The 92,333-nt window shown below is 72.6% G+C and carries 89 protein-coding genes, 1 tRNA gene and 2 pseudogenes (1 of these 92 cut by a window edge); 44 read left to right on the top strand and 48 right to left on the bottom strand.

Translation table 11 applies throughout. The features are described from left to right. The first annotated feature begins 239 nt into the window (after positions 1-239). From nhaA to AB0D45_RS06690, 3 genes are read left to right on the top strand one after another with little or no spacing between them, the layout of a single operon-like run. Positions 240-1,697: a Na+/H+ antiporter NhaA gene (nhaA, locus tag AB0D45_RS06700; protein WP_362455607.1), complete on the top strand. Its 1,458-nt coding sequence runs from the start codon at positions 240-242 to the stop codon at positions 1,695-1,697. 54 nt (positions 1,698-1,751) lie between these two features. Then, entirely contained in the window at positions 1,752-2,210 is a 459-nt protein-coding gene (locus tag AB0D45_RS06695) for a phage holin family protein (RefSeq protein ID WP_362455605.1), read from the top strand. Beyond that, positions 2,207-3,166, top strand: a complete 960-nt coding sequence (locus AB0D45_RS06690) for an alpha/beta hydrolase (RefSeq protein ID WP_361610617.1) — start codon at positions 2,207-2,209, stop codon at positions 3,164-3,166. The genes AB0D45_RS06695 and AB0D45_RS06690 overlap by 4 nt, the downstream gene beginning before the upstream one ends. A 381-nt stretch (positions 3,167-3,547) precedes the next feature. Here the strand turns inward: AB0D45_RS06690 and AB0D45_RS06685 are convergent, their stop codons facing one another. From AB0D45_RS06685 to nth, 3 genes are all read right to left on the bottom strand, one after another. Continuing rightward, positions 3,548-4,750 carry a MarP family serine protease gene (locus AB0D45_RS06685; protein ID WP_361610621.1) on the bottom strand — a complete coding sequence of 401 codons (1,203 nt, stop codon included), beginning with the start codon at positions 4,748-4,750 and terminating at the stop codon, positions 3,548-3,550. 13 nt (positions 4,751-4,763) lie between these two features. Beyond that, entirely contained in the window at positions 4,764-5,480 is a 717-nt protein-coding gene (locus AB0D45_RS06680; protein WP_362455603.1) for a CoA pyrophosphatase, read from the bottom strand. Between the two features lie 311 nt (positions 5,481-5,791). Beyond that, the gene (gene nth, locus AB0D45_RS06675) at positions 5,792-6,619 is read right to left on the bottom strand and encodes an endonuclease III (RefSeq protein WP_362455611.1); all 828 of its coding nucleotides are present in this window, start codon (positions 6,617-6,619) and stop codon (positions 5,792-5,794) included. A gap of 286 nt (positions 6,620-6,905) precedes the next feature. Between nth and AB0D45_RS06670 the strand changes: the two genes are divergently transcribed. Together AB0D45_RS06670 and AB0D45_RS06665 are read left to right on the top strand one after the other, a co-directional pair. After that, a complete protein-coding gene (locus tag AB0D45_RS06670; protein WP_007264960.1) occupies positions 6,906-7,580 on the top strand; it encodes a Crp/Fnr family transcriptional regulator in 675 nt (224 codons plus the stop codon). 120 nt (positions 7,581-7,700) lie between these two features. Beyond that, the gene (locus AB0D45_RS06665; protein ID WP_361602822.1) at positions 7,701-8,504 is read left to right on the top strand and encodes a nucleotidyltransferase domain-containing protein; all 804 of its coding nucleotides are present in this window, start codon (positions 7,701-7,703) and stop codon (positions 8,502-8,504) included. A gap of 6 nt (positions 8,505-8,510) precedes the next feature. On the opposite strand, the gene AB0D45_RS06660 is transcribed toward AB0D45_RS06665, so the two are convergent. The 5 genes from AB0D45_RS06660 to AB0D45_RS06640 form a co-directional block, all read right to left on the bottom strand. Further along, a complete protein-coding gene (locus tag AB0D45_RS06660) occupies positions 8,511-8,813 on the bottom strand; it encodes a hypothetical protein (protein WP_362455600.1) in 303 nt (100 codons plus the stop codon). Continuing rightward, a complete protein-coding gene (locus AB0D45_RS06655) occupies positions 8,810-9,655 on the bottom strand; it encodes an MBL fold metallo-hydrolase (RefSeq protein WP_362455598.1) in 846 nt (281 codons plus the stop codon). Before AB0D45_RS06655 ends, AB0D45_RS06660 begins: the two co-directional genes overlap by 4 nt. Next, the gene (locus AB0D45_RS06650; RefSeq protein WP_361602813.1) at positions 9,652-10,560 is read right to left on the bottom strand and encodes an NUDIX hydrolase; all 909 of its coding nucleotides are present in this window, start codon (positions 10,558-10,560) and stop codon (positions 9,652-9,654) included. Before AB0D45_RS06650 ends, AB0D45_RS06655 begins: the two co-directional genes overlap by 4 nt. A gap of 445 nt (positions 10,561-11,005) precedes the next feature. Next, positions 11,006-11,476, bottom strand: coding sequence for a RidA family protein (locus AB0D45_RS06645; RefSeq protein WP_362455596.1), 471 nt, complete (start codon positions 11,474-11,476; stop codon positions 11,006-11,008). Then, positions 11,473-11,634, bottom strand: a complete 162-nt coding sequence (locus AB0D45_RS06640) for a DUF4177 domain-containing protein (protein WP_007264966.1) — start codon at positions 11,632-11,634, stop codon at positions 11,473-11,475. The genes AB0D45_RS06645 and AB0D45_RS06640 overlap by 4 nt, the downstream gene beginning before the upstream one ends. A 46-nt stretch (positions 11,635-11,680) precedes the next feature. Here AB0D45_RS06640 and AB0D45_RS06635 point away from each other — a divergent pair, with 46 nt between their 5' ends. Beyond that, positions 11,681-12,667, top strand: a complete 987-nt coding sequence (locus tag AB0D45_RS06635; RefSeq protein WP_362455594.1) for an ArsA-related P-loop ATPase — start codon at positions 11,681-11,683, stop codon at positions 12,665-12,667. Then, positions 12,664-13,980: an ArsA family ATPase gene (locus AB0D45_RS06630; protein WP_362455593.1), complete on the top strand. Its 1,317-nt coding sequence runs from the start codon at positions 12,664-12,666 to the stop codon at positions 13,978-13,980. The genes AB0D45_RS06635 and AB0D45_RS06630 overlap by 4 nt, the downstream gene beginning before the upstream one ends. Positions 13,981-14,018: 38 nt before the next feature. Here AB0D45_RS06630 and AB0D45_RS06625 read toward each other — a convergent pair whose 3' ends face one another. Beyond that, positions 14,019-14,369 carry a WhiB family transcriptional regulator gene (locus AB0D45_RS06625; protein WP_361602800.1) on the bottom strand — a complete coding sequence of 117 codons (351 nt, stop codon included), beginning with the start codon at positions 14,367-14,369 and terminating at the stop codon, positions 14,019-14,021. A gap of 397 nt (positions 14,370-14,766) precedes the next feature. Between AB0D45_RS06625 and AB0D45_RS06620 the strand changes: the two genes are divergently transcribed. Then, positions 14,767-17,154: a transglycosylase domain-containing protein gene (locus AB0D45_RS06620; RefSeq protein ID WP_362455591.1), complete on the top strand. Its 2,388-nt coding sequence runs from the start codon at positions 14,767-14,769 to the stop codon at positions 17,152-17,154. A 77-nt stretch (positions 17,155-17,231) separates the two neighbouring features. On the opposite strand, the gene AB0D45_RS06615 is transcribed toward AB0D45_RS06620, so the two are convergent. Further along, positions 17,232-17,693 (bottom strand): GatB/YqeY domain-containing protein, encoded by a 462-nt coding sequence (locus AB0D45_RS06615; RefSeq protein ID WP_361602794.1) that lies wholly within the window; start codon positions 17,691-17,693, stop codon positions 17,232-17,234. Between the two features lie 68 nt (positions 17,694-17,761). Here AB0D45_RS06615 and AB0D45_RS06610 point away from each other — a divergent pair, with 68 nt between their 5' ends. Continuing rightward, positions 17,762-18,700 (top strand): metallophosphoesterase, encoded by a 939-nt coding sequence (locus AB0D45_RS06610; RefSeq protein ID WP_361602791.1) that lies wholly within the window; start codon positions 17,762-17,764, stop codon positions 18,698-18,700. A gap of 101 nt (positions 18,701-18,801) precedes the next feature. Continuing rightward, a tRNA-Pro gene (locus tag AB0D45_RS06605) sits at positions 18,802-18,875 on the top strand. A 77-nt stretch (positions 18,876-18,952) separates the two neighbouring features. On the opposite strand, the pseudogene AB0D45_RS06600 reads toward AB0D45_RS06605, so the two are convergent. After that, positions 18,953-19,246 (bottom strand): annotated as a pseudogene (locus tag AB0D45_RS06600) (tyrosine-type recombinase/integrase); the annotation flags it as partial. A 443-nt stretch (positions 19,247-19,689) separates the two neighbouring features. Between AB0D45_RS06600 and AB0D45_RS06595 the strand changes: the two are divergent. Further along, positions 19,690-20,049 carry a hypothetical protein gene (locus tag AB0D45_RS06595; RefSeq protein WP_362455589.1) on the top strand — a complete coding sequence of 120 codons (360 nt, stop codon included), beginning with the start codon at positions 19,690-19,692 and terminating at the stop codon, positions 20,047-20,049. Between the two features lie 843 nt (positions 20,050-20,892). Here AB0D45_RS06595 and AB0D45_RS06590 read toward each other — a convergent pair. From AB0D45_RS06590 to AB0D45_RS06580, 3 genes are all read right to left on the bottom strand, one after another. After that, the gene (locus tag AB0D45_RS06590) at positions 20,893-21,123 is read right to left on the bottom strand and encodes a hypothetical protein (protein WP_362455588.1); all 231 of its coding nucleotides are present in this window, start codon (positions 21,121-21,123) and stop codon (positions 20,893-20,895) included. 7 nt (positions 21,124-21,130) lie between these two features. After that, positions 21,131-21,595, bottom strand: a complete 465-nt coding sequence (locus AB0D45_RS06585) for a hypothetical protein (protein ID WP_362455586.1) — start codon at positions 21,593-21,595, stop codon at positions 21,131-21,133. A gap of 297 nt (positions 21,596-21,892) precedes the next feature. Continuing rightward, positions 21,893-24,487, bottom strand: a complete 2,595-nt coding sequence (locus tag AB0D45_RS06580; RefSeq protein ID WP_362455584.1) for a LuxR family transcriptional regulator — start codon at positions 24,485-24,487, stop codon at positions 21,893-21,895. A gap of 159 nt (positions 24,488-24,646) precedes the next feature. On the opposite strand from AB0D45_RS06580, the gene AB0D45_RS06575 reads away from it, so the two are divergent. Next, the gene (locus AB0D45_RS06575) at positions 24,647-25,195 is read left to right on the top strand and encodes an NADPH-dependent FMN reductase (protein ID WP_362455583.1); all 549 of its coding nucleotides are present in this window, start codon (positions 24,647-24,649) and stop codon (positions 25,193-25,195) included. Positions 25,196-25,268: 73 nt separating this feature from the next. Then, positions 25,269-25,712 (top strand): luciferase family protein, encoded by a 444-nt coding sequence (locus AB0D45_RS06570; protein ID WP_361602770.1) that lies wholly within the window; start codon positions 25,269-25,271, stop codon positions 25,710-25,712. 114 nt (positions 25,713-25,826) lie between these two features. Here the strand turns inward: AB0D45_RS06570 and AB0D45_RS06565 are convergent, their stop codons facing one another. Beyond that, on the bottom strand, positions 25,827-26,681 hold the full coding sequence (locus tag AB0D45_RS06565; RefSeq protein ID WP_361602767.1) for a hypothetical protein: 855 nt from the start codon (positions 26,679-26,681) through the stop codon (positions 25,827-25,829). 330 nt (positions 26,682-27,011) lie between these two features. Between AB0D45_RS06565 and AB0D45_RS06560 the strand changes: the two genes are divergently transcribed. Together AB0D45_RS06560 and AB0D45_RS06555 are read left to right on the top strand one after the other, a co-directional pair. Then, positions 27,012-27,536 carry a potassium channel family protein gene (locus AB0D45_RS06560; RefSeq protein ID WP_362455580.1) on the top strand — a complete coding sequence of 175 codons (525 nt, stop codon included), beginning with the start codon at positions 27,012-27,014 and terminating at the stop codon, positions 27,534-27,536. Beyond that, the gene (locus AB0D45_RS06555; RefSeq protein ID WP_362455578.1) at positions 27,533-28,885 is read left to right on the top strand and encodes a chloride channel protein; all 1,353 of its coding nucleotides are present in this window, start codon (positions 27,533-27,535) and stop codon (positions 28,883-28,885) included. The genes AB0D45_RS06560 and AB0D45_RS06555 overlap by 4 nt, the downstream gene beginning before the upstream one ends. Before the next feature lie 123 nt (positions 28,886-29,008). Here AB0D45_RS06555 and AB0D45_RS06550 read toward each other — a convergent pair whose 3' ends face one another. Next, the gene (locus AB0D45_RS06550; protein ID WP_362455576.1) at positions 29,009-29,830 is read right to left on the bottom strand and encodes an alpha/beta fold hydrolase; all 822 of its coding nucleotides are present in this window, start codon (positions 29,828-29,830) and stop codon (positions 29,009-29,011) included. A 101-nt stretch (positions 29,831-29,931) separates the two neighbouring features. Between AB0D45_RS06550 and AB0D45_RS06545 the strand changes: the two genes are divergently transcribed. Beyond that, a complete protein-coding gene (locus tag AB0D45_RS06545; protein ID WP_362455575.1) occupies positions 29,932-30,582 on the top strand; it encodes a TetR/AcrR family transcriptional regulator in 651 nt (216 codons plus the stop codon). Between the two features lie 70 nt (positions 30,583-30,652). Here the strand turns inward: AB0D45_RS06545 and AB0D45_RS06540 are convergent, their stop codons facing one another. Genes AB0D45_RS06540 through AB0D45_RS06530 form a run of 3 tightly spaced genes read right to left on the bottom strand, consistent with a single transcriptional unit; the run spans position 30,653 to position 32,751 of the window. Beyond that, on the bottom strand, positions 30,653-31,246 hold the full coding sequence (locus tag AB0D45_RS06540) for an HD domain-containing protein (RefSeq protein WP_362455573.1): 594 nt from the start codon (positions 31,244-31,246) through the stop codon (positions 30,653-30,655). Between the two features lie 10 nt (positions 31,247-31,256). Continuing rightward, positions 31,257-32,573, bottom strand: a complete 1,317-nt coding sequence (codA, locus tag AB0D45_RS06535) for a cytosine deaminase (RefSeq protein ID WP_362455572.1) — start codon at positions 32,571-32,573, stop codon at positions 31,257-31,259. A 4-nt stretch (positions 32,574-32,577) separates the two neighbouring features. After that, positions 32,578-32,751, bottom strand: a complete 174-nt coding sequence (locus tag AB0D45_RS06530; protein WP_362455570.1) for a hypothetical protein — start codon at positions 32,749-32,751, stop codon at positions 32,578-32,580. Positions 32,752-32,850: 99 nt separating this feature from the next. Between AB0D45_RS06530 and AB0D45_RS06525 the strand changes: the two genes are divergently transcribed. Further along, the gene (locus AB0D45_RS06525; RefSeq protein ID WP_362455569.1) at positions 32,851-34,674 is read left to right on the top strand and encodes a prolyl oligopeptidase family serine peptidase; all 1,824 of its coding nucleotides are present in this window, start codon (positions 32,851-32,853) and stop codon (positions 34,672-34,674) included. Between the two features lie 43 nt (positions 34,675-34,717). Next, the gene (locus tag AB0D45_RS06520) at positions 34,718-35,587 is read left to right on the top strand and encodes an SURF1 family protein (protein WP_362455567.1); all 870 of its coding nucleotides are present in this window, start codon (positions 34,718-34,720) and stop codon (positions 35,585-35,587) included. Here AB0D45_RS06520 and AB0D45_RS06515 read toward each other — a convergent pair. From AB0D45_RS06515 to AB0D45_RS06485, 7 genes are all read right to left on the bottom strand, one after another. Further along, positions 35,565-36,740 (bottom strand): hypothetical protein, encoded by a 1,176-nt coding sequence (locus tag AB0D45_RS06515; protein ID WP_362455565.1) that lies wholly within the window; start codon positions 36,738-36,740, stop codon positions 35,565-35,567. The genes AB0D45_RS06520 and AB0D45_RS06515 overlap by 23 nt on opposite strands. Further along, positions 36,737-37,408: a SigE family RNA polymerase sigma factor gene (locus tag AB0D45_RS06510; protein ID WP_362455564.1), complete on the bottom strand. Its 672-nt coding sequence runs from the start codon at positions 37,406-37,408 to the stop codon at positions 36,737-36,739. The genes AB0D45_RS06515 and AB0D45_RS06510 overlap by 4 nt, the downstream gene beginning before the upstream one ends. Positions 37,409-37,733: 325 nt before the next feature. Beyond that, on the bottom strand, positions 37,734-38,807 hold the full coding sequence (locus AB0D45_RS06505; RefSeq protein WP_361608801.1) for an aspartate-semialdehyde dehydrogenase: 1,074 nt from the start codon (positions 38,805-38,807) through the stop codon (positions 37,734-37,736). Then, positions 38,804-40,078, bottom strand: a complete 1,275-nt coding sequence (locus tag AB0D45_RS06500; protein WP_361608799.1) for an aspartate kinase — start codon at positions 40,076-40,078, stop codon at positions 38,804-38,806. The genes AB0D45_RS06505 and AB0D45_RS06500 overlap by 4 nt, the downstream gene beginning before the upstream one ends. A gap of 142 nt (positions 40,079-40,220) precedes the next feature. Further along, on the bottom strand, positions 40,221-40,868 hold the full coding sequence (locus AB0D45_RS06495; RefSeq protein ID WP_361608797.1) for a DUF5063 domain-containing protein: 648 nt from the start codon (positions 40,866-40,868) through the stop codon (positions 40,221-40,223). Continuing rightward, entirely contained in the window at positions 40,861-41,460 is a 600-nt protein-coding gene (recR, locus tag AB0D45_RS06490; protein WP_362455562.1) for a recombination mediator RecR, read from the bottom strand. Before recR ends, AB0D45_RS06495 begins: the two co-directional genes overlap by 8 nt. 69 nt (positions 41,461-41,529) lie before the next feature. Next, a complete protein-coding gene (locus AB0D45_RS06485; protein ID WP_361608793.1) occupies positions 41,530-41,874 on the bottom strand; it encodes a YbaB/EbfC family nucleoid-associated protein in 345 nt (114 codons plus the stop codon). A 272-nt stretch (positions 41,875-42,146) separates the two neighbouring features. Between AB0D45_RS06485 and AB0D45_RS06480 the strand changes: the two genes are divergently transcribed. Further along, complete coding sequence (locus AB0D45_RS06480) at positions 42,147-42,872, top strand: SLATT domain-containing protein (protein WP_361608791.1); 726 nt, start codon at positions 42,147-42,149, stop codon at positions 42,870-42,872. A 54-nt stretch (positions 42,873-42,926) separates the two neighbouring features. Here the strand turns inward: AB0D45_RS06480 and AB0D45_RS06475 are convergent, their stop codons facing one another. The 3 genes from AB0D45_RS06475 to AB0D45_RS06465 all read right to left on the bottom strand — a co-directional run bounded on the left by AB0D45_RS06475 (position 42,927) and on the right by AB0D45_RS06465 (position 45,810). Continuing rightward, entirely contained in the window at positions 42,927-43,577 is a 651-nt protein-coding gene (locus AB0D45_RS06475; protein WP_361608789.1) for a hypothetical protein, read from the bottom strand. A 100-nt stretch (positions 43,578-43,677) separates the two neighbouring features. Continuing rightward, positions 43,678-44,349: a GntR family transcriptional regulator gene (locus AB0D45_RS06470; protein WP_362455560.1), complete on the bottom strand. Its 672-nt coding sequence runs from the start codon at positions 44,347-44,349 to the stop codon at positions 43,678-43,680. A gap of 108 nt (positions 44,350-44,457) precedes the next feature. Then, positions 44,458-45,810, bottom strand: coding sequence for an aspartate aminotransferase family protein (locus tag AB0D45_RS06465; protein ID WP_362455558.1), 1,353 nt, complete (start codon positions 45,808-45,810; stop codon positions 44,458-44,460). Between the two features lie 160 nt (positions 45,811-45,970). On the opposite strand from AB0D45_RS06465, the gene AB0D45_RS06460 reads away from it, so the two are divergent. The 5 genes from AB0D45_RS06460 (at position 45,971) to AB0D45_RS06440 (ending at position 50,141) form a co-directional block, all read left to right on the top strand. Continuing rightward, complete coding sequence (locus AB0D45_RS06460) at positions 45,971-46,669, top strand: DJ-1/PfpI family protein (protein ID WP_362455557.1); 699 nt, start codon at positions 45,971-45,973, stop codon at positions 46,667-46,669. Continuing rightward, a complete protein-coding gene (locus AB0D45_RS06455; protein ID WP_362455555.1) occupies positions 46,662-47,153 on the top strand; it encodes a MarR family winged helix-turn-helix transcriptional regulator in 492 nt (163 codons plus the stop codon). Before AB0D45_RS06460 ends, AB0D45_RS06455 begins: the two co-directional genes overlap by 8 nt. A 199-nt stretch (positions 47,154-47,352) precedes the next feature. Beyond that, positions 47,353-49,008 carry a serine/threonine-protein kinase gene (locus AB0D45_RS06450; protein ID WP_362455554.1) on the top strand — a complete coding sequence of 552 codons (1,656 nt, stop codon included), beginning with the start codon at positions 47,353-47,355 and terminating at the stop codon, positions 49,006-49,008. Between the two features lie 81 nt (positions 49,009-49,089). Beyond that, the gene (locus tag AB0D45_RS06445) at positions 49,090-49,491 is read left to right on the top strand and encodes a nuclear transport factor 2 family protein (protein WP_362455552.1); all 402 of its coding nucleotides are present in this window, start codon (positions 49,090-49,092) and stop codon (positions 49,489-49,491) included. Between the two features lie 5 nt (positions 49,492-49,496). After that, positions 49,497-50,141, top strand: a complete 645-nt coding sequence (locus AB0D45_RS06440) for a LysE family translocator (protein WP_361598729.1) — start codon at positions 49,497-49,499, stop codon at positions 50,139-50,141. Between the two features lie 18 nt (positions 50,142-50,159). Here AB0D45_RS06440 and AB0D45_RS06435 read toward each other — a convergent pair whose 3' ends face one another. Then, on the bottom strand, positions 50,160-50,648 hold the full coding sequence (locus tag AB0D45_RS06435) for a diadenosine tetraphosphate hydrolase (RefSeq protein ID WP_362455551.1): 489 nt from the start codon (positions 50,646-50,648) through the stop codon (positions 50,160-50,162). Between the two features lie 241 nt (positions 50,649-50,889). On the opposite strand from AB0D45_RS06435, the gene AB0D45_RS06430 reads away from it, so the two are divergent. From AB0D45_RS06430 to AB0D45_RS06385, 10 genes are all read left to right on the top strand, one after another. After that, on the top strand, positions 50,890-51,825 hold the full coding sequence (locus AB0D45_RS06430) for an alpha/beta hydrolase (RefSeq protein WP_362455549.1): 936 nt from the start codon (positions 50,890-50,892) through the stop codon (positions 51,823-51,825). After that, a complete protein-coding gene (locus AB0D45_RS06425) occupies positions 51,818-53,038 on the top strand; it encodes an acyltransferase (RefSeq protein WP_362455547.1) in 1,221 nt (406 codons plus the stop codon). The genes AB0D45_RS06430 and AB0D45_RS06425 overlap by 8 nt, the downstream gene beginning before the upstream one ends. A gap of 10 nt (positions 53,039-53,048) precedes the next feature. Further along, positions 53,049-54,359: a sensor histidine kinase gene (locus AB0D45_RS06420; protein ID WP_362455545.1), complete on the top strand. Its 1,311-nt coding sequence runs from the start codon at positions 53,049-53,051 to the stop codon at positions 54,357-54,359. Further along, a complete protein-coding gene (locus AB0D45_RS06415; RefSeq protein ID WP_361598715.1) occupies positions 54,356-55,027 on the top strand; it encodes a response regulator transcription factor in 672 nt (223 codons plus the stop codon). The genes AB0D45_RS06420 and AB0D45_RS06415 overlap by 4 nt, the downstream gene beginning before the upstream one ends. Positions 55,028-55,114: 87 nt before the next feature. Continuing rightward, positions 55,115-56,443, top strand: a complete 1,329-nt coding sequence (locus AB0D45_RS06410) for a histidine kinase (RefSeq protein WP_362455543.1) — start codon at positions 55,115-55,117, stop codon at positions 56,441-56,443. Beyond that, positions 56,440-57,099, top strand: coding sequence for a response regulator transcription factor (locus AB0D45_RS06405; protein WP_361598709.1), 660 nt, complete (start codon positions 56,440-56,442; stop codon positions 57,097-57,099). Before AB0D45_RS06410 ends, AB0D45_RS06405 begins: the two co-directional genes overlap by 4 nt. A gap of 25 nt (positions 57,100-57,124) precedes the next feature. After that, positions 57,125-58,342: a cytochrome P450 gene (locus AB0D45_RS06400; protein ID WP_362455541.1), complete on the top strand. Its 1,218-nt coding sequence runs from the start codon at positions 57,125-57,127 to the stop codon at positions 58,340-58,342. Between the two features lie 1,332 nt (positions 58,343-59,674). Beyond that, entirely contained in the window at positions 59,675-59,989 is a 315-nt protein-coding gene (locus tag AB0D45_RS06395) for a hypothetical protein (protein WP_361598703.1), read from the top strand. 1,707 nt (positions 59,990-61,696) lie between these two features. After that, on the top strand, positions 61,697-61,942 hold the full coding sequence (locus AB0D45_RS06390; protein WP_361598700.1) for a hypothetical protein: 246 nt from the start codon (positions 61,697-61,699) through the stop codon (positions 61,940-61,942). A gap of 1 nt (position 61,943) precedes the next feature. Continuing rightward, on the top strand, positions 61,944-62,558 hold the full coding sequence (locus tag AB0D45_RS06385; protein WP_362455609.1) for a cold shock domain-containing protein: 615 nt from the start codon (positions 61,944-61,946) through the stop codon (positions 62,556-62,558). A 314-nt stretch (positions 62,559-62,872) separates the two neighbouring features. Here AB0D45_RS06385 and AB0D45_RS06380 read toward each other — a convergent pair. Continuing rightward, positions 62,873-63,571: pseudogene (locus AB0D45_RS06380) on the bottom strand (diacylglycerol kinase); the annotation flags it as partial. Positions 63,572-63,755: 184 nt separating this feature from the next. On the opposite strand from AB0D45_RS06380, the gene AB0D45_RS06375 reads away from it, so the two are divergent. The 3 genes from AB0D45_RS06375 to AB0D45_RS06365 all read left to right on the top strand — a co-directional run bounded on the left by AB0D45_RS06375 (position 63,756) and on the right by AB0D45_RS06365 (position 66,483). Beyond that, the gene (locus AB0D45_RS06375; RefSeq protein ID WP_362455538.1) at positions 63,756-65,039 is read left to right on the top strand and encodes an adenylosuccinate synthase; all 1,284 of its coding nucleotides are present in this window, start codon (positions 63,756-63,758) and stop codon (positions 65,037-65,039) included. 186 nt (positions 65,040-65,225) lie between these two features. After that, the gene (locus AB0D45_RS06370; protein ID WP_361598691.1) at positions 65,226-65,855 is read left to right on the top strand and encodes a DUF6879 family protein; all 630 of its coding nucleotides are present in this window, start codon (positions 65,226-65,228) and stop codon (positions 65,853-65,855) included. Positions 65,856-65,973: 118 nt separating this feature from the next. After that, positions 65,974-66,483 carry a carboxymuconolactone decarboxylase family protein gene (locus tag AB0D45_RS06365; RefSeq protein WP_362455536.1) on the top strand — a complete coding sequence of 170 codons (510 nt, stop codon included), beginning with the start codon at positions 65,974-65,976 and terminating at the stop codon, positions 66,481-66,483. Positions 66,484-66,501: 18 nt separating this feature from the next. Here AB0D45_RS06365 and AB0D45_RS06360 read toward each other — a convergent pair whose 3' ends face one another. Further along, the gene (locus AB0D45_RS06360) at positions 66,502-68,133 is read right to left on the bottom strand and encodes an ADP-ribosyltransferase domain-containing protein (protein WP_362455534.1); all 1,632 of its coding nucleotides are present in this window, start codon (positions 68,131-68,133) and stop codon (positions 66,502-66,504) included. Positions 68,134-68,303: 170 nt separating this feature from the next. Between AB0D45_RS06360 and AB0D45_RS06355 the strand changes: the two genes are divergently transcribed. Beyond that, positions 68,304-68,981, top strand: coding sequence for a macro domain-containing protein (locus AB0D45_RS06355; RefSeq protein WP_362455532.1), 678 nt, complete (start codon positions 68,304-68,306; stop codon positions 68,979-68,981). A 35-nt stretch (positions 68,982-69,016) separates the two neighbouring features. Here the strand turns inward: AB0D45_RS06355 and AB0D45_RS06350 are convergent, their stop codons facing one another. The 4 genes from AB0D45_RS06350 to AB0D45_RS06335 form a co-directional block, all read right to left on the bottom strand. Further along, positions 69,017-69,895 carry an alpha/beta hydrolase gene (locus tag AB0D45_RS06350; protein WP_362455530.1) on the bottom strand — a complete coding sequence of 293 codons (879 nt, stop codon included), beginning with the start codon at positions 69,893-69,895 and terminating at the stop codon, positions 69,017-69,019. A gap of 171 nt (positions 69,896-70,066) precedes the next feature. Next, the gene (gene kynU, locus AB0D45_RS06345) at positions 70,067-71,278 is read right to left on the bottom strand and encodes a kynureninase (protein ID WP_362455528.1); all 1,212 of its coding nucleotides are present in this window, start codon (positions 71,276-71,278) and stop codon (positions 70,067-70,069) included. After that, the gene (locus AB0D45_RS06340) at positions 71,271-72,119 is read right to left on the bottom strand and encodes a tryptophan 2,3-dioxygenase family protein (protein WP_362455526.1); all 849 of its coding nucleotides are present in this window, start codon (positions 72,117-72,119) and stop codon (positions 71,271-71,273) included. The genes kynU and AB0D45_RS06340 overlap by 8 nt, the downstream gene beginning before the upstream one ends. 129 nt (positions 72,120-72,248) lie before the next feature. Continuing rightward, the gene (locus tag AB0D45_RS06335) at positions 72,249-72,662 is read right to left on the bottom strand and encodes a DUF3151 domain-containing protein (RefSeq protein WP_362455524.1); all 414 of its coding nucleotides are present in this window, start codon (positions 72,660-72,662) and stop codon (positions 72,249-72,251) included. A 255-nt stretch (positions 72,663-72,917) separates the two neighbouring features. Here AB0D45_RS06335 and AB0D45_RS06330 point away from each other — a divergent pair, with 255 nt between their 5' ends. Next, the gene (locus AB0D45_RS06330; protein WP_361598667.1) at positions 72,918-74,120 is read left to right on the top strand and encodes a transposase; all 1,203 of its coding nucleotides are present in this window, start codon (positions 72,918-72,920) and stop codon (positions 74,118-74,120) included. Here AB0D45_RS06330 and AB0D45_RS06325 read toward each other — a convergent pair. The 9 genes from AB0D45_RS06325 to AB0D45_RS06285 form a co-directional block, all read right to left on the bottom strand. Next, complete coding sequence (locus AB0D45_RS06325; protein ID WP_361598664.1) at positions 74,105-76,036, bottom strand: helix-turn-helix domain-containing protein; 1,932 nt, start codon at positions 76,034-76,036, stop codon at positions 74,105-74,107. The two genes, AB0D45_RS06330 and AB0D45_RS06325, sit on opposite strands and share 16 nt — an antisense overlap. 98 nt (positions 76,037-76,134) lie before the next feature. Further along, a complete protein-coding gene (locus AB0D45_RS06320; protein WP_361598661.1) occupies positions 76,135-76,842 on the bottom strand; it encodes a BTAD domain-containing putative transcriptional regulator in 708 nt (235 codons plus the stop codon). 77 nt (positions 76,843-76,919) lie between these two features. Beyond that, positions 76,920-77,648 (bottom strand): ScbR family autoregulator-binding transcription factor, encoded by a 729-nt coding sequence (locus AB0D45_RS06315; RefSeq protein ID WP_362455521.1) that lies wholly within the window; start codon positions 77,646-77,648, stop codon positions 76,920-76,922. A gap of 227 nt (positions 77,649-77,875) precedes the next feature. Further along, positions 77,876-78,898: a class II fructose-bisphosphate aldolase gene (gene fbaA / locus AB0D45_RS06310; protein WP_361598656.1), complete on the bottom strand. Its 1,023-nt coding sequence runs from the start codon at positions 78,896-78,898 to the stop codon at positions 77,876-77,878. A 307-nt stretch (positions 78,899-79,205) separates the two neighbouring features. Next, complete coding sequence (gene pyrE, locus AB0D45_RS06305) at positions 79,206-79,745, bottom strand: orotate phosphoribosyltransferase (protein WP_361598653.1); 540 nt, start codon at positions 79,743-79,745, stop codon at positions 79,206-79,208. A 68-nt stretch (positions 79,746-79,813) separates the two neighbouring features. Next, positions 79,814-80,602 (bottom strand): aldose 1-epimerase, encoded by a 789-nt coding sequence (locus tag AB0D45_RS06300; RefSeq protein WP_362455519.1) that lies wholly within the window; start codon positions 80,600-80,602, stop codon positions 79,814-79,816. 36 nt (positions 80,603-80,638) lie between these two features. Then, entirely contained in the window at positions 80,639-81,505 is an 867-nt protein-coding gene (locus tag AB0D45_RS06295) for an SRPBCC family protein (RefSeq protein ID WP_362455517.1), read from the bottom strand. A gap of 77 nt (positions 81,506-81,582) precedes the next feature. Continuing rightward, positions 81,583-83,223: a polyamine aminopropyltransferase gene (locus AB0D45_RS06290; protein ID WP_362455515.1), complete on the bottom strand. Its 1,641-nt coding sequence runs from the start codon at positions 83,221-83,223 to the stop codon at positions 81,583-81,585. A gap of 110 nt (positions 83,224-83,333) precedes the next feature. Next, positions 83,334-83,852 (bottom strand): DUF2617 family protein, encoded by a 519-nt coding sequence (locus tag AB0D45_RS06285; RefSeq protein ID WP_042801168.1) that lies wholly within the window; start codon positions 83,850-83,852, stop codon positions 83,334-83,336. A 293-nt stretch (positions 83,853-84,145) separates the two neighbouring features. Here AB0D45_RS06285 and AB0D45_RS06280 point away from each other — a divergent pair, with 293 nt between their 5' ends. The 3 genes from AB0D45_RS06280 to AB0D45_RS06270 all read left to right on the top strand — a co-directional run bounded on the left by AB0D45_RS06280 (position 84,146) and on the right by AB0D45_RS06270 (position 86,902). Next, on the top strand, positions 84,146-84,388 hold the full coding sequence (locus tag AB0D45_RS06280; RefSeq protein ID WP_362455513.1) for a hypothetical protein: 243 nt from the start codon (positions 84,146-84,148) through the stop codon (positions 84,386-84,388). A 185-nt stretch (positions 84,389-84,573) separates the two neighbouring features. Next, the gene (locus AB0D45_RS06275; RefSeq protein ID WP_362455511.1) at positions 84,574-85,749 is read left to right on the top strand and encodes a pyridoxal phosphate-dependent aminotransferase; all 1,176 of its coding nucleotides are present in this window, start codon (positions 84,574-84,576) and stop codon (positions 85,747-85,749) included. A 22-nt stretch (positions 85,750-85,771) separates the two neighbouring features. Then, on the top strand, positions 85,772-86,902 hold the full coding sequence (locus AB0D45_RS06270; RefSeq protein ID WP_362455510.1) for a hypothetical protein: 1,131 nt from the start codon (positions 85,772-85,774) through the stop codon (positions 86,900-86,902). Positions 86,903-86,912: 10 nt separating this feature from the next. Here the strand turns inward: AB0D45_RS06270 and AB0D45_RS06265 are convergent, their stop codons facing one another. Next, positions 86,913-87,449, bottom strand: a complete 537-nt coding sequence (locus AB0D45_RS06265) for a YbjN domain-containing protein (protein WP_361598632.1) — start codon at positions 87,447-87,449, stop codon at positions 86,913-86,915. Between the two features lie 111 nt (positions 87,450-87,560). Further along, positions 87,561-90,164 carry an ATP-dependent chaperone ClpB gene (gene clpB / locus AB0D45_RS06260; protein ID WP_361598629.1) on the bottom strand — a complete coding sequence of 868 codons (2,604 nt, stop codon included), beginning with the start codon at positions 90,162-90,164 and terminating at the stop codon, positions 87,561-87,563. Positions 90,165-90,318: 154 nt separating this feature from the next. On the opposite strand from clpB, the gene AB0D45_RS06255 reads away from it, so the two are divergent. After that, positions 90,319-90,723, top strand: a complete 405-nt coding sequence (locus tag AB0D45_RS06255; RefSeq protein ID WP_362455508.1) for a TIGR03618 family F420-dependent PPOX class oxidoreductase — start codon at positions 90,319-90,321, stop codon at positions 90,721-90,723. 174 nt (positions 90,724-90,897) lie between these two features. Here the strand turns inward: AB0D45_RS06255 and AB0D45_RS06250 are convergent, their stop codons facing one another. Further along, entirely contained in the window at positions 90,898-91,212 is a 315-nt protein-coding gene (locus AB0D45_RS06250; protein ID WP_030228709.1) for a hypothetical protein, read from the bottom strand. 312 nt (positions 91,213-91,524) lie between these two features. Between AB0D45_RS06250 and AB0D45_RS06245 the strand changes: the two genes are divergently transcribed. After that, positions 91,525-92,333 carry the 5' portion of a helix-turn-helix transcriptional regulator gene (locus tag AB0D45_RS06245; RefSeq protein ID WP_362455507.1) on the top strand. It continues 223 nt past the right edge of the window, so the window shows 809 of its 1,032 coding nt (coding positions 1-809); the start codon lies at positions 91,525-91,527; its stop codon lies beyond the right edge, outside the window.

The following is a 92,333-nucleotide window of genomic DNA, read 5'->3' as shown; positions in this document are numbered from 1 at the left end:
GGGCCCGGCTGGCGGCGTGGTTCTTGGGGCGGGGGGGCGCGGGGTGGGGGGGGGGGGGGGGGGGCCCCCCGCCGGCCACGCCCCCCGTCCGTTTAAGGTGAAGATCACCTGATGCGACCGCGCGCGCCCTGTAAAGTAAAAGAAGCGTCAAGAGTGACGCGGAGAAGTTCTGGGTGCGCCGGGAAGTCTGGTCGGCAACTGCATGAGCCATGCCGTCGACCACCCGGAGGTTCCCCACCGTGGCCACCCCCACGCACACGCCCACCCCGGTCCGCAAGCTGCTCGGCCGCCTCTCGCTGCCCGAGCGCCGCTTCGTCGCGGCCGCGCTGCGCACGGAGACCGTCGGCGGCGTCCTGCTCCTGGCATCGGCGATCGCCGCCCTCATGTGGGCCAACATCCCCGCCGTCTCCGAAAGCTACGACAGCGTCCGGTCCTTCCACATCGGACCCTCCTCGCTGGGCCTGGACCTCTCCCTCCAGCACTGGGCGGCCGACGGCCTGCTCGCCGTCTTCTTCTTCGTCGCCGGCATCGAGCTCAAACGCGAACTCGTCGCGGGCGACCTGCGCGATCCCAAGGCGGCCGCCCTCCCGGTGATCGCCGCGGTATGCGGCATGGCGGCGCCCGCGCTCGTCTACCTGCTGGTCAACGCCCTCGGGAACGGATCGAGCGACGGCTGGGCCGTACCGACGGCCACCGACATCGCCTTCGCCCTCGCCGTCCTCGCAGTCATCGGCACCTCGCTGCCCTCCGCGCTGCGCGCCTTCCTGCTGACCCTGGCCGTCGTCGACGACCTCTTCGCCATCCTGATCATCGCGGTGTTCTTCACCAGCGAGCTCGACTTCCTGGCCCTCGGCGGCGCCGTCGCCGGCCTGGTCCTCTTCTGGTTCCTGCTGCGCGCCGGCGTCCGCGGCTGGTACGTGTACGTCCCGCTCGCCCTGGTCATCTGGGGCCTGATGTACAACAGCGGCGTCCACGCCACCATCGCCGGCGTGGCCATGGGCCTGATGCTCCGCTGCACCCGCAAGGAGGGGGAGCACCACTCCCCCGGCGAGCGCATCGAGCACCTGGTGCGGCCCCTGTCGGCCGGACTGGCGGTGCCCCTCTTCGCCCTCTTCTCCGCCGGGGTCTCCCTTTCGGACGAATCCATCGCCCAGGTCTTCACCCGCCCCGAGACCCTCGGTGTGGTGCTCGGCCTCGTCGTCGGCAAGACGGTCGGCATCTTCGGCGGCACCTGGCTGGCCGCCCGCTTCACCAAGGCCGAGCTGAACGAGGACCTCGCCTGGCCCGACGTGTTCGCCGTGGCCTCCCTCGCCGGCATCGGCTTCACCGTCTCCCTGCTCATCGGCGAACTCGCCTTCGCGGGGGACGCCGTCCTCACCGACGAGGTCAAGGCCGCCGTGCTGATCGGCTCCCTCATCGCGGCGGTCGTCGCGAGCATCCTGCTCAAGCTGCGCAACCGCAGGTACCGGGCGCTGACCGAGGCCGAGGAGCGCGACGAGGACAGCGACGGGATCCCGGACATCTACGAGCTGGACAACCCGGACTACCACCTGCGGATGGCGAGGATCCACGAGGAGAAGGCCGCCGAACACCGCCGCATGGCCGAGGCCGTGGCGCTCGCGCAGGCCCGTGGGACGGACGCGGCCACGGGCGAAGCGGCGGGCGGATCCAGCACCCGGGCCGACCGTCCGGCATGATCTGAGTGACGACGGAGGACAGCCGCCGACAGCCGACGACAGAGGGAGACAGAGATGAGCGCAGTGGACCAAGGGGTTCCGGGAGCCGAGCGCACCCTTGGGCAGCTGGTCGCCTCCGCCACCGCCGAGATGTCCGCCCTGGTGCACGACGAGATCGCGCTCGCCAAGGTCGAGATCAGACAGGACGTCAAGCGCGCGGGCATCGGCAGCGGCGCGGCGATCGTCGCGGGCGTGCTCGTCCTCTTCTCCCTCCCCGTACTGAGTTTCGCCGCGGCCTACGGGATCCACAATCTCGGGCTCGGCCTGGCCTGGTCCTTCCTCATCGTCGGCGGCGCGTTCTGGCTGCTGGCGGGCCTGATCGGGCTGCTGGCCGTGGCGAAGTTCAAGAAGGTCAAGCCGCCGGTGAAGACCATCGACTCCGTCAAGCAGACCGCGGCGCTCGTCGGAACCGTCAAGCCGCATCCGCGTCCGTTCAGTGACCAGGCTGTGGGTGTGGCACGCTCGTCCTCATGACAGCGCCCTCGGCCGACTCCGGCACTCCGCCCACCGCCGCCTCGGCGGTACGGCTCGACCTGCCCGACGGGCGGGCGGTGACGCACCGGGACGTCGCCGCCAACGGCGCCCGCTTCCACGTCGCGGAGGTCGGTGACGGGCCGCTGGTGCTGCTGCTGCACGGGTTCCCGCAGTTCTGGTGGACCTGGCGCCACCAGCTGACCGCCCTCGCGGACGCCGGATACCGCGCGGTGGCGATGGACCTGCGCGGGGTGGGCGGCAGCGACCGCACCCCGCGCGGCTACGACCCCGCGAACCTGGCGCTCGACATCACCGGGGTCGTACGGTCCCTCGGGGAGCCGGACGCCGCCCTGGTCGGACACGACCTGGGCGGCTACCTCGCCTGGACGGCGGCCGTGATGCGGCCCAAGCTGGTGCGCCGCCTGGTGGTCTCCTCCATGCCGCACCCCCGCCGCTGGCGCTCGGCCATGATGGCCGACTTCGGTCAGACCCGGGCGAGTTCGCACGTCTGGGGGTTCCAGCGGCCGTTCATCCCCGAACGGCAGCTGGTCGCCGACGACGGGGCGCTCGTGGCGGAGCTGATCCGCGACTGGTCCGGGCCGCTGCTCCCGGAGGACGCCGATCTCGGCGTGTACCGGCGGGCGATGTGCATCCCGTCCACCGCGCACTGCTCGGTCGAGCCCTACCGCTGGATGATGCGGTCGATGGCCCGCCCGGACGGACTCCAGTTCTACCGGCGGATGAAGCGCCCCGTACGCGTCCCGACCCTGCACCTGCACGGCTCGCTGGACCCGGTGATGCGCACGCGCAGCGCGGCCGGCTCGGGCGAGTACGTCGAAGCCCCGTACCGCTGGCGGCTCTTCGACGGTCTGGGGCACTTCCCGCACGAGGAGGACCCGGCCGCCTTCAGCACCGAGCTGGTGAACTGGCTCAAGGACCCCGAGCCCGACCGCTGACGGCCCGTCGGCGGGCTGCCGTGCGGCCCCGCCGACGGACTTGCCGACGAACCGCCAGGTGGCCCGTACGACCGTCTTACGGTCATTCAATTGCCCGGCGCATAGGCCAATTGGCCGCCCCGGACGGGGTTACGGACCTTGGACCCCGGGCACAGCTCGTTGTATGGGCTGGACGCACGACCGCGGTGACACCGCACACGAACGCCGCTCGGCAACGGCGCCGAGCACGCACGACAGGACCGGCCGGGACGGCCACGACCCCCGGCTCGGGATCCCGCGCATCCTCCGCCGCCGCGCCCGTTGGGTATCGGCTCGGCTCCGCCATCCACGGATGTAGGAACGATCACGCCGCCGGGAGCGGCGCTCCCGGCGGCGCAGGGGTCAGAGGGCGCAGCCCTGGGTGTCGACCCGGCGGTCGGCGGTCTTCCCGATGCGGATGTCCTCGCGGATCTCGTCCGCCGTCAGGGCGTAGCCGGTGTTCGGGTCGTCGAGGGACTTCGCGAAGACGACCCCGTACACCCTGCCTTCGGGCGTCAGCAGCGGGCCGCCGGAGTTGCCCTGGCGCACGGTCGCGAACAGCGAGTAGACGTCGCGGCGGACCGTGCCCCGGTGGTAGATGTCCGGGCCGTTGGCGTTGATCCGGCCGCGGACACGGGCCGCGCGGACGTCGTAGGCGCCGTTCTCCGGGAAGCCGGCGACGATCGCGTCGCTGCTGCTCGTCGCGTCCCGGTCGGTGAACTCCAGCACCGGGGCCTTCAGCTTGGGCACGTCCAGCACGGCGATGTCGCGCTCCCAGTCGTAGAGCACGACCTTGCCGTCGTAGAGCTTGCCCTCGCCGCCGATCTGCACGGTCGGCTCCACGACCCCGCCGACGACGTGGGCGTTGGTCATCACCTTGCCGGGCGCGAAGACGAAGCCGGTGCCCTCCAGGACCTTGCTGCAGCTGGGCGCGGTACCGACGACCTTGACGATCGACAGCTTGGCCTGCTGGGCCACTCCGCTGCGCGCCAGCGCCGGGTCGGGGGCCTTCACCTCGGTGATCGGCTCGTTCGAGAACGGGCTGAAGACCTGCGGGAAGCCGTTGCGCGCGAGGGTGGAGCTGAAGTCCGAGAACCAGGTGTTCGCCTGGGCGGGCAGCACGCGCGAAACCCCGAGGAGCACCTTGGAGTTGCGGACCTCCTTGCCCAGAGTGGGCAGCGAGGTCCCGGCCAGCGCCGAGCCGATCAGCCAGGCCACGAGCAGCATGGCGACGACGTTGACCAGCGCACCGCCGGTCGCGTCCAGCGCGCGGGCGGGCGACCAGGTGATGTGGCGTCTGAGCCGGTTGCCCAGATGGGTGGTCAGCGCCTGTCCGATCGAGGCGCAGATGATGATCACGACGACGGCGATCACCACCACGGTGGTGGACACCTGGGTGCCGTTGTCGGTCACCCGGTCCCAGATCAGGGGCAGCAGGGACACGGCGACGAGGCCACCGCCGAGGAAGCCGATCACCGACAGGACGCCGACGACGAACCCCTGGCGGTAGCCGACGATCGCGAACCACACGGCGGCGACGAGCAACAGGATGTCCAGCACGTTCACGAGGGTCACCGTCTCATGCGTGCCAGTCGAGCGGGACGTGACGTGAGCGGTCCCACGGTCGCTCCCAGCCCGCGAAGTGCAGGATCCGGTCGATCACTCCGGCGGTGAAGCCCCAGACCAGGGCCGATTCCACGGTGAAGCCGGGCCCTTCGTGCCCCCGCGGATGGACCACGGTGACGCGGTGCGCGGGGTCCGTGAGATCCGCCACGGGCACCGTGAAGACCCGGGCCGTCTCCGCCGGGTCGACCGCGCCGACCGGCGAGGGCTCGCGCCACCAGCCCAGCACCGGGGTCACGACGAACTCGCTGACCGGGATGTAGAGCCGGGGCAGCACCCCGAAGAGCTGGACGCCCGCCGGATCCAGGCCGGTCTCCTCCTCGGCCTCGCGCAGCGCGGCGCGCAGCGGGCCGGTGGTGTGCGGGTCGCCGTCTTCCGGGTCCAGCGCGCCGCCGGGGAAGGAGGGCTGGCCGGCGTGCGAGCGCAGGCTGCCGGCGCGCTCCTGGAGCAGCAGCTCCGGGCCGCGCGGGCCCTCGCCGAAGAGGATCAGCACGGCGGACTGGCGGCCCCGGCCGTCCTCGGGCGGCAGGAAGCGGCTGAGCTGGCGGGGCCGGACGGTCCGGGCGGCCGTCACGACCGGGTCGAGCCACGCGGGCAGGCCGGCCGTCGTGAGGGCCGGGCCGTCGGCCCCGCGCGCCGTTGCCGTGGTCTCGTCCTGCGTACCGCGCGTCATGGGCACCCCTGTCCGCATTCTTCTGTCGCCGCCGTCTCCCACACCGCTGAACGCGGTCCGGGTCCCGATTCGTTCCGTGGGGGCGCGGGCCCGCCCGCCGCGCGCCCCTGGCCGCCCCGGCCGCCGCCCGGCGCCCCTGGGCCGCCCCGGCTGCCGTCGCCGGCCGGCCCCGGCCGCTGCCCCGGCGCCCTGGGCCGCCCCGGCTGCCTGCCCCGCCGGCCCCTTGCCGCCGCAGCCGCCCGCTGCCGGCCCGTGGCCGCCGCTGTCGCCTCCGCGGGGCACCGGCCGCCCGGTCCTGCCGCCGCCCGCGCTCAGGGCTCCGTACGGGCTCCCAGCGGCGGGGCGGGCAGGCCCGGGTAGTCCGGGGGCGGGGAGAGCCGCTGGCCCGGCTGGCCGCCCTTCTCGTACCGCAGGAGCTTCTTCGCCTTCTCCGGGTCCGTCTCGCCCTCCCCGTAGGCCGGGCAGAGCGGGGCGATCGGGCAGGCACCGCAGGCGGGCCTGCGGGCGTGGCAGATGCGGCGGCCGTGGAAGACGACGCGGTGGGAGAGCATCGTCCACTCGCTCTTGGGGAAGATCGCGCAGATCTCCGCCTCGACCTTCTCCGGGTCCACCTGCTCGGTCCACTTGAAGCGGCGCACCAGTCGGCCGAAGTGGGTGTCGACGGTGATCCCGGGGACCCCGAAGGCGTTGCCGAGGACCACGTTGGCCGTCTTGCGGCCGACTCCCGGCAGGGTGACGAGGTCCTCCAGCCGCCCCGGGACCTCCCCGCCGAAGTCGTCGCGCAGGGCCCGGGAGAGGCCGAGCAGCGACTTCGCCTTCGCCCGGAAGAAGCCGGTCGGCCGGATGATCTCCTCCAGCCGCTCCGGCACGGCCGCCGCCATGTCCTCGGGGGTCGGGTAGGCGGCGAAGAGGGCCGGGGTCGTCTGGTTCACGCGCAGGTCGGTGGTCTGCGCGGACAGGACGGTGGCGACCAGGAGCTCGAACGGATTGCGGAAGTCGAGCTCCGGATGGGCGTACGGGTACACCTCCGCGAGCTCGCGGTTGATGCGGCGGGCCCGGCGGACCATCGCCAGGCGCGATTCCGGCTTCGGCGCCGCCTGTTTCTTGGCCGAACCTTTGCCCAGCGGGGCAGGTCGCACCTTTTCGGACGCCGCGACAGGGGCTTGTTCGCCCCCGGCTGAATTCTGGCTCACCGTCACTCCTGCGGACCCCTTGGCCTGTGCTCTCACCGGCTTGTTGGACACCCGGCCAGCCTAAGGCCGGGCGCCGACACCCGCCCGGACCTCAGGTAACACGACCCCGATTGGCCTCTCGCCGCACAGCACGCCCATCCGTCCGGCATCCTTGTGATTGATCGCACTGTTTGAGCCGTCCGGCAAAATGGGGAGCGGTCCCCACTGGCTGGTCGACATAGGAGAGAGACTCGTGGACGACGTTCTGCGGCGCGCCCCGCTCTTCGCGGCGCTCGATGACGAGCAGGCCGCGGAGCTCCGCGCCTCCATGGCCGAGGTGACCCTCGCGCGCGGCGACGCCCTGTTCCACGAGGGCGACCCCGGCGACCGGCTGTACGTGGTGACCGAGGGCAAGGTGAAGCTCCACCGCACCTCCCCCGACGGCCGCGAGAACATGCTGGCCGTCCTCGGCCCCGGCGAGCTGATCGGCGAGCTGTCGCTGTTCGACCCGGGCCCCCGTACCGCTACCGCCACCGCGCTGACCGAGGTCAAGCTCCTCGGCCTCGGCCACGGTGACCTCCAGCCGTGGCTGAACGCCCGGCCCGAGGTCGCGACCGCGCTGCTGCGCGCCGTCGCCCGGCGCCTGCGCAAGACCAACGACCAGATGTCCGACCTGGTCTTCTCCGACGTTCCCGGCCGTGTCGCCCGGGCGCTCCTCGACCTGTCGCGCCGCTTCGGCGTGCAGTCGGAGGAGGGCATCCACGTCGTGCACGACCTCACGCAGGAGGAGCTGGCCCAGCTCGTCGGCGCCTCCCGCGAGACCGTGAACAAGGCGCTCGCCGACTTCGCGGGCCGCGGCTGGCTGCGCCTGGAGGCCCGTGCCGTGATCCTGCTGGACGTGGAGCGGCTCGCCAAGCGCTCGCGCTGACAGCGTCGGCCAACGCCGCGGAAGGGCCCCGTCCGGGTGCGGACGGGGCCCTTCGCGCACCGGTCCGGCCGGGGCGGAACGTACCTGCGCTCCCTGCCCGGCGGCGTGCAGAGTAGGACCATGGAACGCAGAGGGCTGGACGCGGACGGCTACTTCGAGCGGGAGGGGTCCCTCGGGCGGATCCAGCCCGCGTTCGCGGAGCCCGTCGCGGCGGCGCGCGCCCGCGCCGCAGACGCGTACGGACCCCGGCTGCACAGCGCCTACCTCTACGGCTCCGTACCGCGCGGGACGGCCCGGCCGGGGCTCAGCGACCTCGACCTGCTGATCGCCCTGCACCGGGAACCGGGCGACGAGGACCGCGACACCGCCGAGGTACTGGGGCGCGGGCTCGACGAGGACTTCCCGCAGATCGACGGCGTCGGCATCCTGCTGTACGGCAAGGAACGGCTGCTGAGCGAGCAGGAACGTTACGACCTGGGCTGGTTCCTGGCCTGCCTGTGCACCCCGCTGCTCGGCGACGACCTGGCCGAGCACCTGCCCCGCTACCGCCCGGACAGCACGCTCGCCCGGGAGGCCAACGGCGACCTGGCCGCCCTGCTCCCGCGATGGCGGGCCCGGTTCGAGGCCGCCTCGGAGCCCGCGGAGTTCCGGAGGATGAACCGGTTCTTCTCCCGGCACCTGGTGCGGACCGCCTTCACGCTGGTCATGCCCCGGTGGGGCGGCTGGACCAGCGACCTCACCGAGTCCGCGGAGGTCTTCGGCCGCTACTACCCCGAGCGGGCGGCCCAACTGCGCCGGGCGGCCGTGGTGGCGCTGGCCCCGACCGAGGACCCGGCCGTGGCGCGCGCGTACCTCGACGACCTCGGACCCTGGCTCGCGGACGAGTTCACGGCCCGGCTCGGCACGAAGTCGCCACGCGGCTAGGGGGTGTCAGGCCTTGGGGGCGGCGGGCTCCAGGGACTCGACGGCCCGCTTGGCCTCCGCCAGGCCCGCGCCCGTGATCTGCCGGTAGAGCTTGATCGCCGAGACGGTGCGGCCGTCCCGCACCAGGGCGCGCACCCGGTCCATGCCCGCCGGCTCCGGCTCCTCGATGCCGAAGTGGTCCAGGACCCGGCCCAGCCGGCGCTCCAGCCGGTCGGCCTTGTCCTCCAGGGCCCGCACCTTGAGGTTCAGCGTCGACGTGATCCAGCCCGCCGTCGCCAGCAGCGCGAGCAGCAGGAAAAGCGTGTTCATTCAGGTCCCCCCGGGATCAGTCCGTGATCCCGAAGGTACTCGAGCTGCGCCTGCACCGACCACGTGGCCGCGGGCCACAGCGAGCGGTCCACGTCCGCGTAGACCTGCGCGACGACGGCCTCGGCGGTGCTGAACCCGTTCTCCACGGCCGTCTCGACCTGGGCGAGGCGGTGCGCGCGGTGGGCGAGGTAGAACTCCACCGCCCCCTGCGCGTCGTCCAGGACCGGGCCGTGGCCGGGGAGCACCGTGTGGACGCCGTCGTCCACCGTCAGGGAGCGCAGGCGGCGCAGGGAGTCCAGGTAGTCGCCCAGGCGCCCGTCGGGGTGCGCGACGACGGTGGTGCCGCGGCCCAGGACGGTGTCGCCGGTCAGCACGGCCCGGTCGGCCGGCAGGTGGAAGCAGAGCGAGTCGGCGGTGTGCCCCGGCGTGGCCACCACGCGCAGCTCCAGACCGCCGGTGCGGATCACGTTACCGGCGGCGAGGCCCTCGTCGCCCAGGCGCAGCGCGGGGTCGAGGGCGCGGACCTTGGTGCCGGTCAGCTCGGCGAAGCGGCCGGCGCCCTCGGCGTGGTCGGGGTGGCCGTGGGTGAGGAGGGTGAGCGCGATCCGCTTGCCGGCCTGCTCGGCGGTGGCGATGACGGCCCGCAGGTGGCCCTCGTCAAGGGGGCCGGGGTCGATGACGACGGCCAGTTCGGAGTCGGGTTCCGAGACGAGCCAGGTGTTGGTGCCGTCGAGGGTCATGGCCGAGGCGTTGGGGGCCAGCACGTTGACCGCGCGGGCGGTGGCCGGCCCGGAGACGACGGTCCCGCGGGGCTGTCCGGGGAGGGCTGCGGCATCGGTCATGCGGGGCCTCCCGGGCGCACGCGCTTGGTGAACTCGTCATGGCCCGGCCAGCTGAGGACCAGTACGCCGTCCTCCAGCGCGGCCTGCGCCAGCACCGGGGCGAGGTCCTGGGCCCCGGCCGCGGCGAGCGCGTCGGCGGCGCTCGCGTACGGCTCCAGGGAGCGCAGCGTGGAAATGGTCGGCGGCATCATCAGCAGCTCGCCCTTGTCGTAACCGGCGGCGGCGTCGGCGGGGCGGATCCACACGGTCCGGTCGGCTTCGGTGGAGGCGTTGCGGGTGCGCTGGCCCTCCGGGAGGGCGGCGACGAAGAACCACGTGTCGTAGCGGCGGGGCTCGAACTCGGGGGTGATCCAGCGGGCCCACGCCCCGAGCAGGTCGGAGCGCAGCAGCAGGCGGCGGCGCTCCAGGAACTCCGCGAAGGACAGCTCCCGCGCCACGAGCGCCTCGCGGTCGGCCTCCCAGTCGTCGCCCGTGGTGTCTCCGACGACCGTGTCCGGGGTCTCCCCGGCCAGCAGGACGCCGGCCTCCTCGAAGGTCTCCCGTACGGCACCGCAGACGATCGCCTGGGCGGTGGCGGCGTCCGTGCCGAGGCGCTCGGCCCAGAGCTCCTGGCCGGGTCCGGCCCAGCCGATGCGGCGGTCCTCGTCGCGGGGGTCGACGCCGCCGCCGGGGTAGGCGTACGCGCCGCCTGCAAAGGCCATGGAGGCGCGGCGGCGCAGCATGTGCACGGCCGGGCCGGCGGGGGTGTCGCGGAGCAGCATCACGGTGGCGGCGCGTCTGGGTTCCACCGGGACGAGGGCCCCGTCCGCGAGCGCGCGGATGCGGTCGGGCCACTCCGGGGGGTACCACTGGCCTCCGGCGGGCGGCTGGGCGGGCGACGGCTGACCGTGCTGACCATTCGGCATGGCCGGATGCTACGGCCATCCGGCCCGATGTTCGAGGCCCGCCCCTGCCCTGGCCGGGCGGACCGTGCCCCTCACCGCTGCCCGGGCCGGGCGGTGCGGAGCCATTGCCCTGCCCGGGCCGTTCTGCAGCCCTGCCGCTGCGCGGGGCTGGGTCCCCTACCCGCCCTTCGCCCGTTCCCTGGGGCTCCGCCCCAGACCCCGCGCCTCAAACGCCGGCGAGGCTAGAGGTGGCGCCGACGTACCGAGGCGCGGGCGCGGTAGCGCGTGTCCGTAGCCGCGCCCGGCGCTTGAGGGCGAGAACGGGTGAAGGGCGGGGAGGGGCTAGCCCGCGCAGCGGCCAACCACCCGCACCCGACCACCGGCACCAGCCACGCGGAGCCAGGCCCGGGAAGGCGCGTCGGCGCTCGGCGGTGCCAGGGCCGCGTCGCAGCAGGGGCTCGGCGCGTCAGGAAGGAAGCAGCTCGACCTGGATCTCGATCTCGACCGGCGCGTCCAGCGGCAGAACCGCCACACCGACCGCGGAGCGCGCGTGCACGCCCTTGTCGCCGAGCACCGCGCCCAGCAGCTCGCTCGCACCGTTCAGCACGCCCGGCTGCGCCGTGAAGTCGGGGGCCGAGGCGACGAAGCCGACGACCTTCACCACACGGGCGATCCGGTCCAGGTCACCGACCACGGACTTGACGGCCGCCAGGGCGTTCAGCGCGCACGTCGCCGCGAGCTCCTTGGCCTGCTCGGCGGAGACCTCGGCGCCGACCTTGCCGGTCACGGGCAGCTTGCCCTGCACCATCGGCAGCTGGCCCGCGGTGTACACGTACGCGCCCGACCGGACCGCCGGCTGGTACGTGGCCAGCGGCGGTACCACCTCGGGCAGGGTCAGGCCGAGCTCGGCCAGCTTCGCCTCGACGACGCCGCTCATGCCTTCTCCCGCTTGAGGTAGGCCACGAGCTGCTCGGGGTTGTTCGGGCCGGGCACGACCTGGACGAGCTCCCAGCCGTCCTCGCCCCAGGTGTCCAGGATCTGCTTGGTGGCGTGAACCAGCAGGGGGACCGTCGCGTATTCGAACTTCTTGGTCATGGGGGCGAGCGTAATGCCTGAGCGGGAGTGGTTAGGCTCGGACGCTGTGAGCAGGCTCCAGGTGGTCAGCGGCAAGGGCGGCACCGGCAAGACCACGGTCGCCGCCGCACTCGCGCTGGCCCTCGCACGCGAGGGCAAGCGGACTCTTCTCGTGGAGGTCGAGGGCAGGCAGGGCATCGCACAGCTTTTCGGCACGGAAGCGCTCCCCTACGAGGAGCGCAAGATCGCCGTGGCGCCCGGCGCCGGCGGGGGTGAGGTGTACGCGCTCGCCATCGACGCCGAACGGGCGCTTCTGGACTACCTCCAGATGTTCTACAAGCTCGGCTCGGCCGGCCGAGCCCTCAAGAAGCTCGGCGCGATCGACTTCGCGACGACGATCGCACCCGGTCTGCGGGACGTGCTGCTGACCGGCAAGGCGTGCGAGGCGGTACGGCGCAAGGACAAGGCCGGGCGGTACGTCTACGACCACGTGATCATGGACGCTCCGCCGACGGGGCGCATCACCCGCTTCCTGAACGTCAACGACGAGGTGGCCGGGCTGGCCCGGTTCGGGCCGATCCACAACCAGGCGCAGGCCGTCATGAAGGTGCTCAAGTCCCCGGAGACCGCGGTGCACCTGGTGACCCTGCTGGAGGAGATGCCCGTCCAGGAGACCGCGGACGGGATCGAGGAGCTGGTGCGGGCGGGGCTGCCCGTCGGCCGGGTGATCGTCAACATGGTGCGCCCGCACCACCTCGACGAGGACACCCTGCGCGCGGCGGCGGAGGGCCGGCGCCCGGAGATCGCCAAGGCCCTGTCCCGGGCCGGGCTGGGCGGCGCGCGGCGGGGCGGGCTGGCCGAGCGGCTGGTGGAACCGCTCCTGACGCAGGCCGCCGAGCACGCGAGCCGGGTGGAGCTCGAGCGGGAGCAGCGCGCGGTACTGGCGGGGCTGCGCGTGCCGACGTACGAACTCCCCCTGCTCGGCTCGGGGATGGAGCTGGCCGGGCTGTACGAGCTGGCGACGGAGCTCCGCAAGCAGGTGGACGCCGAATGAGTGAGGGAGGGGACGGCATGGGCCTGGACACGCCGCAGCGGCTGGCGGTCGACGCGCTGCTGGAGGACCCGAAGACCCGGATCATCGTGTGCTGCGGCGCGGGCGGGGTCGGCAAGACCACCACCGCGGCCGCGCTGGGCGTACGGGCGGCCGAGCGCGGCCGGAAGGTGGTGGTGCTGACCATCGACCCGGCGCGCAGGCTGGCCCAGTCGATGGGCATCGACTCGCTGGACAACACCCCCCGACGGGTCGCCGGCATAGAGGACGGCACGGCCGGCGGGGGTGAACTGCACGCCATGATGCTGGACATGAAGCGGACCTTCGACGAGATCGTCGAGTCGCACGCGGAGGCCGGGCGGGCGCAGGCGATCCTCGCGAACCCCTTCTACCAGTCCCTGTCGGCCGGCTTCGCGGGCACGCAGGAGTACATGGCCATGGAGAAGCTGGGGCAGCTGCGGGCCAGGGACGACTGGGACCTGATCGTCGTGGACACCCCGCCGAGCCGGTCCGCCCTGGACTTCCTCGACGCGCCGAAGCGGCTCGGGTCGTTCCTGGACGGGAAGTTCATCCGGGTGCTGATGGCTCCGGCGAAGGTCGGCGGCCGGGCCGGGATGAAGTTCCTGAACGTCGGCATGTCGATGATGACCGGCACGCTGAGCAAGCTGATGGGCGCCTCGCTGCTGAAGGACGTGCAGACCTTCGTGGCGGCGATGGACACGATGTTCGGCGGGTTCCGCACCCGCGCGGACGCGACGTTCCGGCTGCTCCAGGCTCCCGGTACGGCCTTCCTGGTGGTCGCGGCTCCCGAGCCGGACGCCCTGCGGGAGGCGGCGTACTTCGTGGAGCGGCTGGCCGCGGAACGGATGCCGCTGGCCGGTCTGGTGCTGAACCGGGTCCACGGCAGCGACGCGGAACAGCTGTCCGCGGAGCGGGCGCTGGCCGCCGCAGAGAATCTTGAAGAAGGCGGCATTGTCGATCAGGAGTCCGGGAAAGCTGGACTTCGTGACGCCGCCGACGACGGCTCCCCCGGCGTGGACGACGCGCACGAACCGGCCGGCCCGTCCGACACGGATGGCACGGACGGCATGGACAGCACGGTGGACGTGGACCAGATCACGGCAGGACTGCTGCGCCTGCATGCCGAGCGGATGCAGGTGATCGCGCGTGAGCAGCGCACACGCGATCGCTTCACCTCTCTGCACCCCGAAGTGGCGGTGGCCGAAGTGGCCGCCCTGCCCGGCGATGTGCACGACCTCGCCGGGCTGCGGGCCATCGGAGAGCGACTCGCGGCCGGGGTACCGGCCGGAGCGTAGGCGTGCGTACGGGTGGTGCCGACGCGGTGCCCGGGTGATTACCCGGCTGCCGCGTAGGTCTCGTACGTCACGTCGATCTCCGCGTCGACATCCACGGTGAGGATGCCCGTGCTGCGCTCGTACTCCGTGCGGGCGGTCTCGAGCAGCCGTCGCCACGAGGTGACGGTGGGACGCCGGCGCAGCAAGGCGCGTCGTTCCCGCTCGGTCATTCCGCCCCATACTCCGAACTCGACGCGATTGTCGAGCGCGTCGGCCAGGCACTCGGTCCGCACCGGACACCCGGTGCACACCGCCTTGGCCCTGTTCTGTGCCGCTCCTTGAACGAACAGTTCATCCGGATCGGTAGTGCGGCAGGCTGCCTGCGCACTCCAGTCGGTAACCCAGCCCATCCCGGTGCCGTCCTCTCCCGAATCGAGGCTCCCCCACGGCGGTAGCGGCATATTCACCGCTGCCAGTTGAGGACGTTACGGAAGGCGAGCACAGCGCAACACCCCCGACGGGCCCAATCTTGAATGGTCCGAACGGACTATGGGTAAGCGGCAGATCACCCGACGGAGTGATCCGGCGACATGCCCGACCATTCCGGCGATTCGGGTGAAATCGGGAAAGCGCCGGTGAGGGGCCGTCAGAGCGAAGGGCGGGATTCGGACATGAGTCCACCCCATTCGGGAAGGGTGAAAATCAAGCCGAGGGGTTGATGTCTCACCGCACTGCTGTGACAGTTGGGGACAGCTTAGGCCAAGGCATTCGCGCGTGTCCGGCGAATGAGAACGTAGGCTGCCCTCCATGGGAAAGAAGCGCTCGGGCGCAGGGCTGACGGGGCCGCAGCAGGCCGCCAGGTTCCTCGGGGTGTCGGTTCTCTCCGGAGTTGTTCTCGCCGGCATCGCGATCCCGGGCGCCGGTGCGCTGGGCCTCGCCGCCAAGGGCACGGTCGAGGGTTTCGATGAGATCCCGGCCAATCTGAAGACGCCTCCGCTGAGCCAGCGCACCACGATTCTGGATGCCGAGGGTGGCTTGATCGCCACCGTCTATTCACGGGACCGGCAGGTGGTGCCGCTCACGGCCATGTCGCCGTACATGCAGAAGGCGATCGTCGCGATCGAGGACTCGCGTTTCTACGAACACGGCGCGGTCGACCTCAAGGGCATCCTGCGCGCGGTGAACCGCAACGCGCAGGAGGGCGGCGCGGCGCAGGGCGCCTCCACGCTCACGCAGCAGTACGTGAAGAACGTCTTCGTCGAGGAAGCCGGCGACGACGAGACGAAGGTGCGCGAGGCCCAGGAGAAGAGCCTCGGCCGCAAGATCCGCGAGCTGAAGTACTCGATCCAGGTCGAGGAGGAGCTCGGGAAGAAGAAGATCCTCGAGAACTACCTCAACATCACCTACTTCGGGCAGGGGGCGTACGGCATCGAGTCGGCCGCCCAGCGCTACTTCAGCAAGCCCGCCAAGGACCTCACCCTGGACGAGTCGGCGCTGCTGGCCGGACTCGTGCAGTCGCCGAGCCGGTACGACCCGGTGAACGACAGCCAGGAAGCGATGAAGCGCCGCAACGTCGTCCTGCAGCGCATGGCCGACGTGAAGGACATCTCGCAGGCCGAGGCGGACGAGGCGAAGGCGAAGCCGGTCACCCTGAAGGTGACCCGGCCGAAGAACGGCTGCATCACCGCGGTCAAGGGCGCGGGCTTCTTCTGCGACTACGTGCGCGCCACGTTCCTGTCCGACCCGGTCTTCGGCAAGACCCGCGAGGAGCGGGCGAGGATCTGGAACCAGGGCGGCCTGACGGTCCGTACGACTCTGGACCCGCAGTCCCAGGACGCCGCGAACGCCTCGATCAAGGACCACGTCGACGAGGACGACTCGATCGCCACGGCCGTGACCATGGTCCAGCCGGGCACCGGGCGGGTCCTGGCGATGGGCCAGTCGAAGCCGTACGGCTTCGGGAAGAACGAGACGCAGATCAACTACTCCGTCGACAAGCGGATGGGCGGCTCCAACTTCGGCTTCCAGGTGGGCTCCACGTTCAAGCCGTTCATCGCGGCCGCCGCCCTGGAGCAGGGCATGGAGCCGACCAAGGTCTACTCGGCCCCGAACAAGATGGAGTACCCGAGCCCGGTCTCGCGCTGCTCGGGCGCGCCCTGGCAGAACCTCCCGCTCGGCAACGGCAAGCTGCAGACCGCCGAGAACGAGACGCGGGACGAGGTCGGCCCGTACGCACTGAGGACGGCGATGGAGAAGTCCATCAACACCTACTTCGTGCAGATGATCTCGGAGATCGGGCTGTGCCCGGTGACGGAGATGACGCAGAAGCTCGGCGTGGTCCCGGCCAGCGGGGTGAAGCTGCCCGAGGAGCCGTCCATCGCCCTCGGTTCCGCCGAGATGTCCCCGCTGACGATGGCCAACGCGTACGCCGCCTTCGCCAACCGGGGCGTCTACTGCACCCCGATCGCCCTGGAGTCGATCACCGACGCGCACGGCAAGTCGCTCGCGGTGCCGAAGACCAAGTGCGACCGGGCGATGTCCCAGGACACGGCCGACACCATCAACCACCTGCTGCGCGGGGTCGTCGACTCCGGTACGGGTGAGCGGGCCGGTCTGACCGACCGCGACAACGCGGGCAAGACCGGTACCACCGACAACCGCTACAACGCCTGGTTCGTGGGCTACACCCCGAACCTGTCCGGCGCGGTGTGGGTCGGCTCCGGCGGCTCGAAGAAGATCTCGATGGAGGACATCACCATCGGCGGGCAGTACTACCCGAAGGTCTTCGGCGGCGGCCTGCCCGGCCCGATCTGGAAGGACGCCGTCTCGGGCGCGCTCGCCGGCCGCGAGGCCCCCGGCTTCGCGGCGGTCAGCATCCCGGAGGGCTCCACCGGAGGCGGCGGCACCGGTTCCGGCACGGGCGGCACCACCGGCGGCCGGGGCAACCCCAACCCGCCGGCCACCCGCAAGCCGGGGAAGCCCGGCAAGCCCGGCGGTGACGGCAAGCCCGGCGACACCCGGCCCGGCGGCGGGGCCGTCGGAGGAGCCGTCGGCGGCGGGGCCCTCGGCGGCACCGGCACCGGCGGTGTCGTCAGCGGAGGCGGCGGGGCCCAGCCGCCGGTACCGCCGGTCGACCCCGTCACCGGGGGCACCGTGGTCCCGGACCCCGCGGGCGGCGGCGCCCAGACCCCGTAACCACGGCATGCGAAGGGCCCCGGCCGGATCCCCGGCCGGGGCCCTTCGCGTACCCGTCGTCCGCGCGTGCCCGTCGGCTACGAGAGCTGCTGCCTGACGGCGGCGGCGACGCGGCCGCCCTCCGCCAGACCCGCCACCTTAGGGTTCACGATCTTCATGACGGCGCCCATGGCCCGCGGCCCCTCGGCGCCCGCCGCCTTCGCCTCCTCGACGGCCTGCGCCACGATCGCGCCCAGCTCGTCGTCACTGAGCTGCTTGGGCAGGTAGGCGTCCAGGAACTCGCCCTCCGCGGTCTCCCGCGCGGCCTGCTCGTCGCGGCCGCCCTGGCCGAAGGCCTCCGCGGCCTCGCGGCGCTTCTTCGCCTCCTTCGCGATCACCTTGAGGACTTCCTCGTCGGAGAGCACGCGCGCCTCCTTGCCCGCGACCTCCTCCTTGGTGATGGCGGCGAGGGTCAGGCGCAGGGTGGACGAAGCGAGTTCGTCGCGCGCCTTGATGGCGGTGGTGAGGTCTTCCTGGAGCTTGGCCTTGAGCGTGGTCATGCCCCTGAGTCTGCCAGGTACGGGGGCTGCGGCGCCCACCGGTTTTCCGGGTCTGCGACGATGGGGTCATGCGCGCGCGTTACGGAGTCCCCCTGAAGGTGACCGCCTCCCTCGCGGCGGTGGGGGCCGCGGGAGTGGCCTATGCCGCCGGTTTCGAAGCCCGGTCCTTCCGGCTGCGCCGGATCACGGTGCCGGTGCTGCCCGCCGGCATGCGGCCGCTGCGGGTCCTACAGGTCTCGGACATCCACATGGTCGGCGGCCAGCGCAAGAAGCGCGCCTGGCTGCAGTCCCTGGCCGGACTGCGCCCCGACTTCGTCGTGAACACCGGCGACAACCTCTCCGACACGGAGGGCGTGCCCGAGCTGCTCGACGCGCTGGGGCCGCTGATGGACTTCCCCGGCGTGTACGTCTTCGGGTCGAACGACTACTACGGGCCGCGGCTGCGCAACCCGGGGCGCTACCTGATCGAGAAGGCGCAGGGCCGGCACGGGCTGAACGGCAACAAGCCGGTCGTCGGCGCCGTCCACAACCCGTGGGAGGACATCCGGGACGCCTTCGACGGGGCGGGCTGGCTGAACCTCACCAACACCCGGGCCCGGCTGAAGGTCAACGGGGTGGAGCTGGCGTTCACCGGCCTGGACGACCCGCACATCAAGCGGGACCGCTACGAGCGGGTCGCGGGTGGCCCGGAGGCGGACGCGGACTTCTCGATGGCCGTCGTGCACGCCCCGTACCTGCGGGTGCTGGAATCCTTCACCGCCGACCGCTACCCCCTGATCCTCGCGGGGCACACGCACGGCGGGCAGCTGTGCATCCCCTTCTACGGGGCGCTGGTCACCAACTGCGACCTCGACACGAAGCGGGTGAAGGGCCTGTCGACGTACGAGGCCCAGGGGCAGCGCTCCTACCTGCACGTCTCGGCCGGCTGCGGCACCAACCGCTTCACCCCGGTCCGCTTCGCCTGCCCCCCGGAGGCGACGCTCCTGACGCTGGCCCCGAAGTCCTAGCCGACCCGGCCGGCCCCCGGTGAAAACCGGATTTCGTCTCAGGCCGAGGGTCCGCTAAAGTAATCGATGTCGCCAGGACAGCAACACTCCAGGGCGACGATCGGGGTGTAGCGCAGCTTGGCAGCGCGCTTCGTTCGGGACGAAGAGGTCGTGGGTTCAAATCCCGCCACCCCGACAGAGTAAGACCAGGTCAGGCACCTAGTGACGTTACTAGGTGCCTGACCTGTTTCCGTTGAGTGACTAACTGAGTGACTACGGGTTCGAACCGGTCCTGAAGATCTCGTCCATGGCCGTCGCTCCGGTCTGGATCACGGGCCGGAGCTGCTTCCGGTAGACCGCCTCCGTGACGGCCGTCCCCGAGTGGCCCACGAGCCGGAAGATCTCTTCCAGCGGGACCCCACTGTCGGACAGCAGCGACACGAAGCTGTGCCGTAGCTCGCGCGGGGTCCACTCTTTCGCATCGATCCCCTCGGCGCCGGCGATGGCCTGCCGGAAGGCCCGGCGGACGTTGGTCGAGTCCAGCTCTGTCCCCGTCGCAGAGGAGAACCGGGCAGGCAGAGCGATCGTCCGGAGCGACTTCGAACGCAGTCGCCATGTGAACGCCGGTGACAGCCTTGTACATGACCCTGTGTTGCATCAACCGACTTGGACGGTAGGCCCCTCAGATCCCTCCATGGAGTACTTCGCCTGATCGAAGTTGCTCATGCCCGAGACGTGGGACTGGCGAGGCGGCAGGATCGTCTCCTACGCAATCGTGCCTTAGGGGGAACATGCGCATCCGCACCGCTGCACTGGGGGCATCACTGTTGATCGGGCTAACAGCCTGCTCCGCCTCCGCGGGCTCTACCGACGTGTCCAGCAGCTCCCCAGCCCCCCAGCCGGAATCACCAAGCCCGACATCAAGTAGGCCGACGGCCCCACTCCAGCTCGGCCAGGAGACCACGTGGGGAGGAAACGCCCAGAGCCCGGCTAGCGGCACGACAGTGGTCATGGCCTACAAGCAGCCGGCCGAGGGGGTCGTGCCGCCCGGTGAAGGCCTCGGAGTCGAGGAAGCCGTTTGGGCCACGGTCGAGGTGAAGGTCTGTAACAAGCAGGGCCCTGACATCACCAGTGATCAGCAACCCTGGTCGCTGGCGTTTGCTGACGGAACACGAACACAGGTGACGGGCCTGAACGGCGGCGACCTGCCCAAGCCGGAGTTTCCGACCCTGCCTACCGTGGTTAAGGCAGGAGACTGCCTACGCGGGAAGATCCCTTTCCCTGTCTCCAAGGACCAGCGCCCCACCAAGGTCGTCTATAGCCCCGCAAGTTCGGGGATGGTAGTCGAGTGGGCGGTCCCGACGCCATAGAGCAGGGCTCCGGCAGCCACAAGTCGAGGCTTCCGTGTCATGGCCGTGCCAGATAGGGCGGGGCACAGCGGTCGATGGCGGATTCCAGTCGACCCCAGGATTCGCCCTCCGCCCGTCCCACTGGTCGGGGCGCGGATACGCGTGAAAGAGCAGTGATCCCCCAGGCTCCCACCGTGCATGCCACGCCCGTCTAGCCCGACACGTGTGTTAGGTGGTGCGTGGTGTAGCTGCGGTGCTCCTGCAGCAACCTCCGTACGCCTGCCGACGCGTGGCTCGCTTCAGCACCCTGTGCCCAAGGCCTGTGGGAGGCCCGGTGAGGAGGTGAGGATGGCGAAGCGGCGACGACCGCAGCTCAGGGACAAGCATGGGCGGTTCACCAAGGCCGGCGTTCCGCTCTGGTTCGGTGTCCCTGGTGGTGGCGGTGGTGGTGTTTTCCTACGTCCGCTAGCCGTCGCCCTGGCGCAGGGCGGAGCACGCAAGCAGTGCCAGGTGAGGTGAGACGGGCGACCACCCCTGGTCCATGCACCGCCAAGGTGATTCAGGACGAAGAGGTCGTGGGTGCAAATCCCGCCACCCCGACTTCGTAAGACCAGGTCAGCGGCCTGATCCGCATCGCGGATCAGGCTCCTGTTTGGCGTTCGCCCCTGTCTCGGGAGCAACGGGCAAGCCGACCTCGGATACCGGCTCCCAGGGGAACCAGTCGGGCATCTGCTGTGCTGCTGTGTTTGCGGTGACGCTCCTGTTCGGTGCTCACCGGCTTGGAAGGAGAACTGAGCGGCCTTGATCGTCCCCGACGACCGAGGTTTCCGCATGACTGCTCCGGACTCGGAAGGGCGTTCGCGGCTACTTGGGGGCTACTCGGTTCTTCGTGGTCCAGGCACGGTATGCCCAGCGGGTCAGTGCCCCGACTGCGAGGGACGTGAGGATCGCACCCCAGTCGATGACGTGGGGGAGCCCCGGGAAGAACGCGAAGAAGGCGAGGGACGCGACGGATCCGGCCAGGAAGGCGATGATGCCGCCCCGTCGGCGCTTTGCTTCCCAGGCCTGGTCTTCGGGGGTGGGCTGGGTGGTCATGTGCGGCTCACTTCGTGATGTGGTGGCACTGGCTGACCCTGCGGACACCGTTGATGTTGAGATGGGCACATGCTTTGCCGTAGCGGGGCAGCGTCTGGGGGGCGTTGTCCCGCATGGGGTGGATCTCGCACTCGGTGTGGGTCTTGCCGGGCGAGGTCTTGTAGGTCTTGTTGCTGGTATCGGCGTACGTGAAGTCGATGCGCCAGTTACAGAAGCCCGCGTTCAGAGCTCCGACGAAGCCGCAGTCGACGCCGGCGTTCTGGTAAGTGATCTTCTTGCCATCACCCCGGAGGATGTGGGTGAACATGCAGCCCGTCGGGACCTTCATCGTGACACCCCCGACCTGGTATTCAAAGCCCGCCCCCGGGGTGGAGCCGATAGCGCCGGCGTGGGCCTGCGACGGGGTTAAGAACGCGAGCGCGGCTGCCGCGGCCACGGCGGTCGAAACGCGGCGTGCGAGGTGGCTGACCATGTCTGATTGCCCTTCTATGGGAGTGTCCTTACAGAGGACAGAACTCCTCCCGATGTCCTTTTGGCCCTCCTGTACACGCACATCCACTACTAAGAGTGATCAAACAGGTCGGGCGGCCGATTACCTCGTATGGGCCACCGAGCGTGCGCGGCATCGGAGTTGAGCACCGCTTCACCACCTACGAAGGTGGTGACCCCGACGGATGCGCCCTGACCGTCACCATCCGCCAGGCGGAGGATCAGGCCCTTCCTGCGATTCTGGGTGATCGGTTTCCTCCTGTACGGGCAGGGCCGGGGGTCAGTCCAGGTTGAGGCGGGCGAGTTCGGTGCGGGAGCGGATGCCCAGTTTCGGGTAGGCCTTGTACAGGTGGTGCTCCACCGTGCGGGGGCTCAGGAAGAGCAGGGCGGCCACCTCGCGGCTGCTGCGGCCCGCCGCCGCCAGCCGGACCACCTGGAGTTCCTGCGGGGTGAGCCGGTCGGCGAGGGCGCGGGCGGTGGGGACCGCCGGGGCTGCGGACTCCCCCGCGGCGCGCAGTTCGGCGCGGGTGCGCTCGGCCCAGGGGGTGGCGTTCAGGCGCTCGAACACCTCCAGCGCGCCGTGCAGGCGGGCCCGTGCCTCCGCCTGGCGGCGGGCGCGGCGCAGCCACTCGCCGTGGACGAGCAGCGTACGGGCGGCCTCGAAGGGGCGTCCGCTCCTCTCGTGCAGCGCTTCGGCCTCCGCGAAGGCCTCCTGGCGGCCGGTCAGCTGCGCCTCGCACCGCAGCGCGATCGCCCGGGCCCACGGCTGGCCCCCGGCCCGCGCCCAGGATTCGAGGCGCTGCCACGGGGCCCGGCCCCGCTCGGGAACACCGAGCCGCACCGCGGCCTCCACCAGGTCGCCGGTCGCCGCCACCAGAGCCGTCATGTAGTGCGCCGGGCGGGTCCACGCCGACTCCAGCCGGACGAGGGCGTCCTCGTAGCGGCCGAGGCCCAGGTCGAGCAGGCCGAGCAGGCAGGCCACCGAGATCCCGCCGTCGACGGTCCCCCCGGCCACGGGCCGGCAGCGCTCCGGGTCCCCCTCGATCGCCGCGATCCGGGCGAGGGCCACGTCGAGGCGGCCGATCCGCTGGGGCATGCCGCAGTCCTCGGCGACGGCCCTGGCCTCGGCCACCGACGCCTCCGCGTCGCGGTGCCGGCCCTGGATGACCTGGAGCCGGGCCAGCATCTGCAGCGCCTCCGGGAGTCCGCCCACCAGGCCGGCCCGGCGTCGGCGGGCCACTTCGGCGGTGACCAGTTCCTGTACCCGGTCGTCGTCGCCGAGCAGGGCCGCTGCGTAGACCGGGCGCATGCCCTCCCCGCCCTCGGCGGCGGCCTCGGCGAGTGCGGCGAGACCGGCCGCGTGGTCGCCGTCCACCAGGCCGGCCATGCCCTGGACGGTGTGGTCGCCGGGGAGGAGTTCCGCGCAGGCGCGCACCGAGTCGGCGTCCCCGGAGAACCAGGCGTACGTCGCCGCGGTGCGCAGCATCGACGCGGACGGCCCGGGCCCCGCTTCCCGGGCGCCGGCCACCAGGAGCCGCGCCGCGGCGGCCTGGTCGCCGCGCTCGAACTCCACGGCGGCGCGGACCTCGGCGACGGCGGCCCGTTCCGCTCCGGTGGTGGCGAGCGGACCGGCCTGTTCGGCCAGGGTGTCGGCCAGGTGCAGGTCGCCGGCGGCCACCGAGGCGGCAGCGGCGCAGCGCAGCAGGCGTCCTCGGTCCGGCAGGGAGGTGGAGAGGGCCGCGGCGCGCTGGTAGAGGTCGCAGGCGATGGCCGGGGCGGCGCGGTCCCGGGCCCGGTCCGCGGCCCGGGCGACCTCCGCGGCCACCGCGGCGTCCGGTCCGAGGGCGGCCAGCGCCAGGTGGCGGGCGCGGACGTCGGAGTCCGCCGCACGCTCGGCCAACTCGCGGTGCACGCGGGCCCGCTGGAGGGAGGCGGCGCCCTGGTAGGCGGCGGCGCGGATCATCGGGTGCCGGAAGGCCGGCCGCGAGCCGTCGACACGGAGCAGGCCGGACTGTTCCGCCGCCTCCAGTGCCTGCGCCCCGTTGCCGCCCAGCGCGTCGACGGTGGCCAGTACGGAGGGCAGGTCCCGGCTGCTGTCCGCGGCCGCGGTGAGCAGCAGCAGCCGGACGTCGGCGGGCTGTTCGGAGATCTCGTCGCGGAAGGCCGCGAGGACGCGGTCGGTGACGGGCCGCCCGCCGGAGGGTCCGGAGGTGCGGTCGGTGCGGCCGAACTCCAGCAGGGCCAACGGGTTCCCGTCGGCGTCGTCGAGGACCCGTTCGCGGCGTGAGGGCGACAGCCCGTACCGGTCGAGCACCTTCGCGGCGTCCTGCCGGTCCAGCCGGGGCAGGCAGAGCTCCGGCAGGCCGCGCGCGTCGAAGCCCTCGTCCCGGGCGGCGAACACGAGCGCCACCGGTTCGGCGGTGATCCGGCGGGCGGCGAAGAGCAGCGCGTCCGCGCTGCTCTGGTCCAGCCACTGGGCGTCGTCGACCACGCAGAGCACGGGGCCGGGTTCGGCGAGGCGGGCGAGCAGGGTGAGCAGGGCGAGCCCGGTCGTGTACCGGTCAGCGGGTAAGGCGGATCCGCCCAGCACGATCCGGAGTGCCTGCGCCTGCGGTTCGGGCAGCTCGGTGACCAGGTCCTGTACGGGCCACAGCAGTTGGAGCAGTGCGGCGCCCACGAGGTCGCGCTCCGCCTCGCATCCGGTCACCCGCAGGACCGTGTGCGCCGGCGCCGCCGCGATGCGGTCCAGCAGTGCCGACTTGCCGATGCCCGCCTCCCCGCGCAGGACGAGCGCGCCCCCGCGGCGGCCCTCCCCCGTCGCCGCGTCGAGCAACGCGTCCAGCGCCGCCTCCTCGGACTGGCGCCCGTAGAGCATGTGCTGCCCTCCCCCTCGTTCCTGCGGGCCGCGCAGACGGTTACGTAGCTGCTGTCAGAAACCTTACTGATCCGGCCGGTAGTCATCCGAGCCTACTGTCGGACCTGTCCGCGGCACCCGCCACGGCCGCCCCCGGGCCTCTCGACAAGGAGTCTGATCATGACGGTACGCATCCTCACCCTCGTGGGAAGCCTGCGGGCCGGCTCACACAACCGCCGGATGGCCGAGGCAGCCGTCAAGCACGCGCCGGAGCACGCGGAGATCGAGATCTACGAGGGCCTTGCCGAGATCCCCTTCTACAACGAGGACATCGACGTCGAGGGCGCCGTGCCCGAGCCGGCGGCGCGCCTGCGTGAGGCGGTCTCCCGGGCGGACGGGCTGCTGCTGGTCTCGCCCGAGTACAACGGCACGATCCCCGCCGTGCTGAAGAACGCCATCGACTGGCTGTCCCGCCCGTACGGGACCGGTGCGATCACCGGGAAGCCGGTCGCCGTCATCGGCACCGCCTTCGGCCGCTACGGAGGGGTCTGGGCCCAGGACGAGGCCCGCAAGTCCGTCGGCATCGCCGGAGGCGCCGTCCTCGAGGAGGCCCGGCTCTCCATCCCCGGCTCCGTCACCCGCTTCGCCACCGTCCACCCCGCCGACGACAGCGAAGTCGTCACCGGCCTGCTCCAGGTCCTCGACCAGCTCGCCCCTGCACATGCGTGAACCGCTCTCGCCGCAACTCCTCCGAGCACTCGCGCCACGGCCGGCTCACCGGCTGGAAAGGAACAACACCGTCATGCTGACCCTGACTCCCCGCGAGGGCGCGGCCCCGCGCGTCTTCGGCCCGGCCCCGCACGGCCAGGGCTCGCAGATCTCCCCGATCATGCTGCAGGAAGAGCTGTGGGGGCGGATGCGTTCGCTGCCGTACGTCTACATGGCCCCGACGCTGGTCTCGGTCCCGCACGCCCGTGCGCTCTTCCTGCCCGAGGGCATCGGCACGGGGCCGGCCGAAGCCTTCCAGCGCGGCCGTGAGTGGGCCCACATCCACCCCCACCACGACGGCTCCCTCCACGTCACGCTCCCGAAGGAGGCCGAGGAGGACGTCATCGAGGCGGGCTGGGGCGTGCACCACCCGGTCCAGGCGGTGACGCTCGTCTACGGGCCCAGGAACGCGGCGGAGTTGGAGACCGTCTGGCAGATCGTCCAGGCGTCGTACCGGTACGCGGTGGGAGCGAAGTAGGCCCCACACGGGAGACCTGGCCGGTGGCCCGCGCGTGGCCCACCGCCCGGGAGGGATCCCGCCCCGGACCCCGGCTGCCCGTGAGGCAGCCGGGGCGGCGGCGTGTGTGCGGGGTCAGACGGCCTCGTCCAGGGTGTGGGGCGGCGTGGCGTCGAGCTGGAGCTTCCTGGTGATCTGGGGCATCTTCTCGCCCGGCGAGCGGCGCAGCAGCTTCAGTTCACGGCCCTCGACCCAGGCGTTCCAGGACTTGAGGTAGTAGAGGAGGTGCTCGCGTGAGTCGTCGGCCTTGCGGTGGCGCTTGCCGGCCGCCAGGCCCAGCAGGGTGTTGCGCAGGGTGAGCCTGGGGTCCCACTGGGAGAGCCCCGCTCCGGTCATCAGGCCGTCGTACCACGGGCTCTGGTCCACGTCGGGCCGCTCACGGCCGGTCACGTACCAGCCGATGGACGCGGCGGTCACCGTGATCTTCGTGCCCCTGTTCAGCTGGATGCCGTGGTTGACGGCGTCCCGCATGTCAGGGTGCTGGGCCAGGATGCCCAGCAGCTGGTCGTTGGAGACGAGGGACGAGGCTCCCGACCATCCCAGGTCGGGCTGTGTCAGGTAGAGGTGCAGGCCGCGCAGGGCCGCGGCCAGGTGCGTGCTGTTCACCTCACCCGCGAGGGAGAGGGCGTCCCGGCCCGTGCGCTTGCGGCCGGTGTCCATGACGGTGAAGGACGCCCTCGGCACTCCGAGCGTCACCATCATCTCGACCGCGATGTCGGCCTTGACCACCGCTTCGAGTCGGTGCTGCCCGTCGATCAGCACGTCATCCTCGTCGAAGGCGATCCCCTGGTGGGTGAGCTGCCACTCCCCCCGCTCGATCGCCCGCGCCATCTGCGCGATCGTCTGCCGGCTGAGCGGTCGGTTGCTCGTGTTCTTCTTCAGCCACTCCTGGGCCAACTGCGGCGTGATCTTGCGGATTTCCGAGTACACGGGGTCCCCTTCCCCAGGCGCGACAGCACATGCCGGCAGCACGACTCAAATGCCCGTGCGGGCAACGGTGTTGATGCTAGCCCAGGGTTCTGACAGAAGGTGTCGTCCTGGACGATTTCGCCCGGGCCGCGGTCCTTGCTCCCCCTCGCCCCCCAAACACGGTCTGACCTGCGTCGATGCGGGCGAGAGGCCGCTTGACGCGGAGTGCGTGGGGTGGAGTGCGGAGCTGCACACGTGCGCGGTCGGGCTCCGGGTGGGTGTGTGTGAGGTGCGGGGTGGGGTGGGGGGTGTTGGAATGCGGGGAGGGTCCGGCGGCGGTGAGGAGCGGTCATGGGCGGCGGCTCCGGGCGGGTGGCGGTGCTGGGGCACCTGGTGCGGGCGGGCGCGTCCGCGGCGCTGCTGACCTGGCTCTATTACGCGGCCCCGCTCGACCACGGCTTCGGGGCGGCGGCCTTCGCCGCGCTGCTCGCCGGGCTGGCCCTCTTCGGGTGCCTGGTCGCCTGGCAGGTGTCGGCCATCGCCCGTTCGCGCCGTCCGAGGCTGCGGGCGCTGGAGGCGGTGGGTACCGCCGTGCCGCTGTTCCTGGTGCTGTTCTCGGCGACGTACGTCCTGCTCTCGCAGGACCGGCCGGGGTCGTTCTCCGAGCCGCTGAGCCGCACCGACGCCCTGTACTTCGCCGTCACGGTGTTCGCGACCGTCGGCTTCGGGGACATCGCGCCCTCCGACGGGACGGGGCGCGCGCTGGTCACCGTACAGATGGTGGCCGACCTGATCGTGGTGGGACTCGTCGCCAAGGTGCTGTTCGGAGCGGTACAGACCGGGCTTTCCCGACGGCCCGAGAGGAGCGAGCCATGACGGCGACGACGCCGAGCGGGCCGAGCCGGCCGGCCGAGACGGCCACACCGGCCCCGCCGGCCGAGCCGGTCCTGTTGCGGGGGCTGCTGAAGACGCCCCCGTACCGCAGGATCCTGCTGCTCTGCGCCCTGGTCGGGATCCCCGTGTCCCTCGTCTGCTTCTGGTTCCTCGCCGGGCTGCACGCGTTGCAGCGGCTGTTGTGGGAGAGCCTGCCGCACGCGCTGGGCTGGGACGGGCCGCCGTGGTGGTGGCCGCTGCCCCTGCTGCTGGCCGCCGGCGCCCTCGTGGGCCTGGTGGTCGCCCGGCTGCCCGGCGCCGGCGGGCACATCCCCGCCGCCGGTCTGGCCGTGGGCGGGGGAACGACCAGGGCGCTGCCGGGCGTGGTGCTCGCGGCGGTGGCGAGTCTGCCGTTCGGCGCGGTGCTGGGGCCGGAGGCTCCGCTGATCGCCCTGGGCAGCGGCTTCGCCCTGCTGCTGCGGGACCTCGCGCGCGGCCCGGCCACCCCGCAGGCCACGGCGCTGCTGGGAGTGGCCGGGGCGGCGGCGGCCATCGCCGCCATCTTCGGGAGCCCGCTGATCGCGGCGGTGCTGCTGATCGAGGTGGTGGGCGTGGGCGGGCCGCAGCTGGTCGCCGTGATGCTGCCCGCCCTGCTCTCCAGCGGGCTGGGGGCCCTGGTGTTCACGGGCTTCGGACGCTGGACCGGTCTGCAGACCGGCGGCCTGAGCGTCAAGCTCCCCGGGCCCGTGCCCCGGCTGGACGCGGCGGACGTGGGCTGGGCACTGCTTGTGGCGGTGGTGGTGGCGGCCCTCCTGCGCCAGGCGGTGGGCGTGGGCCAGGCGGTGGCGGCCTTCGTGGCGAAGGCTCCGATCGCACGTACGGCGTTGTGTGCGCTCGGGGCCGGTGTCTGTGCGGCCGTATACGCGCTGGTCACGGGCCGTTCCCCGGCCGACGTGGCCTCGTCCGGGCAGTCCGTGATGGCCACGCTGGCCGATGATCCGCGCGCCTGGGGGGTGCTCGCGCTGGTGGCCGTCCTGCTGTGCAAGGCCGTCGGGTACGCGCTCTGTCTCGGCAGCCTGCGCGGTGGCCCGATCTTCCCGGCGCTGTTCCTCGGGGCCGCCGCCGGGGTGCTGGCGTCGCCGCTGCCGGGGCTGGGGGTGGTGCCCGCGGTGGCGGCCGGGCTGGCCGCGGCGGCGGCGAGCGTCCTGCGGCTGCCGGTCAGCAGCTCGGTGATGGCGCTGCTGCTGGTCGGCACCGCCGGGATGACCCCGGTGGTGATCCTGGCCGCCGTGGCCGCCCTGATCGTCACCGAGCTGCTGCCCGGGCCGCGCCGCCGCGAGCTCGCGGGCTGAGGGCCGCCGCGTGTGAGGGGGGTGGGGGCGGGTTGCGCCGCCGCACCCGCCCCGCCGCGTGCGGCGGCCGTGCGCCGGCCCGTGCGAGCCGGGGAGGACTCCTCCGCCGTCCGGGCCTCACGGCTACGCGGCCGGGCCGGCGCTCTGCTCGCTGCCGTGGAACTCGGCCAGTACGGGCGCCAGAGCGGCCGGGTCCACGTCGTGCGTCTGGCCGTCCAGGGTGCGGTGCAGGCCGGCCGGCAGCAGGGCGGCGAGGGCGCGGGCGCCGGACTGGAGCCAGGGGTCGCTGGCTCCGCCGCCGAGGGCGAGGACGGGGATCCGTACGGCCGCCCAGCGGTCCGCGGGCAGGGGCCGGCCGGACATGGTGCCGTCCATGATCCGAGCGTCGTACGGGAGGGTGTGCGCCAGCGCGGCGAAGTGGTTCCAGATGCCGCTCACGCGCATGTGCTCCACGACCTCGGCGGGGACGCCCACGGCGGCGGTCAGCATGAAGGCGACGGCGTCGTCGCGCCGGCCCTCGGCGATGGCCTCGTCCAGCCGGGCGACGTAGTCGGCGGGGACCGGAGGGCGGCTGTCGTCGATGACGAACGGCGGCTCGTACACCGTCAGTTCCTTCATCGGGACGCCGTGGGCGGCGGCCTCCAGGGCCAGGACGGCGCCCGATGACATGCCCATCACCCGTACGGGCCCGTCGAGTTCGGCGATGACGGCGGCCAGGTCCTCGAACTCGCGCTCAACGGCGTAGGGGGCCGTGTCACCGCTGTCGCCGCGCCCGCGCCGGTCGTAGGTGACGACGGTGAACCGGTCGGCGAGGAGCCGGGCCAGCACGCCCCACCTCGGGTCGGCGCGGACCTGGTAGGCGCCGCCGACGAGGACGAGGGCGGGGCCCTCGCCGGTGCGGTCGTAGGCGATGGCGGTCCCGTCGCGGGATACGGCCTTCTCCATGCTCTGCTCCCCCTGTCCTTATGTGGACGACGTCCACATCGCGCACATAGGCTATACCTAGAAGTTGACGCCGTCCACATACTGCGAGGAATCGAGGCCCCATGTCTTCGGAAGCCGAACCGCCCGCGCCACCCAAGCGCAGCACGTACCGCCACGGGAACCTCCGCAGCGCGCTGCTCGAAGCGGCCCTGGAGCTGGCGCGCGAAGGGGGACCGGACACCGTCTCCCTGCGGGAGGCCACCCGGCGCGCAGGGGTGTCGCCCAACGCCGCCTACCGGCACTTCGCCGACCGGGGAGCGCTGGTGCACGGGGTCGCGCAGGCCGCCATGGCCCGGGTGGCGCTGGCGATGGAGGCGGAGATCGACGGCCTCCCCCCGGCCCGGGACCCCGCCGAAGGAGCCCGGGCCCGCTTCCGGGCCGTGGGGACGGGCTACATCCGCTTCGCCGTGTCCGAGCCGGGCTGGTTCCGGACGGCGTTCCACGTCCCGGCCGACATGGCGTACGCCACCGACACCACCGCCGCCGGGGCCGGCGGGCTCACGCCGTTCGAGCTGCTCGGCGCCTCACTGGACGCCCTCGTGGAGACCGGCGTCCTGCCGCCCGACCGCCGCCCGGGCGCGGAGTTCCTCGCCTGGTCGGCGGTGCACGGCCTGGCCGCCCTGATCATCGACGGCCCCCTGCGCGGCATCGGCCCGGAGCAGGCGCACCAGGCGGGCCAGGACGTGATCACCATGGTCGAGCGGGGACTCTGAGGCAGTGCGCGGGCCGGGCCGGGCGGAACGGCCCCGCCCGGCCCGGCGCGTCACGCGTCCGCCCGGCGCCTCACGCGTCCAGGGGGTTGGCTGCGATGCGCTTCGCCGCGCCCGAGGCGACGTACGCCGCGGCCGCGCAGGCGGGCTTGCGGGACGCCTGGCCCTCGACCAGGGCCAGGAAGGCCGGGCCGAAGCCGAGGCGCGGGTACTGCTCCAGCAGGCCGGCCCGGAAGGCGGGGTCGAAGTCGGGCACGCGCAGACCGGACACGTCCGCGCTGGTGCCCACCTGGAGGAGGTGGCTCTCGACGTCCTCGGCGGCGGTGACGTCCTCCCGCATGTGCCGCACGATGACCTCCTCCGCACGGGCCCGGCGGGCCGGCTCCCAGCCCAGACCCGCCGTGAAGATCCGGGCCACGTGTCCGCCGGCCTCCTCGAAGGGCAGGGTGTGGCTGTCGAAGGGTGCGGTCAGGCCCAGGTCGTGGAGCAGGGCGCTGACGTAGAAGAGCTCCGCGTCGTACGAGAGCCCGTGCACGCGCGCGTACTCGGCGCCGAACGCGTAGGAACGCACGGAGTGGTTGAGCAGGGCGGTGTCGGCGTACTCCGAGGCGATCTCGAAGGCCGAACGGGCCGTGCCGGAGTCAAGGTTGTGAAGGGTCCACGTCATGGACGGCACCCTAGGCCGTACCCGTCCCGGAGCGCCGCGTGAAGTCCACCTCCGACGGGCCCTCCTCCCCCGGCCACCACAGTCTGGCGGGTGCGGGCGGGGTCTCGGCGAGGACGGTGCCGCGCGAGACGACGTACCGGGGCCGGACCTGACGGCGGATCGCCTCCTCCGGACTCGGCGCCGGGAGGAGGACGAAGGAGGCGGGCGCGCCCGCCGCGATCCCGTACTCGGCGGAGGAGAGGCCCAGCACGCGCGCCGCACGCTCCGTCACCATCGAGAAAGCGAGCGGGATGTCGTCGGCGCCGGTGAGCTGGGCGGCGTACAGACCGACGAGGGCGGTCTGGAGCGGGTTGGCGGTGCCGAGGGCGTTCCAGGGGTCCATCACGTCGTCGTGGCCGAAGGCCACGTTGACCCCGGCGGCCAGCATCTCCTTGACCTGGGTGAGGCCGCGCCGCTTGGGGTAGGCGTCGAAGCGGCCCTGGAGGTTGAGGTTCGCGAAGGGGTTGGCGACCAGGCCGATTCCGGAACGGGCCAGGAGACGCTGGAGTTTGAAGCTGTAGGCGCCGTTGTAGGAGCCCATGGCGGTGGTGTGGGAAGCAGTGGCGCGCTCGCGCAGTCCCGAGCGCAGCGCCAGTGTGGCCAGTACCTCCACGAAGCGGGACTGTTCGTCGTCGATCTCGTCGCAGTGGGCGTCGACGCGCAGCCCGTGTTCCTCGGCCACCGCGAAGGCGGTCCGCAGTGAGGCGACCCCGTCCTCGCGGGTGTCCTCGAAGTGCGGGATCGCCCCGACGACGTCCGCCCCGCGGGTGACGGCCTCGCGCAGCAGGGCCTCGCCGTCGGGGAAGGAGACGATGCCCTCCTGCGGGAAGGCCACGATCTGCAGGGTCATCACGTCCCGGACCCGGTCGCGGACCTCCAGCAGCGCGTCGAGCGCCGTGAGGGACGGGTCGGTGACGTCGCAGTGCGTGCGGACGTGCAGCACGCCGTTGGCCGCCTGCCAGCGCAGCACCTCGGTGGCCCGCGCGATCACGTCCTCGCGGGTCAGGGTCCTCTTGCGCTCGCTCCAGCAGGCGATGCCCTCCCAGAGGGTGCCGGAGGTGTTCGGGCGGGGCTGCCCGGCGGTCAGGGCGGTGTCGAGGTGGATGTGGGGCTCGACGAACGGGGCGGTGAGGAGCCCGCCGTGCGCCTCGATGAGCACGCCGGTCGCGGGCGGCTCCTTCTGGTCGTCGTACGGGATCACCCGGGCGATCCGGCCGTCCTCGGCGACCTCGACGTCGGACAAGCCGTGCTCGTGTAGCAGCCGGGCGCCCCGGACGATCATCCGCATGCCGTCAGCCTACGCACGGGACCCCGTGTTTCACGTGAAACATCGAGCCGTGGCCGTGGCCGTGGCTTGTGCCGGCGGCCTTGGCACGTGCCTCGGCGGCCGTGTTCTTCGCCATCGCGCGTTCTGAATCCTGGTGGGCGTGGTGGCCGTCGTGGCCGGTACGAGCCTTCTTGGCCATGCTCGACACCCTCTCGGCAGCGTCCGGCGTACGGACACCACCGTGCGCCCGTTCGGCGCAGTCGGCATCCCGGCCGCCGGTGCGGCAAGAATGGGGCGCATGACCAGCGACAGCGACCTGACCCCCGGCACGGCCCCCGCTTCCGAGATGCCCGACTGGGAGAAGCGTTTCCGGGCTCCGCGCGTGGGGCTGCCCGACTGGGCCGAGGACGCCCCGGACCGCGCGCTCTTCGTCTCGAACGCCACCGGGACGTACGAGCTCTACGCCTGGGACCGGGCCACCGGCTCGCAGCGGCAGGCCACCGACCGTCCCAACGGCACCACCGACGGCGCCCTCTCCCCGGACGGGGAGTGGATCTGGTGGTTCTCCGACACCGACGGCGACGAGTTCGGCACCTGGGTCCGCCAGCCCTTCGCGGGCGGACCCGACGAGCCCGCCACGCCCGGCCTGGAGCCCTCCTACCCCGCCGGCCTCGCCATCGCGCGGGACGGCACGGCGGTCGTGGGCCGGTCCACCGACGAGGACGGCTCCATGATCCACGTCGTACGGCCCGGCGGCGCTGCCCCGGAGGTCATCTACCGGCACCGCGAGTCGGCCGGCGTCGGCGACCTGTCGTACGACGGGACCCTGCTCGCGATCGAGCACACCGAGCACGGCGACGCCATGCACTCGGCACTCCGCGTGGTCACCCTCGACGGCGCCACCGTCGCGGAGCTGGACGACTCCCGCGGCGGAACCGAGGAGCTGGGCCTGGAGGTGCTCGGCTTCGCGCCGGTCGCCGGGGACACCCGGCTGCTCGTGGGACACCAGCGGCGCGGCCGCTGGGAGCCGATGGTGTGGGACGTGGCCACGGGATCGGAGGAGGACCTGGCCGTCGACCTGCCGGGCGACGTCAGCGCCGAGTGGTACCCGGACGGGACCGCGCTCCTCATCGCGCACAGCTACGAGGCGCGCAGCGAGCTGTGGCGCTACGACCTGGCCGCGCGGGAACTCGTACGGGTGGACACGCCGCCCGGCACGGTGTCCGGCGCGACGGCCCGGCCGGACGGGACGGTGGAGTACCAGTGGTCCTCGGCCGCCGAGCCGGCCGCCGTACGGTCCACCGCGGGCGGGATCGTCCTGGACCCGCCGGGCATGCGGCCGCCCGGCTCGGTGCCGGTGGAGGACGTGTGGGTCGAGGGGCCCGGCGGACGGATCCACGCGCTCGCGCAGCGGCCCGCGGGGCACGGTGACGGGCCCTTCCCGACGATCTTCGAGATCCACGGCGGGCCCACCTGGCACGACTCCGACGCCTTCGCGGCGACCCCCGCCGCCTGGCTGGACCACGGCTTCGCGGTGGTGCGGGTCAACTACCGCGGCTCGACGGGCTACGGCCGCGCGTGGACCGACGCCCTCAAGCACCGCGTCGGCCTGATCGAGCTGGAGGACATCACGGCGGTCCGGGAGTGGGCCGTGGCCTCCGGCCTGGCCGACCCGGCGCGGCTGGTGCTGTCGGGCGGGTCCTGGGGCGGGTACCTGACGCTGCTGGGCATCGGCACGCGGCCCGACGACTGGGCGGTCGGGCTGGCCGCCGTACCGGTGGCGGACTACGTGACGGCGTACCACGACGAGATGGACGCGCTGAAGTCCCTGGACCGCACCCTCTTCGGCGGTACCCCGGAGGAGGTCCCGGAGCGGTTCGCGGCCTCCTCGCCGCTGACGTACGTCGACGCGGTGAAGGCGCCCGTCCACATCACGGCGGGGGTGAACGACCCGCGCTGCCCGATCCGGCAGATCGACAACTACATCGACCGGCTCGCCGCGCGCGGCGCGGTCCACGAGGTGTACCGCTACGACGCCGGGCACGGCTCGCTGGTGGTGGAGGAGCGGATCAAGCAGGTGCGGATGGATCTCGAATTCGCGCTGAAGCACCTGCCGCGCTGACCCGGCACGGGTCTCCCGGTGCACCCCCCGTACCGTTGGTGGGGTGCACCGGTTTCTCCTGACCCCGCGCTGGTGGGGGATCAACGTCTTCGTCGCGCTCGCCGTCCCCTTCTGCCTGTTCATGGGCACCTGGCAGCTCGGCCGGTTCGAGGACCGCGTCGGCAGCCACAAGGAGGCGCAGGCCGAGCGCCCCGCCGAGCAGGCGGCCGAGCCGCTGGACTCGCTGCTCCCGGTGGACACCAGAACCTCCGGCCGGCCCGCCGCCACGGCCGGCGAGTACGGGCAGCAGCTGCTGGTTCCCGAGCGGGACCTCGGCGGCCGGTCCGGCTTCTACGTGCTGACCCTGCTGCGGACCGACTCCGGGAAGACGATCCCCGTGGTCCGGGGCTGGCTGCCGGGGGCGGCGGACCCCGCGAAGGCACCGGCACCGCCGGCCGGGCGGGTCGAGGTCACGGGGGCCCTGCAGGCCTCGGAGAACGCCGGCACCAAGGGCGTGCACGCGCAGGGCGGGCTGCCGCCGGGCCAGCTCGGGGTGATCGCAGCGGCCACGCTGGTCAACCTGGTGCACGATCCGCTGTACGACGCCTGGCTGACGGTGCAGACACCGGTGGACGGGATGACTCCGGTGCCGGCGAAGGCGCCGGCCAACACCGGGCTCGACCTGAAGGCCTTCCAGAACCTCGGCTACACCGGCGAGTGGTTCGTCTTCGTCGCCTTCGCGCTCTTCATGTGGTTCCGGCTCTACCGGCGCGAGGTGGAGACCTTGCGCGACGCCGAAGCGGGTCTGCTGCCCGCCGGGGTCCCCGGCGCGGCTGCCGCGCACGCGGCCGCGGGGACCGCGGGCCCGGTCGGGGACGCGGTCGGCGACGCGGCCGGGGACGCGGCGCCGGCTACGGCGCGCCCGGCGGGATGAGGCCCGTGCGGTAGACCGTGCCGCCGCAGGCCGCCGGGATGGTGGCCTGGGTGACCGGCGCGCCCGTACCGGGCGTGTGGGAGACCTCCACTCCGGCCGCCTCCGGGGCCGTGGAGCCGCTGTGCGCGTCACCGGCCGCGGCTCCGTCGGCGCCCGTCGGCTCCGCACCCCCGGCCGTGCCGTCGGCCGTGCCGTCGGCCGTGCCGCCCTGCGCGCCGGTGGCGGGCTGTGCCGCCGTGCCGCCGTCCTGCCGGGGTTTGGGCGACGGGGTGGGCGTCGCCGCCGGGCAGGACTGCCCGGAGGGCACCCACGCGAACCGCACCTCGTAGGCGCTGTTCGGCTGGAGCACCACGACCGGGGCCTCGGCGGACGGGTCGGGCAGCAGCGCGCTCGCCGGGTCCCCCGCCGTGTGGTCCGCCACCGTCACGGGCGGCGCCGCAGCCGGCGCGGGCGGGGGGCCGGGAGGCGCCACCGGGGCGGCCGTCACGGTGTCCGGGCCGGTGACCGTGCAGCCCCGGGCCGAGACGTTGGTGACCTTGAAGCTGCCGTAGACCTTGCCGTCGGTCTCGGGGGCGCGGGCGCTGCCCGACACGTCGAGCTGGTCGGCCGTGCAGCCCGGGACTCCGGCCGCCGCTCCCAGCGGCGGCAGCGGGCCGCGACCGGCTCCGCCGGCGGGGACGCCCGCCGTGGTGGAGGGGCCCGCGACCGCGTCGGCGTACGGCGAGCCGCTCGCCCCGGGCGACGGCCGCTCGTCGCCGCCCGGCTGCCGCCCCTGACCGGCCGACGTCGACGGCCTGGGCCCGGCCACGGCGTCGGAGCCGTTCTGGCGGGGGTCGGAGGGATCGCCCGGCTTGCCGCCCTGCGACTCCCCGTGGCCCGCCATGGCCGAGTGCCCGGCCGCGGTCCCCTCGTCGGAGCCCAGGTGCAGCGCGGCCGGAACCGCGGTGCCGGCGAGCAGCGCGGCCGCCGCCGTCACGAGGAGGGCCTGCCGTTTGCGGGCCCGGCGCGCGGGCACCGCGTGGCGCAGCCGCTCCAGGGCCCCCTCGCAGGGCTCCAGTCCCTGCACGGCACCGGCCAGCAGGCTGCGCAGCGCCTGCTCGTCGGCCGTGGCCGTGGCGGCGGGGCCGGGCGGGTTCCTGTGGTCGTCCCTCATGACTGCGCAGCCTCCATCGCCACCCGCAGCGCGGCAATGCCCCGCGATCCGTACGCCTTGACCGAGCCGAGCGATATCCCGAGCGCCTCGGCGACCTGGACCTCCGTCATGTCCGCGAAGTAGCGCAGCACCAGCACCTCGCGCTGCCGGCGCTGGAGTCCCCGCATCGCCCTGATCAGGTCGTCGCGCTCCAGCTGGTCGTACGCCCCCTCCTCCGCGCTGGCCATGTCCGGCATCGGCTTCGACAGCAGCTTCAGACCGAGGATGCGGCGGCGCAGCGCGGAGCGGGAGAGGTTGACGACGGTCTGGCGGAGGTAGGCCAGGGTCTTGTCGCGGTCCCGTACCCGGTTGCGGGCCGAGTGGACGCGGATGAAGGCCTCCTGGACGACGTCCTCGCAGGAGGCGGTGTCGTCGAGGAGGAGCGCGGCCAGGCCGAGGAGGGAGCGGTAGTGGGCCTGGTAGGTCTCGGTGAGGTGGTCGACGGTGGTACCGGCCACGACGGGCCGCTCACCGGCGGCATCGGCGAGCTCGCCACCGGCCCCGGCTTCGGCACCACCGCGTACCGTCCCGGCGGGCGCGGGGGCCTGCGGTATCGCGGTCTCCGGCGGGAGGGCCTGCGCCGCCGGCGGGTTCGCGGCGGTGTCCGCGCCGTCCCGGGGCGAGGGCACGCGGCCGCCACGGGTCGTCGCGATGTGCGGCACGCTGGCCGGCGGGACGGGAACGATCACAGGGAAGCCGCCGCCGGGCGCGCCCGGTCGCCGGCGCGGGGGAGCGATCCCGCTGCGCGCCGGTAGGACGGCCACGTCCAACAGTGCCTCTGCCACGCCCGTTGGACACGCGTCGCCCCGTCAGGGTTGTACGCGCGCGGCAGAGTATTCAGCAATTTCCCCATTGCCTTCATGCGTACCCGCTCTTCCCGATTGCCCCATTCATCCAGGCGGCAGTCGGGCCATCACCTTGATCAAGGGATCATCACAGATCCTACAAAGCGAATTACGCGAATTCACCCGCGATCAGTTCCGAGATCTGAGCGGCATTCAGTGCGGCGCCTTTGCGTAGATTGTCCGCACATACGAAGAACTCGAGCGCCCTCGGATCGTCCAGGGAACCCCGCAGCCGCCCCACCCAGGCCGGGTCGGTACCGGCCGCGTCCGCCGGAGTCGGGAACTCCCCCGCGGCCGGATCGTCGACGACGACCACCCCGGGCGCCGCTTCGAGGAGGTCGCGGGCGTGTGACGCGGCCACCTCCCGCTCGAAGCGGGCGCGCACCGTCAGGGAGTGCCCGGTCACCACCGGGACCTGGACGCAGGTCACGGCGACCGGCAGCGATGCCAGGCCGAGGATCCGCCGCGTCTCCGCCCGTACGGCCAGTTCGTGCGAGGACCAGCCGTCCTCCCGCAGCTCACCGGACCAGGGCACCACGTTCAGCGCGAGCGGCGCCGCGAACGGCCCGGTGTCCTCGCCCACGGCACGGCGCACGTCCCCGGGCAGCTCCCCCAGAGGACTGCCGGCGACCTGGACCAGCTGCTTGCGCAGCGCCTCCACACCGGCCCGCCCCGCGCGGCTCGCGGCCTGGTACGAGGAGACGGCCAGCTCGGCCAGCCCGTACTCGGCGTGCAGCGCGCCCACGGCGGCGATCATCGCGGCGGTCACGCAGTCCGGGCCCGCGACGATCCCGCGCGGCCGGATCCGTACGGCGTGGCCGTTCACCTCGGGCACCACCAGGGGCACCTCGGGGTCCTCCCGGAAGGCGGCGGACTGGTCCACCACGACGGCACCGCGCGCGGTGACGACCGGAGCCCAGCGCGCCGACACCTCGGCCGGGGTGAGGAAGAGCACGACGTCGCCCGCGCCGAGGCCCTCGAAGGCGTCCTCGGTGAGGGCGAGCACCTCGGTCTCCTCGCCGCGGACGGCCAGCACGCGGCCGGCCGAGCGCGGGGAGGCGATCAGGCGGATGCCGCCCCAGACGTCCGCCCGCTGGGACAGGATCTGGAGCAGGATCGAGCCGACTGCTCCGGTCGCCCCGACCACGGCGAGCGCCGGGCCGGAGGACCGGTCCGCGGTCATCGGCCGGTGCCTCCGTAGACGACGGCCTCGTCGCTGTCGGAGTCGAGGCCGAAGGCCGTGTGGACGGCGATGACGGCCGCGTTGACGTCGTCCTGGCGGGTCACGACCGAGATGCGGATCTCGGAGGTGGAGATCAGCTCGATGTTGACGCCCGCGTCGGACAGCGCCTGGAAGAAGGAGGCGGTGACGCCCGGGTTGGTCTTCATGCCCGCGCCGACCAGGGAGATCTTGCCGATCTGGTCGTCGTAGCGCAGGGAGTCGAAGCCGATCTGTGTCTTCGCCTTCTCCAGGGCGTCGATGGCCTTGTGGCCCTCGGCCTTGGGGAGGGTGAAGGAGATGTCCGTGAGGCCGGTGGAGGCGGCCGACACGTTCTGGACGATCATGTCGATGTTGATCTCGGCGTCCGCGATGGCGCGGAAGATCGCCGCGGCCTCGCCCGGCTTGTCCGGAACGCCGACGACCGTGATCTTGGCTTCGGAGACGTCGTGAGCGACTCCGGAGATGATGGCGTGCTCCACCTGCGCGTCCCCTTGCGGATTCTCGTTGCTGACCCAGGTGCCCGGCAGTCCGGAGAAGGACGACCGGACGTGGATCGGGATGTTGTAGCGGCGGGCGTACTCGACGCAGCGGTGCAGGAGCACCTTGGAGCCGGAGGCCGCGAGCTCCAGCATGTCCTCGGAGGAGATCCAGTCGATCTTCCGGGCCTTCTTCACGACGCGGGGGTCCGCGGTGAAGACGCCGTCGACATCGGTGTAGATCTCGCAGACCTCGGCGTCCAGCGCCGCGGCGAGCGCGACGGCGGTGGTGTCCGAGCCGCCCCGGCCGAGGGTGGTGATGTCCTTGGAGTCCGCGGAGACACCCTGGAAGCCGGCGACGATGGCGATGTTGCCCTCGTCCAGCGCGGTGCGGATCCGGCCCGGCGTCACATCGATGATGCGCGCTTTGTTGTGGACCGAGTCGGTGATCACGCCTGCCTGGCTGCCGGTGAACGACTGCGCCTCGTGGCCCAGGTTTTTGATCGCCATGGCCAGCAGGGCCATGGAGATCCGCTCTCCGGCGGTCAGCAGCATGTCGAATTCACGCCCGGCAGGCATCGGGGATACCTGCTCGGCGAGATCGATCAGCTCGTCCGTCGTGTCGCCCATCGCGGAAACCACGACGACCACCTGGTGGCCGTTCTTCTTGGCATCCACGATCCGCTTGGCGACGCGCTTGATGCCCTCGGCATCGGCTACGGAGGAGCCTCCGTACTTCTGCACGACAAGGCCCACGTGCGCTCCTCGCTCAGTCCGTCTCATTGCTGGTGCAGTGTAACGAGCGGCCGCGATCCGACCGCCACGTACCACATCATGAGATGAAAAGATCGTCGGAGCGGTTGCCCCGCGGACACGGTACGCGCCGCCGGTTCCGCGCCTACTTGCGGCCCAGCTGTCCGAGCTCCTCGGCCATGACGGCGCCGGCCTGCTCCGCGAGGTCGTCCTCGGCCAGGTCTTCGTCCGTGTCCAGACCGTCCAGGGCGGCGAGCGGCTGGTCGAGGCGCACGTGGGCGATCAGCGACTGGAGGGCGCGCAGCATGGCGGAGGCGGTCGGGCCCCAGTTGGTGAAGTAGGAGAACTGCCACCACCACAGGGCCTCGGTGACCCGGCCCGCCTGGAGGTGGATGAGGCCGTGGCGCAGGTCGGCGACCACGTCGGCCAGGTCGTCGGAGATGCGGTGCGGGACCGGGGCCTTGCGCGGTTCGTAGGGGTCGAAGACCTCGGAGTAGACGTCGACCGGCTCCAGCATCAGGGCGAACCGCTCGCGCAGGATGTCCACGTCGGGCTCCGGGCCCAGGTCGGGCTCGTAGCGCTCGTCGGGCAGCACGTCCTGGTACGCGCCCAGCCGGCCGCCCGCCAGCAGCAGCTGGGACACCTCCAGGAGGAGGAAGGGAACCGCGCTGTCCGGGTCCTCGCCCTTGGCCACCTCGGTGACCGCGACGATGAAGGACTCGATCTGGTCCGCGATCTGGACGGCGAAGTCGTCCGGATCCTGGCCCCGGGCGTGCAGCGTTGCGTCAGACATCGAGAAGTCGCCTTCCTTCAAAGGCCCGCCCCAGCGTGACCTCGTCCGCGTACTCCAGGTCTCCCCCGACGGGGAGCCCGCTGGCCAGGCGGGTGACCTTCAGGCCCATGGGCTTGATCATGCGGGCGAGGTAGGTGGCGGTGGCCTCGCCCTCCAGGTTCGGGTCGGTCGCCAGGATCAGCTCGGTGACCGTCCCGTCCGCCAGCCGCGCCAGCAGCTCGCGGATGCGCAGGTCGTCGGGGCCGACGCCCTCGATCGGGCTGATCGCCCCGCCCAGGACGTGGTACTTGCCCCGGAACTCGCGGGTCCGCTCGATCGCGACGACGTCCTTCGGCTCCTCGACCACGCAGATGACCGCCTCGTCGCGGCGCGGGTCGCGGCAGATCCCGCACCGCTCCTCCTGCGCCACGTTCCCGCACACCGCGCAGAAGCGGACCTTCTCCTTGACCTCCAGCAGCGCGTGCGCGAGGCGTCGGACGTCGGTCGGCTCCGCCTGCAGGATGTGGAAGGCGATCCGCTGCGCGCTCTTGGGCCCGACGCCGGGCAGCCTGCCCAGTTCGTCGATCAGGTCCTGGACCACGCCTTCGTACAACGGACTGCCTTCTTTCGTTCTGCGCGGTGTATGCGGTGGTGAGTGGCGGGACGGTGGGGGTGGAAGGGACTAGAACGGCAGGCCGGGGATGCCGCTGCCGCCGCCCAGTGCCTGGGTCAGCGGCCCCAGCTTCTGCTGCTGGAGCGCCTGCGCGTTCTCGTTGGCCGCCTGGACCGCCGCGACCACCAGGTCGGCGAGGGTCTCGGTGTCCTGCGGGTCGACGGCCTTCGGGTCGATGACGAGGGCGCGCAGCTCACCGGAGCCGGTGACGGTCGCCTTCACCAGGCCGCCGCCGGCCTGGCCCTCGACCTCGGCCAGGGCCAGTTCCTCCTGGGCCGCCGCGAGGTCCTGCTGCATCTTCTGGGCCTGCTGGAGCAGCTGCTGCATGTTGGGCTGGCCACCACCGGGAATCACAGGTACTCACTCCGTACGTCACAACGGTTGCGGATCGCCTTCGGAAAGGCTCGGTCAATCCGAGCCTACGTGCTCCCCGGGCGCGGCGCCCTACGCCGGGAGGACCAACTCTTTCGGGTGAGAGCGGGGCGTGCGCGTACCTGATGGAGCCCTCCTTGCGGGCGGAAAACCCGGGATTCGCTGCCCATCGCGTGTCATTCGAAGGTAGGAAGAGCATGCGCACCATTGCGCACACGCGCATCACACGTCAGCGCAGGCAGAGGGAGTGCCGGGTGAGTCAGCCGGAGATGCAGCCCGAGGGGCCACCCCGGGATCCCGCAGAGGACGGCGACCTGACCGGCCGGCCGTTCCCTCTCGGGGACTGGGGTGAGCCCGCCGAGCGCCTCGACGAGCTCTACCGGCGGGTGGAGGCCGACGCGCTGCGCACGGCCGAGTGGTACCTGTCCGACCGGGCCTGGAAGCGCCGGGGTGCGCGGACCCTGCGGGCGGGCGCGGCCGTGGGCGCCGTCACGGGTGCGGCCATGCCGCTGCTGGAGCTGACCGGTTCGGCGCCGGGCGCGTCCTCGTACGGGTACCTGGCCCTGCTGCTGGCCGCGGCCTGCCTGGCCTGTGACCGGTTCTTCGGGCTGACGTCCGGGTGGATGCGGGACGTGGCGACGGCGCAGGCGGTGCAGCGGCGGCTCCAGACGCTCCAGTTCGACTGGGCCTCGGAGAATGTGCGCGAGGTGCTCGGCCCCACGGAGGGCACGGCCAGCGAGGCCGCCGAGCGGTGCCTGACCGTACTGCGCCGCTTCTCCGAGGACGTCACGGAACTCGTGCGCTCGGAGACGGCGGACTGGATGGTGGAGTTCCGGGCGGGTCCGGCGCCGCTGCTGATGCAGTCGCTGGCCGGCGCGCCCGCCCGTCCCGATCCGGGCGTCCCCCCGGCGCGCTTCCCGCTGCCGCCGGGCACCCGCCCGAACATGCCCCGCCAGCGCCCGCCCGAGCAGCCGCGCTGAGCCGGGCGGGAGCGCGCCGCCCGGCTCCGCGGCGGGGGCCGCCGCCCGGGCCCGTCAGCTGAAGATGATCATCGAGCCCTGACCCAGGCTGCGCGTCGCCGCCGCGTGCAGCCCCAGCCAGACGTGCCGCTCCCGGGCGAAGGGGCTCTCGTCGTACGGGATCGGCCCCGCCGGCTCCTCCAGCGAGGTCGGGCCGCCGGGCGGCGCCGGTGCGGCGGGCGGGTTCGCCGGGTCTATGCCGATCGCCGGGGCGACGAAGGCCAGCTCCCGCAGCAGCCCCTGCGCCGACCCCAGGGGGCCGCCCGCCGCGAGCAGCTCCTCGTTGGCCAGCGGCGCAGTGAAGTCCACCGGGACGTACGCCCCCGCGTGGTCGTAGTGCCACACCAGGTGCGACTGCTGCGCCGTCGGCTCGAACATCTCCAGCAGCTGCTCGTAGTCCCCGCCCAGCTCGTCCACCGGCGTCACCGGCAGCCCGCAGACCTGCAGCAGGTACGCCCGCCGCAGGAAGTGCAGGGCGTCGTAGTCGAAGCCGGCCACCGGGGCCACGTCCCCGCTCAGGCCCGGCATGTACGCGAACACGGGCACCGACGGCAGGCCCGCCTCGCCCAGCGCCTTGTCGTACGAGGCGATCTCTTCCGCGAAGGGGTTGTCGGGGCTGTGGCACAGCACGTCGACAAGGGGGACCAGCCACAGGTCACAGGCCACGCGGGCTCCGATCAGTCGTTGCCGCCGATCCGGCCAGAGTAATGCGCCGGACACGCTCCGCGAAGGGGTGCGCAGAACCCCGCCGGGCACGGCGGCGGCGTCAGAGGCCCGCGGCCCAGTCCAGCCCGTGCTGGTTGTACGCGCGCACGATGCGCCGTACCGCGTCGGGGTCCGCCAGGGTCACCGCGTCCACCAGCTCGTTGTGCCCGTCCCAGAGCGCGGCGCGCAGCTCCGGCGCTTCCTGGAGGTGGGGCACCGAGAACACCCAGCACTGGATCCGTATGCGGTGCAGGAACTCCGATATGTAGGTGTTGCCGACCAGCTCGCTGAGCTCCCGCCAGAAGCGCAGGTCGTAGCCGATCAACACTTCGAGCGAACCGCTGCGCACGGCCCGCCGCGCCTCCTCCGCGCGGCGGCGCACCGACACCAGCAGTTCGCCCGTGCCGGGCGGGGCACCGCGTTCGACGAGCCTGCGGAAGATCCCGTCGAGCACCAGCGTCCGGGCCTCGATCATGCCCCGGAAGTCGTCCACGGTGTAGACCCGCACGCGGAAGCCCCGGTGCTGCACGGACTCCAGCAGGCCCTGCGCCGCGAGGTCGACCAGCGCCTCGCGCACCGGGGTCGCGGAGACCTCGTACTGCTCGGCGATCTGCTTGACGGTGAACTCGGTCCCCGGAGGGAGCCGACCCGCGAGCACCTCGTCACGCAGCGCGTCCGCGAGCTGCTGCCGAAGGGTGTTGCGGGTGACACCTCCGCTCCGGCTGCCTGGCATAGGGGTCCGTCTCCTCCGTAGGACTTCGGACACCTTAGGCCAGGCAGCGCGGCCGAAACCGAGCGGTCTACGGCCGGTATGCGGATATAACGCCCGCTATCCGGACCCTCACGCCCCGACCGTGTGGCGGTCGGCCACCGTCAACGCCTCGTCGAGCAGCGCCAGGCCCTCCTTGGCCTCGGCTTCGGTGACCGTGCACGGGGGGACGACGTGCGTCCGGTTCATGTTGACGAACGGCCACAGCCCCGACGCCTTGCAGGCCGCCGCGAACTCGGCCATGGGGGCGTTGTCGGCGCCCGAGGCGTTGTACGGGACGAGCGGCTCGCGCGTGGCCCGGTCGCGTACGAGTTCCAGCGCCCAGAAGACGCCGAGCCCGCGGACCTCCCCGACCGAGGGGTGCCGCTCGGCGAGGTCGGCCAGCCCCGGCGCGATCACCTCGGTGCCGATGCGCGCGGCGTTCTCGACGATGCCCTCCTCCTCCATCACGTTGATCGTCGCGACGGCGGCGGCGCAGGCCAGGGGGTGCCCGGAGTACGTGAGGCCGCCCGGGTAGGGGCGGGTGGCGAAGGTCTCGGCGATGGCGGCGGAGATGGCGACGCCGCCGAGGGGTACGTAGCCGCTGTTCACGCCCTTGGCGAAGGTGATCAGGTCGGGCGTGACGTCCCAGTGGTCGGCGGCGAACCACGCGCCGGTGCGGCCGAAGCCCGACATGACCTCGTCGAGGATGAAGACGATGCCGTGGCGGTCGCAGAGCTCGCGCACGCCGGCCAGGTACCCGGGCGGCGGGGTCATGATCCCGGCGGTGCCGGGGACCGACTCCAGGATGATCGCGGCGACGCTCTGCGGCCCCTCGAAGGCGAGGGTGTCGGCGAGGTGCGCGAGGGCGCGCTCGCACTCCTCGGCCTCGGTGGCGGCGTGGAAAGGCGAGCGGTAGAGGAACGGGCCCCAGAAGTGGACGACGCCGGCGGAGGCGGTGTCTGAGGGCCAGCGGCGCGGGTCGCCGGTCAGGTTGATCGCGGCGGCGGTGGCGCCGTGGTACGAGCGGTAGGTGGAAAGCACCTTCTGGCGGCCGGTGTGCAGCCGGGCCATCCGTACGGCGTTCTCGACGGCCTCGGCGCCGCCGTTGGTGAAGAAGATCTTGTCGAGGTCGCCGGGGGTGCGCTCGGCGATGAGGCGTGCGGCCTCGGAGCGGACGTCCACGGCGAAACCGGGCGCGAGGGTGCAGAGCTTGGCGGCCTGTTCCTGCACGGCCGCGACCACCTTGGGGTGCTGGTGGCCGATGTTGGTGTTGACCAGCTGGGAGGAGAAGTCGAGGAAGCGGTTCCCGTCGTAGTCCCAGAAGTACGAGCCCTCGGCGCCGGCGACGGCCAGCGGGTCGATCAGGGCCTGGGCGGACCACGAGTGGAAGACGTGAGCGCGGTCGGCGGCCTTGACGGACGCGCCGGTGACATGAGGGGTCATGCGGTCACGCTAGAAGTGCGCAGGTCGGGAGGGACATCGGCGGACTGTATGGGGGTGGGCGGCCGCCCTCGGCAGTCTGTCTGCCACGGGCCCTACCATTGACAGCATGCTGGCAAAACGACAGTATCTTGTCATGGCCTGCCGACCGGAGGCGAGCACCATGACCGAGACCACTGCCGGGACCACTGTCGGGACCGCTGCGGGGACCACCGCCGAGACCGCTGCCGGGACCGCTGCCGCACCCGCCAAGCCCGTCCACCTCGCCGTCTACGACACGTGGGCGGACTGGGAGACCGGCCACACCACCGCGCACCTCGCGCAGCGCGGCCACCGGATCCGTACGGTCGGCTTCGCCGCCGGAACCCCGGTGACCACGATGGGCGGGGTCCGGATCCTGCCCGACCTGGCCCTCGCCGGCCTGCGGCCCGAGGACTCCGCGCTGCTGATCCTGCCGGGCGCCGCACTCTGGGACGCCGGCGACGGGCTGGCCCCCTTCGCGGCCAAGGCCCGCGAGTTCCTGGCGGCCGGGGTGCCGGTCGCGGCCATCTGCGGAGCCACGGCGGGCCTGGCCCGGGAGGGGCTGCTGGACGGGCGACCGCACACCAGCGCGGACCCCTCCTACCTCGCGGCGCAGCCCGGTTACGGGGGCGCGGCGCGGTACGTCGAGGCCGACGCCGTGACGGCCCAGGACCTGATCACGGCCGGCCCGACGGAGCCGGTGGCCTTCGCGCGGGAGGTCTTCGCCCGGCTGGGCGCGTACGAGCCGGTCGTCCTCGACGCGTGGTACCGCCTCTTCCACGACTCCGACCCGAGCGCGTTCCCGGTCCTGATGGCGGCGGCGGAGGCCGGCGGTGCCTGACCCGCGCCGCGACCCCGCGGTGGCCCTCCCCGTCCGGGCACAGCAGGATCTGCTGAGCCGCACCGCCCTCGGCGTCTTCCAGCTGAACGGGCAGTTCCTCTCCGTCTCCGAGGAACTGGCCCGTCCGGCCGGGCTGACGGCCGCGCGCTGGCAGGTGCTGGGCGCCGTGCTGCGCGAGCCGCTGCCGGTCGCGGGTATCGCCAGGGCCATGGGGAACACCCGGCAGAGCGTGCAGCGCGTCGCCGACCTGCTGGCGGCGGCCGGCCTCGCCGAGTACGTCCCCAACCCGGCCCACCGCCGCGCGAAGCTCCTGCGTCCGACGGAGGCGGGCCGCGCGGCGATCGCCCGCATCAACCCGGGGCACGCCGCGCTGGCCGCCCGCCTGACGGAGGTCCTCGGCGAGGCCGCCTTCGCCGAGACGGCCGCCGCCCTGGAACGCCTCTCGGCGGCCCTGACCACGATCGCCTCGACGGACCGGGACTGAGAGGATGGCGGCCCTGACACGGCCGCGTCGACGGACCGGGACCGACGCCGGGCCGCCCCGAGCACGATCGTGCGCCGGACGGGACCGGAACCGGGCGGTCCGCCCCCGCCCGGCCGGTCACCCCGTCCCTCCCCTCGCGGAGCCCACCGCACTACGCTCAGCCCGTCCGGCCAGCCCAGGGGGAAGGGACCACCCGGCGATGGAACCGCTGCACCGCACCGACCCGCTCCACATCGGCCCGTACCGCCTCCTGTCCCGCCTCGGGGCCGGCGGCATGGGCCAGGTGTACCTCGCCCGCTCCGACCGCGGCCGTACCGTCGCGGTCAAGCTCGTCCACCCCGGCCTGGCCCTCCGCGAGGAGTTCCGCTCCCGGTTCCGCCAGGAGGTCGCCGCCGCCCGGCGCGTCGGCGGCGCCTGGACCGCCCCCGTCCTCGACGCCGACACGGAGGCGCAGACCCCCTGGTTCGCCACCGGCTACGTCGCCGGGCCGAGCCTGCGCCAGGTCGTGGCCCACGACTTCGGCCCGCTGCCCGCCCGCACGGTACGGACCCTCGCGGCCGGACTCGCGTACGCCCTCCAGGACATCCACCGCGCCGGGCTGATCCACCGCGACCTGAAGCCCTCCAACGTGCTGCTCACCCTCGACGGCCCCCGCGTCATCGACTTCGGCATCGCCCGTCCCCTGGAGGAGGCCGACGGCGGGGTGACCCGGACCGGGGAGCTCGTCGGCTCCCCCGGCTTCATGGCCCCCGAGCAGGTGCGCGGTGAAACGGTGACCGCGGCCTGCGACGTCTTCTGCCTCGGCGCCGTCCTGGCCTACGCGGCCACCGGGCGGCTGCCCTTCGGCGACGCGGAACACCCCGGCGGGACCGCCGGCCTGCTGCTGCGCATCGCCGACGCGGAACCCGACCTGGGCGGCGTACCCGCCGAGCTGCGCGATCTCGTCGCGGAGTGCCTGCGCAAGGATCCCGCCGCCCGGCCGGCGCCGCAGGCCGTCCTGGACCGGCTGGGAGCGGGCGCCACCGTGGCCGACGGGCGGGCCCTGGAGCCCTGGCTCCCGACCGCGCTCGTGGCCCAGCTGGGCCGGCACGCCGTCCAGCTCCTGGACCGCGAGGACCCCGGCCCGGACCGCACCGGCCACCCGGATGCCGCCCCGGCTCCTGGTCCCGCCCCCTTCCCGGCTGCCGACGCCGTCCCCACCTGGACCGCGCCTCCCGTACCGGCCACCGACCCCTCCACCCTCACGGCGGCCCCCGCCCACCCGTACCGGCCGACGGCCCCCACCTACCCGTACCAGCCGCCGGCGCCCGTTCCGCCGGCCCGCCCGGCCACGGCCTCGACGGCCTTCCTCGTGGCGGTCGCGGTCGTCGTCGCGGCAGCGGCGGGCGGCACGGTGTACGCGGTGATGAGCGAAGACCCGCCGCCCCCGGACGCGGCCCCCAGCGCGTCCGCGGACCCTTCCGCCTCGGGTTCCGGAGCGCGCTCCGGCTCCGCCACCAGGCCCGCCGCGGGCGGTCCGGGCAGCGGAACCCCGGGCCGGCTCCCGCAGTCCTACGCCGGCACCTGGCGGGCCACCTCCGGCTCCACGAGCTGGCGCCTCACCCTCACCCCCGGCGCGGTCGGCGACCCCGTCATGACCCTGAGGGCCGACGACCCGGCCTACTCGTGCTCCTGGCGGGCATCCCTGCGCAGCGCCCCCGACCCGGTGGAACTCGACGCCTCCACCGTCACCTCCGGCGCCCCTCCCACCTGCACGTCCGGCAGCTGGAGCCGGCTGCGGCTGCTGCCCGACGGGGGCCTGCGCCGCGAGCTGAACGGGGGAGCCGGCGCCCCTCTCACGTACTACAGGGAGTAGTCGGCGGCCGTTTGTGTCGAAGTCAATAAGCCTGCAAGGAGCGCTTGTTGCGCGCGAGGCCCCCGTCGCACACTGCGGCACATGGAGCCCTTGAAGGTAGTGGCACGACTGTGGGAGCGGATCGAGGCACGCGACTGGGACGGCGTGGCCGGGCTCGTCGCCGAGGACGCCGTCATCGAATGGCCCGTCAGCGGCGAGCGCATCGTCGGCAGAAACAACTTCATCGCCGTGCTCAGTGACGAGGCGGACGGCACCGACGAGCGCTCCCTCGGCTCGGTCGAGGTCCTGCGCATCCTCGCGGACGGAGACCTCGTCGTCACCGAGGTGGAGATACCCGAGGACCACGTCCTCTACCGGGCCGTCTCACTCTGGACGATTCGGGACGGACTGGTCGTCGGCGCCCGGGAGTACTGGACCAGCCCTGGACAGGACCCTGCGCCCCGCTGGAGGGCCGTTTACGTCGAACCCCTGGTGGCAGACTGAGCCCCGTGCTCACGCAACTCGCCGCGGCGACCGGCGTCCTGGCCCTGCTGACCCTCGTGCCCGGCCCCGACATGGCCATCGTGACCCGCCGGGCCGTCTCGCGGGGGCGGGCCGACGGGCTGCGCACCGTCGGCGGCATCGCCGCCGGCCTGCTGCTCTGGGGAGCCTTGACGGTGGCCGGGCTCGCGGCGCTGCTCGCCGCCTCGGCCGAGGTGTACCTGGTGGTCAAGCTCGCCGGGGCGGCGTACCTCTGCCTCCTCGGGGTGCAGTCCCTGCGCCGTCCGGGCGCGGGAGGCGGTCCGGACGACACCGCCGGCGACCCGGGCGGGCGTACGGGGCACGGCCGCAGCGGTGGCGGCAGCGCCTGGCGCACCGGCCTGGTCGCCAACGCCCTCAACCCGAAGATCGCCGTGTTCTACACCGGCCTGCTGCCCACCCTCGCGCCGTCGGGTCTGAGCCCGGCGGCGGGGATGGCGCTGCTCGTCCTGGTCCACGTCCTGCTGACGCTGGCCTGGCTGAGCACGTACGTCTACGTCCTGTCGCGCGCCCGGCGGTTCTTCACGCGCCCGCGCGTCCGCCGGACGATGGACCGGGTGACGGGCGTCGTCCTGATCGGCTTCGGGGTGCGCGTGGCCACGTCCGCGGCGTAGCTCCGCAGGGGGAGCCCGCTAGACGGCCTGACCGAGGAGCCGGTCGAGCTCCTCGGTGACGGCGGCCCGGATCCCGTCGTGGCGGGGGGCCAGCGCGTGGCGCTCGCCGCGCCAGCACTCCTCGTCCTCGTAGAGCCAGACCGGCATCCGCACGAGGTCCGCGGGCTCCCAGTCGTAGCGGGGCCAGATGTGGGCGTGCAGGTACGGGTCGGTGTTGCCGAGGATCTCGATGTTCACGCGGCGGAAGGCCGGGTCGAGCCGCGCACAGGCGCGCTCGACGGCTTCGGCGAGCCGCTCCATGTCGGTGAGGTACGCGATCCGGCGCGCCGGGGGCAGGTCGGAGAGCCGGGTGGCGGCGGGGTCGTCGGTCAGCAGAACCGAGTAGCCGGGCAGGAACTGCCGGTCCCCGATCACCGCGAACCCGGAATCGAGGCGGCGCATGACGGTGGGGTTCCGGCCCCGGTGCGCGCTGCCGATGCGGTCGTGGCGCCAGTCGGTCTCGTCCATTCCCGGACCCTAACGGACGCCCGCCGGCCGGCAACGGGCGGCGGACGGAGGGGCGATGGGCGCTGGCAGAACGGTGGAGCACGCCTGGCGGCTGGCTCTCGGGTACTGCCGGTCATACCTGAGAGCTACCTGCGAAGCCCGCTCCGCAGCGTGACGCCGACGAGGGGGGCCGATTCCTAACTTCGGTACCAGAGCGGGCGCGTGCCCGTCCGGGACCGAAGGACAGGAAGAGGAACCCGACATGAGCCCTGGCCCTGGCAGCCGTATCCGCCGCACCCTGCTGGCCGGCCTCGTCGCCGCGGCCGTCGTGCTCCCCGTCTCCGCCGCCGCGTCCCCGCGGATACCTGCGCCGGCCCCGGCGGTCCAGTCCGAGTCCGCCACCCCCCAGAGCCGGTACGCCGCCGCCCTCGCCGGCATGGCCGAGGCGGCGCGGGCCGCCGAGGGCGCGGGCCACGGCGGGCGGGCCCTGAGACTCCGGGCGATGGCGCGGCCCGGAGCGCAGTTCCTCGCCTTCGACGGGCGCGGCCAGGGCCGTGCCGTGGAGGTGTTCGGCGATCTGGGCACCGCCGACCGGGTCGCCGTCCTGGTGCCCGGATCCGACACGAATCTGGACACCTACGAGCGCTTCCGGGAGGGGGCGCTCGCCCTCCAGCGGCGGCTCCGGGCCGGGCACCCGCACACCGCGGTGGTCGCCTGGCTCGGGTACGACACCCCGGGCACGGTCAGCACCACCGTCCTGACCGCGGACCGCGCCGACCGGGCCGCCGCCGAACTGGGTCCGTTCCTGCGGCGGTTGCGGGCATCCACCCCGGCCGGGGCGCGGATCTCCCTGCTCTGCCATTCGTACGGCTCGGTGGTCTGTGCCCGGACGCGGACGGGCCCCGGGGTGAGCGACATGGCCCTGTACGGCAGTCCGGGCACGGGAGCCGCCTCCGCGGCGGACCTGCCGACCGCCGCCCGGGTGTGGGCCGGGCGGGGCGCGGGCGACTGGATCGGCGGCGTTCCCCATGTCCGGCTCGGCGGGGTCGGGTTCGGAACCGATCCGGTGGACCCCGCCTTCGGGGCCCGGCCCTTCGCGGCGGGCGCTGCCGGGCACAGCGACTACCTCAAGCCCGGCACCGAGTCCCTCGACAGCCTGGCCCGCATCGTCCTCGGCCCGGAGGTCCCCCATGCGTAAGCCCGCCGCCCGCTGGTCGGCCCTCGCCGACCGCATCGACAGCGCGACCCCGGGGGACCGGGACCGGTCGGTGGACGCTCTGCGGGTGTTCGCGATCGTCGGGGTGGTCCTCGGGCACTGGCTCGTCACCTCGCTGACGGCCACCGACGGCGGCCTGCGCGGCACGAGCCCGCTGGTCCACATGCCCTGGCTGGCCCCGGTCTCCTGGGTGTTCCAGACCCTCGCCGTGTTCTTCCTGGTCGGCGGTCATGTCGCGGCCCGGGGGTACGCGTCGGCGCGGGAGCGAGGGGTCTCGTACGGGGCCTGGGTGCGCCGGCGCCTGGGCCGGCTGTTCCGTCCGGTGGCCGCGGTGCTGGTGCTGTGGGCCGTCGTGGCGGGTGGTCTGCTGCTGGGCGGCGCGGAATGGGACACCGTCCGGACCCTGCTCCGGCTGGTGTGGTCACCGCTGTGGTTCCTGCTGGTGTTCGCCGTGCTCACCGCCGCGACCCCGCTGGTGGCCCGGCTGAGTCCGCTGTGGCCGACGGCCGTGGTGGCGGGGGTCGATCTCTGGAGGTTCGGCTTCGACGGGCCGCAGTGGACCGGCTGGGTCAACGTCGCCGCGGGCTGGCTGGTGCCCTACACGCTGGGTGCGGCCTGGGCCCGGGGCGCGTTCACCGGGCGGCGTCCGGCGCTGCTCCTGCTGGTCGGGGGTGCGGCCGCCACCGCCGGACTGGTCCTGTGGGGCGGGTACCCGGCGTCGATGGTCGGCGTGCCCGGGGCGGCGGTGTCCAACCTGAACCCGCCGACGCTGGCGGCGGTGGCGTTCGGACTGGCCCAGTGCGGGCTGGCGCTGCTCCTGCGCGAGCCGCTGGCCCGGGCCCTGCGCCGGCCCCGGACCTGGGCGACGGTGGCGCTGGTGAACCTGTCCGCGATGACCGTCTTCCTGTGGCACCAGACGGCGATGATGTCCGTCACCGCCCTCGGGCTCCTGGTCTCCTCCGACCTGCCCGGCCTGCACACCGTGCCCGGTACGGCGGGCTGGATAGCCGCCCGGCTGCTGTGGCTGCCGGTGTTCGCGGCCGCCCTGGCCGTCTGCCGGTCCGCCTTCCACGTCTACGAGCGCCCGCGCGGCCACCGGCCCCGGCCCCGGCCCCGGCACACGGTCCGCACCGGCCCGGCGTCGCGGCCCCACGGGCGTCTCGGGGCATCCGAACGGGAGACGGCCCGTGCCTAGGCTGGCCCGCGTGACCCAGCGATCCGTTCTGCCCGCCGAACCGCACGCCCCAGCCGAGGGCAGCGCCCTGGTCCATGAGCTGTTCACCCTGCGGCCGGACCCGCTCCCCAAGATGGCCCGGCCCCGGTGGCTGACCCGGCTGCCGCACGTCGTGGTCGTGTACCTGGCCGTCTTCTTCACCTTCCTGACGAACCAGCAGCTCTTCGACCACTACCACGTCCGCGGTGGGCCGCCGCTGGTCATGTCCCTCATGACGGGACTGTCGATCGCGCTGGCGCTGACCCGGCCGATCGCCGCCTGGTGGCTGGGCCTGATCACGACGGGTGTGATCGCCTACGCGATCCACGACCACGTCGGGCACGGGCAGACCTGGCCGTTGATGCCGGGCGCCCTGCTCACCTTCGTCCCGCTCGTCCTGCTGGTCGCCCTGCGGGTGCCGGCGCGGGTGACCGGCGCGGTCGTCGGCATCACCATGGCCTGCACCGGCCTGGCCGAACTGCTCTTCAAGCCGCTGCACAGCAGCACCAGTTTCTTCGCGTCCAGCCTCGTCTTCGCCGTCACCGGCCTCCTCGGCTACGCGCTGCGCGCGGTGCGGCTGGCCCGCGGCCAGCTCGTCGTCCAGGAGACGCTGACCGAGGAGGAGCGGGCCCGGCGGACCCTGCTGGAGGAGCGCAGCCGCATCGCCCGAGAGCTGCACGACGTGGTCGCCCACCACATGTCGGTGATCTCCATCCAGGCGCAGGTGGCCCCGCACCTGGTGGAGAACCCCTCCGAGGAACTGAAGGAGAACCTCGCCGGCATCCGGGCGAACGCACTGGAGGCCCTGACCGAGCTGCGCCGGGTGCTGGGCGTGCTGCGCTCCGAGCAGCCCGACGATCCGGCCGGTCCCCATCATCCGCAGCCCACCCTCGCGGAGCTGGAGGGTCTCGTGGACAACGTGCGCGGTGCCGGGCTGGAGGTGACCACGGAGGTGGCGGGCATACGCAGGCCGCTGACTCCGGGAGTGGAGCTCACCGCCTACCGGATCGTGCAGGAGGCCCTGAGCAACTGCCTGCGCCACGCCCCCGGTTCCCGGGTGGAGGTGGGAATCGCCTACGGTCCGCGCGAGCTGCACCTGTGCGTCGCGAACTCCGCGCCGACGCGGCCCGCGCCGCCTTCACCCGGCGCCGGGCACGGGCTGCTCGGCATGCGGGAGCGGGCGGGCATGCTGGGGGGCGAACTGGCGGCCGGCCCGCGCCCTGACGGCGGGTACGAGGTGAGCGCCGTGCTCCCCATGGACCCGCCCGGCGGTTCCCCCTCCGAGACGAAGAAGGACATATGAGCACTCCCATCAGGGTGATGATCGCCGACGACCAGATGATGGTCCGGCAGGGTTTCACCGTCCTGCTGAACGCCCAGCCCGACATCGAGGTGGTCGGCCAGGCCGTCGACGGCGCCGATGCCGTGGTGAAGGCCGGCGACCTCTCCCCGGACGTGGTCCTGATGGACATCCGCATGCCGGGGATGGGCGGTATCGAGGCCACCTCCGTCATCACGGGCACGGCGGATTCGGCGGTGAAGGTCCTGGTCCTGACCACCTTCGACCTGGACGAGTACGTGTACGAGGCGCTGCGCGCGGGGGCTTCCGGTTTCCTCCTGAAGGACGCCTCGGCGGATCAGCTCGCGGAGGCGGTGCGGGTGGTCGCGGCCGGGGAGGCCCTGCTGTCGCCGAACATCACGAAGCGCCTGATCACCGAGTTCTCGCGGCTGGGCGCTCCCCGTGCGCCGTCCAGGGCGCGGATCGAGGAGCTGACGGAGCGGGAGACGGAGGTGCTGTCCCTGATCGCCCAGGGCCTGTCCAACGCGGAGATCGCGGCGCATCTGGTGGTGGCCGAGCAGACGGTGAAGACCCATGTCGGCCGGATCCTGGTGAAGCTGGGTCTGCGGGACCGGACCCAGGCCGCCGTGTTCGCCTACGAGACGGGTCTGATCCGTCCGACGGGCTACTGACGGGCCCGTGTAGTACCTGAGGGGGATGCCGGTAAATCCCCTTCAGCGGCGACGCGGTCGAGGGTGGCGGCGGCCTACGGTTTGGACATGACCGAGACGACCACCGGGGTGACCCCCCGGCCCCCCGAACTGCGGCTGGCTTCGGGCCTGATCCAGAGCCTGCGGGACGAGCTGATCACCGATGCCTTCGCCTACCGGCCGCTGCCCCTGATGCGTACGGACGGTCCGCTGGTGCGCAGGCTGCCCCGGGGGATACGGCCGAAGGCGGCGTACCTGCCGCATGCGGTGGTGGTCGTGACGGCCTTCGTCGTGACCATGCTGGCGAGCGCCGACAACGTGTACGGCGGGCCGGCCCTCCAGTTCGTGGTGCTGGGGCTGCTGGCGGCGGGGCCGGTCCTGATGACGCTGGTGCGTCCCGCGGGCGCTTTCTGGGTGGTCCTGGGCATGACCACCGCCCTGTCGATGCTCTCCGGCCGGACCATGACCTGGCCCTGGTCGCCGAGCACCTTCCTCGCGACCCTGGCCGTCATGACCTTCGTGGCCATGCGGGTCCGGCCCCGGGCCGCCGGCTGGATGTGGGTCATCACCCTGCTCTACGGGACGGTCCTGCCGGTCCTGGTCGGCGACGGGGACGGCGCCACGGTCGCGCCGATGGCCTTCTTCTCGGCGGTGGCCCTGCTGGTGGTGACCGTCCGCAACACGCGCAAGGAGGCCCGGCGGGAGGTGATGGCCCAGCAGGAGGTGACGGCCGTCGAGCGGGACCGGCGCACGCTGCTGGAGGAGCGGACGACGATCGCGCGGGAGCTGCACGACGTGGTCGCGCACCACATGTCGGTGGTGGCGATCCAGGCGGAGGCGGCCCCGTACCGGGTCAAGAATCCGCCGCCGGAGCTGGAGGCGGCCTTCGCCACCATCCGGGAGAACGCGGTGGCGGCCCTGACGGAGCTGCGCCGGGTGCTGGGCGTGGTGCGGTCCGCGGACTACGAGGCGCCGGACGCCCCGCAGCCGACGCTGGCCTCGCTGGACGGGCTGCTGGCCAATGTGCGGGAGGCGGGGCTCCAGGTGGACAAGACCGTCACGGGTGCGGTGCGCGAGCTGCCGCAGGGCGTGGAGCTGTCGGCGTACCGGATCATCCAGGAGGCGCTGAGCAACACCCTGCGGCACGCTCCGGGCGCGGCGGCCGGGGTGGAGGTCTCCTACGTGCTGGGCGGCCTGGGCATACGGGTCGTCAACGGTCCGGCGGCCGGTGACGTCCGGCCCTCCCCGGGAGCCGGGCACGGCATCACCGGTATGCGGGAGCGGGTGGCGATGCTGGAGGGGGAGATGACGGCCGGGGAAACCGCGGCGGGAGGGTACGAGGTGGCCGTGTTCATACCGGTGCGCGCCCGGCCGCAGCCGGAGGAGGAGCCGGCATGACGATCCGGGTACTGATCGTCGACGACCAGATGATGGTCCGCGAGGGCTTCTCCGTCCTCCTGAACGCGATGGAGGGCATCGAGGTCGTCGGGGAGGCGGTCGACGGCCGGCAGGCCATCGCGAAGGTCGCGGCCCTGCGGCCGGACGTGGTGCTGATGGACATCCGGATGCCGGAGATGAACGGCCTGGAGGCGACGCGGCAGATCGTGGCGGCGGACACGGACGCGAAGGTGCTGGTCCTGACGACCTTCGACCTCGACGAGTACGTGTATCAGGCGCTGCGGGCGGGGGCCTCCGGGTTCCTGTTGAAGGACGCCTCCGCCAGGCAGCTGGCGGAAGGGGTGCGGGTCGTGGCGGCCGGGGAGGCGCTGCTGGCCCCGTCGGTGACGAAGCGGCTGATCGTGGAGTTCTCGAAGCTCGCGGAGGTGCAGAGGGCGGCGGATCCGTCGGCGGTGACGGAGTTGACGGAGCGGGAGACGGAGGTGCTGGTGCTGATCGCCCAGGGCCTGTCCAACGTGGAGATAGCGGACCGGCTGCTGGTGGCGGAGTCCACGATCAAGACGCACGTGAGTCGGATCCTGGTGAAGCTCGGCCTGCGCGACCGGACGCAGGCGGCGGTGTACGCCTACGAGACCCGGCTGGTGACCCCCGGTTAGGAGCGGAGCGGCCTAGGCTGCTGCGATGCGCTTTGATCCTTGGGATGCTGCCTTCGTCGCCGATCCGTACCCCGCCTACCGGGAGTTGCGTGAGCAGGGGCGGGCCGTGTGGTGCGAGGCGACGGGTCAGTGGCTGGTGCCGCACTACGCCGATGTGAGTGCGCTCCTGCGGGACCGGCGGCTGGGGCGGACCTACCTGCACCGGTTCAGCCACGAGGAGTTCGGGCGTGAGGCTCCTCCGCCGGAGCACGAGCCCTTCCACGTGCTCAACGGGAACGGGCTGCTGGACCTGGAGGATCCCGCGCACGGCCGCGTACGGCGCCTGGTGTCCAAGGCGTTCACACCGCGCATGGTGGAGCGGCTCGCGCCGTCGGTCGGGCGGCTGGCCCGGGAGCTGGCGGACGGGCTGCGGTCCGCCGGCGGCGGGGACCTGCTCACCGCCGTCGCCGAGCCGCTGCCGGTGGCGGTGATCGCGGAGCTGCTGGGGGTCCCGGAGGCGGACCGGGGGCTGCTGAGGCCGTGGTCGGCCGACATCTGCGGGATGTTCGAGCTGCGGCCGGACGCGCGAACCGCGCGGCGGGCGGTGACGGCGAGCGTCGAGTTCAGCGCGTACCTGCGGGAGCTGATCGCCGAACGCCGCAAGGACCCCGGCACCGATTTGATCTCCGCCCTGATCGCCGCCCACGATGACGAGGGCCGGCTCAGCGAGCAGGAGATGATCTCCACCTGCGTCCTGCTGCTGAACGCCGGCCACGAGGCGACCGTGAACACCACGGTGAACGGCTGGTGGGCCCTGTTCCGCCATCCCGGCCGGCTCGCCGCCCTGCGCGCACGGCCCGGCGAGCCGGATCCGGAAAAGTTGTCCACAGCTGTGGATGAACTGATGCGCTACGACACACCCCTCCAGATGTTCGAGCGCTGGGTGCTCGACGACATCCGCGTCGGGGACACCGTCATCCCGCGTGGCGCCGAGGTCGCGCTGCTCTTCGGGTCCGCGAACCGGGACCCCGCGCGGTTCGAGGACCCGGACGTCCTGGACCTCGAACGGGCCGACAACCCCCACCTGACCTTCGGTGCCGGAATCCACTACTGCCTGGGCGCGCCCCTGGCCCGGCTGGAGCTGGCTGCCTCCTTCGGGGCGCTGCTCGACCCCGCCGGGCCGCCGATGCGGCTCGTGCGGGAGCCGCAGTGGCGGGAGGGCTATGTGATCCGGGGTCTGCGGGAGCTGCTGGTGGAGTTCTAGCCCGGCCCGGCGGCCTAGGTGCCGATGGCCTGGTCAGCCATCTGACACCAACCGCGGCAGCCAGCGAGACCGCAGCCGCGGGAGCAGTTTCTTGACCTGTCCTGTCAACTGGCGAAGGCGTCCCGGCTCGGGCTCCTGGAACGTTGCTTCGTCTGGCCGCGCGTGATCTCCCCTCGACCGCCGCTTTACTACGCCGCGTTCAGTAGCCAGAAACGGATAGCGTGCAGATTGCCGGGGTTTTGGCACGCCTGCACGGTGTCCGAATTGCCGGGGTTTAATGTGCGCGATTATGTCCGGACCGAATTGCCGGGGTTTTTCGGCGATATGAGCCGCCCTTTCTGCCTGGCGCACTTACCGGGAGTGAGGGCAGAACGTCCTCATCGGGTGCCGAATCGGACGGTGCACCAGCTTGCCCGTGTCAAGTTTTCGGATCACGGCTCGCGAAGCGATGTCACCGCCGACGGCAACGCGCTTGGCCCAGGCCGTCTCCGCCGTCTCCCCCGACCCCAGCGTGCCCCGCCACCCCGGACGCGCGCCGGCCGCGGATCCCAACGGGTGCTCTGGGAGCCGCGCCAGCGCCATCGTCCCGGAAGGCGGAGGCCGGCGGACGGGACCGTCGGACGGCGTCCACGTGGAGAGACAGGACGTGCTTGAAGCGACGGTGGCGTCTCAGTTCGAGGGTGTCCACGGGCCAGAGTCGGCCGGTCCCGGAGGACGTCAGTGCGGTGCCACTTGCGCCTACCACGGCAGAAATCAGCACGATCCACAGGAGGATGCCTCCCACAGCTGGTCCTTTCGAAGGCCGAGGTCAAGGGGTTGCGAGGGTCGGGACCCTGGCGACCCTCGGCATAACGCAGAGGCATATGCAGAGTTGCGCTCTCCCCTTCGATTGCAGCCATGCGCAGCAATGTGCCCACTTCGGCATCTCGATCTATTTACCGATCATCAGTCGGTGGCTGAGCAGAGCGAAGCGAAGTCAGCGGAGCCGACGAGGACCTCGGCTCTGGGGGCGCGCAGGGGATGACAGCTGACGGCAAGAGGTGGCGGTACGTGCCGAGAGCCGGCGCCTCGGGCGCACGGCGCGCAGCAGGGTCGTCGCATCAGGGCATGCGCGTGACCGCCCGTTCGTGCGTGGCGGGGTCAGGTGTCCGACGCGCTGATTGCCTCGGCCGCAGCCCCTCGTCTTGGGCGTCGCGGCCGGTGGGAGAAAGGGCGTGGGCTATTGCCCTTCCGGTCGGTTCGGCAACCGATAAGACGGCGTCACGCTCTGCCGTAGACCACCATCACCCGGATGGCACACACCCAGACCCACACCGAGAGCGTTTATGGAATATGACAACAGCAAAGCTCCCCGTCTTCCCCCGCGGGACCGCGGAGGAAGACGGACAGAGAGGCAGCATTCACTCCGGGGCCACCCGGGTCGGGAAGTGGATGTTCACTCCGCCCACGACCGGCTGGGGTGAGACCGGGAACGCAACGCTGGGGCATGAAGATCTGGAAGTCGATCTTCTGTACTCCTCTACGATTTTCGAGGACTTCCTCCGTGCGATGAGCGTGATCCAGATTGAGTTCGCTGACCGGTTGGGGAACACGGCAGCGTCCGCCACGGCTGTCGGCGAGTGCTCGGGTGGCAGCTCCCGTGTATGAGCCGTACGGATACCCGGACGTCCACGGTATCCACCCCCAGCCGGACACCACCGCATTCCGGGGCCGACCAGAGCCCGTGCAGCGCCCCTCCTCCGGGCAACCGCTCGGCGGGCCCGGCGGAGCGCATCCGTCATGGGATCCGGTGGAGGATCTCGCCGTCCTCCTCCAGGAAAGCGCTGCGTCTGGGCAGCCAGATCCCTTCGCCCGAGTCGGCGCCGACGGCCTCGGTGACACGGCGGCCACCAGCGGGTGGGTCGCAGGACTGAACCACATCCCTGCGGGATGTCCGCCCAGTCCGCCCTCCGACGGGCACCGCCGGAGCAAGTCGAGGTCCCAGGTAGTGACCCTGTTGCAGACGGGCAGTCTGTTCACTGCGGTGCTGGTCGGCGCCATCGCCGCCGTGGTGAGCATCCTCAGTGGGGTGGCCATCTGCGACGCCCTGCGCCACAGCGCCGCACCCCACACGGCCCATGAAGTAGTCAGCTGGTGGCCCCTGCTGATCTACGGCCCCTGGATGGTCGCATCCCTGTCCATCCTCAGATCGGCCCTGCACCAGCGCCGCGCACTTCACTCCTGGTCCATCGTCCTGTTGTTCTCCTGCCTGGCCACCCTGCTGTGCGTAGCCCAGGCACCCAAAACGATCACCGCCGGGGCGGCTTCCGCTCTTCCAGCCGTCGCGGCACTGGCCTGCTTCCAACAGCTGGTTCGCCAAATCACCCTCACGCGACCGCCTCGCCAAGCAGCTCCGCGACACCGGAACCCGACGTCCTCTCCGCTCGGGCAGCCGGCCGCAGCCAGACGCAGCGCGGGCAGTGTCCCTGTCGGCTACCCCGCGCGAGACAGCAACAGAGAAATCCGCTCTCCGTCCCATGGCCACAGATACGGGTAAGACCCATAAGGGACGTACGCGTGAGGCAGTGCCGATCGATGTCACGGTCGCTGGCTCGGACAGTGGGCTCCGGTCACTGGGAAAGTCGGTGGAACGCGGTTGCATGGCAACGGCGAGCGATGTCACCCCGGCAAGGCGGTGGTCTTCTCCGGCTACCTGGTCGGCAAGGTCCGGTGAGTTGTCGCAGGAGGACTGGACGTACCTGCGTACCGCGGGTGCAGTCTGGCCGGTAGGCAGTGGTGCCATGGGCGAGAGCTCCGGTCGTGGGAGCGCGAATGCCGGCTGAGGGGCGCGGCGGAGACGGCACTGTCGGTCGGCGGCGGAACGGACCTCCCGTGGGCTGGTACCGCGAAGAGCAGAGGCGGTAGCAGCAGCTAACTCCCTGGTCAATCCGGTCCTTCCCACACGTCAAAGGGGTGTTCGCCTGCACCTTTGAAACGAAGATCGATACCGATGGTCACGGGCCGTGCGCAGACTCAGCCTGACGGTCTACCGGCCCTGTCCTGCGCCGGCCATGCCCGGGCGCCCCCCGCGGTCGGCCGGACCGCACCGCGTCCATCACCACACGCCCTGTTCCTGATCACTGGGGCATGTCCGAGCAACGCGCCGTGCACCGTGGTCATGCCTGCCCTGCAACCGGGGGCCGTGGGCTCTGGCTTCCGCGGCTGAGGTGATCAGCGTCGCAGCCGCCACGGGCCTCGTGTGCAAAGGGCTTGCGAACCCAGCACATGGGCATGGCTCGCCGAACCGAATGCACAACGCGCTCCGGCGCCTCACATCCGCGTCCACCACGAAAGGTCAGCAACATGGTGTCTGAGATGACCCACGCCGAACGAATGCGGTACAAGCGGCGCCAGGACGCCGCCTACCAAGCCGGCGAAGATGCTGTCGCCAACCTGCAGGCGGCGCTCGCGCTCGCAGGCCTGACCCTTCCCTCCCTGAGTAACGACGGGCCGGTGGCCGGCCACGGTTTCGTCCGGCTCGGAGGATGCAACGCGGCCTTCGCCAACCGGCTCGCCGCAGTCATCGCCGCAGGTGCCCGTACCCTTCAGCGTCAACGGTGAAATGCCCGGCAGGTGGAGCAGGTGGAACAGCCGCAGAAAGCGTCTTAGCACCCCTTGGGCCGATTCGGGGGGTTTCAAAAAGAAGAGGCCATGCCTCTCCCTGCCCTCGCCCTCACCGAGGGATCGGCCGACGCCCTGCCCGTCGGCGAGAACACGCTGCTACGGCGCGCCGCTCGCCGCAGGCGCCCGGCGGCTGCAGTCACACGGGGGCACGCTGCTTCACGCCCCGGCGCACGCCCTCCCCGCCGGTGGCGAGCGGGCGGACAGTGTCGACTTCCGGATCCGAGCAGAGCGGAGAGGAGAAAGCGTGTCGCCCTGCGGTGTCGTGAAGTGGTTCGACCTTCACCGGGGAGTCGGCCTCATCAGCCAGGGGGCCGGACCTGACGTTCAAGCGGAAGCATCGGCCATTCACGGGAGGGAGCGCTGTCTGCTTCCTGGCGAGGAGGTCATATTCGACATCACTCTGGATGGTGCGGGGCTACGGGCCGACAACATTCACCGTGCGGTCAGCAGCGAAGCCCGGCATCCGGGCCGGCCGAGGACGGTGACCCTGCACAAGGGCGTCTTCTCTCCCTTGTCGGCGGTGCCACCCCTGCCAGAGGTTCTCCAGCGCTAGGCGGCGCCCCGCGGGAGGGTGAGGGCCCAGGCCGCGGGGTGGCGGGTCCAGGTACGGCGGCGGACCGGGCCGGCCAGAGCGTGGTCGGCGCGATAGCGGAAATCCTCCCCGTCACCTCCGGGGTCACCGGAGGCACCGGGAACCCCGGCGGAGCCGGAAGCCCCGGGCTCACCGGAGACCCCCGACGCCCCTGGTGCCCCGGGCACGCCCACCGCTCCGGCAGCCCCGGAACCTCCGCCGCTCCCGCCGCCCCCCTGGCCTCCGGGCCTCCCGGAACCCCCGGACACCTCCGACAACCGGGATACTGCGGACACACCGGACACCGTCACCGCCTCCGCCCACTGCGTCAGCGGCGGCGCTCCCGACAGCCGGACCAGCACCTCCGCCGGCCCCGCCCCGCCCCCCGCCGTCCGTACGGCGACGTCCTCCACCGGGCGGTCCCCGTCCGCGAGCACCACCCCGTCCACCTCCACCCGCAGCCGGTGCGCCGGCCACACCGGCGCCGCCGGACCCGGCAGCAGCGTCCGCAGCAGTGACCGGTAGCCCCCGCCGCGCCGTACGGCCGACACCGGCGGGCTGATCCGCAGCCCGCCCAGCACCACCCCGCCGCTGTCGTCCACCAGCAGGTCCCTCGGGTGGGCGATCCCGTCCAGGGCCGCCCGGGCCGCCAGTACCGCCGACAGCGGCACCCCGAGCGAGCGGGCCAGCGCCAGCGACCCCGGCGGCCCCACCGGAACCAGAGAGACCGCCCCGTCGCCCAGACCCCGCTCCCGGTACAGCAGCCCGACGGCCCGCACCAGCGCCCGGTCGTCGCCGACGATCACCGGCCGGCGATGGCCCCGGCGGGCGAGAGCCCGCGCAAATTCCTCCGGCGAATCCGGCAGGCAGATTTTCGCCGCCGCTCCCGCTGACAGCACATCTTTCGCGATGCGCACGGACTCGCCGTCAAGACGGCGGGCGACCGGGTCGACGAGCACGAGCAGGCCGCCTACCGGCGCGCCCGCATGGCTCATGGCGGGCTCTGGAGCCGACACCTCGGTCCTTCCTCGGGTAGCATCTTTGTGCAAGAGGCCCTTGCGCTATTGCGCCAGGGCCTTCGTCTATTCCGGGGCACCGGTCCGACGGCTCAGCCTGCGGTGTACATCGTCGTACGCCCCCTGACCTTGGACATGCCCCATCCGGAAGAGGTGTACGCCTGTGCCCGCTCTTGTGCTGCTCGGAGCTCAGTGGGGTGACGAGGGCAAGGGAAAGGCCACCGACCTGCTCGGTGGATCCGTTGACTATGTAGTGCGCTACCAGGGTGGCAACAACGCCGGCCACACGGTGGTCGTAGGCGACCAGAAGTACGCGCTGCACCTTCTCCCTTCCGGCATCCTCTCCCCCGGATGCACCCCGGTCATCGGCAACGGTGTCGTCGTCGACCCGGCCGTCCTGCTCTCCGAGCTGCGCGGCCTGAACGAGCGCGGCATCGACACCTCCAAGCTGCTCATCAGCGGCAACGCGCACCTCATCACGCCGTACAACGTCACCCTCGACAAGGTCGGCGAGCGCTTCCTCGGCAAGCGCAAGATCGGTACGACGGGGCGCGGCATCGGCCCGACCTACGCCGACAAGATCAACCGCATCGGCATCCGGGTCCAGGACCTCTACGACGAGTCGATCCTCACCCAGAAGGTCGAGGCGGCCCTCGAAGGCAAGAACCAGCTCCTCGCCAAGCTCTACAACCGCCGCGCCATCGAGGCCGCCACGATCGTGGAGGAGATGCTCCAGTACGCGGACCAGATCAAGGGCTACGTCGCCGACACCACCCTGATCCTCAACAACGCGCTGGACGACGACAAGGTCGTGCTCTTCGAGGGCGGCCAGGGCACCCTGCTCGACGTCGACCACGGCACGTACCCCTTCGTCACCTCCTCGAACCCGACCGCCGGCGGCGCCTGCACCGGCACCGGCGTGGGCCCGACGAAGATCAGCCGCGTCATCGGCATCCTCAAGGCCTACACGACCCGCGTCGGCGCGGGCCCGTTCCCGACCGAGCTGTTCGACGAGGACGGCGAGGCGCTGCGCCGCATCGGCGGCGAGCGCGGCGTGACCACCGGCCGTGACCGCCGCTGCGGCTGGTTCGACGCCCCGATCGCCCGCTACGCGACCCGCGTGAACGGCCTCACCGACTTCTTCCTCACCAAGCTGGACGTGCTGACCGGCTGGGAGGAGATCCCGGTCTGCGTCGCGTACGAGATCGACGGCAAGCGCGTCGAGGAGCTCCCGTACTCGCAGACGGACTTCCACCACGCGAAGCCGATCTACGAAACCCTCCCCGGCTGGTCCGAGGACATCACCAAGGCCAAGACCTTCTCCGACCTGCCGAAGAACGCGCAGAACTACGTGAAGGCCCTGGAGGAGATGTCGGGCGCCCCGATCTCCGCGATCGGCGTCGGCCCCGGCCGCACCGAGACGATCGAGATCAACTCGTTCCTCTAGGCACGGGACGCTCGCAGAGCACACCAGGCACGACGCCCGAAGGGGCGGGGAGCGCACCGCGCACCCCGCCCCTTCGGCGTACCGGCCGGGCGGACACGATTCGGCAGACCCGCGAGAACACGTACCGCGTCCAGTGGATCACGTTCGGTACAGTCGGGGCATCGTCACCCAGGCTGGGGTTCTCAGATGCACGATCTCCGCGCGCCGGCGCTCCCGGCGACCCGAGGCGAACCGCTCGACGCAGCCGCCTACGCCGAAGACCTCAGGGCCCGCCGCGCGGTGATCCGCAACGGCGAGTCCTGGCGGCTGGAGCGGCTCCAGCACTTCGAGGAGACGGACAACCCGGCCCGGGAGGCGCTGCGCCAGGGCGACTGGCGGGAGGTCCTCCGGCTGATCGAGGCGGAGCGCCCCACCGCACGCAAGGCCGCCGACGACGACAGCCGCAACGGCTCGCCCTTCCGCCGGCTGAGGGTGGTGGAGGAACCGCTGTCGCCGTACGTGCAGTGGCAGCTGCACTGGCTCCACATGCGCGCCGAGGCCGGACACCACGCGCGGGTGCTGCCCGCCGAGGAGTTCTCCTTCACCGAGGCGGCGGACGGGGGCCCGCTGCCGGAGATCGTCATCCTCGGCGGACACGTCCTGTACGAGGTCCTCCACAGCCCGGCCGGCGTCCACACCGGCACCCGCCGGTACGAGGACCCGGCGATCGTCAGACCGTGGGAGGTGTACGTGAAGCGGGCCTACTCGGGGGCCGAGGACCTGAGGACCTACTTCACGCGTGCGGTGGCGCACCTGCCCCCGCCGCCGGCGGCGTGACGCGCGCAACGGCGCGTCGCGGGAAGAACCGCGCGAGAAAACTTTCCCGGACCTGTCACATCCGCCTGCTCCCGTCCGTCAGTGCTGTGAACACACCGACCGAAGGAGAGCAGCAGCCATGACGACCCCCTCCACCCCCACCGCAGCCGCGTCGATTTCCCGGATGGGCGACCCGGCCGCGCTCGTGCCCGAGCTGAAGGACATCAGCGCCGCGCTCTTCCGCGCCACCGGCAACCAGTCGGTGCCGCGCACCACGATGAGCCTGGTCCACCTGCGCGCCGGCCAGATCGTCCACAACACCTACCTGACCATCCTGAACACCGGCTTCCTCCGCAAGGCCGGGGAGTCCGAGGAGCGCATCACCGCCGTCTCCTCCTGGCAGGACGCCCCCTACTTCACCGAGGCCGAGCGCGCCGCCCTCGCCCTGGTGGAGGCCACCCTCCAGCCCGCCCCGCGCGGCCAGGAGCGGGTCCCCGACGAGCTGTACGCCGAGGTCGCGAAGCACTACGACGAGAAGGCGCTGGCCACCCTCACCATCGCGATCGGCCAGATCAACTTCTTCATCGCCCTCGCGCTCATCGGCAAGCCCCAGCCGGTCGCCTCGCTCGCCGGCCGGCAGTGGGATTGAGTCCCGGCCGCGGCCTGCTCAGGACACCAGCGTCTGGTCCTCCAGTTCGGTCAGCCGCACGGTGCACAGTCCGCCGCGCTCGGTCGTCACGTCCGTCACCTTCAGCTGCGTCCCCGGGGAGAGGATGAACTCCTCCTCCTCGGTGAACGCGGAGAACTCGCGGATGCCCACCGCCCGGGCCGGGACCACCTCGAACAGCGTCCGCTTGCCGCGGTTGCCGAGGAATCCCCGGGCGACGCCCAGCTTGGGCGTGCACGAGGACACGCCCCACCAGGTGACGGTGCGGCCCAGCGGGTACTGGGCCCGCAGGTCCAGCGCCACACCGCGGTACAGCGGCTCGGTACGGACGGGGAGCCCCGAGACCGCTGAGAACAGCAGCCGCAGGTAGGGCAGGTACGGGACCAGCCGGGACCGGTCCGGGGAGCGCAGGACCGCGTTGATCTCCCGGTAGAACGCGGACTCGCAGGTGTAGAGGTACAGGGCGGAGACCGCGTCGGCGGACAGCCCGCCGGCCGCCGTGTCAGCCCGCCTCTTGCCGAACTCGTACGACCGGTCGACGTGCCCGCCCAGACCGGAGAGCAGCTGGGCGACGGGGGCGACCGCGTCCCGGAACTCCATGAGCGGCGTGTCGAACACCCCGGTGATCGCAGGGAGTACGAGGCCCTCGTCCTTCACGCTGGAGAGGCGCTCCAGGTACAGCTGGTGCAGCTCCATCGTGGACGTGATGAACGCGCCCATGCGCGCGGCGACGTCCTCGCCGTCCGCTCCGCCGTCCTGCGCGGCGCGCTCGTTCCACCCCTTGGTCGGCAGCCAGTCGACGGGGGCCGCGCCCAGTGACGCGAGGGCGTCGTTGACCATCGCGAAATGGCCGCCGTCGCAGAAGATGTCGCCCTGCGCGGCGGGATTGGCGTGGTCGATGTGCCGGACGTCGACCTCCGGGTACTTCTTCTGGAGATCGAGGACGATCTTCTTCAGGCTGCGCGCGTGCGCGCCCCACCAGGCGAAGACGACCCCGCGGTCCTCCTCGTCGGCGTCCCGCTTGGCCTTGAGGATCTCCTCCACGATCCGCTCGGCGACCGGACGCCAGAACGCGGTGTGCGGATCGGCTCCGCCGCGCGCCCCGGCGCTGTCGGCGGTGAGCGCCGCGTTCAGCAGGAGGACCCCTTGCGTGAGCATCGCCTGGAACCATTCGGGCGGCTGCACGGTGTCCCGTTCCTTCAGCAGCGCGCGTATGTCGGCGATCGGGGTCTTCTTCGGAATTCCGTACTTCCACATCGCCGCGGCCTTGATGATGCACCGGATGCTGACGACCCTGCCGAACTGGCTGTCCTTCCAGTCGTGGAAGGTGTTGTCGAACATGGCTATTCCGGTGGCGCTTTCCGGCCTCGGATAGGGATTCTGTCCGAAGACGACGACCTTCCACTTGTGCGGCGGATTGGGCTTGAGCGCCTGGAAGGTCAGTTCGCGGACCGGGACGACATCGGAGCTGCGGCCCGGTCCGATGAATGCGGCGGCGTCCGGCTGCGCCTCGATGACCGGCTTGAGCAGCGGGAACCACGGTTCACCGCCGCCTTTGAACAATTCGGCGAGGGCCAGCGGGTCATTCGCATCGGGCTGCGCCGAACCGGCGGGGGCATTGTTTTCGCTCATGGTGGAGAACTCCGCAACATCGGACCGGACTTCACATCTGGTCGCAGGCTAACAACGGCCACTGACAACGGTGACCGACCCTCACCCGGCCCTGTGGACAAGCCCGTTGTCAGTGGCCCCCGCTAGCGTGGTGAGCAGTTCGGAAGCGCCTTTACCGATGGGAGTGCATGATGACCGAGGACCGCGCGCAGCCCGCGCTCAGGGTCGTACTGACCGACGTCAACACCGATGTGGTGGAGTCGTGGCGCGCCGCCTTCGCCGACACCCCCGGCATCGAGATCCGCCAGGGCTCGATCCTCGACGAGGACGTCGACGCGTGGGTCAGCCCGACCAACTCCCGCGGCCGGATGGACGGAGGGGTCGACGCGGCCGTCAAGCGGTTCCTCGGAGCCGGCATCCAGCTGCGCGTGCAGCGGGCGATACGCGACCGGTTCGCGGGCAGCCTTCCGGTGGGCAGCGCGGTGTGCGTGCCGTCCGGCTCCCTCACCCCGAGGTACCTGATCTCGACGCCGACGATGGAGACGTCCTCGCAGAACGTGAGCCAGACGCTGAACGTGGCCCTGGCGTGCGCGGCCGCCTTCCAGGCGGTCCACCAGCAGAACGAGAAGAAGCCCGGCAGCATCCGCTCGGTGGCCCTGGTCGGCATGGGCGCCCGGACCGGCCGGGTGCCGGCGCGGGTGTGCGCCAACCTGATGTGGACGGGCTACACCCTCTTCAACGACCACCGCTTCGAGGACTACGACACCCTGCGCAGCACGATCGTGGCGCAGCTCGACGACTTGGAGAACGCCCCCGCCACCCAGCGGATACGCATCGCCCCGCCCCGGCGCGCGACGCCCCGCCGCTGACCGGACGCGCCCCACGGGTCCCGGGGCGGGCGCGCCTACCAGGCGAGCTGGGAGATCTCCTCCGCGACCACCGCGCAGGCGTCGGCCGCCGGATCGATCAGGGGGAAGTGGCCGACGCCCTCGACCAGGGTCAGGCCGACCATCTCCCCCGCCTTCGCGGCGGCGGCCACGTACGACTCCGCCACCGCCGGGGGCACCACGATGTCCTCGCGCCCGTGCACCACGGTGGTGGCGATGCCCGTCGGCAGCAGCGCCGCCGGGTCGGCGAAGGGGAGCCGGGCCTCCCAGTGCTCGGGCCCGCCCAGCAGCTGCGCCGACGCGCCGCCGCACACGCCGAGTTCCTCCGCGGCCCCGAAGTCCGCGATCGGGGCCAGCGCCACCACCCCGCGCAGCGGCGGCGGGGCGGGCAGCCGCCACGGGGAGCCGGACGGGAGCACGTGCCGCGCCGCCGCCCACAGCGCGAGCTGTCCGCCCGCCGAGTGGCCGCTCACCACGGTCCGGCGGACGTCGGCGGCGGGCAGGGCGGCCGCGGCCAGCCCGGGCAGGGCGTCCATGGCCGCGGCGACGTCGTCGAAGGTCTCGGGCCAGCGTCCGGCCACCGGCCCCTCGGCGTTCTGGTGGGGCAGGGAACTGCCGCGCCGGTACTCCACGTTGGCGACGGCGAAGCCCCGCCGGGCCAGGAAGTCCGCGAAGGGGGTGACGTGCTGCCGGTCGTAGGGGGCCCGCCAGGCCCCGCCGTGCAGGACCACGACCAGCGGCGCGGAGCCCGCCGCGCCCGCGCCGCGGGGGGCGTAGAAGTCGACGACCTGGTCGGGGTGGTCTCCGTACGCGGCGCTCGCGTCGGGCCCGACCGGGGGGTGGGCGAAGGCCGAGGCGGCCTCGGCGGCGTCCCGTTCGACTGCGGGGTCCGTCATCGGCTCAACCTCTCGGTAACGCGTGGGACAGGGGGGACAGATGTTCCGGTGTTCCGACAGAGCGGGACCGTATCAGGCCGTCACCGGCTCCCAGCCGCCGGAACGCGTCAGCACGGAGGCGGGCGCGGCCGTAGCCCCGCCCGCCCCCTGGTGTGACGTTTCGCTACCGCGTCACCCGAAAATGTGACCCAGTGTGCGTGCCGCGCGCTCCACATCGGCGAACCCGACGTAGAGCGGGGTGAACCCGAACCGCAGGACGTCCGGGGCGCGGAAGTCCCCGACGACCCCCCGGGAGACGAGCTCCGCCATCACCTCGCGGGCGCCCTCGGCCCGCAGCGAGACCTGGCTGCCGCGCAGGCCGTGCTCGGCCGGGGTCACCGTCTCCACCGCGCCCTCGGGGACGTACGCCGCCACGCACGCGAGGAAGAAGTCGGACAGCGCGAGGGACTTGGCGCGGACCGCCTCGATGTCCACGCCCTCCCAGGCGTCGAGGGCCGACTCCAGGGCCAGCATCGACAGGATGTCCGGGGTCCCGACGCGCATCCGGGCCGCGCCCTCGGCGGGAACGTAGCCCGGGGTCATCGCGAAGGGCTCGGCATGGCCGTTCCAGCCCGGCAGCGGGGAGTCGAAGGCGCCCTGGTGCCGCTCGGCCACGTAGATGTAGGCCGGGGAACCGGGTCCGCCGTTCAGGTACTTGTACGTACAGCCCACCGCGAGGTCGACGCCGTGCGCGTCGAGGCCGACGGGCAGGGCGCCGGCGCTGTGGCAGAGGTCCCAGACGATCAGCGCGCCCGCGGCCCGCGCGGCCGCGGTGAGGGCGGGCAGGTCGTGCAGCCGGCCGCTGCGGTAGTCGACGTGGTTGAGCAGCACCACGGCGGTGTCGTCGGTGAACGCCCCCGCCGCCCCGGCGGGGTCGATCGGGACGAGCTCGAGGCCGGTCATCCGGGCGGCGGAGGCGGCGATGTAGCCGTCCGTCGGGAAGGTGGTGGCGTCCACCAGCATCCGGGTGCGGCCGGGAGCCGCCAGGCGGGCGGCGCCGACCAGGGCCTTGAAGAGGTTGACGCTGGTGGAGTCGCCGACCGTCACCTGGCCGGGGGCGGCGCCGATGAGCGGGGCGATCCGGTCGCCGATCCGCTGGGGCGCGGTCCACCAGCCGCTCTCGTCCCAGGAGCGGATGAGGAGCTCGCCCCACTGGCGGTGCACAACGTCGGCGACGGCGCCGGGGACGCCGGCCGGCAGCGCGCCGAGGGAGTTCCCGTCGAGGTAGACGACCCCGTCGGGGAGGGTGAAGCGCTCGCGGAGCTTGCCGAGCGCGTCTTCGGCGTCGAGCCGGGCGGCGCGCTCCTGGAGCTCCGGTATGGGGTGCGGGGCGGTCTCAGACATGGCTGCGGGCCGTCCACAGCTCGGGGAAGACGTGCTTCGCCGCGCGCTTCTCCAGCCAGGTCACCCCGGCGGAGCCGCCCGTCCCCGTCTTCGCGCCCATCGCGCGGCGCGTCGCTACCAGGTGGTCGTTGCGCCAGCGCCAGACCAGCTCGGCGACGTCCGTCAGCACCTCGCCGAGGCGGTGCAGGTCGGCGTTCGGGCCGGACGGGTCCGCGTACAGGGCCGTCCAGACCGCCTCGACCTCGGGGGAGGACTCGTAGCGCAGCGCCAGGTCCCGGTCCAGGACCGCCTGGGGGACCGGCAGGCCGCGGCGGGCCAGCAGGCGCAGGGTCTCGTCGTACAGGCCGGGCTCGTGGAGGGCCTTCTCCAGCTCGGCGTGGACCCGCGGGGCGCCCCGGTGCGGGACCAGCATCGACGCGGACTTGTCCCCCAGCAGGAACTCCATCCGGCGGTACATCGCCGACTGGAAACCGGAACCCTCGCCGAGCGCGGCGCGGTACGAGTTGAACTGCGCGGGGGTGAGCTGGGCCAGCGGGCGCCAGGAGGCGTTCAGGGCCTCCAGCTCCCGGAGGGATCGTTTCAGCGCGTCCATCGCGACCGGGACGTCGTCCTCGCGCAGGGCGCGGGCGGCGGTCTCCCACTCGTGGACGATGACGGTGAACCACAGCTCCATGACCTGGGTGGTCACCAGGAACACCATCTCGCCCGGATCGTCCGAGCGCAGGTGCTGGAGGTGGGTGAGGACGTCCGCCTGGACGTAGTCCTCGTACGGAGTCGTGCCGTCGAAGTCGAGGTTCGGGGTGTCCGAACCGGCTCCGGAGGCATCAAGGGCGTGCGACATTTCTGTCTCCTCGACACGTGCTTCCGGGTAGCGGTCCGCTCCTTCCGGTGAGGTAAGTGGAGCCCCGGTCCCCTGCCCCGCATCATAAGCAGGGGATCCGGAAGCCCTCTAGGGCAGACCTCGGCAGCGTTACGCGAGCGTGTCCGCCGCGGTCGGCGAGGAATCGCGCAGGAACGTGGAGCAGCGCTCCTGCTCCTCCTTCTCCCCGATGGCCCCGGCGGCCCGCGCCAGGGCGTGCAGGGCCCGCAGGAAGCCGCGGTTCGGCTCGTGCTCCCACGGCACCGGGCCGTGGCCCTTCCAGCCGGCGCGGCGCAGGGCGTCGAGGCCGCGGTGGTAGCCCGTACGGGCGTACGCGTACGACTCGACCACGTTGCCGGCGGCGAAGGCCCGGTCGGCGAGGGCAGCCCAGGCGAGGGAGGAGGTGGGGTGCGCGGCGGCCACCTCGGCCGGGTCGGTCCCGGCAGTGAGGGCCTCACGCGGCGCGGGCTCGTCGGGCAGGTGGGTGGGGGCGGGGCCCCCGAGCAGGTTCTGGTGAATCGACATGGCTTCAGTGTGGCCGACGGCGGCGGGGGGCAGGCACCGGCACCGCGGGTCACGGGCCCCGCGGCAGGACCGTGCCCGATGCGCGGGGGTGCGGCCAGGTCCGCCCCGGCAGTCCGTCAAGTCGCCGGGGTGTGGCGGCCCCACCACGTTCCGGCGAAGTGCGGTGGCCGGCGCACCTCCCCGCACGAGGGGTGCTCGGCCGACGGTAGAGGTGCAGTGGACGCACGCCGAGGGGGGCATGTCGTGAAAGCGGTCATGAGCAGCAGCAGGAGTACGGGCACGGCGACGCTGGTCCGGCGGGACCCGGCCCGCGAGGCGGCCGACGACCTGTGCTCCGTGGTCCTGTCCTCGCTGCGCCGCAAGGACCAGCGGGAGAAGGGCCGGCAGTACGTCCAGGGGCTGCTCGCGCTGCCCGGCCGCAAGTCGATGCGCGGGATCGCGGGGCAGGTCGGGGGCGGGGCCGCCGAGCAGAGCATGCACCACTTCATCTCCGGCTCGACCTGGGACTGGGAGCCGCTCCGCGCCTCGCTCGCCGGGTTCCTCCAGGCGACGACCCCGCTGACCGCGTGGGTGGCGCAGCCCATGGCCATCCCCAAGGGCGGGGAGCACTCGGTGGGGGTGGCGCACCGCTTCGACCCGCACCAGGGGCAGATGTTCCGCGGGCAGCAGGCCTTCGGGACCTGGTTCGCCTCGGCCGGACTGGTCTCTCCGGTCGGCTGGCGGATGTACCTGCCGGAGGCCGATGCCCAGGACTCCCCCGGAGCCGTCGGGACGCAGGCGGCGTACGAGGAGGCGGCGGCGACCGCCGTCATCGAGACCGTACGGCTCAGCGGGAACCGGCGCCCGGTGGTGCTGGACATCCAGCGGATCGGCACCCGCTCCACGATGAACCGCTTCGCGGAGGCCGCGCTGCCCGTCATCGCCCGCGTCGGCCCGGCCACCCCGCTGCTCGTCACCGACCCGGCGCTGCCCGGGTACGGTGCCGGGCCGCGCCCCGCGCGGGACGTCCTGCAGTCGGTGAAGGGGCTGTGCACCCCCGTCGAGTGGACCGACCCGGACCCCGCGGCCCCGGGCGGCCGCCACCGCGGCACCCTGGCCGTCGCGGTGCGCGTGATGATGCCCGACCCCTCGCCGGCCCGCCGGCGCCACCTGCTGCTGGTCGGCGAGTGGACGGACGCCCGTCGCCCTCCGGCGCAGCTGTGGCTGACGGACCTGGTACGGCTCCCGGTCGGCCCGCTGCTGCGGCTGACGAAGCAGGGCCGCCGGGTCGGCTTCGCCGCCGAGCACAGCGGCCAGGAGGCGGGCCTGCGCGACTTCGCGGGGCGGGCCCTGCCCGGCTGGCACCGGCACGTCACGCTGGCCTCGGTCGCGCACGCCGCCCGCGCGCTGACCGGCACGGAGCACTACGCGGCGGCCGGCTCCGGGGCCGCCGGCCGAGGGGGCTACTCGGCCGCGTAGGCCCGGTCGGCGGCCGAGCGGCGGTCGTGCAGGACCGTGCGGGCCTTGCGCAGCCGCAGGGCCATCTGGATCTCCAGCGCGCCGGCCGGCTTCTGCCAGTCCGGGCCGAGGAGTTCGGCGATCCGGTCCAGCCGGCGGGAGACGGTGTTGGGGTGGACGTGCAGGGCCTCGGCCGCGTGGGTGGGGCTGGCGCCCGAGGCGAAGTACGCCTCCAGGGTGCGGGTCAGCTCCGTCAGCCGGTCGGCGTCGTACTCCAGGACCGGGCCGATGGTCGCGTCGATGAACGACTCGACGTCGTGGTCGGCGGACAGCAGCATGCCGAGGAAGCCCAGTTCGCGCAGGGAGGCCGTGCCGCCCACCCCGTCGAGCGCGGTCAGCGCGTCCAGGCAGCGCACGGCCTCGGCGTAGACGCGGGCCACATCGCCCGGGCCGCCGGTGGGTCCGGCGGCACCGGTGGACACGGCGTGCCCGAGCAGCGGCGACAGCTCGCCGGAGGCCCGGTGCGCGGCGGCGGAGGCGTCGCTGCCGGGCAGGACCAGGACGATGCAGCCCCGGCGGACGCCCTTGAGGCCGCCCATCCGGTACGCGTACGAGGACGCCCAGGCCACGGCCTTGCCCAGTTCGCCGCCCTCCGGCCGGGCGACGACCACCACGTGCGGGCGGTCGAGGTCGATGCCGAGCCGGCGGGTGCGCTCCAGCAGGTGCAGGTCGACGGAGTGCGGCCGGTCCAGCAGGTCGGCGAGGAGCTCGTCGTGCACGGGGCCCTCGGCCGCGGCCGTGCCCCGCTGGATCAGCATCAGGGAGGCCACGGACTGGGCCGCCAGCTGGAGCAGCCGTACGTCCTCGTCGGTGAGCGGGGCGGAGGCGCTCAGCAGCAGCACCCCGAGGTCCTCGGCTCCCGCCAGTACGGGCGCCAGCCACAGGTCGCCGGGCAGGCGCACCGGGCGCCGGTCGGTGAGCGCCTGGAGTGCGGCCTTGGTCACCGCCTCCTCGTCCAGGCCGGGCAGTTCCCCGGTCGCGGTCAGCGGCCGGCCGCCCGGGTCCCGTACCTGGAGGACGCCGTCCAGCGCGTCGGCGGTGGCCCGGGCGAGGGTGGCGAGGCCAGCGCCGTCCAGGACCAGTCCGGCGAGCCGGGCGTGGCACTCCCACAGGTGGCGGACGCGGGTGAGGGCCGTGTGGGTGCGCGAGCCGAAGGCCTCCAGCTCGGTGACCTCGTCGCGGGTCTGCTCCAGCAGCCGGGCCTTCTCGATGGCGACGGCGGCCAGGTCGGCGAGGGAGAGCATGATGCCGATCTCGTCCGGGGTGAACTCCCGTACGGCGCGGTCGGATCCGTAGAGCGCGCCGAGGGTGGAGCTGCCGCGCCGCAGCGGCACCGCGATGATCGCGTGCAGGCCCTCCGCCTCGACGACGGCGTCGATGCCGGGGGCGTGCGCGATGGAGGCGTCGGCGAGGTAGTCGGGGGTCCAGACCGGCGAGCGGCGGTCCTGGGCGATGCTGCCGAGGCCGCGGCCGGTGCCGAGTTCCAGGCCGACGTTGAGCGCGGTGGTCTCGCCCTCGGAGGTGCGGACGTACGCCGAGCCGTCCGGACGGCTCAGCGAGAGCCAGGCCATGTCGAAGCCGAGGAGGCGCCTGGCCCTGCGCGTGATCAGACGCAGCAGGCCGTCGATGTCGTACGGGGAGGTCAGGTCGTGGGCGGTGTCGACGAGCGCGGTGAGGGCGGCCTCGCGCTGTCTGCCCCTGCTCGCGCGGGCGCGCACCGAGCCGGCCAGTTCGACGGCCCGCGTGAGGGCGGCGAGTTCGGCGGTGCCGGCGCCCGAGGTGCGGGCCTCGGCGAGCAGGGTCTCGTACCGGCTCTGCGGGGCTTCCTCCGCGAGCAGTTCCAGTACGGCCAGCGGGCCGCCGCCCTCCCCGCGCATACCGCTGCTCCCCCCGCCCCGACCAGCTGCTCTTCGTACCCCGACCCGAACCTAGGTTCCGTCAGGCGAGGGGTCAAGCAGGCCCGGACGGCCGCGGGTCAGCAACGGGCGCCGCAGGTCAGGCTGAGTCCGGGGGCCGGGCGGGCCGTCCGCGCCGCTTCGACGCGGGCCTCGGCGCGGCGCAGCGCCGCCAGGTAGGGGCCGTCGGGGCGGCCGGCGCCCGCGCCACGCAGTCCGGCGAGCGCGAGGAGCAGTTCGCGGTGGCGCCCGAGGGCGAGTTCCGCCTCGACCCACTGGCCGAGCACGGAGAGCCGGTCCGCGTCGAGCGCCGCGATCCTGCCGCCGAGCCAGGGCCCGGCGTCGATGCCGTCCAGGGCGGGGCCGGTCCACAGGTCCAGGGCCCGGCGGAGCCGCGCGGCGGCCTGCTCGAAGTCGCCCCGGCCCATGGCCCGGTAGCCGGCGCCGGCCTCGCGCCCGAACTCCCGCACGTCGCAGCGGCCTCCGCCGGTGTCGAGGAGGTACCCGCCGGGCCGCGTGGACAGAACCGTCTCGGGGGTACGTACCGAGCCGCCGCCCAGCACCTCCGCGAACCGCTCGCGCAGCCGGCGTACGGCGGTGTGCAGGGCGGCGCGGGCGTGCTCGGGCGGGGTGCGGACCGCCAGCTCGTCCGCGAGCACGGCCACGGGCACGACCCGGTCCGGGCAGGCTGCGAGGACCGCCAGGACATGCCGGGCCTCCGGCGTGGGGGCCGTGATGGGCACACCGTTCTCGGTGACCCGTGGTGCGCCGAGTACCTCAATGTCCACAGTGATCTCCCTGGGCAGGCGAGCAGAAAAATAATACCCGGAAGGATCTTTTTGGGAAGAGGGCGGGGCGCTGTGGGTCAGGCGGACGCGCGGACCCCCTGCGGGGCCGGCTCCTGCGGCGGCACCCCGCCCTCGCACTGGTGGCGGCACTCGTGCGCGCCCCGCGGACCGTACAGGACCCGCGCGCCCCGCCCCGGAGCGGTGTCCAGCCGGATCGCCACGGCCGGCACCACCACGTTCGGCATCACGTGCGTGTAGAGCTCCGCGACCTGGGCGTCGAGGTCCAGGCCGAGCGTGTACGACATGGTGTTCAGCCCCGCGTACGCACCGACGATCAGCCGGGACGGGACCACCGGGTCCACGTTCGGCAGCAGCTCCCCGCGCCGCTGCGCCTCCTCCAGCACCGCGACGTGCAGGTCGATCCACGCCTCGTACGGGGAGGCCCGGTCGAGCCGGCGGTTCCCGTACTCCAGCGTGAGCCGCGTGCTGGCCCGGATCAGCACCTCGTGCCGCAGCCGGTGCGAGAACACCATGCCGATGTCCACGAAGTCCTGCGCCCGGTACTGCTGCGGCGGCAGCTGCGGCTGGGAGTCGTTCTGCGCGTCGATGACGGCCTGGGCCAGGCGCTCCTTCGACTCGAAGTGGAAGTAGAGGGCGCCCTTGGTGACCTTCGCGATGTTGACGATGTCCGAGAGCTTGGCCGCGTCGTACCCGTGCTCCTCGAACACCACGGCGGCCGCCTCCAGGATGGCCCGACGCGTGCGCACCGCCCGGTCCTGCTTCACCTGGGGTCGCTCTGTCTTCATCTCTGGCGTCGCCTCTCCTGGCCCGCCGGTGTTACATCCCCACGGGTACGTTTCTCTGCATAGATTCCACACCATCGCGTGGCCGCGCGTCCACCGGCGTATGTCACCTCGGGGGAATCCGTCGCGAATCCGCTGTACGGCACCGGTCGGGCGGGCTGGCGGGCGGGCGCAGACAAAAGGGTCCACCGGTCCGTGTCGGACCGGTGGACCCTTCGGGGCGCTGGTGCCTACTTCAGCTTGGTGCCCGTGGAACGCAGGTCGGCGCAGGCCTGGGTGACACGCTTGGCCATGCTCGCCTCGGCCAGCTTGCCCCAGGTGCGCGGGTCGTAGGTGGACTTCTTGCCGACCTCGCCGTCGACCTTCAGGACACCGTCGTAGTTGCGGAACATGTGGTCCGCGACCGGGCGGGTGAAGGCGTACTGGGTGTCGGTGTCGAGGTTCATCTTCACGACGCCGTTCTCCAGGGCGGTGGCGATCTCCTCGGGCGTGGAGCCGGAGCCGCCGTGGAAGACGAAGTCGAACGGGGAGGCCTTGCCGAACTTCTCGGCGACACCGGCCTGGAGGTCCTTGAGCAGCTCGGGGCGCAGGACGACGTTGCCCGGCTTGTAGACGCCGTGCACGTTGCCGAAGGAGGCGGCCAGCAGGTAGCGGCCCTTCTCGCCCAGGCCCAGGGCCTCGGCGGTGCGGATCGCGTCCTCGACGGTGGTGTACAGCTCGTCGTTGATCTCGTGGCTGACACCGTCCTCCTCGCCACCGGTCGGGGTGATCTCGACCTCGAGGATGATCTTCGCGGCGGCGGCCTTGGCGAGCAGCTCCTGGCCGATGGCCAGGTTGTCGGCCAGGGTCTCGGCGGAGCCGTCCCACATGTGCGACTGGAAGAGGGGGTTCAGGCCGCGGGCCACGCGCTCGGCGGACACCTCCAGGAGCGGACGCACGTAGCCGTCCAGCTTGTCCTTGGGGCAGTGGTCCGTGTGCAGGGCGACCGTGATGTCGTACTTGGCGGCGACGACGTGCGCGAACTCGGCCAGGGCGACCGCGCCGGTGACCATGTCCTTGTTGTACTGGCCGCCCAGGAACTCGGCACCACCGGTGGAGATCTGGATGATGCCGTCGCTCTCGGCCTCCGCGAAGCCGCGCAGGGCAGCGTGCAGGGTCTGGGTCGAGGTGACGTTGATGGCCGGGTAGGCGAACTTGCCTGCCTTCGCCCGGTCGAGCATCTCGTTGTAGACCTCGGGGGTTGCGATGGGCATCTGTCCGCTCCTTGGATGTGCGGGGAGTGTGCTTATTGCGGGCCCTGACCTGGGGGCGACGTCGCCGTCGCGCCTATCTTTCCAGACTCGGCGCAACACTCCACCCCGCCCGTCACCCCTCGTCCGGCGGAGCGGGCGGAGTGTTTCACGTGAAACACTCCGCCTCCGAGGAAAGACGCAGGTCAGGACCGGAGCGGACACTTCCGCGGCCTTGGCCGCCCGTGGTGCCGCACCCGGCGCCCGACCGCCCGCCACCCCGGCGCGACCACGATCCGAGACGGCCGGAGCCGCACGGAACGGGGGCGGGTCAGGCGAGGCCCAGGTCTCCCAGCCGGTAGCCGGTGAGGTAGGGCAGGCCCGCCTCGGCGATGGCGTCGGCCGCGCCCCGGTCCACGATGGTGGCGACGGCGACGACCTCGCCGCCGGCCTCGCGGACGGCCTCGACGGCGGTCAGCGGGGAGCCGCCGGTCGTCGAGGTGTCCTCGACGACCAGGCAGCGCTTGCCCTTCACCTCGGTGCCCTCGATGCGGCGCTGCATGCCGTGCGCCTTCTGCGCCTTGCGGACGACGAAGGCGTCCAGGCGCTCGCCCCGCGCGGCGGAGGCGTGCAGCATCGACGTGGCGACCGGGTCGGCGCCCAGGGTCAGGCCGCCGACGCAGTCGAAGTCGAGGTCGGCGGTGAGGTCCAGCATGACCTGCCCGACGAGAGGAGCGGCCTCGCCGTCGAGGGTGATCCGGCGGAGGTCGATGTAGTAGTCGGCCTCCTTGCCGGAGGAGAGCGTCACCTTGCCGTGCACGACGGCCTTGTCCTTGATCTGCTGCAGAAGCGCATCGCGTACGTCAGTCATGGCCCCGAGCTTAATTGGGTGCCGGGGAGTGCCGCCGCACCGGCCAGCAGGGACTTCGACGGCCCGGCCTAGAGCAGCCGCCGCCAGGTCCAGGTCGTGGAGACCTCCAGCGGGTCCACCGGCGTGACCAGCTGCGGCAGGGTGTTCAGGCCGTTCGGCGGACCGGACTGGGGCTCGACGCAGACGGCCTCGGGCTGCTCGTCGTACACGACCACCCATTCGGCCCGGCTGGCGACCTTCAGCTCCAGCTCCCCGGGCCAGGTGAGGGTGACGTCCACCCCGCCGGGCATCCCGAAGCAGTCGTCCCAGGGGCCGGGCCCCGGGTCGGTCCGGCGGCCGGTGGGGAGGAGGTCCTCGCCCCGCTCCTCCTGCCAGGCCGGGTCGAAGGCGATCTGCACCTCGGCGCCGCCGTGGGTCAGGACACGGTTGAACCAGGGGTGCCAGCCGGCCTGGGCGGGGAAGGAGTCCTGGTACGTCTCCACGCTCATCGCGAGCGTCAGCGCGTCCTCGGCCAGTTCGAAGACCTGCGTCACCCGGCCGGCGTACGGCCACGGGTCGGCCAGGTCGAAGTAGAAGGACGCCCGGGTGCCGGTGGCCCCGGCGGACCGCCAGGCGATGTCACGGCCGAGGCCGTGGATGGCGTGCGGGGGGTGGTTCACGGGCAGCTGGTGGACGGCCGCGCCGTCGCGGAACCGCCCGTACCCGGTGCGTCCGCACCAGGGGACCATCGGGAAGGAGCCGTAGTGCGGGCCCTGGCGCAGGAGTTCGGTGCCGTCGACACGCAGACTGCTGATCCGGCAGCCGTTCTCCTGGTCGATGGTCATGTCGGCGCCGCCGGCGCTCAGTTGCGTACTCATACCGCCGACCCTACGGCCGCCGGCCGCCGGGGCCGCTCAGCTGCGGCGGCGCAACGCCCTCCTCATCACGACCGCCGACGCGAGGGCCAGGGCCGCCGCCGGGGCGATCCAGCGCAGGCCGTTCCCGCCGGTGGCGGCGGAGGGGGCCGGAACCGGGGCGTAGCGGCCGCGCGGCGGCGCGTGGTCGACCTCCTCGGCGCTGCGGCCGATCATCGTGCGGCGGGCGTGGGCGGCCTCGGCCGGCGGACGCGGGGAACCGGCGGGGCCGGCCCCCTGCCCGGCTTCCCCCAGCTCGCCGAGGCCGGCGAAGTCGGCGAAGCCGCCCTCCGTGAAGGGGTCGAGGGCCGGGGGCGGCACCTCGGTGTCGAACACGGACGCGCTGACCCCGGGCCCGTCCGGCCCCGGCTCCGTCCCCGCCGCCTCGGCTTCCGCCTCCTCGGCCTCGGCCACCGGGTCGCCCGCGGCTCCGGAGCCGGCGGCTTCGCCGGCCAGGTTGGCGGCGAGCCGGTCGAGCAGCCGCCCGGCGGCGGTGGCGGTGGCCTGCGGGTCGAAGGCGGCGGCCCGCCCGTCCGCGGCGGCCCCGCCGCTGAACTCCATCCGGGTCCCGCCCTCGTGCGGGACCAGCCGCAGCCCGAGGGCGAGGGTGACGGTGCCGCTGCCGCGCACCTCGGCCCCCTCGCCCTCCGCCGTGAAGTGGTCCGGGTCCCGCTCGGTGACCGTCAGGGCCCCCCGGTAGGTCACGGTGTGACCGCCGACCCGGACCCTGAGGCGCCCGGCCAGGGGCCCGGAGCCGCTGTTGGCGTCCTGCTGGAGCCCGGGGACGCAGCGGGCCACCCGGGCGGGGTCGCGCAGCACGGCGCGGACGTCGTCTGCCGGAACCGGAACGAACACCTGATGCTCCATGCGGTCGAGCCTACCGACGGGACCCGCCCGTGCACACGGACACGACGCCGCACGCGCCGGGACCCGGCGGCCGGAGCTCAGGAGTAGCGCGGGTGCGGCAGCGTGGAGGGCGGCAGACCGGCCGGCCGGGTGCGGGCGGCGTCCCGGGCCGCGTCCTGCAGGGCCGGGGTGGACACGGCCCGGAGGGCGGGGGTGTCCCCGTCCACGCGCAGCTCGGGGGCCCGGCCGCGGGCGGCGAGCACGAAGCCCCAGTCCTGCGGCGGCGCGTCGGCCGCGCCGAGGGTGCGGTCGGGTCCGGCGGTGAAGCCGGAGAGCCGGCCGCCGGTGCTGTAGGGCGTGGTGAACAGCCCGGCCGCCCGCAGGGTGGACTCGACGGTCCAGAACGTGCGCGGCCTCGTGGTGAGGGGTCCGGCGTGCACCGCGATGCGCCCGCCCGGCGTGAGGGCCCGCGCGGCCAGCCCGTAGAACTCCTGCGAGTACAGCTTGGTGCTCGGGGTGATGCCGGGGTCGGGCAGGTCGGAGACGATGACGTCGAAGCGGTCGCGCGCGGCCGGTCCCCGCAGCCAGCGGAAGGCGTCCCGGGTGACGACCTCCAGCCGCGGGTCCCGGTAGGCGCGGGCGTTGAGCGAGGAGAGCATGGGATCGGTGCGGGCCAGGCGGACCACGCCGGGGTCGAGCTCGACGACGGTGACGGAGGCGACGTCCGGGTAGCGCAGCACCTCGCGGGCGGCGAGCCCGTCACCGCCGCCGAGGACCAGGACGCGGGCGTGCGGGCCGGTCATGGCGGGGTGGACCAGGGCCTCGTGGTAGCGGTACTCGTCGTAGCCGCTGACCCGCAGCCGTCCGTCCAGGAAGAGGTCGAGGGAGCGCGGGGACCCGGTGGACGGGCCGGTGAGCACCAGTTCCTGCACCCCGGTCTGCGCGGCGACGCGTACCTCGGCGCCGTAGACGGCGGTGCGCGCGGCCCGCTCGAAGTCGTCGACGAGGAGGGTGGCGCAGGCGAGCAGGGCGAGGACGGCCGCGTTGGCGGTGACCAGCAGCCGGCGGCAGCGTCTGCTGAGGTCGTGGCGGAACAGCCACAGGACGAGCCCGCCGCCGGCGACGGCGTTGACGGTGCCGGTGAGCATGGCCCCGGTGAGCTGTCCGAGCAGGGGGAGCAGCAGGAAGGGGAAGGCGAGCCCGCCGGCCAGGGCGCCCACGTAGTCGGCGGCGAAGAGGTCGGCGACGGCCCCGCCGGCGTCCTGCCGGCGGATGCGCTGGATGAGGACCATCAGCAGCGGGATCTCCGCGCCGATGAGCACGCCGATGGCGAAGGAGAAGGCGACGAGCGCGGGCCGGGACTCCCCCAGCCAGGCGAAGCTCGCGTAGAGGGCCGTGGCGGAGAAGCCGCCGAGCAGGGCGAGCGCTGCCTCGATGGCGCCGAAGCCGAGGGCGGGCCGGCGGCGCAGGCGTTTGGCGAGGAGGGAGCCGACGCCCATGGCGAAGACCATGACGGACAGCACGACCGACGCCTGCGTGACGGAGTCGCCGATGAGGTACGAGCCGAGGGCGAGCAGCTCCAGCTCGTAGACGAGCCCGCAGGCGGCGCAGACGAACACCGTGGCCAGCACGAGGACCCGGCCGGTCCGGGGGCGTACGGGCAGGGCGGCCTGGACGGTCTGCACGCCCCGCGGCTCCGCCGCCGGGAGCACCCCGCGGGGGGCGGAACGGTCGATCATGCAGCGAACCGTACGTCACCGCCCACCGACACCCTGTCACCCACATGGGTGCAAGTGCCGTGTTGATCAGGCCAGTTGGAGTAATCGGGAGCACAACTCCCCGGGACGGCCTAGACGGGAGCCCCCATGCGGACGCCCACCCGGGTGCGGGTGGCGACCAGCTGGCCCTCCTGCGGGTACGCGTGCCAGGTGCGCCAGCGCACCTGGCCCTCGTGACGCTGCGCGAGCATGGCGGTGAACGCGTGCGGATCACCGGGGAAGGTGCCGGCTAGCCCGTTCGGGTGGTCCGCGACCAGCGCGAGCAACTCCTGTGCCCGGCCCGCGAAGGACCCCCGCGAGAGGGTCTCGACCCTCGCGGCGAACTCGTACTCCCAGTCGCCCACCCGCTTCGCCACGCCGAGCGGCAGCGGCGTACTGCTGCCGGGCATGCAGGCGACCGTCTCCGAGCAGAGCACCTCCCCCTCCTCCAGGAGCACCTGGTGGGAGGCCCCGAGCAGGCGCAGCTCCACCTTCGCGTCCGCGAGCTGGAGGTTCAGTACGGCCAGGGCGGGCAGCCGGTCGCGTCCCAGGGCCCAGGCGAGATCGGCGGCACGCGTGTCGGTGTAGGTGGTCTGGAGGGTCGTGAGCATGAGTCGGCTCCGCAAACGCGCGAGGGAGAGGGGCCGGGGGCCCGCCAGCGGTGGTCAACGGGTGGGGGGAAACCGGCACGGTCCACAGGAAGTCCCGGGAGGTCCGGGGACTGGGCTACTCAACCGAGGGAATCATGAAAGGCACGGCACTCACAGCGTTTTTACCCAACTTGAAGGGGTTTACATCCCCCCGGGGGCTTCACGGTTCACGTGTTCAACACGACGCCGCCCGTACGCCGTAGTGCCGGCCCGAACAAGAAGACGCCCGAAGGAAGTTGTCCCCGCCGGGCGTCTTGTCCACACGGGATCGGCGCGAGGTTCCGGCCAGCCCGTACCAGTGTCAGCTGGACCCGCAGCCACCGCCACCGCAGGAGGACGAGGATCCGCAGGAGGACGACGAACCGCACGACGAGGACGACCCGCAGGACGAGGACGACCCGCCGGAGGACGAAGACCCTCCGCCGCCGGCCCACCAGCTGGAGCCGGATCCGCCGGACCCGCTGCCGCCGCTCCCGTTGAAGCGCACCGCGAGGTAGATGATCCCCCCGACGATCAGCGCGACGATGCCCAGGACGATGATCACGGCACCGCCTCCTTTCCCGAACCCCCGGTCGCCCGGGTGGCAGGACCCCCGTGGCCCGCGTGCAGGGGGGATGCCCTCCGGCCGACGCGGCCAAAGCACACTTGAGCAACTCCAGAGGTTCCCCCCAGGATGGCGCCCATGAGCGCACCCGCGAGCAGCAGCCGCCCCTTCCTCAACCGCCGCCTGGCCGCCTTCGGCACGACGATCTTCGCGGAGATGTCGGCGCTGGCCGCCCGCACCGGGTCGATCAACCTGGGCCAGGGCTTCCCGGACACCGACGGCCCCGCGGAGATCGCCGAAGCCGCCGTCCGGGCGATCCGCGACGGGCGCGGCAACCAGTACCCGCCGGGCCCGGGCGTCCCCGAGCTGCGCACCGCCGTCGCCGCCCACCAGCAGCGCTTCCACGGCCTGTCCTACGACCCGGAGACCGAGGTCCTCGTCACGGCGGGCGCCACCGAGGCCATCGCCGCCTCCCTCCTCGCCCTCCTGGAGCCGGGCGACGAGGTCATCGCGCTGGAGCCGTTCTACGACTCCTACGCGGCCTGCATCGCCATGGCGGGCGCGGTCCGCGTCCCGCACACCCTGCGCGCCCCGCACTTCCGCCCCGACCTGGACGCCCTGCGCGACGCCGTCACCCCGCACACCCGGATGCTCCTGCTGAACACCCCGCACAACCCGACGGGCACCGTCCTGACCCGCACGGAACTCGCCGCCATCGCCGAACTCGCCGTGGAGCGCGACCTCCTGGTCGTCACCGACGAGGTGTACGAGCACCTGGTCTTCGAGGGCGAGCACGTGCCGCTGGCCTCGCTGCCCGGCATGCGCGAACGCACCGTCACCATCTCCTCCGCCGGCAAGACCTTCTCCTTCACGGGCTGGAAGGTCGGCTGGGTCACCGCCCCGCCCGCGCTGGTCTCCGCGGTCCGCTCGGCCAAGCAGTTCCTGACGTACGTCTCCTCCGGCCCCTTCCAGTACGCCGTCGCCGAGGCCCTCGCCCTGCCCGACGCCTACTACGACGGCTTCCGCGCGGACCTCGCCGCCAAGCGCGACCTGCTCTCCGACGGACTGGCCGCCGCCGGCTTCCGGGTCTTCCGCCCGCAGGGCACGTACTTCATCACCACGGACATCTCGCCGCTGGGCGAGAAGGACGGCCTCGCCTTCTGCCGCGCCCTGCCCGAGCGCTGCGGGGTGGTCGCCGTGCCCAACCAGGTCTTCTACGACGACCCGTCCGCCGGAGCCGCCCAGGTGCGCTGGGCGTTCTGCAAGCGGACCGAAGTCCTCCAGGAGGCGGTCGCCCGCCTGCGCCGGCTCTGAGGGGAACGGGAGCGTGCGGACGGTGTCCGCGACCCTGCGGCCGCCGCAGGCACGGCAGGCGCTCACGCCCGGCGCGGTGGCCGCGCTCGGGGTGTTCGCCGCGGTCCGCGGGGCCGGGGCGCTGGTGGTCGCCGCCGGGGCCTGGTGGGCCGGGCGGGACCCGGTGCGGGTGCTCGGCTTCTCCTGGGACTCCGTCTGGTACCTCGGGATCGCCGCGCACGGGTACGGCCGGACCCAGATGTGGGCCGCGTCCGGCTCCGTCCAGAGCGACTACGCCTTCTTCCCGCTCTACCCGCTGCTGGTGCGCCTCGCCGGGGGCGGGCCGGGTGCCGGGCTGGCCGTGGCGTGGGCGGCGGCCGCGGTGGCCGCCGTCGGTGTGTACCGGGTCGGGGAGCGGCTGCTCGGGGCGCGGGCCGGGGTGCTGCTCGTCGGGCTGTGGGCCGCGCTGCCGCACGCGGTGGTGCTGACCCTCGCCTACACCGAGGCGCTGCTGGCGGCGCTGGCCGCGTGGGCGCTGTACGCCCTGCTGCGGGAGCGCTGGCTGTGGGCGGCGGGCCTGGCGGCGCTCGCCGGGCTGACCCGGCCGACCGGGGTCGCGGTGGCCGCCGCCGTGACGGCGCTGGCCGTGCGGGAGCTGGCGGTACGGGGCAACCGCGCGCCCGGGGTCTGGGCCGCCGCGCTGCTCGCGCCCGCGGGCTGGGCGGCGTACGTCCTGGCCGTCGGGGCGCACCGGCACGACGCGCTCGGCTACTTCGCGGTGCAGCGGCAGTGGGGCTCGCGGTTCGACTTCGGCGCCGGGACCCTGGAGACGGCCGGGAAGGTGCTCTCGGGCGGCCCCCTGACCATCCCGGTCGGCGTGACCCTGGCCGTGCTGGCCGCGGCCGGGCTGCTCGCGGCGGCGGCCGTACTGGACCGGGCGCCGCTGCCGCTGCTGGTGTACGCCGGGACGCTGCTGCTGATCACCTTCGGCGGGGCGGGCTACTTCGAGTCGAAGCCCCGGTTCCTGCTGCCCGCGTTCCCGCTGCTGCTGCCGGTGGCGGCCGCCATGGCGAGAGCCCGGCCGCGCACGGCGGTCGCGGTGACCGCCTGCATGGCCGGGCTCTCCTACGGATACGGGCTGTACCTGCTCCTGGTGGCGCGGGTACCGCTGTGAAGGGGGACGGCTACTCGCCGCCCTCCTCCTTCTCGTCGCCCTCGGAGGAGTCGACGTCCTTCTCCAGGCCGAGCTGCTCCAGGAGCCACTTGTCGAACTCGATCGACGCGCGGACCCAGCTGACCGTGGAGGAGACGAAGTGCTCCAGGCTGACGCCGGTGCCGATCAGCATCTGCGCCTCGCCGATCAGGCGGACGGAGCCGTCGTCGTGCGTGTGGCTGTAGACCTTGGGCCACAGGGTGCGGCGGTTCCAGTCGTCGATCGACTCGAGCAGCTGCGCCTTGTCGTCGATGGCGTGCGGACGGTCGTAGAACGTCCGCACGGAGAAGACCTGCTGCTCGCCTTCGCCACGGAACATGAAGTACGTGCGGAAGTCCTCCCACGGCGCCGCGAGGTCACCCTCGTCGTCGACGACGTACTTCAGCTCCATCTGCTCCAGGAGCTGCTTCACCAGGTCCTGGTCGGGGACGACGGGGCCCGCCGGTCCTTGGCCTTGCGGTTCGGGCTGACCCCCGAAGTTGGGGATCGAGGCCGGGTCGATGCTCACCGTGTACTTCCCTTCGTGCGGATACCGCCATCCTCCCCCATCGCGCCCACCCCGTGTCCAGCCCCGTCACCGGCGATCCGCTCCGGGCGGACACGAGGGGGCGGGCGCCCCTTACAGGGCGCGGCCGACCAGCAGGTCCTCGCCGGACACGTCGACCCGTACGGTGTCGCCGTCCCTGATCTCGCCGGAGAGGATCTCCTTGGCGAGGCGGTCGCCGACCGCCGTCTGGATCAGGCGGCGCAGCGGGCGGGCGCCGTACGCCGGGTCGTTGCCCTTGTCCGCCAGCCAGGCCAGCGCCGCGGGGGTGACGTCCAGGGCGAGCCGGCGGTCGGCGAGGCGCTTGGCCAGCCGGGCGATCTGGAGCTCGGCGATGTGGGCGAGCTCGTCGCGGGTCAGCGCGGAGAAGACCACCAGGTCGTCCAGGCGGTTGAGGAACTCCGGCTTGAAGCTCGCCCTGACCACCTCCAGGACCTGTTCCTTCTTCTCGTGCGCGCTGGTCAGCGGGTCCACCAGGAACTGGCTGCCGAGGTTGGAGGTGAGGATCAGGATGGTGTTGCGGAAATCCACCGTCCGGCCCTGGCCGTCGGTGAGGCGGCCGTCGTCGAGGACCTGGAGCAGGATGTCGAAGACCTCGGGGTGGGCCTTCTCGACCTCGTCCAGCAGCACCACGCTGTACGGGCGGCGGCGGACGGCCTCGGTGAGCTGGCCGCCCTCCTCGTAGCCGACGTAGCCGGGCGGGGCGCCGACCAGGCGGGCCACGCTGTGCTTCTCGCCGTACTCCGACATGTCGATGCGGACCATGGCCCGCTCGTCGTCGAAGAGGAAGTCCGCGAGGGCCTTGGCCAGCTCCGTCTTGCCCACGCCGGTCGGGCCGAGGAAGAGGAACGAGCCGGTCGGCCGGTCCGGGTCGGCGATGCCGGCGCGGGTGCGGCGCACGGCGTCCGCGACCGCCCCTACGGCCTCGGTCTGCCCGATCAGGCGGCGGCCCAGCTCCTCCTCCATGCGCAGCAGCTTCTGGGTCTCCCCTTCGAGGAGGCGGCCCGCCGGGATGCCGGTCCAGGCGCCGACGACGTCGGCGATGTCGTCGGGGCCGACCTCGTCCTTGACCATCGAGTCCTTGGCGGCGGCCCCGGCCTTGGAGGCCTCCGCCTCCGCCTCGGTGGCCTCGGCCAGCTCGCGCTCCAGCTGCGGGATCTCGCCGTAGAGCAGCTTGGAGGCGGTGTCGAAGTCGCCGTCGCGCTGGGCGCGCTCGGCCTGGCCGCGCAGGTCGTCCAGGCGTTCCTTCAGCTCGCCGACGCGGTTGAGGGACTGCTTCTCCTTCTCCCAGCGGGCGGTGAGGCCGCGCAGCTCCTCCTCCCGGTCGGCGAGGTCCTTGCGGATCTTGTCGAGGCGTTCGCGGGAGGCCGGGTCGGACTCGTTGTTCAGGGCCAGCTCCTCCATCCGCAGCCGGTCGACGGAGCGCTGGAGCTCGTCGATCTCCACGGGTGAGGAGTCGATCTCCATGCGGAGCCGGGAGGCGGCCTCGTCGACGAGGTCGATGGCCTTGTCGGGCAGGAAGCGGGAGGTGATGTAGCGGTCGGAGAGGGTGGCGGCGGCGACGAGGGCGCTGTCGTTGATGACGACCTTGTGATGGGCCTCGTAACGGCCCTTGAGCCCGCGCAGGATCGCGATGGTGTCCTCGACGGTGGGCTCGGCGACCAGCACCTGCTGGAAGCGGCGCTCGAGCGCCGGGTCCTTCTCGATGCGCTCGCGGTACTCGTCCAGGGTGGTCGCGCCGACCATGCGCAGCTCGCCGCGGGCCAGCATGGGCTTGAGCATGTTGCCCGCGTCCATGGCGGAGTCGCCGCCGGCTCCGGCGCCGACGACGGTGTGGAGCTCGTCGATGAAGGTGATGATCTGGCCCTCGCTCGACTTGATCTCCGCGAGGACGGTCTTGAGCCGCTCCTCGAACTCGCCGCGGTACTTGGCGCCGGCCACCATCGCGCCGAGGTCGAGGGAGACGAGCCGCTTGCCCTTGAGGGACTCGGGGACGTCGCCCTTGACGATGCGCTGGGCCAGGCCCTCGACCACGGCGGTCTTGCCGACGCCGGGCTCGCCGATGAGCACCGGGTTGTTCTTGGTGCGGCGGGAGAGGACCTGGACGACGCGCCGGATCTCGTGGTCGCGGCCGATGACGGGGTCGAGCTTGCCCTCGCGGGCGGCGGCCGTGAAGTCGGTGCCGAACTTCTCCAGGGCCTTGTACTGGCCCTCCGGGTCGGGGGTGGTCACGCGCCGTCCTCCTCGTGCGTTCTGGAAGGCGTCCAGCAGTTTCCCGGCGGTCGCGCCCTGGTCGGAAAGGACCTCACCGGCCGCTCCGCCCTTGGCGGCGACGGCGATGAGGAGGTGTTCGGTGGAGAGGTACTCGTCACCGAGCCGCCCGGCCTGCGAGTCGGCCTCGGCGAGTACGGCGAGCAGGTCGCGGCTGGGCTGCGGGGGCGCGACGGTGGATCCGGTGACGCTGGGCAGGGCGGCCAGCAGCCGCTCCGCTCCGGTGCGCACGGCCGCCTGGTCGGCCTCGGTGGCGACCAGCAGGTCGGTGACGTTCTCGTTGTCCTCGCCGGCGAGCAGGGCCAGCAGCAGGTGCGCGGGGGTCAGGTCCGCGTGGCCGTCCTTGACGGCCCTGCTCGTGGCCGCGTTCAGGGCGTCGCGGCTCTTGTTGGTCAGCTCGGCGTCCACTGGGGGTTCTCCTCTCCGGCGGGGGTCCGTGGCTCGGGGCGCGCACGTCGCGGTGCACGACTCTGACAGGTTCAGCGTCCGTAAAGTTGAGTCTATTCCACTCAAGGACGTTCTCACGCAGGATCCGGCGGTTCGCGGGCGTACGCTTCGGCCCATGCCCCATGACGTACTCAACCCGACGCCCGAGTACCTCGCCTTCTGGCGGGAGCGGCACGTCTGCACCCTGACCACCCCGCGCCCGGACGGCACCCCGCACGTGGTGCCCGTGGGCGTGACCTACGACCCCGAGGCGGGGCTGGCACGGGTGATCAGCAACAAGCACAGCAAGAAGGTCCGCAACGTCCTGGCGGCGCCCGGCGGCGGCGCCCGGGCGGCGGTCTGCCAGATGGAGGGCAGGCGCTGGGCCACCCTGGAGGGGCGCGCGGTGATCCGTACGGACGAGGCGTCGGTCGCCGAGGCCGTGGCGCGCTACGCGGAGCGGTACGGGCGGACGCCCTCGCCCAACCCGGACCGGGTGGTCCTGGAGATCGCCCTGGACCGGGCGATGGGCCGGGCCTGACCCCGCGGGGCCTCCTCCGGCCGTCCTCGAGCGTTCCCCGGCCGGTCCCCGGCCGATTGTCCGGTTCGACCACTGGACGCGGACATCACAACGGCGCCATCGTGGTCAGGTCCACGATGGCGCCGTTGTGTGGGGGTAGCGCCTGGAGCGATTTGCAACGACGGGGGAATCGCCTCAGGCACTGCGGGGGGTGGCGGTGGTGATATCGGGTTCGAAGAGCTGGTGGTCCCGCTGGTCGAGGTTGACGAAGACCATGCCGTACCGCACTTCGCAGCGGACGGGCTGCGGTGCGCCCCGGGGGCGGCGCAGGCAGCGGTAGGCACGGACGTCCTCGTCCTCCTCGCGGACGACGACGATCGGCTGGCCGAAAAGGGTGACCATCAGCGAGTCGCCGGCGTAGGGGATCGCCGTGGCGAGGTCGATGAACTGCCACCCGGAGCGGTAGGCGGAGGCCATTTCGCGCCGGAAGTCGCGGTCGTCGGGGGTCATCAGGAGACCTTCGCAGGGGCCGTGTCCCAGCCGAGGTCCGCAGGACCCGAGTTCCAGCCGAGATCGGTCTTGCCCGTGGATTCGACGTGCGCAGCGGCACCCGCCTGAGCACTTCCCGCGTCGCCCCCGTTGCCGGCGACGACTGCCCCAATGACCGCAACGACGGAGAAAACAACGGCAAGCGCCGAGCGAAGCATTCTCTTATACATGGTCGGCTTCGTCCTCACTTGATGGAATCCTCTCCCCCGCACTGACAGACGATGGCTCATTCAGGCACGTCAGTGCCACAGGGACGATGCATCATGTTCTTACATGTTCAGGACCCTGGGGGGTGGAGATTTGGCAAGAAGCGAGGCAAACCCGACACATCCCCACCCCGTCACGGCGATGTGCGCCGAGGGCGCCCGACTGTACGCGGCCGCCCTGAGCACCGGCCGCGTCGCCCGCGGTGAGGTCCAGAACGCCCCCTGCCTGCTCGAATTCGCTCTTCTGCGACCCGACCCGGATGACGCCAACCAGTTGCGCGCGGTTCCCCCGTCCGTCGCCCTGGCCCAACGGCTCCACCCGATCGAACGTGAGATCCAGGACCGCAGGCGCACCGCCGTAGATCTCACCGATGCATTCGAGCCGTTCCTCACCATCAGCGCCCAGAGCCCCGCCAACACCCACGCCATCACGGTGCTGGAGGGAATCGACCAGATCAACGCCGCCCTCGACCTCGCCACCGCCGAGTGCCACACGGAGGCCCTGACCGTCCAGCCCGGCGGCGCACGGCCGACGTTCATCCTCAGCGAGGCCCTGGAGCGCGCCACGCCGCTGATCGACCGCGGGGTGAGCATCCGCACGCTCTACCAGCACACGGTCCGGCACAGCCAGGGGACGCTCGCCTACGTCGACCGGATCTCCACGGGGAAGGTGGAGATCCGCACGCTCGAGGAACTGATAGAGCGTCTCATGATCTTCGACCGCACGGTGGCCTTCATCCCCGCCAGCGACGACCGGCGCGTGGCCCTGGAGCTGCGGCACCCCGGGCTGGTGGACTACCTCATCAAGGTCTTCGAGCAACTGTGGCGCAGGGCGGTGCCGTTGGGCGACGAGGTCACCTACACCCACCACCCGGA

Origin of the sequence: Streptomyces sp. NPDC048352 (genome assembly GCF_040651895.1) — a bacterium.
In the GTDB taxonomy this organism is placed as follows: Bacteria; Actinomycetota; Actinomycetes; order Streptomycetales; family Streptomycetaceae; genus Streptomyces.
Note: the sequence above shows the minus strand (reverse complement) of the source record. Positions and strands in the feature narration are given on the sequence as shown.

Bases quoted from the DNA above. Each gene is read 5' to 3' on its own strand.
- AB0D45_RS06695 (WP_362455605.1), top strand. From the start codon at position 1,752: ATGAGCGCAGTGGACCAAGGGGTTCCGGGAGCCGAGCGCACCCTTGGG.
- AB0D45_RS06690 (WP_361610617.1), top strand. From the start codon at position 2,207: ATGACAGCGCCCTCGGCCGACTCCGGCACTCCGCCCACCGCCGCCTCG.
- AB0D45_RS06680 (WP_362455603.1), bottom strand. From the start codon at position 5,480: ATGACGCGCGGTACGCAGGACGAGACCACGGCAACGGCGCGCGGGGCC.
- AB0D45_RS06665 (WP_361602822.1), top strand. From the start codon at position 7,701: ATGGAACGCAGAGGGCTGGACGCGGACGGCTACTTCGAGCGGGAGGGG.
- AB0D45_RS06660 (WP_362455600.1), bottom strand. From the start codon at position 8,813: ATGAACACGCTTTTCCTGCTGCTCGCGCTGCTGGCGACGGCGGGCTGG.
- AB0D45_RS06655 (WP_362455598.1), bottom strand. From the start codon at position 9,655: ATGACCGATGCCGCAGCCCTCCCCGGACAGCCCCGCGGGACCGTCGTC.
- AB0D45_RS06650 (WP_361602813.1), bottom strand. From the start codon at position 10,560: ATGCCGAATGGTCAGCACGGTCAGCCGTCGCCCGCCCAGCCGCCCGCC.
- AB0D45_RS06645 (WP_362455596.1), bottom strand. From the start codon at position 11,476: ATGAGCGGCGTCGTCGAGGCGAAGCTGGCCGAGCTCGGCCTGACCCTG.
- AB0D45_RS06640 (WP_007264966.1), bottom strand. From the start codon at position 11,634: ATGACCAAGAAGTTCGAATACGCGACGGTCCCCCTGCTGGTTCACGCC.
- AB0D45_RS06630 (WP_362455593.1), top strand. From the start codon at position 12,664: ATGAGTGAGGGAGGGGACGGCATGGGCCTGGACACGCCGCAGCGGCTG.
- AB0D45_RS06625 (WP_361602800.1), bottom strand. From the start codon at position 14,369: ATGGGCTGGGTTACCGACTGGAGTGCGCAGGCAGCCTGCCGCACTACC.
- AB0D45_RS06620 (WP_362455591.1), top strand. From the start codon at position 14,767: ATGGGAAAGAAGCGCTCGGGCGCAGGGCTGACGGGGCCGCAGCAGGCC.
- AB0D45_RS06615 (WP_361602794.1), bottom strand. From the start codon at position 17,693: ATGACCACGCTCAAGGCCAAGCTCCAGGAAGACCTCACCACCGCCATC.
- AB0D45_RS06610 (WP_361602791.1), top strand. From the start codon at position 17,762: ATGCGCGCGCGTTACGGAGTCCCCCTGAAGGTGACCGCCTCCCTCGCG.
- AB0D45_RS06595 (WP_362455589.1), top strand. From the start codon at position 19,690: ATGGCCTACAAGCAGCCGGCCGAGGGGGTCGTGCCGCCCGGTGAAGGC.
- AB0D45_RS06590 (WP_362455588.1), bottom strand. From the start codon at position 21,123: ATGACCACCCAGCCCACCCCCGAAGACCAGGCCTGGGAAGCAAAGCGC.
- AB0D45_RS06585 (WP_362455586.1), bottom strand. From the start codon at position 21,595: ATGGTCAGCCACCTCGCACGCCGCGTTTCGACCGCCGTGGCCGCGGCA.
- AB0D45_RS06580 (WP_362455584.1), bottom strand. From the start codon at position 24,487: ATGCTCTACGGGCGCCAGTCCGAGGAGGCGGCGCTGGACGCGTTGCTC.
- AB0D45_RS06575 (WP_362455583.1), top strand. From the start codon at position 24,647: ATGACGGTACGCATCCTCACCCTCGTGGGAAGCCTGCGGGCCGGCTCA.
- AB0D45_RS06570 (WP_361602770.1), top strand. From the start codon at position 25,269: ATGCTGACCCTGACTCCCCGCGAGGGCGCGGCCCCGCGCGTCTTCGGC.
- AB0D45_RS06560 (WP_362455580.1), top strand. From the start codon at position 27,012: ATGGGCGGCGGCTCCGGGCGGGTGGCGGTGCTGGGGCACCTGGTGCGG.
- AB0D45_RS06555 (WP_362455578.1), top strand. From the start codon at position 27,533: ATGACGGCGACGACGCCGAGCGGGCCGAGCCGGCCGGCCGAGACGGCC.
- AB0D45_RS06550 (WP_362455576.1), bottom strand. From the start codon at position 29,830: ATGGAGAAGGCCGTATCCCGCGACGGGACCGCCATCGCCTACGACCGC.
- AB0D45_RS06545 (WP_362455575.1), top strand. From the start codon at position 29,932: ATGTCTTCGGAAGCCGAACCGCCCGCGCCACCCAAGCGCAGCACGTAC.
- AB0D45_RS06540 (WP_362455573.1), bottom strand. From the start codon at position 31,246: ATGACGTGGACCCTTCACAACCTTGACTCCGGCACGGCCCGTTCGGCC.
- codA (WP_362455572.1), bottom strand. From the start codon at position 32,573: ATGCGGATGATCGTCCGGGGCGCCCGGCTGCTACACGAGCACGGCTTG.
- AB0D45_RS06530 (WP_362455570.1), bottom strand. From the start codon at position 32,751: ATGGCCAAGAAGGCTCGTACCGGCCACGACGGCCACCACGCCCACCAG.
- AB0D45_RS06525 (WP_362455569.1), top strand. From the start codon at position 32,851: ATGACCAGCGACAGCGACCTGACCCCCGGCACGGCCCCCGCTTCCGAG.
- AB0D45_RS06515 (WP_362455565.1), bottom strand. From the start codon at position 36,740: ATGAGGGACGACCACAGGAACCCGCCCGGCCCCGCCGCCACGGCCACG.
- AB0D45_RS06505 (WP_361608801.1), bottom strand. From the start codon at position 38,807: ATGACCGCGGACCGGTCCTCCGGCCCGGCGCTCGCCGTGGTCGGGGCG.
- AB0D45_RS06495 (WP_361608797.1), bottom strand. From the start codon at position 40,868: ATGTCTGACGCAACGCTGCACGCCCGGGGCCAGGATCCGGACGACTTC.
- AB0D45_RS06470 (WP_362455560.1), bottom strand. From the start codon at position 44,349: ATGCCAGGCAGCCGGAGCGGAGGTGTCACCCGCAACACCCTTCGGCAG.
- AB0D45_RS06465 (WP_362455558.1), bottom strand. From the start codon at position 45,810: ATGACCCCTCATGTCACCGGCGCGTCCGTCAAGGCCGCCGACCGCGCT.
- AB0D45_RS06460 (WP_362455557.1), top strand. From the start codon at position 45,971: ATGACCGAGACCACTGCCGGGACCACTGTCGGGACCGCTGCGGGGACC.
- AB0D45_RS06450 (WP_362455554.1), top strand. From the start codon at position 47,353: ATGGAACCGCTGCACCGCACCGACCCGCTCCACATCGGCCCGTACCGC.
- AB0D45_RS06445 (WP_362455552.1), top strand. From the start codon at position 49,090: ATGGAGCCCTTGAAGGTAGTGGCACGACTGTGGGAGCGGATCGAGGCA.
- AB0D45_RS06435 (WP_362455551.1), bottom strand. From the start codon at position 50,648: ATGGACGAGACCGACTGGCGCCACGACCGCATCGGCAGCGCGCACCGG.
- AB0D45_RS06430 (WP_362455549.1), top strand. From the start codon at position 50,890: ATGAGCCCTGGCCCTGGCAGCCGTATCCGCCGCACCCTGCTGGCCGGC.
- AB0D45_RS06425 (WP_362455547.1), top strand. From the start codon at position 51,818: ATGCGTAAGCCCGCCGCCCGCTGGTCGGCCCTCGCCGACCGCATCGAC.
- AB0D45_RS06415 (WP_361598715.1), top strand. From the start codon at position 54,356: ATGAGCACTCCCATCAGGGTGATGATCGCCGACGACCAGATGATGGTC.
- AB0D45_RS06410 (WP_362455543.1), top strand. From the start codon at position 55,115: ATGACCGAGACGACCACCGGGGTGACCCCCCGGCCCCCCGAACTGCGG.
- AB0D45_RS06405 (WP_361598709.1), top strand. From the start codon at position 56,440: ATGACGATCCGGGTACTGATCGTCGACGACCAGATGATGGTCCGCGAG.
- AB0D45_RS06400 (WP_362455541.1), top strand. From the start codon at position 57,125: ATGCGCTTTGATCCTTGGGATGCTGCCTTCGTCGCCGATCCGTACCCC.
- AB0D45_RS06395 (WP_361598703.1), top strand. From the start codon at position 59,675: ATGACAACAGCAAAGCTCCCCGTCTTCCCCCGCGGGACCGCGGAGGAA.
- AB0D45_RS06390 (WP_361598700.1), top strand. From the start codon at position 61,697: ATGACCCACGCCGAACGAATGCGGTACAAGCGGCGCCAGGACGCCGCC.
- AB0D45_RS06385 (WP_362455609.1), top strand. From the start codon at position 61,944: ATGCCCGGCAGGTGGAGCAGGTGGAACAGCCGCAGAAAGCGTCTTAGC.
- AB0D45_RS06370 (WP_361598691.1), top strand. From the start codon at position 65,226: ATGCACGATCTCCGCGCGCCGGCGCTCCCGGCGACCCGAGGCGAACCG.
- AB0D45_RS06365 (WP_362455536.1), top strand. From the start codon at position 65,974: ATGACGACCCCCTCCACCCCCACCGCAGCCGCGTCGATTTCCCGGATG.
- AB0D45_RS06360 (WP_362455534.1), bottom strand. From the start codon at position 68,133: ATGAGCGAAAACAATGCCCCCGCCGGTTCGGCGCAGCCCGATGCGAAT.
- AB0D45_RS06355 (WP_362455532.1), top strand. From the start codon at position 68,304: ATGACCGAGGACCGCGCGCAGCCCGCGCTCAGGGTCGTACTGACCGAC.
- AB0D45_RS06350 (WP_362455530.1), bottom strand. From the start codon at position 69,895: ATGACGGACCCCGCAGTCGAACGGGACGCCGCCGAGGCCGCCTCGGCC.
- kynU (WP_362455528.1), bottom strand. From the start codon at position 71,278: ATGTCTGAGACCGCCCCGCACCCCATACCGGAGCTCCAGGAGCGCGCC.
- AB0D45_RS06340 (WP_362455526.1), bottom strand. From the start codon at position 72,119: ATGTCGCACGCCCTTGATGCCTCCGGAGCCGGTTCGGACACCCCGAAC.
- AB0D45_RS06335 (WP_362455524.1), bottom strand. From the start codon at position 72,662: ATGTCGATTCACCAGAACCTGCTCGGGGGCCCCGCCCCCACCCACCTG.
- AB0D45_RS06330 (WP_361598667.1), top strand. From the start codon at position 72,918: ATGAGCAGCAGCAGGAGTACGGGCACGGCGACGCTGGTCCGGCGGGAC.
- AB0D45_RS06325 (WP_361598664.1), bottom strand. From the start codon at position 76,036: ATGCGCGGGGAGGGCGGCGGCCCGCTGGCCGTACTGGAACTGCTCGCG.
- AB0D45_RS06315 (WP_362455521.1), bottom strand. From the start codon at position 77,648: ATGAAGACAGAGCGACCCCAGGTGAAGCAGGACCGGGCGGTGCGCACG.
- fbaA (WP_361598656.1), bottom strand. From the start codon at position 78,898: ATGCCCATCGCAACCCCCGAGGTCTACAACGAGATGCTCGACCGGGCG.
- pyrE (WP_361598653.1), bottom strand. From the start codon at position 79,745: ATGACTGACGTACGCGATGCGCTTCTGCAGCAGATCAAGGACAAGGCC.
- AB0D45_RS06300 (WP_362455519.1), bottom strand. From the start codon at position 80,602: ATGAGTACGCAACTGAGCGCCGGCGGCGCCGACATGACCATCGACCAG.
- AB0D45_RS06295 (WP_362455517.1), bottom strand. From the start codon at position 81,505: ATGGAGCATCAGGTGTTCGTTCCGGTTCCGGCAGACGACGTCCGCGCC.
- AB0D45_RS06290 (WP_362455515.1), bottom strand. From the start codon at position 83,223: ATGATCGACCGTTCCGCCCCCCGCGGGGTGCTCCCGGCGGCGGAGCCG.
- AB0D45_RS06285 (WP_042801168.1), bottom strand. From the start codon at position 83,852: ATGCTCACGACCCTCCAGACCACCTACACCGACACGCGTGCCGCCGAT.
- AB0D45_RS06275 (WP_362455511.1), top strand. From the start codon at position 84,574: ATGAGCGCACCCGCGAGCAGCAGCCGCCCCTTCCTCAACCGCCGCCTG.
- AB0D45_RS06255 (WP_362455508.1), top strand. From the start codon at position 90,319: ATGCCCCATGACGTACTCAACCCGACGCCCGAGTACCTCGCCTTCTGG.
- AB0D45_RS06250 (WP_030228709.1), bottom strand. From the start codon at position 91,212: ATGACCCCCGACGACCGCGACTTCCGGCGCGAAATGGCCTCCGCCTAC.